This window comes from Micromonospora chalcea (assembly GCF_028768405.1).
GTDB classification, from domain to species: Bacteria; Actinomycetota; Actinomycetes; order Mycobacteriales; family Micromonosporaceae; genus Micromonospora; species Micromonospora chalcea.
In genome coordinates this window covers 991510-1101888 of record NZ_CP118233.1, presented here as the reverse complement: position 1 = coordinate 1101888, position 110379 = coordinate 991510, and the positions used below count along the sequence as shown (strand labels likewise).

Annotated in this window: 117 protein-coding genes and 1 pseudogene (1 of these 118 only partly in view); 51 read left to right on the top strand and 67 right to left on the bottom strand. The window is 73.5% G+C overall.

Annotated elements, in window-relative coordinates; all coding sequences use genetic code 11:
• The 5 genes from PVK74_RS05180 to PVK74_RS05160 all read left to right on the top strand — a co-directional run.
• Window positions 1–255, top strand: the 3' portion of a protein-coding gene (locus PVK74_RS05180) for an STAS domain-containing protein (RefSeq protein WP_043324327.1). Its footprint begins 111 nt before the window's first position; the window shows 255 of its 366 coding nt (coding positions 112–366); the start codon falls outside the window, past its left edge; it ends in the stop codon at window positions 253–255.
• A 9-nt stretch (window positions 256–264) separates the two neighbouring features.
• On the top strand, window positions 265–576 hold the full coding sequence (locus PVK74_RS05175) for a hypothetical protein (RefSeq protein ID WP_030504078.1): 312 nt from the start codon (window positions 265–267) through the stop codon (window positions 574–576).
• Entirely contained in the window at window positions 573–1139 is a 567-nt protein-coding gene (locus PVK74_RS05170; RefSeq protein WP_274478322.1) for an STAS domain-containing protein, read from the top strand. Before PVK74_RS05175 ends, PVK74_RS05170 begins: the two co-directional genes overlap by 4 nt.
• Window positions 1133–1423 carry a BON domain-containing protein gene (locus PVK74_RS05165; RefSeq protein WP_043324334.1) on the top strand — a complete coding sequence of 97 codons (291 nt, stop codon included), beginning with the start codon at window positions 1133–1135 and terminating at the stop codon, window positions 1421–1423. The genes PVK74_RS05170 and PVK74_RS05165 overlap by 7 nt, the downstream gene beginning before the upstream one ends.
• A gap of 138 nt (window positions 1424–1561) precedes the next feature.
• On the top strand, window positions 1562–3013 hold the full coding sequence (locus PVK74_RS05160; RefSeq protein ID WP_274479250.1) for a cellulase family glycosylhydrolase: 1452 nt from the start codon (window positions 1562–1564) through the stop codon (window positions 3011–3013).
• A gap of 43 nt (window positions 3014–3056) precedes the next feature.
• Here PVK74_RS05160 and PVK74_RS05155 read toward each other — a convergent pair whose 3' ends face one another.
• Window positions 3057–3947: an AurF N-oxygenase family protein gene (locus tag PVK74_RS05155; RefSeq protein WP_113973663.1), complete on the bottom strand. Its 891-nt coding sequence runs from the start codon at window positions 3945–3947 to the stop codon at window positions 3057–3059.
• Window positions 3948–3995: 48 nt separating this feature from the next.
• Between PVK74_RS05155 and PVK74_RS05150 the strand changes: the two genes are divergently transcribed.
• The 4 genes from PVK74_RS05150 (at window position 3996) to PVK74_RS05135 (ending at window position 6479) form a co-directional block, all read left to right on the top strand.
• The gene (locus tag PVK74_RS05150; protein WP_030504073.1) at window positions 3996–4712 is read left to right on the top strand and encodes a TetR family transcriptional regulator; all 717 of its coding nucleotides are present in this window, start codon (window positions 3996–3998) and stop codon (window positions 4710–4712) included.
• Complete coding sequence (locus PVK74_RS05145; RefSeq protein ID WP_043324346.1) at window positions 4709–4978, top strand: DUF4873 domain-containing protein; 270 nt, start codon at window positions 4709–4711, stop codon at window positions 4976–4978. Before PVK74_RS05150 ends, PVK74_RS05145 begins: the two co-directional genes overlap by 4 nt.
• Before the next feature lie 16 nt (window positions 4979–4994).
• Complete coding sequence (locus PVK74_RS05140) at window positions 4995–5633, top strand: YdcF family protein (RefSeq protein WP_274478321.1); 639 nt, start codon at window positions 4995–4997, stop codon at window positions 5631–5633.
• Window positions 5634–5723: 90 nt separating this feature from the next.
• On the top strand, window positions 5724–6479 hold the full coding sequence (locus tag PVK74_RS05135; protein WP_274478319.1) for a glycosyltransferase family 2 protein: 756 nt from the start codon (window positions 5724–5726) through the stop codon (window positions 6477–6479).
• Here PVK74_RS05135 and PVK74_RS05130 read toward each other — a convergent pair.
• The 4 genes from PVK74_RS05130 to PVK74_RS05115 form a co-directional block, all read right to left on the bottom strand.
• Entirely contained in the window at window positions 6439–7215 is a 777-nt protein-coding gene (locus PVK74_RS05130; protein ID WP_274478318.1) for an SDR family oxidoreductase, read from the bottom strand. The two genes, PVK74_RS05135 and PVK74_RS05130, sit on opposite strands and share 41 nt — an antisense overlap.
• 5 nt (window positions 7216–7220) lie before the next feature.
• Window positions 7221–7343: a ribosomal protein bL36 gene (locus tag PVK74_RS05125; protein WP_274478317.1), complete on the bottom strand. Its 123-nt coding sequence runs from the start codon at window positions 7341–7343 to the stop codon at window positions 7221–7223.
• A 152-nt stretch (window positions 7344–7495) separates the two neighbouring features.
• Window positions 7496–8860 carry an extracellular catalytic domain type 1 short-chain-length polyhydroxyalkanoate depolymerase gene (locus PVK74_RS05120; protein WP_274478315.1) on the bottom strand — a complete coding sequence of 455 codons (1365 nt, stop codon included), beginning with the start codon at window positions 8858–8860 and terminating at the stop codon, window positions 7496–7498.
• A 128-nt stretch (window positions 8861–8988) separates the two neighbouring features.
• Entirely contained in the window at window positions 8989–10074 is a 1086-nt protein-coding gene (locus PVK74_RS05115; RefSeq protein ID WP_274478314.1) for a DUF4037 domain-containing protein, read from the bottom strand.
• A gap of 99 nt (window positions 10075–10173) precedes the next feature.
• Here PVK74_RS05115 and PVK74_RS05110 point away from each other — a divergent pair, with 99 nt between their 5' ends.
• A complete protein-coding gene (locus PVK74_RS05110; RefSeq protein ID WP_274478312.1) occupies window positions 10174–11097 on the top strand; it encodes a 5'-3' exonuclease in 924 nt (307 codons plus the stop codon).
• Window positions 11098–11105: 8 nt separating this feature from the next.
• Here PVK74_RS05110 and PVK74_RS05105 read toward each other — a convergent pair whose 3' ends face one another.
• Window positions 11106–11993 carry an MHYT domain-containing protein gene (locus tag PVK74_RS05105; RefSeq protein WP_064446091.1) on the bottom strand — a complete coding sequence of 296 codons (888 nt, stop codon included), beginning with the start codon at window positions 11991–11993 and terminating at the stop codon, window positions 11106–11108.
• A 167-nt stretch (window positions 11994–12160) separates the two neighbouring features.
• Complete coding sequence (locus tag PVK74_RS05100) at window positions 12161–14941, bottom strand: DEAD/DEAH box helicase (protein ID WP_166456043.1); 2781 nt, start codon at window positions 14939–14941, stop codon at window positions 12161–12163.
• Window positions 14942–15027: 86 nt separating this feature from the next.
• On the opposite strand from PVK74_RS05100, the gene PVK74_RS05095 reads away from it, so the two are divergent.
• A complete protein-coding gene (locus tag PVK74_RS05095) occupies window positions 15028–15792 on the top strand; it encodes an HAD family hydrolase (protein ID WP_392390725.1) in 765 nt (254 codons plus the stop codon).
• 57 nt (window positions 15793–15849) lie between these two features.
• Complete coding sequence (locus PVK74_RS05090; protein WP_064446093.1) at window positions 15850–16806, top strand: EamA family transporter; 957 nt, start codon at window positions 15850–15852, stop codon at window positions 16804–16806.
• On the opposite strand, the gene PVK74_RS05085 is transcribed toward PVK74_RS05090, so the two are convergent.
• The 3 genes from PVK74_RS05085 to PVK74_RS05075 form a co-directional block, all read right to left on the bottom strand.
• On the bottom strand, window positions 16769–17686 hold the full coding sequence (locus PVK74_RS05085; protein ID WP_374226008.1) for a diacylglycerol kinase: 918 nt from the start codon (window positions 17684–17686) through the stop codon (window positions 16769–16771). The genes PVK74_RS05090 and PVK74_RS05085 overlap by 38 nt on opposite strands.
• 115 nt (window positions 17687–17801) lie before the next feature.
• A complete protein-coding gene (locus tag PVK74_RS05080; RefSeq protein ID WP_187694154.1) occupies window positions 17802–18452 on the bottom strand; it encodes a fasciclin domain-containing protein in 651 nt (216 codons plus the stop codon).
• A gap of 111 nt (window positions 18453–18563) precedes the next feature.
• Window positions 18564–19262 carry a hypothetical protein gene (locus tag PVK74_RS05075; RefSeq protein ID WP_064446096.1) on the bottom strand — a complete coding sequence of 233 codons (699 nt, stop codon included), beginning with the start codon at window positions 19260–19262 and terminating at the stop codon, window positions 18564–18566.
• Window positions 19263–19446: 184 nt separating this feature from the next.
• Here PVK74_RS05075 and PVK74_RS05070 point away from each other — a divergent pair, with 184 nt between their 5' ends.
• Window positions 19447–20331, top strand: coding sequence for an ABC transporter substrate-binding protein (locus tag PVK74_RS05070; RefSeq protein WP_274478310.1), 885 nt, complete (start codon window positions 19447–19449; stop codon window positions 20329–20331).
• Between the two features lie 273 nt (window positions 20332–20604).
• On the opposite strand, the gene tatC is transcribed toward PVK74_RS05070, so the two are convergent.
• From tatC to PVK74_RS05045, 5 genes are all read right to left on the bottom strand, one after another.
• On the bottom strand, window positions 20605–21558 hold the full coding sequence (tatC, locus tag PVK74_RS05065; protein WP_187694586.1) for a twin-arginine translocase subunit TatC: 954 nt from the start codon (window positions 21556–21558) through the stop codon (window positions 20605–20607).
• Between the two features lie 21 nt (window positions 21559–21579).
• On the bottom strand, window positions 21580–21909 hold the full coding sequence (gene tatA / locus PVK74_RS05060; protein WP_104112471.1) for a Sec-independent protein translocase subunit TatA: 330 nt from the start codon (window positions 21907–21909) through the stop codon (window positions 21580–21582).
• A gap of 216 nt (window positions 21910–22125) precedes the next feature.
• Window positions 22126–22368 (bottom strand): hypothetical protein, encoded by a 243-nt coding sequence (locus PVK74_RS05055; protein ID WP_386956082.1) that lies wholly within the window; start codon window positions 22366–22368, stop codon window positions 22126–22128.
• A gap of 16 nt (window positions 22369–22384) precedes the next feature.
• Window positions 22385–23392: a helix-turn-helix transcriptional regulator gene (locus PVK74_RS05050; protein WP_187694584.1), complete on the bottom strand. Its 1008-nt coding sequence runs from the start codon at window positions 23390–23392 to the stop codon at window positions 22385–22387.
• The gene (locus tag PVK74_RS05045) at window positions 23389–24387 is read right to left on the bottom strand and encodes a helix-turn-helix transcriptional regulator (RefSeq protein WP_113973691.1); all 999 of its coding nucleotides are present in this window, start codon (window positions 24385–24387) and stop codon (window positions 23389–23391) included. The genes PVK74_RS05050 and PVK74_RS05045 overlap by 4 nt, the downstream gene beginning before the upstream one ends.
• A gap of 104 nt (window positions 24388–24491) precedes the next feature.
• Here PVK74_RS05045 and PVK74_RS05040 point away from each other — a divergent pair, with 104 nt between their 5' ends.
• Complete coding sequence (locus tag PVK74_RS05040; RefSeq protein WP_043324375.1) at window positions 24492–25481, top strand: cation diffusion facilitator family transporter; 990 nt, start codon at window positions 24492–24494, stop codon at window positions 25479–25481.
• Between the two features lie 44 nt (window positions 25482–25525).
• Window positions 25526–26611 (top strand): DUF3866 family protein, encoded by a 1086-nt coding sequence (locus tag PVK74_RS05035; RefSeq protein WP_274478308.1) that lies wholly within the window; start codon window positions 25526–25528, stop codon window positions 26609–26611.
• A 12-nt stretch (window positions 26612–26623) separates the two neighbouring features.
• On the opposite strand, the gene PVK74_RS05030 is transcribed toward PVK74_RS05035, so the two are convergent.
• The gene (locus PVK74_RS05030) at window positions 26624–27172 is read right to left on the bottom strand and encodes a carboxymuconolactone decarboxylase family protein (RefSeq protein WP_043330172.1); all 549 of its coding nucleotides are present in this window, start codon (window positions 27170–27172) and stop codon (window positions 26624–26626) included.
• A gap of 239 nt (window positions 27173–27411) precedes the next feature.
• On the opposite strand from PVK74_RS05030, the gene PVK74_RS05025 reads away from it, so the two are divergent.
• Window positions 27412–28356: a hypothetical protein gene (locus tag PVK74_RS05025; RefSeq protein WP_043324379.1), complete on the top strand. Its 945-nt coding sequence runs from the start codon at window positions 27412–27414 to the stop codon at window positions 28354–28356.
• Window positions 28357–28363: 7 nt separating this feature from the next.
• Here PVK74_RS05025 and PVK74_RS05020 read toward each other — a convergent pair whose 3' ends face one another.
• The 8 genes from PVK74_RS05020 to arc form a co-directional block, all read right to left on the bottom strand.
• The gene (locus PVK74_RS05020; RefSeq protein ID WP_030504132.1) at window positions 28364–28582 is read right to left on the bottom strand and encodes a hypothetical protein; all 219 of its coding nucleotides are present in this window, start codon (window positions 28580–28582) and stop codon (window positions 28364–28366) included.
• A 62-nt stretch (window positions 28583–28644) separates the two neighbouring features.
• Window positions 28645–30003, bottom strand: a complete 1359-nt coding sequence (pafA, locus tag PVK74_RS05015) for a Pup--protein ligase (protein ID WP_030504131.1) — start codon at window positions 30001–30003, stop codon at window positions 28645–28647.
• Window positions 30004–30152: 149 nt separating this feature from the next.
• Window positions 30153–30986, bottom strand: a complete 834-nt coding sequence (gene prcA, locus PVK74_RS05010; protein ID WP_113973697.1) for a proteasome subunit alpha — start codon at window positions 30984–30986, stop codon at window positions 30153–30155.
• Window positions 30987–31049: 63 nt separating this feature from the next.
• The gene (prcB, locus tag PVK74_RS05005; RefSeq protein ID WP_030504129.1) at window positions 31050–31889 is read right to left on the bottom strand and encodes a proteasome subunit beta; all 840 of its coding nucleotides are present in this window, start codon (window positions 31887–31889) and stop codon (window positions 31050–31052) included.
• Complete coding sequence (locus PVK74_RS05000) at window positions 31808–32290, bottom strand: endonuclease VII domain-containing protein (protein WP_274478307.1); 483 nt, start codon at window positions 32288–32290, stop codon at window positions 31808–31810. Before PVK74_RS05000 ends, prcB begins: the two co-directional genes overlap by 82 nt.
• A 191-nt stretch (window positions 32291–32481) precedes the next feature.
• Window positions 32482–32688 (bottom strand): ubiquitin-like protein Pup, encoded by a 207-nt coding sequence (locus PVK74_RS04995; protein WP_030504127.1) that lies wholly within the window; start codon window positions 32686–32688, stop codon window positions 32482–32484.
• A gap of 107 nt (window positions 32689–32795) precedes the next feature.
• Window positions 32796–34313, bottom strand: coding sequence for a depupylase/deamidase Dop (gene dop / locus PVK74_RS04990; protein ID WP_036344014.1), 1518 nt, complete (start codon window positions 34311–34313; stop codon window positions 32796–32798).
• Window positions 34314–34480: 167 nt separating this feature from the next.
• Window positions 34481–36262, bottom strand: a complete 1782-nt coding sequence (gene arc, locus PVK74_RS04985; protein ID WP_043324384.1) for a proteasome ATPase — start codon at window positions 36260–36262, stop codon at window positions 34481–34483.
• A 177-nt stretch (window positions 36263–36439) separates the two neighbouring features.
• Between arc and PVK74_RS04980 the strand changes: the two genes are divergently transcribed.
• On the top strand, window positions 36440–36733 hold the full coding sequence (locus PVK74_RS04980; protein ID WP_043324386.1) for a ferredoxin: 294 nt from the start codon (window positions 36440–36442) through the stop codon (window positions 36731–36733).
• A gap of 61 nt (window positions 36734–36794) precedes the next feature.
• Here the strand turns inward: PVK74_RS04980 and PVK74_RS04975 are convergent, their stop codons facing one another.
• From PVK74_RS04975 to PVK74_RS04965, 3 genes are all read right to left on the bottom strand, one after another.
• A complete protein-coding gene (locus tag PVK74_RS04975; protein ID WP_043330176.1) occupies window positions 36795–37367 on the bottom strand; it encodes a hypothetical protein in 573 nt (190 codons plus the stop codon).
• Between the two features lie 175 nt (window positions 37368–37542).
• A complete protein-coding gene (locus tag PVK74_RS04970; RefSeq protein WP_043324388.1) occupies window positions 37543–38487 on the bottom strand; it encodes a tRNA (adenine-N1)-methyltransferase in 945 nt (314 codons plus the stop codon).
• A complete protein-coding gene (locus tag PVK74_RS04965) occupies window positions 38484–39626 on the bottom strand; it encodes a M50 family metallopeptidase (protein WP_393098629.1) in 1143 nt (380 codons plus the stop codon). Before PVK74_RS04965 ends, PVK74_RS04970 begins: the two co-directional genes overlap by 4 nt.
• A gap of 118 nt (window positions 39627–39744) precedes the next feature.
• Here PVK74_RS04965 and PVK74_RS04960 point away from each other — a divergent pair, with 118 nt between their 5' ends.
• The 4 genes from PVK74_RS04960 to PVK74_RS04945 all read left to right on the top strand — a co-directional run bounded on the left by PVK74_RS04960 (window position 39745) and on the right by PVK74_RS04945 (window position 45524).
• Window positions 39745–40659, top strand: a complete 915-nt coding sequence (locus PVK74_RS04960) for a RecB family exonuclease (RefSeq protein WP_043324392.1) — start codon at window positions 39745–39747, stop codon at window positions 40657–40659.
• A 606-nt stretch (window positions 40660–41265) separates the two neighbouring features.
• Window positions 41266–41949 (top strand): response regulator, encoded by a 684-nt coding sequence (locus tag PVK74_RS04955; protein WP_064446104.1) that lies wholly within the window; start codon window positions 41266–41268, stop codon window positions 41947–41949.
• A 261-nt stretch (window positions 41950–42210) separates the two neighbouring features.
• Window positions 42211–42975 (top strand): ABC transporter ATP-binding protein, encoded by a 765-nt coding sequence (locus PVK74_RS04950; protein ID WP_043324396.1) that lies wholly within the window; start codon window positions 42211–42213, stop codon window positions 42973–42975.
• Window positions 42975–45524 carry an ABC transporter permease gene (locus PVK74_RS04945; RefSeq protein ID WP_274478304.1) on the top strand — a complete coding sequence of 850 codons (2550 nt, stop codon included), beginning with the start codon at window positions 42975–42977 and terminating at the stop codon, window positions 45522–45524. Before PVK74_RS04950 ends, PVK74_RS04945 begins: the two co-directional genes overlap by 1 nt.
• A gap of 52 nt (window positions 45525–45576) precedes the next feature.
• On the opposite strand, the gene PVK74_RS04940 is transcribed toward PVK74_RS04945, so the two are convergent.
• Window positions 45577–46215, bottom strand: a complete 639-nt coding sequence (locus PVK74_RS04940) for an HAD family hydrolase (RefSeq protein ID WP_104112479.1) — start codon at window positions 46213–46215, stop codon at window positions 45577–45579.
• Window positions 46216–46330: 115 nt separating this feature from the next.
• Entirely contained in the window at window positions 46331–47071 is a 741-nt protein-coding gene (locus PVK74_RS04935; protein ID WP_274479248.1) for a neutral zinc metallopeptidase, read from the bottom strand.
• Between the two features lie 165 nt (window positions 47072–47236).
• Between PVK74_RS04935 and PVK74_RS04930 the strand changes: the two genes are divergently transcribed.
• The gene (locus PVK74_RS04930; protein ID WP_166456052.1) at window positions 47237–47602 is read left to right on the top strand and encodes a hypothetical protein; all 366 of its coding nucleotides are present in this window, start codon (window positions 47237–47239) and stop codon (window positions 47600–47602) included.
• 9 nt (window positions 47603–47611) lie between these two features.
• Here PVK74_RS04930 and PVK74_RS04925 read toward each other — a convergent pair whose 3' ends face one another.
• Window positions 47612–47791, bottom strand: a complete 180-nt coding sequence (locus PVK74_RS04925; RefSeq protein WP_030504114.1) for a hypothetical protein — start codon at window positions 47789–47791, stop codon at window positions 47612–47614.
• Here PVK74_RS04925 and PVK74_RS04920 point away from each other — a divergent pair.
• From PVK74_RS04920 to PVK74_RS04895, 6 genes are all read left to right on the top strand, one after another.
• Entirely contained in the window at window positions 47790–47969 is a 180-nt protein-coding gene (locus PVK74_RS04920) for a hypothetical protein (RefSeq protein ID WP_147265157.1), read from the top strand. The two genes, PVK74_RS04925 and PVK74_RS04920, sit on opposite strands and share 2 nt — an antisense overlap.
• Window positions 47970–48048: 79 nt before the next feature.
• Window positions 48049–48384, top strand: coding sequence for a YnfA family protein (locus PVK74_RS04915; protein ID WP_104112481.1), 336 nt, complete (start codon window positions 48049–48051; stop codon window positions 48382–48384).
• Between the two features lie 72 nt (window positions 48385–48456).
• Window positions 48457–49458: an RNA polymerase subunit sigma-70 gene (locus PVK74_RS04910; RefSeq protein ID WP_420800515.1), complete on the top strand. Its 1002-nt coding sequence runs from the start codon at window positions 48457–48459 to the stop codon at window positions 49456–49458.
• 5 nt (window positions 49459–49463) lie between these two features.
• Window positions 49464–50153 (top strand): DUF6069 family protein, encoded by a 690-nt coding sequence (locus PVK74_RS04905; RefSeq protein ID WP_233514737.1) that lies wholly within the window; start codon window positions 49464–49466, stop codon window positions 50151–50153.
• 161 nt (window positions 50154–50314) lie between these two features.
• A complete protein-coding gene (locus tag PVK74_RS04900) occupies window positions 50315–50716 on the top strand; it encodes a hypothetical protein (RefSeq protein WP_069089801.1) in 402 nt (133 codons plus the stop codon).
• 71 nt (window positions 50717–50787) lie between these two features.
• Complete coding sequence (locus tag PVK74_RS04895; RefSeq protein ID WP_274478301.1) at window positions 50788–51189, top strand: hypothetical protein; 402 nt, start codon at window positions 50788–50790, stop codon at window positions 51187–51189.
• 432 nt (window positions 51190–51621) lie between these two features.
• Here PVK74_RS04895 and PVK74_RS04890 read toward each other — a convergent pair whose 3' ends face one another.
• Together PVK74_RS04890 and PVK74_RS31130 are read right to left on the bottom strand one after the other, a co-directional pair.
• Window positions 51622–51795 (bottom strand): hypothetical protein, encoded by a 174-nt coding sequence (locus PVK74_RS04890; RefSeq protein ID WP_274478300.1) that lies wholly within the window; start codon window positions 51793–51795, stop codon window positions 51622–51624.
• Window positions 51792–52010: a flavin reductase gene (locus PVK74_RS31130; protein WP_091609711.1), complete on the bottom strand. Its 219-nt coding sequence runs from the start codon at window positions 52008–52010 to the stop codon at window positions 51792–51794. The genes PVK74_RS04890 and PVK74_RS31130 overlap by 4 nt, the downstream gene beginning before the upstream one ends.
• Before the next feature lie 418 nt (window positions 52011–52428).
• Between PVK74_RS31130 and PVK74_RS04885 the strand changes: the two genes are divergently transcribed.
• A complete protein-coding gene (locus tag PVK74_RS04885; RefSeq protein ID WP_274478299.1) occupies window positions 52429–52668 on the top strand; it encodes a winged helix-turn-helix domain-containing protein in 240 nt (79 codons plus the stop codon).
• On the opposite strand, the pseudogene PVK74_RS04880 reads toward PVK74_RS04885, so the two are convergent.
• Both PVK74_RS04880 and PVK74_RS04875 read right to left on the bottom strand, forming a co-directional pair.
• A pseudogene (locus PVK74_RS04880) lies at window positions 52630–52914 on the bottom strand (transposase); the annotation flags it as partial. The gene PVK74_RS04885 and the pseudogene PVK74_RS04880 sit on opposite strands and share 39 nt — an antisense overlap.
• Before the next feature lie 172 nt (window positions 52915–53086).
• Window positions 53087–53863 (bottom strand): SAM-dependent methyltransferase, encoded by a 777-nt coding sequence (locus tag PVK74_RS04875; protein WP_274478297.1) that lies wholly within the window; start codon window positions 53861–53863, stop codon window positions 53087–53089.
• 697 nt (window positions 53864–54560) lie between these two features.
• Between PVK74_RS04875 and PVK74_RS04870 the strand changes: the two genes are divergently transcribed.
• The gene (locus PVK74_RS04870; RefSeq protein WP_274478296.1) at window positions 54561–54767 is read left to right on the top strand and encodes a hypothetical protein; all 207 of its coding nucleotides are present in this window, start codon (window positions 54561–54563) and stop codon (window positions 54765–54767) included.
• Here PVK74_RS04870 and metH read toward each other — a convergent pair.
• On the bottom strand, window positions 54754–58269 hold the full coding sequence (gene metH / locus PVK74_RS04865; protein ID WP_274478295.1) for a methionine synthase: 3516 nt from the start codon (window positions 58267–58269) through the stop codon (window positions 54754–54756). The two genes, PVK74_RS04870 and metH, sit on opposite strands and share 14 nt — an antisense overlap.
• A 241-nt stretch (window positions 58270–58510) precedes the next feature.
• On the opposite strand from metH, the gene PVK74_RS04860 reads away from it, so the two are divergent.
• Complete coding sequence (locus tag PVK74_RS04860; protein ID WP_030504102.1) at window positions 58511–59380, top strand: PAC2 family protein; 870 nt, start codon at window positions 58511–58513, stop codon at window positions 59378–59380.
• Between the two features lie 114 nt (window positions 59381–59494).
• A complete protein-coding gene (locus PVK74_RS04855; RefSeq protein ID WP_064446114.1) occupies window positions 59495–60286 on the top strand; it encodes a GntR family transcriptional regulator in 792 nt (263 codons plus the stop codon).
• Window positions 60287–60691: 405 nt separating this feature from the next.
• On the opposite strand, the gene mshC is transcribed toward PVK74_RS04855, so the two are convergent.
• The 4 genes from mshC to PVK74_RS04835 all read right to left on the bottom strand — a co-directional run bounded on the left by mshC (window position 60692) and on the right by PVK74_RS04835 (window position 64194).
• On the bottom strand, window positions 60692–61930 hold the full coding sequence (mshC, locus tag PVK74_RS04850) for a cysteine--1-D-myo-inosityl 2-amino-2-deoxy-alpha-D-glucopyranoside ligase (protein ID WP_113973719.1): 1239 nt from the start codon (window positions 61928–61930) through the stop codon (window positions 60692–60694).
• Window positions 61931–61997: 67 nt separating this feature from the next.
• Window positions 61998–62816 (bottom strand): SCO1664 family protein, encoded by an 819-nt coding sequence (locus PVK74_RS04845; RefSeq protein WP_209961694.1) that lies wholly within the window; start codon window positions 62814–62816, stop codon window positions 61998–62000.
• Complete coding sequence (locus PVK74_RS04840) at window positions 62813–63394, bottom strand: DUF3090 domain-containing protein (protein WP_043324423.1); 582 nt, start codon at window positions 63392–63394, stop codon at window positions 62813–62815. The genes PVK74_RS04845 and PVK74_RS04840 overlap by 4 nt, the downstream gene beginning before the upstream one ends.
• A gap of 86 nt (window positions 63395–63480) precedes the next feature.
• Window positions 63481–64194, bottom strand: coding sequence for a histidine phosphatase family protein (locus tag PVK74_RS04835; protein WP_274478293.1), 714 nt, complete (start codon window positions 64192–64194; stop codon window positions 63481–63483).
• Between the two features lie 681 nt (window positions 64195–64875).
• Here PVK74_RS04835 and PVK74_RS04830 point away from each other — a divergent pair.
• A complete protein-coding gene (locus PVK74_RS04830) occupies window positions 64876–65463 on the top strand; it encodes a hypothetical protein (protein WP_274478292.1) in 588 nt (195 codons plus the stop codon).
• A 57-nt stretch (window positions 65464–65520) separates the two neighbouring features.
• Here the strand turns inward: PVK74_RS04830 and PVK74_RS04825 are convergent, their stop codons facing one another.
• Together PVK74_RS04825 and PVK74_RS04820 are read right to left on the bottom strand one after the other, a co-directional pair.
• The gene (locus PVK74_RS04825) at window positions 65521–66357 is read right to left on the bottom strand and encodes an undecaprenyl-diphosphate phosphatase (RefSeq protein ID WP_043324430.1); all 837 of its coding nucleotides are present in this window, start codon (window positions 66355–66357) and stop codon (window positions 65521–65523) included.
• Window positions 66354–67406: an LLM class F420-dependent oxidoreductase gene (locus PVK74_RS04820; protein ID WP_274478291.1), complete on the bottom strand. Its 1053-nt coding sequence runs from the start codon at window positions 67404–67406 to the stop codon at window positions 66354–66356. The genes PVK74_RS04825 and PVK74_RS04820 overlap by 4 nt, the downstream gene beginning before the upstream one ends.
• A gap of 163 nt (window positions 67407–67569) precedes the next feature.
• Here PVK74_RS04820 and PVK74_RS04815 point away from each other — a divergent pair, with 163 nt between their 5' ends.
• Window positions 67570–68538, top strand: coding sequence for an aldo/keto reductase (locus tag PVK74_RS04815; protein ID WP_030504007.1), 969 nt, complete (start codon window positions 67570–67572; stop codon window positions 68536–68538).
• A gap of 70 nt (window positions 68539–68608) precedes the next feature.
• On the top strand, window positions 68609–68800 hold the full coding sequence (locus tag PVK74_RS04810; RefSeq protein WP_043324435.1) for a DUF5703 family protein: 192 nt from the start codon (window positions 68609–68611) through the stop codon (window positions 68798–68800).
• 54 nt (window positions 68801–68854) lie between these two features.
• Here PVK74_RS04810 and PVK74_RS04805 read toward each other — a convergent pair whose 3' ends face one another.
• Both PVK74_RS04805 and PVK74_RS04800 read right to left on the bottom strand, forming a co-directional pair.
• Window positions 68855–69508, bottom strand: a complete 654-nt coding sequence (locus PVK74_RS04805) for a hypothetical protein (protein WP_030504008.1) — start codon at window positions 69506–69508, stop codon at window positions 68855–68857.
• A 62-nt stretch (window positions 69509–69570) separates the two neighbouring features.
• Window positions 69571–70899, bottom strand: coding sequence for a M20/M25/M40 family metallo-hydrolase (locus PVK74_RS04800; RefSeq protein ID WP_043324436.1), 1329 nt, complete (start codon window positions 70897–70899; stop codon window positions 69571–69573).
• Window positions 70900–71026: 127 nt separating this feature from the next.
• Between PVK74_RS04800 and PVK74_RS04795 the strand changes: the two genes are divergently transcribed.
• Genes PVK74_RS04795 through PVK74_RS04785 form a run of 3 tightly spaced genes read left to right on the top strand, consistent with a single transcriptional unit; the run spans window position 71027 to window position 72935 of the window.
• On the top strand, window positions 71027–71644 hold the full coding sequence (locus tag PVK74_RS04795; RefSeq protein WP_043324439.1) for a hemerythrin domain-containing protein: 618 nt from the start codon (window positions 71027–71029) through the stop codon (window positions 71642–71644).
• A gap of 47 nt (window positions 71645–71691) precedes the next feature.
• On the top strand, window positions 71692–72678 hold the full coding sequence (locus PVK74_RS04790) for a LysR family transcriptional regulator (RefSeq protein WP_043324440.1): 987 nt from the start codon (window positions 71692–71694) through the stop codon (window positions 72676–72678).
• Between the two features lie 20 nt (window positions 72679–72698).
• Window positions 72699–72935, top strand: a complete 237-nt coding sequence (locus PVK74_RS04785; protein WP_043324442.1) for a hypothetical protein — start codon at window positions 72699–72701, stop codon at window positions 72933–72935.
• Between the two features lie 47 nt (window positions 72936–72982).
• On the opposite strand, the gene PVK74_RS04780 is transcribed toward PVK74_RS04785, so the two are convergent.
• The 3 genes from PVK74_RS04780 to PVK74_RS04770 form a co-directional block, all read right to left on the bottom strand.
• The gene (locus PVK74_RS04780; RefSeq protein WP_043324444.1) at window positions 72983–73333 is read right to left on the bottom strand and encodes a DUF3140 domain-containing protein; all 351 of its coding nucleotides are present in this window, start codon (window positions 73331–73333) and stop codon (window positions 72983–72985) included.
• Window positions 73333–73503 carry a hypothetical protein gene (locus PVK74_RS04775; RefSeq protein WP_166456064.1) on the bottom strand — a complete coding sequence of 57 codons (171 nt, stop codon included), beginning with the start codon at window positions 73501–73503 and terminating at the stop codon, window positions 73333–73335. Before PVK74_RS04775 ends, PVK74_RS04780 begins: the two co-directional genes overlap by 1 nt.
• Window positions 73504–73565: 62 nt before the next feature.
• Window positions 73566–76115: an ATP-dependent Clp protease ATP-binding subunit gene (locus PVK74_RS04770; protein ID WP_064446117.1), complete on the bottom strand. Its 2550-nt coding sequence runs from the start codon at window positions 76113–76115 to the stop codon at window positions 73566–73568.
• A gap of 112 nt (window positions 76116–76227) precedes the next feature.
• On the opposite strand from PVK74_RS04770, the gene PVK74_RS04765 reads away from it, so the two are divergent.
• The 5 genes from PVK74_RS04765 to PVK74_RS04745 all read left to right on the top strand — a co-directional run bounded on the left by PVK74_RS04765 (window position 76228) and on the right by PVK74_RS04745 (window position 81261).
• Window positions 76228–76605 (top strand): PIN domain-containing protein, encoded by a 378-nt coding sequence (locus PVK74_RS04765; protein WP_043324447.1) that lies wholly within the window; start codon window positions 76228–76230, stop codon window positions 76603–76605.
• Window positions 76606–76779: 174 nt separating this feature from the next.
• Window positions 76780–77040 (top strand): hypothetical protein, encoded by a 261-nt coding sequence (locus PVK74_RS04760; protein ID WP_030504016.1) that lies wholly within the window; start codon window positions 76780–76782, stop codon window positions 77038–77040.
• Window positions 77041–77049: 9 nt separating this feature from the next.
• Window positions 77050–77928 carry a hypothetical protein gene (locus PVK74_RS04755; protein ID WP_069089807.1) on the top strand — a complete coding sequence of 293 codons (879 nt, stop codon included), beginning with the start codon at window positions 77050–77052 and terminating at the stop codon, window positions 77926–77928.
• Window positions 77921–80593, top strand: a complete 2673-nt coding sequence (locus PVK74_RS04750) for an FtsK/SpoIIIE domain-containing protein (RefSeq protein ID WP_187693561.1) — start codon at window positions 77921–77923, stop codon at window positions 80591–80593. The genes PVK74_RS04755 and PVK74_RS04750 overlap by 8 nt, the downstream gene beginning before the upstream one ends.
• Window positions 80590–81261, top strand: a complete 672-nt coding sequence (locus tag PVK74_RS04745) for a hypothetical protein (RefSeq protein ID WP_187693560.1) — start codon at window positions 80590–80592, stop codon at window positions 81259–81261. Before PVK74_RS04750 ends, PVK74_RS04745 begins: the two co-directional genes overlap by 4 nt.
• A gap of 83 nt (window positions 81262–81344) precedes the next feature.
• On the opposite strand, the gene PVK74_RS04740 is transcribed toward PVK74_RS04745, so the two are convergent.
• Window positions 81345–82619, bottom strand: a complete 1275-nt coding sequence (locus PVK74_RS04740; RefSeq protein ID WP_187693559.1) for a cupin domain-containing protein — start codon at window positions 82617–82619, stop codon at window positions 81345–81347.
• A gap of 3 nt (window positions 82620–82622) precedes the next feature.
• A complete protein-coding gene (locus tag PVK74_RS04735; protein ID WP_026268594.1) occupies window positions 82623–82925 on the bottom strand; it encodes a hypothetical protein in 303 nt (100 codons plus the stop codon).
• 187 nt (window positions 82926–83112) lie between these two features.
• Here PVK74_RS04735 and PVK74_RS04730 point away from each other — a divergent pair, with 187 nt between their 5' ends.
• Window positions 83113–83856, top strand: a complete 744-nt coding sequence (locus PVK74_RS04730) for a PIG-L deacetylase family protein (RefSeq protein WP_187693558.1) — start codon at window positions 83113–83115, stop codon at window positions 83854–83856.
• Between the two features lie 71 nt (window positions 83857–83927).
• Here PVK74_RS04730 and PVK74_RS04725 read toward each other — a convergent pair whose 3' ends face one another.
• The 9 genes from PVK74_RS04725 to PVK74_RS04685 all read right to left on the bottom strand — a co-directional run bounded on the left by PVK74_RS04725 (window position 83928) and on the right by PVK74_RS04685 (window position 89865).
• The gene (locus PVK74_RS04725; RefSeq protein WP_187693557.1) at window positions 83928–84356 is read right to left on the bottom strand and encodes a DUF2267 domain-containing protein; all 429 of its coding nucleotides are present in this window, start codon (window positions 84354–84356) and stop codon (window positions 83928–83930) included.
• 297 nt (window positions 84357–84653) lie between these two features.
• Entirely contained in the window at window positions 84654–85523 is an 870-nt protein-coding gene (locus tag PVK74_RS04720; RefSeq protein ID WP_187693556.1) for a DUF72 domain-containing protein, read from the bottom strand.
• A 47-nt stretch (window positions 85524–85570) separates the two neighbouring features.
• The gene (locus PVK74_RS04715) at window positions 85571–85969 is read right to left on the bottom strand and encodes a TraR/DksA family transcriptional regulator (RefSeq protein WP_043324464.1); all 399 of its coding nucleotides are present in this window, start codon (window positions 85967–85969) and stop codon (window positions 85571–85573) included.
• A 182-nt stretch (window positions 85970–86151) separates the two neighbouring features.
• A complete protein-coding gene (locus PVK74_RS04710) occupies window positions 86152–86781 on the bottom strand; it encodes a nucleoside/nucleotide kinase family protein (protein WP_069089814.1) in 630 nt (209 codons plus the stop codon).
• A gap of 96 nt (window positions 86782–86877) precedes the next feature.
• Window positions 86878–87483 carry a winged helix-turn-helix domain-containing protein gene (locus tag PVK74_RS04705; protein ID WP_030504027.1) on the bottom strand — a complete coding sequence of 202 codons (606 nt, stop codon included), beginning with the start codon at window positions 87481–87483 and terminating at the stop codon, window positions 86878–86880.
• Between the two features lie 291 nt (window positions 87484–87774).
• Window positions 87775–88344: a winged helix-turn-helix domain-containing protein gene (locus tag PVK74_RS04700; protein WP_043324471.1), complete on the bottom strand. Its 570-nt coding sequence runs from the start codon at window positions 88342–88344 to the stop codon at window positions 87775–87777.
• Between the two features lie 51 nt (window positions 88345–88395).
• Complete coding sequence (locus PVK74_RS04695; RefSeq protein WP_274478287.1) at window positions 88396–88890, bottom strand: rhodanese-like domain-containing protein; 495 nt, start codon at window positions 88888–88890, stop codon at window positions 88396–88398.
• Window positions 88891–88928: 38 nt separating this feature from the next.
• Window positions 88929–89381, bottom strand: a complete 453-nt coding sequence (locus tag PVK74_RS04690) for a cysteine dioxygenase (protein ID WP_187694440.1) — start codon at window positions 89379–89381, stop codon at window positions 88929–88931.
• Window positions 89382–89487: 106 nt separating this feature from the next.
• A complete protein-coding gene (locus PVK74_RS04685) occupies window positions 89488–89865 on the bottom strand; it encodes a cupin domain-containing protein (RefSeq protein ID WP_064446127.1) in 378 nt (125 codons plus the stop codon).
• A gap of 70 nt (window positions 89866–89935) precedes the next feature.
• Between PVK74_RS04685 and PVK74_RS04680 the strand changes: the two genes are divergently transcribed.
• Window positions 89936–90328, top strand: a complete 393-nt coding sequence (locus PVK74_RS04680) for an ankyrin repeat domain-containing protein (protein WP_104112510.1) — start codon at window positions 89936–89938, stop codon at window positions 90326–90328.
• A 47-nt stretch (window positions 90329–90375) separates the two neighbouring features.
• On the top strand, window positions 90376–91332 hold the full coding sequence (locus PVK74_RS04675) for a DUF3500 domain-containing protein (protein WP_205796651.1): 957 nt from the start codon (window positions 90376–90378) through the stop codon (window positions 91330–91332).
• Here the strand turns inward: PVK74_RS04675 and PVK74_RS04670 are convergent.
• The 6 genes from PVK74_RS04670 to PVK74_RS04645 all read right to left on the bottom strand — a co-directional run bounded on the left by PVK74_RS04670 (window position 91310) and on the right by PVK74_RS04645 (window position 98161).
• On the bottom strand, window positions 91310–92062 hold the full coding sequence (locus tag PVK74_RS04670) for a class I SAM-dependent methyltransferase (protein WP_069089819.1): 753 nt from the start codon (window positions 92060–92062) through the stop codon (window positions 91310–91312). The genes PVK74_RS04675 and PVK74_RS04670 overlap by 23 nt on opposite strands.
• A gap of 52 nt (window positions 92063–92114) precedes the next feature.
• Window positions 92115–92618: a DUF2231 domain-containing protein gene (locus PVK74_RS04665; RefSeq protein ID WP_043324476.1), complete on the bottom strand. Its 504-nt coding sequence runs from the start codon at window positions 92616–92618 to the stop codon at window positions 92115–92117.
• Window positions 92619–92694: 76 nt separating this feature from the next.
• A complete protein-coding gene (locus PVK74_RS04660) occupies window positions 92695–93411 on the bottom strand; it encodes a GAF and ANTAR domain-containing protein (RefSeq protein ID WP_205796412.1) in 717 nt (238 codons plus the stop codon).
• 192 nt (window positions 93412–93603) lie between these two features.
• Window positions 93604–95898, bottom strand: a complete 2295-nt coding sequence (gene secA2 / locus PVK74_RS04655) for an accessory Sec system translocase SecA2 (RefSeq protein WP_043324478.1) — start codon at window positions 95896–95898, stop codon at window positions 93604–93606.
• Between the two features lie 159 nt (window positions 95899–96057).
• On the bottom strand, window positions 96058–97146 hold the full coding sequence (locus tag PVK74_RS04650) for a zinc-binding dehydrogenase (RefSeq protein WP_274478285.1): 1089 nt from the start codon (window positions 97144–97146) through the stop codon (window positions 96058–96060).
• Entirely contained in the window at window positions 97139–98161 is a 1023-nt protein-coding gene (locus PVK74_RS04645) for a Gfo/Idh/MocA family protein (RefSeq protein ID WP_274478284.1), read from the bottom strand. The genes PVK74_RS04650 and PVK74_RS04645 overlap by 8 nt, the downstream gene beginning before the upstream one ends.
• Before the next feature lie 202 nt (window positions 98162–98363).
• Between PVK74_RS04645 and PVK74_RS04640 the strand changes: the two genes are divergently transcribed.
• The 5 genes from PVK74_RS04640 to ctaD all read left to right on the top strand — a co-directional run bounded on the left by PVK74_RS04640 (window position 98364) and on the right by ctaD (window position 104066).
• On the top strand, window positions 98364–99395 hold the full coding sequence (locus tag PVK74_RS04640) for a glucosyl-3-phosphoglycerate synthase (RefSeq protein WP_181373806.1): 1032 nt from the start codon (window positions 98364–98366) through the stop codon (window positions 99393–99395).
• Window positions 99396–99414: 19 nt separating this feature from the next.
• On the top strand, window positions 99415–100569 hold the full coding sequence (locus tag PVK74_RS04635; protein ID WP_274478283.1) for a glycosyltransferase: 1155 nt from the start codon (window positions 99415–99417) through the stop codon (window positions 100567–100569).
• A gap of 87 nt (window positions 100570–100656) precedes the next feature.
• Window positions 100657–101109: a DUF4383 domain-containing protein gene (locus PVK74_RS04630; protein WP_043330186.1), complete on the top strand. Its 453-nt coding sequence runs from the start codon at window positions 100657–100659 to the stop codon at window positions 101107–101109.
• 134 nt (window positions 101110–101243) lie between these two features.
• Window positions 101244–101975, top strand: a complete 732-nt coding sequence (locus tag PVK74_RS04625; RefSeq protein ID WP_043324490.1) for an ATP-binding protein — start codon at window positions 101244–101246, stop codon at window positions 101973–101975.
• Window positions 101976–102062: 87 nt separating this feature from the next.
• Window positions 102063–104066, top strand: a complete 2004-nt coding sequence (ctaD, locus tag PVK74_RS04620) for an aa3-type cytochrome oxidase subunit I (RefSeq protein ID WP_274478280.1) — start codon at window positions 102063–102065, stop codon at window positions 104064–104066.
• 103 nt (window positions 104067–104169) lie between these two features.
• Here ctaD and PVK74_RS04615 read toward each other — a convergent pair whose 3' ends face one another.
• The 4 genes from PVK74_RS04615 to PVK74_RS04600 all read right to left on the bottom strand — a co-directional run bounded on the left by PVK74_RS04615 (window position 104170) and on the right by PVK74_RS04600 (window position 110253).
• Window positions 104170–105303, bottom strand: coding sequence for a SigB/SigF/SigG family RNA polymerase sigma factor (locus PVK74_RS04615; protein ID WP_064446137.1), 1134 nt, complete (start codon window positions 105301–105303; stop codon window positions 104170–104172).
• 244 nt (window positions 105304–105547) lie between these two features.
• Window positions 105548–106957: a hypothetical protein gene (locus tag PVK74_RS04610; RefSeq protein ID WP_064446138.1), complete on the bottom strand. Its 1410-nt coding sequence runs from the start codon at window positions 106955–106957 to the stop codon at window positions 105548–105550.
• 430 nt (window positions 106958–107387) lie between these two features.
• Complete coding sequence (locus tag PVK74_RS04605) at window positions 107388–109136, bottom strand: thiamine pyrophosphate-binding protein (RefSeq protein ID WP_274478279.1); 1749 nt, start codon at window positions 109134–109136, stop codon at window positions 107388–107390.
• A complete protein-coding gene (locus PVK74_RS04600) occupies window positions 109129–110253 on the bottom strand; it encodes a baeRF2 domain-containing protein (protein ID WP_274478278.1) in 1125 nt (374 codons plus the stop codon). Before PVK74_RS04600 ends, PVK74_RS04605 begins: the two co-directional genes overlap by 8 nt.
• Between the last annotated feature and the right edge of the window lie 126 nt (window positions 110254–110379).

The window sequence follows — 110379 nt, the reverse complement described above, 5'->3', positions numbered from 1 at the left end:
CGCATCCTCGCGCTGCGCCCCCGCGAGCTGACGATCGACCTCGCCGGGTGCCGACATGTGGACGCCGCCGCGGTCGCGCTGCTGCTGGACGTGCACCGGCGGCTGGCGCGGCAGGACGGCGTGCTCACGCTGAGCAACCCGCACCCACGGATCCGGCGCATCCTGCAGACCTCCGGGCTGGGCGCCGTACCCGTCGTCGACACGCCCCGTCCGGCCGCGCGCGGCCGGGCCCGGGTCGCGTCCGCACCCCGCTGAGGAGGGGCCGTGACCGGAAGCACGCTCGTCGGAGCACTCGTGGTGGGTCTCGCCGTCGGTGGCGTGGGCCGGCTCGTCGTGCCGGGACGCAAGGCCGTCCCGGTCTGGCTGACGCTGGCGCTCGGCGTGGCCGCCGCGCTGCTCGGCGCGATCGTGGTCGGGCTGGTGGACCGCCGCCCCGACGCCTCGCCGCTGCTGTCCCTGGTGACGCAGACCGCGTTCGCGGCCGTGGCGGTCGTGCTGGCGGTGGTGACGGCGGGCGGCACGGGCGCGGACCGGCAGGCGCCCGATCCGGGCGCCCGACGGAAGGAGGAGGTGTGACAGTCGTCCCCGCGGACCACCTGATGATGCTCATCTGCGACGGCTGCGGCGACAGCGTCACCGGCGCGGGCGCGACGCTGCCCGACGCCGAGGTGGTGTGGACGCTCGTGTTCGAGCACGACTGGGTCGGCTCGCCCTTCGCGTCCGGCCCGCACCACTGCCCCCGGTGCAGCGTCCGGGCCACGGTCGCCGAGGACGGCCTGGGCACCGAGGACCTGGAGCAGGTGGCCGGCACCCTGACCGCCGCCGACGTCGATCCCGCCGAGGCGGTACGCCGGGCGCTCGCGGAACGCTCCGTGCGCGGCGACCGCGAACTGGTCGACCTGTCCGCGCTCGAGGTGATCGACTCGGCCGGGCTCGGCCTGCTGGTGCGCGCGCACCAGGACGCCCGGCGCGACGGACGGCGGCTGTGCCTGCTGTCGCCGTCGCGCTTCGTGCTCACCGTGCTGCACACGATGCGGCTCGACGGCGTCTTCACAGTCGTCGACGGCCGCGCCCCGGCGCCGGGATCCGCGTCCCGGCGCGCGGTCATGACCGAACAGAAGGAGCCCTCCCCGTGGTGATGCCCTGGCCGTACCCCGAGTTCCCGTACACCGGCCGTGAGCCGGAGCCCGACGACGCGGACACCCGGCTCGCCTCGCTCGTCGCCCAGCGGCTCAGCGCCGACTGGACCACCCGGCGGCAGCAGATCACCGTCACGGTGCAGAACCGGGTGGTGATCCTCGCCGGCCTGGTGGCCGATCCGGAAACCCGCCTGGTCGCCGCCGAGCTGGCCTGGGACGTGCCGGGCGTGTTCGACGTCTGCAACGCGCTGCGGCTCTACGGTGGGCGGCGCGGCGGCCGCTGAGCCACCGGCTGTTGCACGGATCGACATCCGCCTCTACGCTCGCCCTGGGAGCGCTCCCCCAGGCCGCCGCGTCGGGCTTTCCGGGCAGGTTCACGACGGGCACCGTCCGATCACCATCAAGCGATGGGACCTTCCCGCATGTTCTCGATTCCCCGCCCGTCCCGGCGGCACCTGCTCGTCGGCGGCGCGGTCGGCGCGCTCGCCCTGGCGGCGACGGCCGTCCTGCCGTCGCCGAACGCGATGGCCGCGACCGGCTGTGCCGTCACCTACACCACCAACTCGTGGCCCGGGGGCTTCACCGCCACCGTCGCGGTGACGAACCTCGGCGACCCGGTGAGCAACTGGACGCTGGGCTTCACCTTCCCCGACGGGGGCCAGCGCGTGGTGCAGGGCTGGTCGGCCACCTGGCAGCAGAGCGGCTCCTCGGTCACCGCGCGCAGCGCGGACTACAACGGCGCGCTCGGCACCGGCGCGAGCACCACTGTGGGCTTCAACGGCTCCTGGACCGGGTCGAACCCGAACCCCACCTCGTTCACGCTCAACGGCACGGTCTGCACCGGCGGCACCGGCACGCCCCCGCCGAGCACCCCGCCGCCCAGCACGCCCCCGCCGCCGACCACTCCCCCGCCCACGACGCCGCCGCCGACCGGCACCACCCCGGTCGCGATCAACGGCCAGCTCCAGGTCTGCGGGGTCAACCTCTGCAACCAGTACGGACGGCCGATCCAGCTGCGCGGCATGAGCACCCACGGCCTGCAGTGGTTCGCCAACTGCTACACCGACACCTCGCTCGACGTGCTGGCCGACGAGTGGCAGTCGGACCTGCTGCGCATCTCGATGTACGTGCAGGAGCAGGGCTACGAGACCAACCCGGCCGGCTTCACCGCCCAGGTGAACACGCTCGTGGACAAGGCAGAGGCCCGCGGCATGTACGCGCTCATCGACTTCCACACGCTGACCCCCGGTGACCCGATGTACAACCTGGACCGGGCCAAGACGTTCTTCGCCAACGTGTCCGCGCGCAACGCGGCCAAGAAGAACGTGATCTACGAGATCACCAACGAGCCCAACGGGGTCAGCTGGTCCACCATCCGCAACTACGCCGAGCAGGTCATCCCGGTGATCCGGGCCAACGACCCGGACGCGGTGATCATCGTCGGCACCCGCGGCTGGTCCTCGCTGGGCGTGTCCGACGGCAGCAACTCCGACGAGATCGTGAACAACCCGGTGCGGGCGCAGAACATCATGTACACGTTCCACTTCTACGCCGCCTCGCACCAGGACAACTACCGCAACGAGGTGCAGCGGGCCGCCTCCCGGCTGCCGCTGTTCGTCACCGAGTTCGGCACCGTCACCTACACCGGCGACGGCGCCGTCGACGTCGCCAGCAGCAACGCCTGGCTCGACCTGCTCGACCGGCTGAAGATCAGCTACGCCAACTGGACGTTCTCCGACGCCCCCGAGGGTTCGGCCGCGCTGCGGCCGGGCACGTGCGCGTCCGGCTCGTTCAGCGGGACGTCGGTGCTGACGCAGTCCGGCGCGTACATGCGCGACCGGATCCGCACCCCCGACAACTTCCCGACCTCCTGACCGGGCGGCCGGCGGCGATCCTTCCCCTTCGGGTCGCCGCCGGTCAGCCCTCGATCAACCCGGCCCGGCGCCACAGCAGCCGGCCCGGCCCGGCCACCAGACCCAGTTCGGTCAGATGCTCGGCGATCCGCTGCGCCGACCAGCGCAGCGTGGCCCGCCAGTGCGGGTTGGCCCGCGCCGCGGCGTGACCGGCCGCCGGGTCGATCCCGACCGACGCGTACGCCCGCGGGTGCACCAGCCGCCGCGTGATCGAGTACGCGGCCCGCCCGATCACCAGCCGCGCGTACGTGAGCGCGACCGGCCCGGCCGCCTCCACCTGCCGGGCCAGCTCGTCGCGGGCGAAGCGCACGTGCCGGGCCTCCTCCACCACGTGGATGCGCGACACCATCCGGATCAGCGGCTGCAACGACTCGTCGGCCATGATCTCGCGCTGGAACGAGTCGAGGATCTCCTCGGCGATCAGGATGGCCGCGTACATCTGCGGGCCGGTGGCGGTGGCCTTGAGCCAGCGCCCGAGCAGGTGGTCGACGGGCTCGGCGCGGTAGACGGGCGCGCCGGTGGCCTCGATGAGCCGGCCGAACATGATGGAGTGCCGGCACTCGTCGGCGACCTCGGTCAGCGCGTACTGGGCGTGCCGGCTGGTCGGATCCGCGTCGTAGTAGTGCCGGATCAGCATCTGCATGAGGATCGTCTCGAACCAGATCCCGGCGCTGGCGGCGCTGGCCACCTCGTGCTTGGTCAGCTCGACCCGCTGCTCCTCGGTCAGCCCGTCCCACAGTGGCGTGCCGTAGAGGCTGCTGCGCTGCGGCGGCAGCCAGTACGCGCCGGGCACTGGCGGCGCCGACCAGTCGACGTCCACCAGGGGGTCGTAGCTGGTACGCACGGAGGCGGTGAGGAGGCGGGCGGCTACCGCCTCGCGCGGGAATCCGGCCATGACCCCTCCATATTGACGTAACTTCCAGTAACTGTTACGAGTGGTAGCATGCGACGCACCACCACCGATGTCAATGGCCCCGACCCCTCGCCGGAGCCGTCCCCGCCACGGTCCGGAGGGCGGCGTGACCGCTGGGCGGAGCACCGCGAACAGCGCCGCCAGGAACTGATCGCCGCCGCCGTGCAGGCGCTGCTGCGGCACGGCCCGAACGTCGACATGGACCAGGTGGCGGCCACCGCCGGGGTCAGCAAACCGGTGCTCTACCGCTACTTCGCCGACAAGGCGCAGCTCTGGCTCGCGGTCAGCGAGGTGGTCGCGGCGCGCGTGGTGGCCGCCGTCGCGCCCGCCGTGGAGCAGGTCCGCGAGGAGCGGGCGCTGGTCGAGGCGACGATCGACGCGTACCTGAGCGTGGTGGAGTTCGAGCCCTCGCTCTACCGGTTCCTGGTGCACGAGTCCGGCCATCCCGGCATCCAGCAGGTGGTCGCCGGCACCAGCCGGCAGGTGGCCACCGGGCTGGCCCGGGTCATCGGCGACCGGCTGCGCGCGCTCGGTCTCGACGCCGGGCCGGCGGAACCGTGGGCGTACGGGCTGGTCGGGTTCGTGCAGGCGGTCGGCGACTGGTGGACCACGCACGGGCAGCCGATCCACCGGTCCGCGCTCACCGAGTACCTGACCACGCTGCTGTGGAGCGGCATCGAGGGGGTCCGCCGGGGCGCGGACCTGCCGCCGGAGCTGACCCGCGCGCACGAACGGATCGACAGGTGACCTGGCAGGGCACGGCCGAGATCGCCGGCACCCCGGTACGGCTGCACGCCGGCGGCCGGTTCGAGCCGGTCGACGGCCGCTACCACTGGGCCGGGCGCGTCGAGCCGGAGCCACGCCTGGTGCGGCTGCTGCGCTCCGGCCGCCGCGACGTGGAGATCCGCATCGGCGAGCGGGTCACCCGGGCCCGGCTGACCGAGGTGGACCCGTGGGGCGGGGTGCGCATCACCGGCGTCGGCACGCCGCCCTGGCCCCCGGAAGAGGAGTGACACGTACGGTGAGGGGATGACGCCGACCGCCACCGTGCTGCTGGTCTTCGGCCGTGGCGTGGTGGCCGGCGACGACGGCTACCGGCTCACCGCCGAGAGCGTCGCGCGCACCGAGGCCGCGGTGGCGTACGTCCGCGCGCACGCCGACGAGTTCCGCCGCGCGCCCGGCGCCCGGGTCGTGTTCACCGGCGGCTGGCCGCACGGCCCGGCCGGGGCGCCCGGTCCGCCGCCCGGATTCCGGGAGGGCGAGCTGATGCGGGCGCTGGCGCGCGAGGCCGGCCTCGACGCGTACGCCCGGTCGGCGGCCGAGACCCGGTCCCGCACCACGCTGCAGAACCTGGCGCACACGGTGCAGGACGGGCTGCTCGGCGCGGCCGAGTTCACCGCGCGGCACCCGCTCGGGCTGGTCACGCACCCGTGGCACCTGCCCCGCGTCCGGCTGCTCGCCGCGCGCGTGCTCGGCCTGTCCGGCCCGGCGCTGGCCGACGTGCCGGTGACCGCGCCCGAACCGGTGCCGGCCCGGCGTGAGCGGGCGGTCCGGGCGCTCAGCCGGCTCGGCTATCTCGGCGTGCGTACTCCGGAGGCGTCGCTGCGCCGCGAGCGCGCGCTGACCCGCGCGGCCGACCGGATCGGACGCCTCACACCCCGGCGGTGATTCGCGGTCGCGGGCCCGGGGTACGACGCTCCTCGATCGACCCGGCGGACCGTGCCGGCGGGCGAGTCCACCCCGGGAGGTCCAGTGATCGTGCTCGTGCCCGTGTACCGGCCGGGTGACCGGCTTCCGCCGCTGGTCACCGACCTGCGGGCCGCGCTGCCCGGGGCGCGGGTGCTGGTCGTGGACGACGGCAGCGGCCCGGCCGCCGCCGGGGTGCTGCGCGCGGCCCGCGACCGGGGCGCCGAGGTGCTGCGCCGTCGGGTCAACCGGGGCAAGGGCGTGGTGCTGCGCACCGGTTTCCGGTACGCCGCCACGCGCCACCCGGGACACGATGTGACCTGTGTGGACGCCGACGGTCAGCACCGCGTGGAGGACGTGTGCCGGGTGGCCGGGCGGATGCGCGCCACCGGCGCGATGACGCTCGGCGTGCGCCGGTTCGACGGCGAGGTGCCGGCGCGCAGCCGGTTCGGCAACGCCGCGACCCGGGTCGCGTTCCGGCTGGCGACCGGCCGGGACGTGCGGGACACCCAGACCGGGCTGCGGGCGTACCCGGCCGGGCTGCTGGACTGGCTGGTCACCGTCCCCGGCGACCGCTTCGAGTACGAGATGGACGTGCTGCTGCGCGCGGTGGCCGCCGGGCTGCCGGTCGAGCAGGTGGACATCGCCACCCGCTACCACGCGGGCAACGCGGGTTCGCACTTCTCCGCGCTCGCCGACTCGGTGCGCATCTACCGCCCGCTGGTCGGCTTCGCCGCGGCCCGGCTGACCGGCGGTGCCCACCCGGAGCGCATCCCGGACACCGCCGTCACGACGTCGCGTCCCACACCTGCGACTCGAACTCCCTGAGCTGCTCGCGCAGCGACGGCGGGCACGTGGTGCGGTACGGGTGCCCGTCGTCGGCGGGCACCGCGCGGACCATCTCGTCGATCATCTCTTGGGGGTCGCGCTGGTGGCCCAGGTAGTCGCCGAAGTCAGGGCGCGGCAGCAGCGCGGTGGACTCGTCCCACCACTGGGACATGGTCTCCACGCCGGTGTCGTTGTAGCCGGTCCGGTACGGGCCGGGGTTGATCACCGCAACGCGGACGCCGCGCGGTTCCAGCTCGCCCTTCATGGCCCAGGCGAGCGCCTCGATCGCGTGTTTGGTGGCGGCGTAGACGCCGATGAACGGCCGGGTTCGGACGCCGACCGCCGAGGACACCCAGACCACCTTGCCGGCGCCCCGGGCCAGCATCGGCGGCACGAGGTCCTGTGTCAGGTGCAGGTGGCCGAAGACGTTCACGTCGAACGAGCGGCGGACCCGCTCCATCGGGATCTCCACCACCGCGCCGGCCTCCTGCAGGCCCGCGTTGAGCACCAGGATGTCGACACGGTGGCGGGCGGCCGCGGCCCGGTCGGCCGGGTCGGTGACGTCCAGCTTGATCGCGTCCAGCGCGACGCCGGCCCGTTCGGCCTCGGCGCGCAGCTCGCGGACCTGCGGCCAGATCTGTGCCGCGGCGATCACGTGGTGGCCGGTGCGGGCCAGCCCGAGCGCCGCGCCCCGGCCGAGCCCGCTGCCGGCCCCGGTGATCAGGATGTCCGCCATCGGGCTCAGCCCTGCCGGGCCTTCTGCCGCCGGTCGGACTTGTTCAGCACGAACAGCTTGCCCCGGCGCCGGACCACTATCGAGTTGGCCTTGCGCTTGAGTGCGCGCAGGGAGCTTCGGACCTTCATATCCGCTCCTTCGGTTCCCGCCGGTGTCCGTCCGGTACGGGTACCCGCCGCGGCGGTGCTCATGCCCGGTCCCGCGTGGTCGCCACCGCTTCGCCGAGGTGGCGGCATCACCGTGTCCGGGATGCCGCCACCTCGGCGTACTGGCGTGCGGATCAGGCGGCCGTGCAGGGGCTTCCGTTGAGCGTGAACGAGCCGGGTTTACCGGCGTTGCCGGTGTGGGTGGCCTGGAAGCCGATGTCCACCGAGCCGCCCGGTGCGATCACCGGGTTGTAGGAGACGTTGCGGGCGGTCACCGCGCCGCTGGTGGGGCTGTAGGTGGCGTTCCAGCCGCCGGTGATCGTCTGGCCGCCCGGCAGGGTGAACGCGAGGCTCCAGCCGTTTATCGCCGTGGTGGACGTGTTGGTGATCGTCACCGAGGCGGTGAGGCCGTTGTTCCAGGCGTTCACCACGTACCCGACCCGGCAGGCCCCCGACGGCGGCGGCGTCGTGGGCGGCGGCGCCGTGGTGGGCGGGGGCGTCGTCGGCGGGGGCGTGGTGGGTGGCGGCGTGGTGGGGACGGCCGTGGTGGGCGGCGGGCTGGTCGGCGGCACGGTGTCCAGGCCGAAGAAGCGGATCGCCTGGGCCGCGTCCACCGGCAGGTTGTGCGTGACGCCCTGCATGCTGATCGCCTCGACGGTCGCGGTGCCGCCGGTGCCGCCGTAGCGGGTCCGGGTGTAGCCGGACTGCGGGCTGTCCGTGTAGTCGGGCGTCTGGCTCAGCCCGTGCACGTTCGTCCACTGGTCGATTTGCTCGCCGAAGTTCGGGTAGCGCAGCGTCTCGTCGTTGGTGCCGTGCCAGATCTGCATCCGCGGACGCGGGCCGGTGTAGCCGGGGTAGGCGTTGCGCACCAGGTCGCCCCACTGCTGCGGGGTCTTCAGCACCTGGCCGTTGGCGCACTCGCTGTTCCACTCCGAGCCGTTCGTGGTGGCGAAGCAGCCGAACGGCACCCCGGCGAAGGCCGCCCCGGCGCGGAACACGTCCGGGTAGTCGCCGAGCAGCACGTTCGTCATCATCGCGCCGGACGAGGTGCCGGTGGTGAAGATCCGCTGCGAGTCGACCGGGTAGCGCTGCCGCACGTAGTCCACCATGGACTTGATGCCCACCGGGTCGCTGCCGCCCTCGCGGCGCAGCGCCTGCGGTGAGGACACGTCGAAGCACTTGCTGCTGCGGGTCACCGACGGGTAGACGACGATGTAGCCGTACCGGTCGGCCAGCGACGCGAACTGGGTGCCGGAGTACATGGCCGGGCCGCTGCCGGTGCAGTAGTGGTTCACCACGAGCAGCCCGGGACGGGCCGCGACGGTGTCCGGGACGTACAGGTACATGCGCAGGTTGCTCGGGTTGGTGCCGAAGTTCGTCACCTCGGTCAGCGCGGCGGCCGAGGCCGGCCCGGGGACGGCGAGCGCCGCTCCGACGGCGAGCCCGGCGGCGGCGAGCGCCGCGCCGAGCAGCCGGAGTCTGCTCATTCTGGACAGCATGCTGTTCTCCTCGGTGGTGGGAACGCCGCACGGAGCGGCGTTCTCGCCGGCGAGGCGCCTGCGACGGGCGGCCCGGACCCTCGGAGACGAGATAGACAGTCGCGGATCGATGCGACTCGAATCGGAGTCTAGGCCGCGCCCGGCGGACGGACAACCGCCGCGGCCACCCGGCGGGCGCGGTCCGGGTGGGTGAGCACGTCCACGCTGTCGACGTACTGGTCCACCGCGCCGATCGGCGGCCGGTCGCGCAGCTGCGGGTCGGTGATCGCGGCGCGGAGCACCTCGACGAAGCGGCCCGCGTCGAGCACCAGGAACGGCCGGTCGTGGAAGGGCCGGGCGGCCGGGTCCACAGCCGGCGCCAGCGCGACGTCGTTGGTCCAGCCGGCCACCGTCTCCAGCGCCCGGACCAGGCCCGGCTCGCGGACCGCCCACTCGCCCGGACCGAGCGCGGCGGCGAGCCCGTCCACCACCGGCGCCGCGCCCGGCAGCGTCGCGAACACCGTGCCGAGCCATTTCGCGTACGGGGGCCAGCGGCGGCGCAGCAGCAGCCCGAGGCGCATCAGGTCCCGGGCCAGCCCGGCGGCCACCACCCGGCTGCCCAGCTCGTCGCCGACCTCGGCGCACCGGCCCGCCAGGTGCTCGGCCTGCGCGACCCGCTGCCACCCGGACGCCAGCACGTGCCGCCACACGTCGTCCGGATACCAGGCCAGCGCGGCGCGGGCGGCGGTGAGCGCCCCGTCGAGCCCGTCGTGGAACACCGCTCCCCCGGTCAACTCGGCCAGCCGCTGCGTCGGCGTCGCCAGCCAGTCCGCCACCGACATGCCGGCGCGCGGGTCGGCGCCCAGCCGGTCCCGCAGCCACGCGCCCAGCTCGTCCACGCTCACGCCGTGCCGGTCGCCGTCGGCGTGCACCGTGCCGAGCCGTACCGCCGGGCCGCCGGCGTACCGGGTCGGCCAGCCGAGGAACCGCGCCGGCAGGTCCGCGTCCAGCGCCGCCCGTACCGGCGCCACGTCGCGCGCGCTGCCCACGAAGACCTGGGTACGCGGACCCCAGTCGTGGTCGGTGGAGCGGGGCGTGTCGAGGCCGAGCAGCTCGGAGCCGCCGTCGAGCAGACCGGCGGAGTACCGCAGGCCGGGCAGCCGCCGCGCCAGCAGCGGACCCACCACCTCGTCGTGGAACCGGCGGGCCAGGGTCAGGCCGGGTACGAAGCTCACCCCGCCAGTCTGCGCATCCGGGGACCCGCGCGCGCCCGGGTTTCCGGTCCCGCGGTCGCCTCCCCCATCTCGTCAGAGGGCTGTGGAAGGCTTGTCGCCGTGGCACACCGACAGCCGATCCTCCTGATCGACTCCCCCAGCCTCTACTTCCGCGCCTACTTCGGCATTCCCGAGTCGGCCGCGAAGACCGGCGACGGCCAGCCCGTCAACGCCGTGCGCGGCTTCCTCGACATGCTCGCCCAGCTGGTCCGCACCCGCCGTCCCGACCGGATGATCTGCGCGATGGACCACGACTGGCGGCCGGCGTGGCGGGTCGAGCTGCTGCCGTCGTACAAGGCGCACCGGGTCGCGCCCGAGGGCGGCGAGGTCGTGCCGGACACGCTGTCCCCGCAGGTGCCGATGATCCTCGAGGTCCTCGACGCGCTCGGCATCCCGGTTGTGGGCGCCACCGGCTACGAGGCCGACGACGTGCTCGGAACGCTCTCGATGACCCAGCCCGGCCCGGTCGAGGTGGTCTCCGGCGACCGCGACCTGTTCCAGCTCGTCGACGACGCGCGCCCGGTGCGGCTGCTCTACGTCGGGCGGGGCGTGGCCAAGCTGGACGACTGCGACGACGCGGCGGTGCGGGCCCGCTACGGCGTGCCCGCCGACCGGTACGCCGACTTCGCGGCGCTGCGCGGCGACCCCAGCGACGGCCTGCCCGGCGTGGCCGGGGTGGGTGAGAAGACCGCCGCCCGGCTGATCGACCGTTACGGCGGGCTCGACGGCATCCTGGCCGCGCTCGACGACCCCGGCTCCGGCTTCGCCCCGGGGCTGCGGGCCAAGCTCGACGCCGCCCGCGACTACCTGGCGGTGGCGCCGAAGGTGGTCCGGGTCGCCACCGACGTGCCGCTGCCCGAGCTGGACCCGACGCTGCCGACGTCGCCCGCCGACCCGGAGCGGCTGCTGGAGCTGGCGCAGCGCTGGAACCTGGCCGGGTCCTGCCGCCGCCTGGTCGACGCGCTGGCGGGCGACCGATCGTGATCAGTTGATCACGAAGGGCGGTCGGTGCTCCGGCGGCTCGGGAACTGGGCGCCGGGCTGCGCCAGCGTCGACCGGGCACGCAGGCCCACCGGGTCCGGCGCTGGCTCGGCGGCGACCGTCCGCGGCGCGTCACCGAGCCGCGAGCTGACGTACGCGGCCCCGGCCCGGTCGTCGTCCGACGGCGCGGCGAGCAGCGCGTAGACGAGCCCCACCACGCCGAAGACCACCGCCAGCACGATCGGCACCAGCAGTCCGCTCACCTCGGTGCCGGAGGCCGGGCCGCGGCTCTCGTGCAGGTGCACCGACAGCGCGCTCATGCCGGTGAAGTGCATGCCGTTGACAGCGATGCCCATGACCAGCGCCGAGGCGGCGATGGCGAGCCCACGCCGGACGGTCATCGCCAGCCAGAGCGCGACGGTGGCGGCCACGATCGCGATGACCACCGAGAGCGTCACCCGCAGCGGGTCGTAGCCGAACGAGCCGTCCAGGCGCATCGCGGCCATGCCGGTGTAGTGCATGGCGGCCACCCCGGCGCCGGTGAAGAACCCGCCGGCCAGCAGACGCGGCGCGGCGAGCCGGCCGGTGCCCACGATCGCCAGCCCGATGCCGACCGACGCCACCGCGATCGCGGTGCTGGCGGCCGTCAGCGGCACGTCGTAGCGGATCCGGGTGCCGGAGACGGCGAACCCGAGCATCGCCATGAAGTGCATGGCCCAGATCGCGGTGCCACCCAGCGCCCACGCGGCGAGCAGGCCCCACCAGGCGCGCTGGCCGCCGCTGGTGGCGGTCCGGATCCGCCCGGCGCAGACCAGTCCGAGCGCCGAGCCGAGCACTGACAACGCGTAGCTGAGCGCGGGTGTGATCCACCCGTACTCGAAGTGATTGATCTCGCCCACGACGCCCTTCCCTCACCATCGACGCAGCGCGACCCACGGCGCCCCGGGGCAATGATGGGATAGGCCCTGACCAGGGCATGCATCGACCCCCCCGACAATTCGCGGGGTGTCAGCGCGGTGACGCAGCGATGCGTCGGTTTCCGGAGATCGGTGACCGAAAGTGACCGTTAGGCGGAGGCGTGGTAGGCCAGCACGCCCCGGTTGACCGCCGCGATGGCCTGCCGTGCGGTGCCGCGCAGCTCGGCCGAAGCGCCACCCGAGTCGGCGACCTGCCCGAGCAGGTCGACCACCTGTCGCGCCCACCTGACGAAGTCGCCGGCCGGCATCTCCCCGTCGATCTGGTGCCCGCTGGCGAGCACCTTGGCCAGCGCCTCGCCGCGCGCCCACCGGTAGATCGGCCAGGCGAACCCGAGATCCGGCTCGCGGGTCACCGCCAGGCCGCGCGCCGCCTCGTCGGCCTCGATGTCGCCCCACAGCTTGAGCGTCTCGTCGACCGCGTCGGCGACCCCGCCACGCGGCAACGACGCCCGCTCGTCGACGTCCCGCCGGGCCTCGAAGACCACCACCGACACGGCGGCGGCCAGCTCGGCCGGGGACAGGCCGTCCCACACCCGTCGGCGCAGGCACTCGGCCACCAGCAGGTCCGCCTCGGTCCAGATCCGGGCCAGCATCCGGCCGGCGTCGGTGACCTCACCGTCGGCGGCCAGGTAGCCGCGCGCGGTCAGCAACGCGACGATCCGGTCGAAGGTACGGGCCAGCGAGCCGGTCCGCCCGGACACCCGCTGACGCAGCTCCTCGGTGTCGCGTTCCAGCCGGCGCCGCCGCTCCGCCCACCGGGCGTGTTCCTCCCGGTCCGGGCAGGCGTGGCACGGGTGCGCGCGCAGCTCGACGCGGAGCTGGCTGAGGCGGTGGTCCTCCCCCGCCGCCTGACGGGACCGGCCGCCCCGCCGGCCGCCGTGCCGGTCCAGGCCGGTGCCGCTGACCGCCGCGGCCAGGTCCCGCCGGGCCGCAGGCGAACGGTGGTTGAAGTGCTTCGGCACCCGGATGCGGGTCAGCACCTCCGCCGGGGTGGTGAAGTCACCGGGGGTGACCCGGCCGGCCCAGCGGTCCTGGGTGAGCACCAGCGGCCGGGGCTCACCGAACCCGCCGGTGGCCGGGTCCAGCACCACCGCCAGGCCGGCCCGCCGCCCGGACGGCACCCGGATCACGTCACCGACCCGCAGCCGCTCCAGCGAGGCGACAGCCGCCGCCTTGCGCTGGGTCTGGCCCTGCCGGGCGATGGCCCGTTCCCGGTCGGCGATCGCCACCCGCAGCGCGAAGTACTCGTCGAAGTCGCCGTGGTGGCAGGCGGCCTCCGCGCCGTACGCCTCGATGGTCTCGGTGTTGCGCTGCACCTGCCGGGCCAGACCGACCACCGACCGGTCGGCCTGGAACTGCGCGAACGAGGACTCCAGCAGCTCGCGGGCCGGCGCCGCGCCGACGCTGCCGACCAGGTTGACGGCCATGTTGTACGACGGCCGGAAGCTGGAGCGCAGCGGGTAGGTGCGGGTGGAGGCGAGCCCGGCCACGTGCCGGGGGTCGGTCTCCGGCGACCAGACCACCACGGCGTGGCCCTCGACGTCGATGCCCCGGCGGCCGGCCCGGCCGGTGAGCTGGGTGTACTCGCCCGGGGTGAGGTCGACGTGGGCCTCGCCGTTGAACTTGACCAGGCGTTCCAGCACCACGCAGCGGGCCGGCATGTTGATGCCCAGCGCCAGCGTCTCGGTGGCGAAGACGGCCTTGACCAGCCCGCGGACGAACAGCTCCTCGACGACCTCCTTGAACGCGGGGAGCATGCCGGCGTGGTGGGCGGCCAGCCCGCGCTCCAGCCCGTCGAGCCACTCCCAGTAGCCGAGCACGGACAGGTCCTCGCCGGGGATGGCGGTGACCCGGGACTCGACCACCCGGCGGATCTCGGCGCGTTCCTCCGGAGAGGTCAGCCGCAGCCCGGCGGCCAGGCACTGCTGCACTGCGGCGTCGCAGCCGGCCCGGCTGAAGATGAACAGGATCGCCGGCAGCAGCCCCTCCCGGTCGAGCCGGTCGACGATGTCCGGGCGCATCGGACCGCGCCAACGCGGGCCGCGCCGGCCGCCGCCGGGGCCGGCGCTGCGGCCCTCGCCCAGCTCCAGCCGGCGCATCGTGTCCCGGGTGTAGCGCAGCAGCTCCGGGTGCACGTCGTGCTTGCGGGCCGCGTCGGCGTCGTGGAACAGGTCGAACATCCGCTTGCCGACGAGCATGTGCTGCCACAGCGGCACCGGGCGGTGCTCGGAGACCACCACGGCGGTCTCGCCGCGTACGGTGACCAGCCAGTCGGCGAACTCCTCGGCGTTGGAGACGGTGGCCGACAGCGACACCAGCGTGACCGACTCGGGCAGGTGGATGATCACCTCTTCCCAGACCCCGCCACGGAACCGGTCGGCCAGGTAGTGGACCTCGTCCATCACCACGTACGCCAGGCCCTCGAGGGTGGCCGAGCCGGCGTAGAGCATGTTGCGCAGCACCTCGGTGGTCATCACCACCACCGGCGCGTCGCCGTTTATCGCGTTGTCGCCGGTGAGCAGGCCGACCTGCTCGGCGCCGTAGCGGTCCACCAGGTCGTGGTACTTCTGGTTGGACAGCGCCTTGATCGGCGTGGTGTAGAAGCACTTGCGCCGGGCCGCAGGCGCGTCGCCGCCGGGCCGGCCGCGCAGCGCCAGGTGCACCGCGAACTCGCCCACCACGGTCTTGCCGGCGCCGGTGGGCGCGCAGACCAGCACGCCGCTGCCCCGCTCCAGCGCCTCGCACGCCTCGCGCTGGAAGTCGTCGAGATCGAACCCGAGATCCAGGGAGAATTCGTCCAGGGCCGGGAAGGCGGAGGCCTGCGCGGCCCGGCGGCGCGCCGCGGCGTACCGCTCGGCGGGGCTCGACATGGATCCAAGATTAATCGGTACGGCCGACGAGTACCGGTCAAGGCCATCCGGCAGGACGGTCGGAGCGGGTCGGTAGGGTGCACGACGTGCCGGACCGTACCGAACTGCCCCATGCCGCCAGCGGCGCCGACGACGTCGTGGGCCCGCGCCCGTCCCGCCGGCCCGTGGAGGCGGTGCTCTTCGACTTCCACGGCACGCTCGCCCAGGTGGAGGAGCCGCTGACCTGGGTGCTCGCCGCGGCGTCCGCCTGCGGCGTCGAGCTGGACCGGATCCGGGCCACGTCGCTGGCCGACCGGCTGCTCACCGCCGGGCGCGCGGGTGGCCCGCTGCCGGCCCGGGTGCCGCCCCGGCTGGCCGAGCTGTGGGCCGACCGCGATCTCTACCCGCAGGCCCACCGGGGCGCGTACACCGGGCTGGCCGAGACGGTGGACGCCGGCATCGACGGGTTCGCCGACGCGCTCTACGAGCGGGTGCTGGTGCCCGAGGGCTGGGTGCCGTACCCGGACACCGAGCCGGTGCTCGGCGCGCTGCGGTCCGCCGGGGTGAAGGTGGCGGTGGTCAGCAACATCGGTTTCGACCTGCGACCGCTGTTCGCCGCCTGGGATCTCGACGGGCTGGTCGACGCGTACGCGCTGTCGTACGAGGTGGGGCGCTGCAAGCCGGACCCGGGCATCTTCCTGCGCGCCTGCGGGATGCTCGGCGTCGACCCGGAGCGGACGCTCATGGTGGGCGACACCCCGGCCGACGCGGGCGCGGTCGCGGCCGGGTGCGGGGTGCTGGTGCTGCCGTGCGCCGACGCCGGCCGCCCGAACGGGCTCGGCGCGGTGCTCGACCTGGCCGGGGTCGGCTGAGCGCACACCCCGCCAGCGGCGCGAACCCGTCCCGGCGCACCGGCTACGGTCAGGGGCATGACCGGTGTCCACCCCTTGCCGCCGCGTGCGCCGGGCCGGCTCGGCGGCGTCGCGCTGGTGCTCGGCGGGGCGCTGTCGGTGCAGTTCGGCTCCGCGCTGGCGGCGCTGCTGTTCCCGCGTACCGGGGTGGCCGGGGCGGTGACGCTGCGGCTGACCATCGGCGCGCTGGTGATGCTCGTGGTGTGCCGCCCCCGGGTGCGCGGGTACGGGCGCCGGGACTGGGCCGCAGTGGTCGCGTTCGGGCTGGCCCTGGCCGGCATGAACTCGATCTTCTACCAGGCGATCGAGCGGATCCCGCTCGGTCCGGCGGTGACGCTGGAGGTGCTCGGCCCGCTGGCGCTGTCGGTGTTCGGCGCGCGCCGGGCGGCGGCCTGGTTCTGGGCCGCGCTGGCGCTGGGCGGGGTGGCGCTGCTCGGGCAGGGCGGGTTCGACCGGCTCGACCCGGTCGGCGCGGCGCTGGCGCTGACGGCGGGCGCGATGTGGGCCGCGTACATCGTCTGCTCGGCGCGGATCGGCGCGCGGTTCCCAGGCGCGGACGGGCTGGCCCTCTCGCTGACCGTCGCGGCGCTGCTGACGCTACCGTTCGGGCTGGCCGACGGCGGCGGTCGCCTCGCCGACCCGGTGGTGCTGGGGCTCGGTACCGGGCTGGCGCTGCTCGCCTCCGTGCTGCCGTACAGCCTGGAGCTGGCGGCGCTGCGGCGGCTGCCCACCGCGACGTTCGCGGTCATGATGAGCCTCGGCCCGGCGATCGCCGCGGTGGCCGGCTGGCTGGTGCTCGGCCAGGCGCTGCACCCGGTCGAGGTGCTCGCGATCGGGCTGGTGGTCGCCGCGAGCGCCGGCGCGGTCCGCGCCGCCGCCCCGTCCACCGCGCCGCCGCCCGTTCCCGGCCCACCGGACGCCGAGGGCGTGGCGGCGGTCAGCGCAGCAGCCGCAGCGCCGCCGGCACGGCCGTGACGGTCACCGGCAGGTCGAGGGAGCGTTCCCCGTCGGCGTACGAGGTGATCCCCTCGGCGGCCAGCTCCACCGTCCGCGCCCGGTACACGCGCGCCAGCGGGTGCGTGACATGGGTGCCCCGGTAGATCTGCGGCTTGACCCGCATCAGCGTGCGCCTGTCGAACCGCCCGCCCACCACCACGTCCAGCAGGCCGTCGTGCGGGTCGGCGTCCGGGCAGATCCGCATGCCTCCGCCGTAGCTGGCCGTGTTTCCCACCGCGACCAGCACCGCGTCGACCTCCTGCGCCACCCCGTCGAGAACCAGCCGGTAGCGGCGTGGCCGCAGCCGGGCCAGCTCGACCACTATCGCCAGGTCGTACCGGCGCGGGCCGCGCGGCCAGCGCATCCGGTTGGCGCGTTCGTTGACGATCGCGTCGAAGCCCGCCGCGAGCACCGCGCCGAACCAGCGGTCGGCCTCGCCGCGCCGGGACAGCCGCGCCAGGTCCACCGACCGGGCACGGCCGGCGGCGAGCGCGTCGGCGATCACCTCGACCGCGGCCACCGGGTCGGCCGGGAAGCCGGTGTCCACCGCGAAGTCGTTGCCGGTGCCTGCCGGTACCGGCCCGAACGGCACATCGGTGCCGGCGACCGCCTGCAACGCGCGGTGCATCGTGCCGTCGCCGCCCACCGCGACGAGCGCCCCGGCGCCGCCGGCGACCGCGGCGTGGCACGCCGCCTCCGCCTCCTCGGGGGTACGCGCGCGCAGCAGCTCGACCGGGCGGCCCGCTCCGGCGAGGCGCTCCAGGATCCCGGGCAGCAGACCGCGGTGCCGCCCCCGGCCGGCGGTCGGGTTGGCGAGCACGGCGACGGGGCCGGGCGGGACATGATCGTGCGCGGTCACGGCGAGCACCGTACGGCACGGCTCGCGCGGCCCACCAGAGCCAGGTCAGCCGCGAACGGGCGGCACACGCCGACGGCGCCCGGCAGGGGGTGCCGGGCGCCGTGGCAGGGGTGGTTCAGGGAAGGTCGATCGGGCGCAGCACCCGGTCCACCGCGTGCGCGATCTGCTTGTTGCCCTTGTTGATGTCGTACCGCACCACCTTGGCGTTGCGGTCGCTGGTGTCGGCGTCGACCAGGCGCACCTCGCGGCCGTACCAGCAGCGCTTCACGTCCACCTCGACGGTGGCGCCGAGCGCGGTGGTCAGGTCCGCGCCGTCCGCCTTCAGCGCCGCCTTCCGGTCGATCGTCGCGCCCGGCACGACGTGGTAGAGCAGGACGTCCTCCACCGTGTCCACGCCCAGGCCGGCGACCGCGTCGAACGCGGCCTTCTCCCCGGGCAGCTTCTTCGCGGCGGTGATGTCCCGGACCAGCTCGCGGAACGCGTAGTCGTTCGGCACGAACGCGGTCAGCGCGACGGTACCGTCGGTGAGCACCTTCACCGGCGAGTCCGGCTTGGCCTGCAGCACCGTCAGGACCGCCTTGGTGAGCACGTCGAAGTCCCGCGAGTTGCGGTCGAAGCCGCTCTTGTCCGCGGTGAGCACGGCGGCCAGCGACCGCGTGCCCGGCTGCTTGGCGCCGGCCTGGGCGGGCACGGCGACGGCGGTGGTGGCCACCGCCGCCGCGGTGGCGCCCACGGCCAGCCGGGCGGCGAGACGAGCGATGTTCATCGGGGAGCCTTTCGTCGAAGCGACCAGGTCCGTGACTGTCGTCACGACCAATGCTTCGCCCGCACCGTCCCCGGTGGATGCAGCCGGATCGATGGTGTTTTCGCGGCCGCCTCAGCGCACCACCAGCCGCTTGCTCACCGACGGCACGCCGTCGCCCTTGACCTTCAGCGACCAGTCCCCCGCCGCGCCGAGCGTCACCACCGTCTCGGCGGTGCCGTTGGCCTCCGCCTTCATCTCCGCGACCCGCTTGCCGTCGGGGTTGAGCACGTACAGCGTCCGGGCCCCGGCGGTCTTGTTCGTCACCTTGAACGCCAGCTTCTCGCCCGGCTCGGCGATCAGGGCGTCCACCCCGGTCATCGCGTCGTCGGTCAGCTCGATCGTCACCGACCGGTCGTAGGCCACCTCGGCTGCGGCGCTGGCCAGGTTACCGTCGTCGGACACGGTGATCTTCGTACGCACGCCGTCGCCCTGCCGGCCGGGCTTGCAGGCCACCTCGTACGTGCCGGTCTGCAGCGAGGCACGCAGGTCGCCGGTGCGGCCCGCCGGCACGTCCGCCACCTCGGCGATCACCTTGGTGAAGGCGTCGCCCTCGCGGCCGTAGACGTAGACCCCGGTGGCCTGCTGACCCCGGTTGGTCACGGTGAACGTGACGGTGCCCGGGGTGAACAGCGTGGTGGTGACCTCACAACTGGTGTCGGTGGCGGTCACCGGCACCTGCTGGCCCTTCGGCGCGGGCTCGTCGTCACCGCAGGCGGTGAGCGCGGTGGCCGCGCAGAGGACGGTCAGGACGGCGGCGGTACGGCTCTTCATCGGGTTCTCCGGAGCGCAGGTCAGACGGACTGACCGGAACGGGGCGCCGACGCACCCCGGCACACCGCCCGGGGGGCTCGGCGGAGTCAGCAGAGTCTAAGCGGGTACGGCGTCGCGGCAAGGCCCGAGGGCGGCCCGATGTGCCCGCGCACCGGGCGGTCCGCGGGACCGGCATGATGGCGGCATGCGGCTGGTCTCCCTGCTTCCCTCCGCCACCGAGATCGTGTACGCGCTGGGTCTCGGCGACGACCTGGTCGGCGTCACGTTCGAGTGCGAGGTGCCGCCGTCGTACCGGGCGGGCACCACTGTGGTCGTCGGCGGCCGGGACACCCGGGGCATGAGTCCCGGCGACATCGACGCCTACGTCAGGGCGCAGGTCGCGGCCGGGGCCGACCTGTACACGCTGCACGCCGGTGCGCTGGCCGGGCTGGACCCGGACCTGATCCTCACCCAGGACCTGTGCCGGGTCTGCGCGCTGCCCTCGGGCCGGGTCGCCGACGCGGTGGACCACCTCGGGTGCCGGTCCGAGGTGCTGTCGTTGGACCCGTACACCCTGGACGACGTGCTGGAGTCGATCCGCGCGGTGGGCGCGGCGGCCCGGGTGCCGGACCGCGCCGAGGCCCTTGTCGACGGCCTGCGCGGCCGGCTCGCGGCGGTCCGCGCAGCGGTGGCGGGCCGGCCCCGGCCCCGGGTCGCGGTGGTCGAATGGGTGGACCCGCCGTTCGGCGCCGGGCACTGGATTCCCGACCTGGTCGACGTGGCCGGCGGCGAGCCGGTGGGCACCCATCGCGGCGCCCGGTCCGGCCCGACCACCTGGGACGCCCTGCGGGCCGCCCGACCCGACGTGGTGCTGGTCGCGCCGTGCGGCTTCCGTCTCGACGGCGCGGCCGTGCAGGCCGCCGGCGTGGCCGGGCGCTTCCCCGGCGCGCAGGTGTGGGCGCTGGACGCGGACGGGCTGATCGTGCGCGCCGGCCCGCGCCTGGTCGACGGCGCCGAGACCATAGCCGCCATCCTCCACCCCGACGCGCTCCCCGCCGCCCCTCCCAACGCAGCCCGCCGCATCACCTGACCCCCCGCCCCCGCCCCCGCCCCCGCCCCGGCCCCGGCCCCGGCCCCGGCCCCGGCCCCGGCCCGGCGATCTTGCACTTCCTGCCCGGGCAAAGTGCGGAAACCGGTCATCCGAGGGGCAGCAAGTCCATGATCAACGTGAGGGCGGGCCGTCGCGCGCGCATCGAGTTCAAGGTCGGCGGAGGGCACTCGGCGCGGCGGCGAGGGGCGGCTGCGGAAACGCGGACGCCGCCCCCGTGAGGTGGGGACGGCGTCCGGAGGTGAGCGGGGTCGGTCAGGTCATGTCGTCGTAGCGGCGTTCGATCGGCTTCGGGGCGACGACGGGCTCGGGCGCGCCGATCGGCTCGGACGCCTCGATCCGGCCCCCGGCGGGCACCGGCTCGGTCGACAGGTCCAGCGGTGACACCTCGTCGTCGGCGATGCCGGCGTAGACCTCACGCCCGCGACCGCGCCGCTTGTCGTTGATGAACGCCACCCCCACCGCGGCGAAGTAGAGCGCGCAGAGGCAGATCGCCAGCGCGGTCATGCCGAACGGGTCGGGTGTCGGCGTGACCACGGCGGAGAACGCGAAGAACACGAACACCGCCACCCGCCACCAGCTGAGCAGCCGCTTGGCGCTGGCCAGGCCGACGAAGTTGAGCATCAGCACGATCAGCGGGAACTCGAACGCCACCCCGAACAGCATGATCAGGTTCGTGACGAACGAGATGTAGCGGGTCACCTCGAGGGTGGTCGCGATGTCGTCGCCGGAGATGTCGAGCAGGAACTCGAGTCCCTTGGTGGTGACGAAGAACGCCAGCACCGCGCCGGCCGCGAACAGCGGGGCCGCCAGGGCGGTGAAGACGTACGCGTACCGCCGCTCGTGCCGGTGCAGGCCGGGCGCGATGAACGCCCAGAGCTGGTAGAGCCAGATCGGCGCCGCGATGATCAGACCGACCCAGAGACCGATCTTGAGGTTCAGCAGGAAGACGTCGGCGACACCGAGCTGCACGAAGTTGCACTTGCCGGTGTCGGGGTCGAGCGACTGCGGCAGCTCGCAGTAGGGCTTCGACAGCAACTCCCGGACCGGCTCGGCCAGCCAGATGCCGAAGCCGAAACCGACCAGGATCGCCAGCGACGCGCGGAACAGCCGGTTGCGCAGCTCACGGATGTGCTCCATGAGCGTCATCGAGCCGTCGGCGGCCCGCGCGAAGTTGCTCGGGCCGCGCTTCTTCAACCCGAAGGCCACGGTGGTTGGGGCCCTCTCGGATCAGTTCTCGCGGACGCGCTGCACCGGGTCGGCCGGCGGAGCGACCGGCTGCTGCGGCTGCGGCGCGTACGGCTGCTGCGTGTACGGCTGCTGCTGCGCGTACGGCTGCCCCTGCACCGGCTGCTGCGGCGGGAGCGGCTGGTAGCCGGCCTGCGCGTCCGCCTTCTCGGCGAGGTTACGGTCGTCGTCCTGCAGGCTCTTGGTCTCGGCCTTGATGATCCGCAGGGATCGGCCCAGCGAGCGGGCCGCGTCGGGGAGCCGCTTCGCGCCGAACAGCAGGATCAGCACGACCACGAGTACGGCGATGTGCCACGGCTTGAGGGCACCCATGGGAAGCTCCAGTCGCTCTGTGTCGGTGAGGGTGGGTCGCCGCCCATCGTACGTGCGTCGCAGCGGCTTGCCACCCCGGTGGGCCTGCTGGTGCGGGCCCGATCGGTGAAGTTTCGACCAACCCGAAGTGTCCCGTCAACCGTCCAGGTCCGCGCATTTCTGCGCGCAACCGCCCGGTTACGCGCAAACGACGCTCACCGAGCCGGGGGCCCTCGATCAGTCGCCGCGCTTGGCCTTGATCAACGTCATCCGCTCCTGCGCGACGACGATCCGTTCCTGGAGCGACTCGGCCCGCGCCTGCAGCTGTTCGGCGGCGGCACGCAGCGACTCCGCCTCGGCCGCGCGGCGCTGCAACGCCAGCGCGGAACGGCGCAGCCCGGACAGGCGGCTCACCACCGGACGGACCGCCAGCGCCAGGACGACAAGCGCGAACAGCACGACTCCGAGCACGATCCACATCACCACGGCGGTCAGCCTATCGGGTGACGCCGGCGGCCGCCGGGTCGGCGCTGCCGGCCGGGGTGGCGTACGCGTCGAGCGCGGCCACGGCCTGGGCGCGTACCTGCTCGGCCAGCTCGGCCGGGGCGACCACCGTCACCTCCGGGCCCAGCCCGAGCACGAACCGCCGGGCCCACCCGAGGTCGGTGACGCGCAGCGACACCAGCCACTGCTCGCCGTCGGCCTCGACGCGCTCGCACGGGTAGTACTCCGTGATCCACCGCTCGCCCCGGCCGATCCGCAGCGTGATCAGCGGCAGGTCGGCCGACGGGCGGAACACGCCGTCACTGAGGTCGTGCGGGCGGGCCTGCGGCGGCACGACCGCCTGCTCCGGCAGCTCGGCCACCGCGTCGATCCGGTCGGCCCGGAACAGCCGCACCGCCTCGGCACGGCGGCACCACGCCTCCACGTACGCCCGGCCGCCGACCATCAGCATCCGCAGCGGGTCGATGGTGCGCTCGGTGGTCTCGTCCCGCGCCGCGGTGTAGTAGGTGATCCGCAGCGCCCGGCCGCGCTCGACGGCGGCGCGCAGCTCGCGTACCCGGGCGCTGTCGCCGGGCAGGCGGACCTCCACCGGCGCGCCGGCCAGGTCACCGGCGGCGTTCTCGATCTTGGCGAGCGCCCGCTCGACCGCCTCCCGGTTGGCCACCCCGGGCGTCTCGGCGATCATCCGCAACGCCACCACCAGGGCCAGCGCCTCGTCGGGGGTGAGCCGCAGCGGCCGGTCGATGCCGGCGTCGTAGGTGATGGTGACCCGGTCGCCGTCGAACGCCATGTCGATCAGGTCACCGGGGCCGTAGCCGGGCAGCCCGCACACCCAGAGCAGTTCCAGGTCCTCCCGGAGCTGCTTCTCGGTCACCCCGAGGTCGTGCGCCGCCTCGGCGATCTCGATGCCGGGGCGGGCCAGCAGGTAGGGCACCAGGTTGAGCAGCCGGGCCAGCCGGTCGGCGGAGGCACGGCCGGCGCGGGCCGCCGGGCGGGTCACCGGGCACCCCCGGCGGTCGCCAGCTCGTCGTGCCGGGCGGCGACCTCCTTCAGCCGCTGGATGACCGCCTCCCGCACCTCCGGTGGCTCCAGGACCCGCACGTCCGGGCCGTACCCGACGATCTGGCCGGCGAGGTAGTCGGCGTCGGCGTACGGCAGCACCAGCCGGTCGCCGTCCGGGCCGGCCTGGCACTCCACCGCCCAGCGGCGCAGCCCGGCGGCGCGGCCTGGAGTGGCCAGCACCGTGGCCCGGCCGGTGCGCTCCACCGGCCCGGACCAGCGGGCCACGTGGCTGATCAGGTCGACGCCGACGGGCGGCTCGTAGGCGCCCGGCTCGCCGGTCGCCCGGACCGTGCCGACCACCCGGGACAGCCGGAAGCAGCGGGTCGCCGCGCGGTCCAGGTCGTGACCGACCACGTACCACCGGCCGCGCCAGCAGACCACGCCCCACGGTTGCACCCGGCGGCGGGTGGGCGCGTCCCGGTCCGGCACCCGGTAGTCGAAGCTGACCTCGCGGCGGTCCCGCGCGGCGGCGGTCAGCGGCGCGAACGCCGGGTCGACCGTGACCATGGGCTCCAGGCCGAGCGTGGCCTGCGGGTCCACGTCGATGCCGGCGGCGCGCAGCTTCGCCAGCCCGGACGACGCGGCGGCGGCCAGCCCGGCGTGCTGCCACAGCCGCGCGGCGATGCCCACCGCCGCGGCCTCGTCCGGTTCGAGCGGAATGTCGGGCAGCGCGTAGGCGCGCGGCGCGATCCGGTAGCCCGGCTCGGCGTCGAAGACGCTGGCCGTGCCGGTCTCCAACGGCACGCCCAGCTCACGGAGCTCGGCCTTGTCGCGCTCGAACTTGCGCTGGAACGCCTCGTGGTCCTTGGCGTCGTCCGGGTCGTGCTCGTAGCCGGGCACGGTCGCGGCGATCTGCGCGGCGGTCAGGAAGCGTCGCGTCGACAGCAGGCAGATCACCAGGTTGACCAGGCGTTCGGTACGGGTCCGGGACACGTGCAAACGCTAGCAGCCCGCGCATGGCGCGCGGGCACCCGCGCGGCGCGGCGCGGAGGTCTTCCCGACCGGCGACGGGCATCGACCGGTCATAGGGTGAGCGCATGGTGGAAGCGGAGGTCAAGACCGAGAGCGTCGGCACGGTCGTGGTGGCCGGCGCGGCGAACCTCGCCATCGCCGTCGCCAAGCTGGTCGCGGGCCTGATCTCCGGCTCCGCGGCGATGCTCTCCGAGGCCGCCCACTCGCTCGCCGACACCACCACCGAGGTGCTGCTCTATCTGGCGCTGCGCCGGGGCGCGCGGCCCGCCGACACCCGGCACCCCTTCGGGTACGGCAAGGAGAGCTACGTCTGGGCGTTCCTCGCCGCGCTGTTCACCTTCGTCGCCGGGGCCGGCTTCGCCATCACCCACGGCGTCACCACCATCCTGGTGCACGAGCACAGCGGCGAGTACCTCGTCGCGTACGTGGTGCTGGCGGTCTCGTTCGCCATCGAGTCGGTGTCGCTGGCCCGGGCGGTGCGGCAGGTGCGCGGCGAGTCGCGCCGCTGGGGCACCACCCCGCGCCGCTACCTGCGCCTGACCGCCGACACCACGGTCAAGGCGGTCTTCCTCGAGGACAGCGCCGCGCTGGTCGGCCTGCTGATCGCCGCCGCCGGGCTCACCCTGTCCCACCTCACCGGCGACGAGCTGTACGACGGGATCGCCTCGATCCTCATCGGCGTGCTGCTGCTCGTGGTCGCCGTCGTGCTGGCCCGCAGCAACATCTCGCTGCTGGTCGGCCGTTCCGTCTCCGACCGGCTGCACCGGCGCATCGAACGGGAGCTCGCGGACGTGCCGACGGTGGACCGGATCGACACGCTGATGACCATGTTCCTCGGCCCCGACGACATCCTCGTCGCCGCCAAGGTCGACTTCCACGACGACGCCACCGGCGCCGACATCGAGGCCGCCGCCGACGAGGCCGAACGCCGGCTCACCGGGCGCTTCCCGGAGATCGCGTACGTCTTCCTCGACCCCACCCGCTCCCGCACGGCCGGGCGGCCCGCCCGCACCACCCAGGACGAGACGGGTCGCCCGCTAGACGGCGACACCTGACCCGCCCCCGGCCCGCCCGCACCCCGGCCGATACCGTGCACCGCATGGTGCGATGGCGGTCCGGCACGGTCACGGCGGTACGGCGACGGTGGTCCGGCGCCGTCGAACTCGACGTCGACCTGCCCGACGGCGTCCGGATGCGCGCCCTGGCCTACCCGGCGCTGGTCGGCGAGCCCGAGCCCGGCGACCGGGTGCTGCTCAACGCCGGGGCGCTGCTGATGGGCCTCGGCACCGGCGGCTACGCGCTGGTCGTCGCGCTGCCCGACCGGCTGCCCGCCGACCCGCCGCAGGCCGGCGACAGCCGCGACGCCGGCCACCTGGTCAAGGCCCGCTACACGCCGCTGCAGCCGATCCTGCTGGGCGTGGACGAGGAGGCGTCGCCGCACCACGAACTGCTCGCCGCCGCCGAGTCGGTCGACGGCATGCCGGTGGTCACCGCCGACCTGCACTCCGCGCTGCCGGCGATCCTGGCCGGGGTACGCGCCGACGCGCCCGACGCCCGGGTCGCGTACGTGCTCACCGACGGCGGGGCGCTGCCCGCCTGGTTCTCCCGCACCCTGGCCGGCCTGGCCGGGCACCTCGTGGGCACGGTGAGCGTGGATCAGGCGTTCGGCGGCGACCTGGAGGCGAGCACGCTGCACAGCGGCCTGCTCGCCGCCCGGCACGTACTCGGCGCGGACCTGACGATCGTCGCCCAGGGCCCCGGCAACCTCGGCACCGGAACCCGCTGGGGCTTCTCCGGCGTCGCCGTCGGCGAAGCCGTCAACGCGGTCGCCACGCTGGGCGGGCGCCCGGTCGGCTCGCTGCGCATCTCCGACGCCGACGCCCGGCCCCGGCACCGTGGCGTCTCCCACCACAGCCTGACCGCGTACGGCCGGGTCGCGCTGGCCCCCGCGGAGCTGGTGGTGCCGGACGGCCTCGACCCCGCCCTGGCGGCGGAGGTCGCCGCGGCGCTCGCGCCGCTGGCCGACCGGCACACGATCGTCACAGTGCCCACCGACGGCCTCGACGCGGCTCTGCGGGCCGGCCCGGTCGGCCTGTCCACGATGGGCCGGGGCCTGGACGCCGACCACGCCTACTTCCTGGCCGCCGCTGCCGCCGGCCGCCACGCGGCCCGCCTGCTGGGCTGAGCCCCGCCGCCCTCAGATCGCCAGATAGCCGTTCGCGACCAGGTGGTCTGCGGCCCGCGCGAACACCTCGGGATCCTGCGGCGTCCACGTGCCCAGCCCGTCGACGTAGCGGTTGAACATGCAGAACGCCGCCGCGATCAGCACCGTGTCGTGGATCTCCAGGTCGGTGGCGCCCTCCGCGCGTGCCGCCTCCACCAGCTCGGTGGTGACCTCCCGGCCGCTGCGCCGGACCGCGGCGGCGATGTGCAGCAGCGCCCGCAGCTTCGCGCCGACCGGCGCGGTCGCCACGTCCGCGCGCACCCGGTCGACGAACTCCATCCCCGTGGGCAGCTGCGCGGCGGCGAACGCCGCGTGTGACGAACAGCAGAAGTCGCAGTCGTTGAGGCCGGAGACGTACGCCGCGATCAGCTCCCGCTCCCCCGGCGTCAAGGTGGGATGCGGAGCGCGCAACAGCACCTCCGCCAGCTCGCCCAGCGGCTTCGCCGTCTCCGGACGGAACCGCAGCGGCCCCTGGATGCCCGGATAGGCCTTCTCGTCCAGCCCGAGATCGATGTGTGCGATGACGTCACGCTCCCCTGTCCGTGCCGGCCCGGTCACGCCGGCGGCCCGCCGTCCAGAGTGCCGCCACCCCCGCCGCCCGGGCCAGACACCGGAGACAGGTCAGCATGATCGAAGAACCAGGGCCCCACGCGGCCTCCCCATACTGTCCGGGAAATCGACTCCGGCCAACCCGTCACCGCCGTCCGCGCCAGGCAGCCGCGCGGGAAACGCGGCTGGCCGCCGTTAGGAGGCGACCCCCCATGGCACTGCGACAACTCCCGAACGCGGCCCCCGACGCCGGGATCTCCACCCACCGCCCGCCGCATCCCCTCCGACTCGCCCTGATCAGCGCGGCAGCCGGCGTGCTGCTGGCCGTCCTGTGGTCCTTCGAGCTCGTCGACAAGGTCATCGGCGACAACGTCGCCAACACCGTGCTCGGCCACGACGCCAAGGAGACCGCCATCACCGGCGCCGTCGCCGGGATGCTCTTCGCCTTCGTCTCCGGCTTCGCCGGCACCTTCACCGCCTGCAACATCGCCGTGGCGGCCTCGGTCGGGCCGATGAGCCAGGTCTCCGGCGCCGACCCCGCCGGCGGCACCCGGTCCGCGCTGCGCGCCCTGCTGCGCCCGGTCGGCTGGCTCGCGCTCGGCATGGTCGTCGTCTCGGCCGCCTACGGCATCATCGGCGTCCTGCTCGGCGACCGGCTGCCCCAGCTGTCCACCGAGACGGTCGGCACCGTCCCGGTACGCCTCATCCAGTCCTCGGTCGTCTTCGGCGTCATCGGACTCGCCCTCACCTACCTCGGGCTCGCCGCGCTCAAGCTCGTGCCGGACATCTTCGCGCACCGGCCCGTCGCCCGGGTGATCACCATCGGCGCGCTCGTCGGCGGGTTCCTCGTCGGCCGCCCCTACCCGATGTTCAACAAGCTGTTCCACTGGGCCGTCGACACCGGCAACCCGCTCTACGGGGCGCTGGCGTTCACGCTGCAGTCCCTCGGGAACATCCTGCTCGTCACGGCCGTCTTCGCCCTGGCCGTGGCGATCAGCCGCGGACGCTTCCTCGCCTGGATGGCGGACCCCCGCCGCGCCGCCGCCGTCACCGGAGCGCTGCTCGTCGCGCTCGGCGTCTTCACCGTCATCTACTGGGACATCCGGGTGCCGGCCATGTTCGGCTTCGGCTGGTTCCCCCGGATGCCGTACAACTGAGCCGAACTCAGCCGAGCAGCAGGATCAACGCCAGCCACCCGCCGACGATCAGCACCAGCGCCGCCGCCAGCACCCACGTCGGGACCGTGTAGTCACCGCGCCGGTTGCGCTCGATCTCGGCCCGGATCTTCTCCCGGCGGCGATCGATCCAGTTGAGCTTCTCGCCGCCGTCGCGGCCGGAGGACGTCTCACGGTCGGGGCGACCGGCGGATTCGGAAGTGTTCATCGCGACGACAGCCTACCCGTGCCACGGGCGGCCGGTGCCGGGCACCGGCCGCCCGTGGGCGGTCACATGCTGGCGATCAGGCGCTCCACCCGCTCGTCGTAGGCCCGGAACGGGTCCTTGCACAGCACCGTGCGCTGCGCCTGGTCGTTCAGCTTCAGGTGCACCCAGTCCACCGTGAAGTCACGCCGCTTCTCCTGGGCGTGCCGGATGAACTCGCCGCGCAGCCGCGCCCGGGTGGTCTGCGGCGGCGTCTCCTTCGCCTCGAAGATCTCCGGGTCCGTGGCCACCCGGTCCACCTCGCGGCGACGCTCCAGCAGCCCGTACAGGCCGCGCCCGCGCCGCAGGTCGTGGTACGCCAGATCCATCTGCGCCACCCGCGGGTGCGACAGCGGCAGGTCGTGCTTGCGCTGGTACCGCTCGATCAGCTTCAGCTTCGTGACCCAGTCGATCTCCCGGGCCACCGGGTCCAGGTCGCCGGTCTCGACCGCGCGCAGCACCCTCCCCCACAGGTCGACCACCCGCTTCGCGGTCTGGTCACCACCCCGGCGCTCCACGAACTCCGTCGCCTTGGCCAGGTATTCCTGCTGGATCTCCAGCGCCGAGACCTCCTTGCCGGCGGCCAGCCGCACCTTGCGCCGGCCGGTGATGTCGTGCGACACCTCGCGGATCGCCCGGATCGGGTTCTCCAGCGTGAGATCCCGCATCACCACGCCCGCCTCGATCATCCGCAGCACGATGTCGGCGGTGCCGACCTTCAGCAGCGTGGTGACCTCGTTCATGTTCGAGTCGCCGACGATCACGTGCAGCCGGCGGTACCGCTCCGCGTCCGCGTGCGGCTCGTCCCGGGTGTTGATGATCGGCCGGCTGCGGGTGGTCGCCGACGAGACGCCCTCCCAGATGTGCTCGGCCCGCTGCGACAGGCAGTAGACCGCGCCGCGCGGCGTCTGCAGCACCTTGCCCGCGCCGCAGATCAACTGCCGGGTGACCAGGAACGGGATGAGCACGTCGGCGAGCCGGCCGAACTCGCCGTGCCGGGACACCAGGTAGTTCTCGTGGCAGCCGTACGAGTTGCCGGCCGAGTCGGTGTTGTTCTTGAACAGGTAGATCTCACCCGCGATGCCCTCGTCGTGCAGCCGCTTCTCCGCGTCGACGAGCAGCCCCTCCAGGATCCGCTCACCGGCCCGGTCGTGCGCCACCAGGTCGGTCACCGAGTCGCACTCCGGAGTCGCGTACTCCGGGTGCGAGCCCACGTCCAGATAGAGACGGGCGCCGTTGCGCAGGAACACGTTGCTCGACCGGCCCCACGACACCACCCGCCGGAACAGGTACCGCGCGACCTCGTCGGGGGACAGTCGGCGTTGCCCGCGATAGGTGCAGGTGACGCCGTACTCGGTTTCGAGGCCGAAGATTCGCCGCTCCATGATGAGACATTAGCCGCCCGGAGCCTCCGATGGGCATCGCCGACGCTCACCGCTTGCGATCTTCCCCACGCGGACCGCAAAGCCGGCGGCCTCCCGTACGCGAAAGACCCCGCCACCGCGACGCGGCGACGGGGTCTTTCGCGTAGGTGTCACTCGGCGGGCTTGTCCTCCGCGTTGCCCTCCAGATCGGCCGAGCCCGCCGACGTGGTCGGCTTCTTCGCTTCCTCCGTGGGCACTGTTGGCGTCTTCGCCTGGCCCGGCGCCGGGGCGACGTCCCCCTCGGCCTCGCCGTTCAGCAGCGCGGTCAGCGCCGCGCCAGTGACCCGCCGGAACGTACGCCCCACCCGGCGCCGGTCCAGGACCGCAACCTCCAGCTGGTTCGCGGCGATCGTGCGGGCCGCGCCGCCCTCGCCGCCGACGCTGCTCAGCGCCTTCATGGCGGCGCGGACCGCCTCCGACAGCGACATCTCCGGCCGGTGCTCGTTCTTCAGCACCCCGCTGATCGCCTCGGCCTGGCCGCCCATCGCCATCCGGCCCGGCTCGTCGTTCACCGAACCGTCGTAGGTCACCCGGTAGAGGGAGTCGTCCTCGGGCGTGGCGCCCACCTCGGCCACGCAGATCTCCACCTCGAACGGCTTCGACTGCTCGGTGAAGATCGCGCCAAGCGTCTGCGCGTACGCGTTCGCGAGCGCCAGGCCGGTCACGTCCCGCCGGTCGTAGCTCAGGCCGTTGAGGTCGGCCATCCGCACGCCCGCGCGACGCAGGTTCTCGAACTCGTTGTACCGGCCGACGGCGGCGAAGCCGATCCGGTCGTAGATCTCGCTGACCTTGTGCAGCGTGCTGGACAGGTTCTCGGCGACGAAGAGCACCCCGCCGGCGTAGCTCAGGACCACCGCGCTGCGGCCCCGGGCGATGCCCTTGCGGGCCAGCTCGGAGCGGTCGCGCATGATCTGCTCGGGCGAGGCGTAGAACTGCATGGCCACGGCGGCGGTTCTCCTTCGGACCTGATGGTGCGGGACTGCTGAGTCGGTGGACGGGAAGCGGGGTCAGCCGCCGGGGTTCTCCATCCGGCCGGCCACCACGCTCTCCGCGATCGCCGCCGTCTCGGCGTCGGTGAGCCGGTGCGTGCCCTCGGCGGTCGCGGTCATCACGACCGGGTAGATCCGCCGGGTCAGGTCCGGGCCGCCGGTGGCGGTGTCGTCGTCCGCCGCGTCGTAGAGCGCCTCGACCGCCAGCCGCGTCGCGTCCTCGACCGACAGGCCGGTCCGGAACCGCTTCTTCAGCGCCGACTTGGCGAACAGCGAGCCGGAGCCGATCGCGTCGTAGCCGGTCTCCTCGTACGGGCCGCCGGTCACGTCGAAGCTGAAGATCCGCCCGGCCCGCGCCGGGTCGCTCGCCGCCAGGTCGAAACCGGCGAACAGCGGGACCACGGCCAGGCCCTGCATGGCCGCGCCCAGGTTGCCGCGGATCATCGAGGCGAGCCGGTTGGCCTTGCCGTCGAGCGAGAGCATCGCGCCCTCGATCTTCTCGTAGTGCTCCAGCTCCACCTGGAACAGTCGCATCAGCTCGATGCCGATGCCCGCGGTGCCCGCGATGCCGACCAGCGAGTACGCGTCGGCCGGGTGCACCTTCTCGATGTCGCGCTGGGCGATCAGGTTGCCCATCGTGGCGCGCCGGTCGCCGGCCATGACCACGCCACCGGCGGCCGAGATGGCCACGATGGTGGTCGCGTGCGGCGCCATGTCGGCGGCCATGCCGGGCGGCAGCGGCCGACGGCCGGGCAGCATCTCGGGGGCCACCTTGCTCAGGAACGCTGTGAAGGAGGACGTCCCCGCGTTGGTGAACACATCTGGAAGACGCCCGGATGGATCAAAACCCGCTGCCACGTGGTTCCTCTCAGGTACGTGATCGCCCTGGCCAGGACTTCGGCGTTGTCCTTGAACTGGCCAAGACCACCGTTGCAGTTGAAGCAGAGTATCCCGCGCACCCATCCGGTGCGATGATCGCGGTCCAGATGTTCCGGATCGGGGCGCCGACAGATCGCGCACACGCCGCCCTGCTCGGTCAGGAGCTCCTGGAAATCCTTCTCCCCGACCCCGTAGCGGCGGCGCAGGTGGTACTCGCGATTGCCGCCGTAGAGTCGCTGCTTCGTCTCGTTACCGCGGGCGATGTGGCACGGCTTGCAGTAGCTGTGCCGACCGCTGGCGTTGGTCGTTCGGGGGAAATCGTCAACGGGCTTGATCTGCTCGCAGTCGGGGCACCACTTGAGGCCGTCCGCTACCGGCACGGCAGCCCTTCGCTGCGGCGCGATGCCACGTTTCCGGCGACTCGCCTCTGAGCGAGCAGCGGCACACGTCTTGCAGTAGAACGCCAGCCCGTCTGGACGACGCCGATTACGGTGGAACGCCGACGCGGGAAGCGAGCGGCGGCACTGGGGGCAAAGCTTGTCCGAAGCCTCCGGCAAATCGGACATAAGCCTCATTGACCCCCCTTCTGTACATATCCCCTCACGAACTCCTCTGCGTTCTCCTCCAGGACGGAGTCGATCTCGTCGAGCAGGTCGTCGACGTCCTCGGTGATCTCGGCGTGCCGCTCGGCCACCTCGGGGTTCGCCTCCGCGGTGACCTCGTCGACCTCCTCGCGGGACTTGCCGGACTGGGTCTGCCCACCCTCTTGGGTCGCCATGGTGGTGCCTCCTCCACGATCGCCTGCGATCAACTTACCTCGCGGGAGCGACGAAAGGCCCGCCGCGCGCCCGGTTCCGGCACCCGACGGGCCTTCCGGCATCCGGGTCACCCGCCGGTGAGCGTCTCCAGCAGATCCTTGGCGCTCTCGCAGCGGTCGAACAGCTCACCGACGTGCGCCCGGGTGCCCCGCTCGGGTTCCATCATCGGCACCCGCACCAGCGACTCCCGGCCCACGTCGAAGATGACCGAGTCCCAGCTCGCGGCGACCACCTCGGAGGCGTACTGCGCCAGGCAGCGGCCCCGGAAGTAGGCCCGGGTGTCCTCCGGCGGCTCGGTCATCGCGGTGCGGGTCTGCTCGTCGCTGAGCATCGTCTTCATCGAGCCACGCTGCACCAGGCGGTGGTAGAGGCCCTTCTCCGGCCGCACGTCGGAGTACTGCAGGTCGACCAGCTGCAGCTTGTGCGAGCCCCAGCCGAGCTTCTCCCGCTCCCGGTAGCCCTCCAGCAGCCGCAGCTTCGCCACCCAGTCCAGCTCGTCTGCGCACTCGAACGCGTCGCGGCCGAGCCGGTCCAACACGCTCTCCCAACGGCGCAGCACGTCGGCGGTCTGCGCGTCCACGTCCTTGCCGTAGCGGTCGTCCACGAAGGAGCTGACCCGTTCCAGGTACGCCCACTGCACGTCCAGCGCGGTGAGCTTGCGGCCGTCACGCATCCGCATCAGGTGCTTCAGCGACGGGTCGTGGCTGACCGCGCGCAGCTCCCCCACCGGGTCGGCGATGCCAAGGTCCGCGCCGAGCGCCTTCTCCTCGATCATGGTGAGGATCAGCGCGGTGGTGCCGACCTTGAGGAACGTGGAGATCTCGGAGAGGTTGGCGTCGCCGATGATGACGTGCAGCCGGCGGTACTTGTCGGCGTCGGCGTGCGGCTCGTCGCGGGTGTTGATGATGGGCCGCTTGAGCGTCGTCTCCAGCCCCACCTCGACCTCGAAGAAGTCGGCCCGCTGGGAGATCTGGAAACCGGTCTGGCCGCCGTCCTGGCCGATGCCGACCCGCCCGGCGCCGCAGACGATCTGCCGGGTGACGAAGAACGGCGTCAGGTACGCCACGATGTCGGCGAACGGCGTCTGCCGGCGCATCAGGTAGTTCTCGTGCGCACCGTAGCTGGCGCCCTTGTTGTCGGTGTTGTTCTTGTACAGGTGGATCGGCTGGGTGCCCGGGATGGTCGCGGCCCGCCGGGCCGCCTCGGCCATCACCCGCTCCCCCGCCTTGTCCCACCGGACCACGTCGAGGGGGTTGGTCACCTCGGGCGTGGAGTATTCCGGGTGGGCGTGGTCGACGTAGAGCCGCGCGCCGTTGGTGAGTATGACGTTGGCGAGGCCGAGGTCCTCGTCGGCGAGCGCCTCGGCCGGGTCGTACGCGGCGCCGGAGTAGGTGAACCCGCGCGCGTCGCGCAGTGGCGACTCCTCCTCGTAGTCCCAGCGGGCCCGGCCGCCCCGGTTGAGTTCCGGCCGCGCCCCGTAGGCGTTTACCACCTGGGAGGAGGTGACCATCGGGTTGGCTCCGGCCTGACCGGGCACGGAGATGCCGTACTCGACCTCGGTGCCCATGATCCTTCTGACGCTCATCGACCTGCCCGCTCCCGCTCGCCGTCCCGGTCCCCGTCATGTCGAGCGTAGTCGGCGTGACGCGCCGAGGGGGCGTGGCGGCAGCGCCGGGTCCGGTGTGGCGGCTTCCCTGCGTACGCGCGAAGGCCCGTGGCGGGTGCGCCACGGGCCTTCGTCGCAGGGTCGGACTACAGGTACTGGCCGGTGTTGCTGGCGGTCTCGATGGACCGTCCGGCCTCGGCGCCCTTGCCGCCGGAGACGAGCGTGCGGATGTAGACGATCCGCTCGCCCTTCTTGCCGGAGATGCGCGCCCAGTCGTCGGGGTTGGTGGTGTTGGGCAGGTCCTCGTTCTCCCGGAACTCGTCGACGCAGGCGTCGAGCAGGTGCTGCAGGCGCAGCCCCTTGCGGCCGGAGGTGAGGAACTCCTTGATGGCCATCTTCTTGCCCCGGTCGACGATGTTCTGGATCATCGCGCCGGAGTTGAAGTCCTTGAAGTAGAGGACTTCCTTGTCGCCGTTGGCGTAGGTGACCTCGAGGAAGCGGTTCTCCTCGGTCTCGGAGTACATCCGCAGGACCACCGCGTCGATCATCGCCGCGACGGTGGCCTGGGCGTCGCCGCCGTGTTCGGCCAGGTCGTCGGCGTGCAGCGGCAGGCCGGCGAGGATGTACTTGGAGAAGATGTCCTTCGCCGCCTCGGCGTCCGGCCGCTCGATCTTGATCTTCACGTCGAGCCGGCCGGGACGCAGGATCGCCGGGTCGATCATGTCTTCCCGGTTGGAGGCGCCGATGACGATGACGTTCTCCAGGCCCTCCACGCCGTCGATCTCGCTGAGCAGCTGCGGGACGATGGTGTTCTCCACGTCCGAGGAGACGCCGGAGCCGCGGGTGCGGAACACGGAGTCCATCTCGTCGAAGAACACGATCACCGGAGTGCCCTCACCGGCCTTCTCCCGCGCCCGCTGGAAGATCAGCCGGATGTGCCGCTCGGTCTCGCCGACGTACTTGTTGAGCAGCTCCGGGCCCTTGATGTTGAGGAAGAAGCTGGTGTGCCGCTCCTTGCCCTCCCGCTCGGCGATCTTCTTGGCCAGCGAGTTGGCCACCGCCTTGGCGATCAGCGTCTTACCGCAGCCGGGCGGACCGTAGAGCAGGATGCCCTTCGGCGGCCGGAGCTGGTGCTCACGGAACAGGTCGGAGTGCAGGAAGGGCAGCTCCACCGCGTCGCGGATCTGCTCGATCTGCGCCTGGAGGCCACCGATGTCCTCGTAGTTGACGTCGGGCACCTCCTCCAGGACCAGTTCCTCGACCTCGCTCTTCGGGATCCGCTCGTAGGCGTACGCCGAGCGGGGCTCGATCATGAGCGAGTCGCCGGCCCGGATCGCGCTGCCGATCAGGGTCTCGGCGAGGTGCACGATCCGCTCCTCGTCGGAGTGCGACACCACGAGCGCCCGGTCACCCGGCGCGCCGTCCGGGCCCGCCAGGATCTCCTTGAGCATCACGACCTCGCCGACCCGCTCGAACCCGAACGCGTCGACGATGTTGAGCGCGTCGTTGAGCAGGACCTCCTGGCCACGGCGCAGCTCGTCGGCCTCCAGCGACGGCGAGACCGCCACCCGGAGCTTGCGCCCGCCGGTGAACACGTCCACCGTGCCGTCGTCGTGCTTGGCCAGGAAGACGCCGTAGCCACTCGGTGGCTGGGCGAGCCGGTCGATCTCCTCCTTGAGCGTCACGATCTGCGCGCGAGCCTCCTTGAGGGTGCTCACGAGCCGTTCGTTGTTCTCGGTCAGCCGCGCCAACTGGGCCTGGGTGGCCGCCAGCCGCTCTTCGAGCTGCCGGACGTGTCGAGGGCTTTCGGTCAACTTGCGCCGCACCAGAGCGAGTTCCTCTTGCAGGAACGCGACCTGCGTGGAGAGATCGTGGGCTTCCTTTTCCCACCGTGCGGCGCGCGAGTCCGCGTCGTCGCTGCGTGCCACGTCCCACCTCCCCGGGGGGCTTGAACGTTCTGACCTAACACTAGCCGCTATGAGCCCGATTCGGTCCACAGCAACGCGCTCGTCACCGAAGCTTGATCGCGAAGGGCTGGTCGCGGGGTGGGTACGGGCGTTCGGGTACCGTCGGAGCGTGGGACGGGAGAACATGGGGGGTGCTTCGTGACCGACGTCGCGACCGACCAGTTGCAGGTCTGGGTCGACCAGGACCTCTGCACCGGTGACGGGCTCTGCGTGCAGTACGCGCCGGAGGTCTTCGAGTTCGACGTCGACGGCCTGGCGTACGTCAAGGGCCCCGACGGCGAACTGCGGCAGGCCCCCGGCGCCCGGGTGGACGTGCCGGAGCACCTGCGCCTCGAGGTGATCGACTCGGCGAAGGAGTGCCCGGGCGAGTGCATCCACGTGGTGCGCGGCAGCGACGGCGTCGAGGTGGCCGGCCCGGAGGCCGACGACTGAGGCCCGGACAGCTGCACGACGGGCCGGGGACCACACGTCCCCGGCCCGTCGTTCGTCCGCCTCAGAGCAGGGGCCGGCCGACCACCGAGGCGACCAGCCGGGCGAACTCCTCCAGCCGGGCGATCTGCCCCGCCCCGCCGTCGTCGAGGGTCTTGCCGAAACGCAGCGCGTCGTGCCGGGGCGCGCCCGCCACCTCGTCGCTGGGCGGCGCCTCGTCCAGGGAGCTGAGCAGCAGGTACACGTCGATGCTGTCGACCCGTACGGTGCCGTTCTCGGCCCGCATGAGCCGCCGCCGGCAGCCGACCTCGGTGACTGTCGACAGCGGCACCACCCGCAGCGACGAGGTCATCGCGCCGGGCGGCCCCTCCCCCGGCGGCACGTCCTCGCCGTGCCAGAGCACCAGCCGGCTGCCGTCGCAGACGACGACCTCCTGCCACACGCCGTTCACCTCGTTGACGAACCGCTCCAGCGTGAAGCCGAGCACGGAGGCGCCGCGCAGCACACCGTCGAGCGCCTCCAGCGCGATGTCCGGGTCGCGCAGGTACGCGCGGGCGGCCGACTCCAGGTCGGTGTAGGGCGACCAGTCCGGGAAGACGGCGGGCAGGTCACCGTTGCCGTAACCGGGGTTGCTCACGCCGCCTCCCACCGGGCCGCGCCGCCGTGCTGCCACCGGTCCAGGTCACCGGCACGGGCGCGCCGCCCGACGCGCGCCCCGATCCGCTCGCTCATGCCACCGTCTCCACCCGCTCAGGTGTCGTGCCCACCGGCACACATGATCCGCCCGTACGCGCGCGCCCGCGCGTCGGGGGTCAGGACTCCTGCGGCTCCTGCTCCGCGCGGGCCGCGGCGGCGGCGCGCAGGGCGTCGCGGCGCTGCGCGTACGCCTCGGCGCCCTTGCTGGGCTTGCGGCGGCGCGGCGGCGCGGTGACCCCGGGGGCGAGCTTGCGGGCGGAGACCAGGAACGCGGTGTGGGCGATCATCCGGTGGTCCGGGCGGACCGCCAGCCCTTCGGCGTGCCAGTCGCGCACCAGCGACTCCCAGGCGCGCGGCTCGGTCCAGCCGCCACGCTCGCGCAGCGCCTCGACCAGCTCGGACAGCTGCGGCGTGGTGGCCACGTAGCCGATCAGCACGCCGCCGGGCACCAGCGCCCGCTCGACCATGTCGAGCATCTCCCACGGGGTCAGCATGTCCAGGATGATCCGGTCGAAACCGGTCTCGGCGCAGTCGGCGACGTCGCCGACGTGCAGGTTCCAGGCCGGGTGCGGGCCGTTGAAGAACGCCTCCACGTTGCGGCGGGCGATCTGGGCGAAGTCGTCGCGCAGCTCGAACGAGTGCAGCTCGCCCTCGGTGCCGACGGCCCGCAGCAGCGAGCAGGACAGCGCGCCGGACCCGGCGCCGGCCTCCAGCACCTTGGCGCCGGGGAAGATGTCGCCCATGGCGACGATCTGCGCCGAGTCCTTCGGGTAGATCACCTGGGCTCCGCGCGGCATGGAGAGCACGTAGTCCGACAGCAGCGGCCGCAGCGCCAGGAACGCGGTGCCGCCCCCGGCGGTGGTGACCACGCTGCCGTCGGGCAGGCCGATCAGGGTGTCGTGCTTGAGGATCCCCCGGTGGGTGTGGAACTCCTTGCCGGGCTCCAGCGTCACGGTGTGCATCCGGCCCTTGGGGTCGGTCAGCTGGACCCGGTCGCCCGGCCGGAACGGCCCGCGGTGGACCGGGGGCAACGCCGGGACGGTGGAGATCTCTACGGTCACGTGTTCGTCTTCCGTTTGGGTTCCAGGAGCTGGGCGAGATCCGCGATGTGCAGCACGCCGACCACATCTTCGCCTGCCGTCACGACGTACTGCGCGCCCGGGTGGGTGCGTACGGTCTCCAGGACCCGCTCGCCGTCCGCGCCGACCGGCAGGGCCGGCACCGCGGACAGGTCGCGGGCCACCTCGTCCACCGCGACCCACGGCCTCCGTTCCGGGGGTACGGCGGCGGCGCGCGCCGGGTCGACCACGGCGACGGTACGGCCGGCGGAGTCGACGACGCCCAGCGCCACGTGCGGGGTGGCCGCCTCGTCGCGGCGGCGCTGGGCCTCGGCCAGCGGCGTGCCGGTGGGCACCGGCAGCAGCGGGCGGGCCAGCCGGGCCAGGTCGACCAGGTGCAGGCGGCGGCCGATACGGGCCAGCCGGATGGACTGGCCGGCGCCGCGCCACAGCGTCAGCGCGACGAGCAGCAGCAGCGGCAGGGCCAGCGGGGCCAGCGCCCGGCGCATGGTGAGCACCACGACCAGCGCCAGCGTGCCCAGCGCGACGGCCCGGCCGACCCAGCCGGCCACCTCGGTGCCGCGGTGCCGGTCGCGGGTGAGCGCCCACACCGCGGCGCGCAGCGCCCGCCCGCCGTCCAGCGGCAGACCGGGCAGGCTGTTGAAGATCGCCACCACGACGTTGCTGACCGCGAGCTGGAAGGCGAGCTGGTGGCCGAGCGTGCCGGCGGGCAACGCGAGGGTGGCGGCGACCGCGCCGGCGCCGAGTACGGCGGACACGGCCGGCCCGGCCAGCGAGATCAGCAGCTCGATCCGCGGCGTGGGTGCGTCGCGGTCCATCTCGGTGTACCCGCCGAGCAGTTCCAGCGTGATCCCGCGCACACCGATGCCGTAGCGGCGGGCGGTCAGCGCGTGGCCCAGCTCGTGCATCAGCACCGAGCCGAGCAGCGAGACCACGAAGCCGAACCCGACCAGGTAGCCGCCGAGCGGGCCGAGGTCGAGCTGGCGGCGGGCCAGCGCCGCGTACAGCACCGTGACGACGACGGTGAGCAGCAGCATCGAGGCGTCGACGCGCAGCGGCACCCCGAGCACCCGGCCGAGGCTGAGCCCCGGCCGGCGGGGTCCTCGGCTCCGCTGCTGCACCGGCCCGATGCTACGTGAGCGTGCGCGGCGGGCCGCCGCGGTCACTGAGAGGGAGATCCGATCATGCTCCGGTGCGGCGACGGTGGCGGTGTCACAGGCGTGGCCTAACCTTCCGGGCATGACGGCGGAACCGATGATCGACAGCCACGGCGACCAGACGGCACCGGCGCCGGTCACGGTGCGGGCGTCGCTGTCGCCGTCCCGGGCGGCCGACTTCAAGACCTGCCCGCTGCTCTACCGGTTCCGCAGCATCGACCGGCTGCCCGAGCGGCCGACTGTCGAGCAGGCACGGGGCACGCTCGTGCACGCCGTGCTGGAGCGGCTGTTCGACCTTCCGGCCGCCGCGCGCACCCCGGAGTCGGCGGGCGATCTGGTCGCGCCGCAGTGGGACCGGCTGGTCACCGAGGAGCCGGAGCTGGCCTCGCTGTTCGCCGACGGCGACACCGCCGGTCCGCAGGAGTTCCTCCGGTCGGCGACGGCGCTGCTGGACGGCTACTTCGCGGTGGAGGACCCGCGCCGGCTGGAGCCGGCCGAGCGCGAGGCGCTGATCTCCGCGGTGGTGGACGACGAGCTGCTCATCCGGGGTTATCTCGACCGGCTCGACGTGGCGCCCGACGGCGCGCTGCGAGTGGTCGACTACAAGACCGGCGGCGCGCCGCGCGAGGCGTTCGAGGCGCGGGCGCTGTTCCAGCTCAAGTTCTACGCCCTGGTGCTGTGGCGCACCCGGGGCGTGGTGCCGCGGGTGCTGCGCCTGCTCTACCTCAAGGACGCCGAGGTCTGCGACTACGCCCCCGACGCCGACGAGCTGGTGCGCTTCGAGCGCACAGTGGTGGCGCTGTGGCGGGCGATCGAGCAGGCCACCGCCCGGCAGGACTTCCGGCCCCGCCCGAGCCGCCTGTGCGACTGGTGCAGCCACCAGGCGCTGTGCCCGAGCTACGGCGGCACGCCGCCGCCGTTCCCGGTGGCCGCCGCCGCGCCCGACCCGCTGGTGGACGCCCGCTCCCGCCCGGTGGCGCCCGGCGCCGACGAGTAACCTCCGTTCCCGCCCGAGGCGGGCAGAGCGCCGTGGAGGGGACCGACCACACCGCGGTGGCCTGCTCGGTGGTGGTAGAACTGACCGCCCGCCCCCGCCGCCGGCCCTTCCGGTCGGGGATGACCGGGTACGCGCACCACTTCGGCGAGGTGGCGGGGTCGACGGGGGTGCGATGCAACCACCTCCCCGAACAGGAGTCGATCATGCGGGCGGGCGTGCACCACCAGCCGGGACGGGTTCGCCGAGCGCGGCGCGCGGCGCTCCCCGGGCCGGGTGAATCCGGCGCCGGATCGCCGTGGGACGAATCGGGTATCGGATCGTCCCACGGACGATCGCGGTGCCGGGCCACCGTGGAGCGCCCGCGAGCCCGGCACACAGACCGCCCACGATCCGCGCGGACCCAGGACGCAGAGCGCCTGCGATCCCGCGCGGGCCTGAGCGCGCGGAGCCCGGCCAACCTGCGGGATCGGGGCGGCCTGATCGGCGACCGCGCGACCGGTGACCTCTACGGTGGTTACCGCGGCCCGGCTCACGCCGGGCGGATCGCGCGCGTGCCGGCGCCGACGGGTCCCGGCCGGACCGCCGCCCGGACGACGAGGGGGACGCATGACCGACGGCGCCGTGTCCCGGCCGGTGCGGGTTCTGCTCGCCGACGACCAGCCGCTGCTGCGTACCGGATTCCGGATGGTGCTGGGCGCGGAGGACGACCTGGACGTGGTGGGTGAGGCCGGCGACGGCGCGGAGGCGGTGGACCTGGCGCGGCGGCTGCTGCCCGACGTGGTGCTGATGGACATCCGGATGCCGCGGATGGACGGGGTGACCGCGACGCGCGCGATCGTGTCCGCGCGGCTACCGGTTCGGGTGCTGGTGCTCACCACGTTCGAGCAGGACGAACACGTCGTCGGGGCGCTGCGGGCCGGCGCCAGCGGGTTCCTGACCAAGGATGTGCCGGCCGAGGACCTGGTCGCGGCGATCCGCACGGTGGCGGCCGGGGACGCGGCGATGTCCCCGCGCATCCTGCGCCGGCTGCTGGACCGCTTCGCCGAGCTGCTGCCCGATCCGGCCGCAGCGCCGGCGCGGGCGCTTGATCCGCTCACCGACCGGGAGCGGGAGGTGCTCACCCACATGGCGCGCGGTCTGTCCAACGCGGAGATCGCCCGGGTGCTGTCGGTCAGCGAGACGACTGTGAAAACCCATGTCGGGCATGTGCTGACGAAGCTACGGTTGCGCGACCGGGTCCAGGCGGTCGTGCTCGCGTACGAGACGGGTCTGGTTCGTCCGGGGCGGTGAGGTGGCGCGGGTCACCTACCGTGACCAGCGGCGGGGCTGATGTGTTGACCATCACGCCGGGTGAGGCTCTAGCGTCGGCGTCGCCTGCCGGTCAGGGGTCACCCTGAGCCCGGATGGGGGTCGACCCTCACCGGAAGATCGGCACGGATTCCACCCCAGGTCGGAGGGCTTTCGGGCTCGCGACCCCGAGGATGGATTCCGCCGCACCGACCAGCGGGGGCGGTGCGGCATTGAGAACGACAGACGGAAGAGGTACATGACGTGACCGCGACGGTAGGCCAAGAGCAGGCCGCGGCCCGGGCGAACGATGTGTGGAAGGTGTACGGCAGCGGCGAGGCGCAGGTCGCCGCGCTGCGGGGGGTGAGCGCCGAGTTCGAACGCGGCCGGTTCACCGCGATCATGGGGCCGTCGGGCTCCGGGAAGTCCACACTGATGCACTGCCTCGCGGGTCTGGACACGGTGACCAAGGGCACCGTGATGATCGGCGACACCACTGTGACCGGTCTCAACGACGCCGGTCTGACGAAGCTGCGCCGCGACAAGGTCGGCTTCATCTTCCAGCAGTTCAACCTACTCCCCACGCTCACCGCGCAGGAGAACATCCTGCTGCCGCTGTCGATCGCCGGGCGCAAGCCCGACCCGGCCTGGTACGACGTCGTGATCGACACGGTTGGCCTGCGGGAGCGGCTCGGGCACCGCCCGGCGCAGCTCTCCGGTGGCCAGCAGCAGCGCGTGGCGTGCGCCCGGGCGCTCGTGGCCCGCCCCGAGGTGATCTTCGCGGACGAGCCGACCGGCAACCTGGACTCCCGCTCCGGCGCCGAGGTGCTGAAGTTCCTGCGCAACTCGGTACGCGAGCACGGCCAGACCATCGTCATGGTCACGCACGACCCGACCGCCGCCGCGTACGCCGACCGGGTGGTCTTCCTCGCCGACGGGCAGATCGTCTCGGAGCTGATCGAGCCGACCGCCGAGACGGTGCTGGACACGATGAAGAAGCTGGACGCCCCGGTCGAGGTGGGCAACTGATGCTGCGGGCAACGCTCAAGAGCCTGCTGGCGCGCAAGCTGCGCCTGCTGCTGTCCGGGCTGGCGGTGGTGCTCGGCGTCATGTTCGTCTCCGGCGCGTTCGTGCTCACCGACACGCTCGGGCGGTCCTTCGACGCGGTCTTCGCCGACGCGTACGCCGAGGTCGACGTGAGCGTCGAGGCGAAGCCGAAGATCGACGTCTCCACGGCGGAGGGGATGCCGCTGAGCACTCCGATGCCGGCGTCGGTGCTGGACCGGGTCAAGGCGGTGCCCGGCGTCGCCGACGCCGAGGGTGTGGTGGCCGCCGAGGGCGCCCGGATGATCGGCAGCAACGGCAAGGTGGTCACCTCGTTCGGCCCGCCGCAGCTGGGCCAGAACTGGCTCGGTGAGAGCGACCTGCTGGAGCTGCGCGAGGGCCGCGGCCCGCAGGCCGACGACGAGATCGTGATCAACGCCGCGCTGGCCGAGGCGGGCAAGGTCAAGGTCGGCGACCGGGTCGGCGTGCTGACGCTCGCCCCGAAGAAGGAGTTCACGCTCGTCGGCGTGTTCGGCTACAGCGGCGGCCGGGACTCGATCGGTGGCGCGAACGAGGTCTACTTCACGACCCCGGTGGCGCAGCAGCTGATGCTGGGCAAGCCGGACGTGTTCAGCAACATCAGCGTCCAGGCCGCCGACGGCACCACGCCGGCCGCGCTGCGCGACGAGCTGGCCCGCACGCTGGGTGCCGACTACCAGGTCAAGACCGGCGAGCAGCTCGCCGCCGACGCCTCGGCCGGCCTCAAGGAAGGGCTGTCGTTCTTCAACAAGATCCTCCTCGGGTTCGCCGCGGTGGCGCTGCTGGTCGGCACGTTCCTGATCCTCAACACGTTCTCGATCATCGTGGCGCAGCGCACCCGTGAGCTGGCCCTGATGCGCGCGATCGGGGCCAGCGGCAAGCAGGTCATCGGCTCGGTGGTGCTGGAGGCACTCGCGGTCGGCCTGATCGCCTCGGTGCTGGGGCTCGCCGCCGGCATCGGCGTGGGCGCGCTGCTTGCGTACCTGTTCGGTCAGCTCGCCGGGGGTCTCACCCTGGCCGGGCTGGGCGTGCCCGCCTCGGCGGTGATCGGCGCGTTCGCGGTCGGCATGCTCATCACTGTGGTCGCCGCGCTGCTGCCGGCGCTGCGCGCCTCGCGCATCCCGCCGATCGCCGCGATGCAGGACGTGGCCACGCCGGACCGGCCGCTGACCAAGGTCACCATCGGCGGTGCCGTGGTCACCGGCATCGGCGCGGTGCTGCTGTTCCTCGGTCTCGGCGGGCACGCCGGCGACAGCACCCTGGCGACCATCCTCGGCGGCGTGCTGTTCGCGTTCATCGGGGTGGCGCTGCTGACCCCGATCATCAGCCGGCCGGTGGTCTCGCTGCTGGGCACGATCTTCTCCTGGTCGGTGCCGGGCAAGCTGGGCCGGCTCAACTCGGGCCGCAACCCGCGCCGTACCGCGATCACGGCCGCCGCGCTGATGGTGGGCATCGCCCTGGTCACCGGCGTGACGGTGATCCTGGACTCGGCCAAGGGCAGCATCGGCGCGCTGGCCGAGGACACCATCAAGGCGGAGCTGGTGATCTCCGGGTCCACGTCCGGGCCGCGTCCGGCGAGCTTCGACCCGGCGGTCCTGGAGAAGGCCGCGGCGATCCCGGGCGTGCAGATGGTCGACGGTGAGTACGGCGACATGGCAGTGGTCGGCGGCGAGCGGACCTGGGTGGCCGTGTCGAGCAACGTGGCCGCGCTGCAGCAGATCTTCGGGGCGAAGGCCGCCGCCGGTGACATCAGCAAGCTGGCGCCGGACCAGATGCTGGTCAGCTCGGACACCGCGAAGGCACGCAACCTCAACGTCGGTTCGACGGTGCCGGTGCAGCTGTCCCGTGGCGACGCCCGCACCTACACGGTCAGCGGCATCTACGAGAGTTCACAGCTGACCAACCCGGTGACGCTGCCGCCGCAGGCAACGGCGGACTTCGCCATCCCGCAGCCGATCCAGGGTTTCCTGCAGCTCGCCCCCGGCACGTCGGTGGACGCGGTGCAGCCGCAGATCGAGCGGCTGCTGGCGGACAGCCCCGAGGTGTCGGTGGCCGACCGGGCCGGGTTCATCGAGCAGCAGACCGGTCAGCTGGACTCCCTGCTCCAGATGATCCAGATCCTGCTGGCGCTGGCCATCGTGATCGCGGTGCTGGGCATCATCAACACGCTCGCGCTGTCGGTGCTGGAACGCACCCGGGAGCTGGGTCTGCTGCGGGCGATCGGCCTGCGCCGCGCCCAGACCATGCGCATGATCACGGTCGAGGCGGTGGTGATCTCCATCTTCGGCGCGCTGCTCGGCGTGGTGGTCGGCACCGGTCTCGGCGCGGCGGTGGTGGAGGCGCTCAAGGACGAGGGCATCACCGACCTGATCCTGCCGTGGGGTCAGATGGTGACGTTCCTGATCCTGGCCGCGATCATCGGCGTGGTCGCGGCGGTGCTGCCGGCGATCCGCGCCGCGCGGATCAACGTCCTGGGCGCCATCGCCCACGACTGACGTGAAAGGAAGGGCCCCTTCTTAACGCCTCGTGCATAAGAAGGGGCCCTTCCTAACGGTTCAGCAGCGCCGCGAGCAGCTCCAGGTCCGCCCCGAGCAGGCTCTCCATCTGGTGTACGCCGTCGGCGGGCGCCAGCGGCACCTCGGCCGGAACGGCCAGCACCGCCGCACCGGCTGCCAGCGCGCTCGCCACGCCGGTGGGTGAGTCCTCGATCGCCACGCACCGCTCGACCGGTACGCCCAGCAGACGCGCGGCGGTCAGGTACGGCTCCGGGTGCGGCTTGGCCGCGTCCACCTCGTCGCCGCAGACCACCGCGTCGAAGCTGTCCCGGCCCAGCGTGTCCAGGGCCACCTCGACCAGGGACCGGCCGCTGGAGGTGACCAGCGCGGTGGGGATGCCGGCGTCCCGTACCGCCCGCAGCAGCGCCAGCGCGCCCGGACGCCAGCGCAGCCCGGTGCGGAACAGCTCCAGGATCCGGGCGCTGATCCAGTCGGCGCTTTCCTGCACGTCCCGCTCCGGCTGGCCCAGGTCGTCGTGCACGATCCGCATGGCGTCGGCCATCCCGGTGCCGACGATCGCGCGGCGGGCGTCGTCGGACAGGACACCGCCGTACACGGCGGCCAGTTCCTGCAACGCGACGTCCCACAGCTTCTCGCTGTCGACCAGCGTGCCGTCCATGTCGAAGAGCACGGCGGCGGGGTGCTTGCTGCTCAGCGGGGGCCTCCTTCGATACGGGTACCCCGCCGATCCTGCCAGCCGCGCCGGGCCCGCCCGTCACCGTCCCCGCCCCTGGTGACCCGCGGCATCACCCGAGACCGCACGCGCCCAGCGACTTCTCGTATCCCCGGAAGAACGAATCGCTGCGCTGCTCGGCGGTGCCGTGCGAGCCCTCGGCGAACCACGGCTGGTCGGGGTCGTCGCCGACCGCCAGCAGCCCTTCCCGGAACTCCTCCAGGTCGCCGTCCTCCAGCTCCAGCACCCCGGCGCGCACGCTGTCCCCGAGGTACGCCCCGGCCATGCAGTCGGCCTGCAGCTCCTGCTGGATGGTGAAGTTGTAGCGGATGCCGAGCCGCACCTGCATGCCGTGGGCGTACTCGTGGCCGAGCAGGTAGAACAGGAACGCGTCGCCGATCTGCCGGAACGCCGCCACCGACCAGTTCACGTCGTAGGCGATGAAGTCGCCGGCCGAGCAGTACACCGCGTTGTTGCGCGGCAGGCCCTGCCCGGCACAGGCCACCTCGCCCTCCCGGCTGTAGGCCACCACCCGCCGGATCGGGGTGAACCGCTGACCGGAGGCGCGGAACTGCTGCGCCCAGTACCGTTCGGCCAGCCGGACCGCGTCCTCGATGTCCTGCTTGAACTCGGCGACGCTCGTGGTGCCGTCCGCCCGGGTGGTCTGCGACTCGGGCTGCGCGCTGCGCGGGGGTGCGGGCTGCTGCGGCTCGCCCTGGTCGACGCCGCCGGCCATGCAGCCGGCCGCGACCAGCGCGGCCACCACCAGCCCGGCGATCGGCCCGCGCCCCTGACGTCCCGCCCTGTCCCCCACCATGACCTCCCGGTTTTCGTACCCGTGTCCCGCAGCAGTACCCCCGGCGGACGCCGGTGATGCTCACCGGCTCACACGCACGGCCGCCGGGAAACGTTCACCAGGCGACGGCGTCCCGGGCGCCCGCGCCGGTCACGCTGGATCGGCCCGGGTACCGTCGCCGGGATGGAGCCGCACCCGTCGTACGCCGGAATTGTCTACTGGCGACGTAGCCTCTGGAACGGCCTGCGGTGCGTGCCGGTGCTGATGACCCTCGACGAGGGCTGGCTGCGGGCCGGCGACCGGCGCGGCGCGGAGGTGTTCGCCGCGCCCGTCGGGCAGGTCGAGGCCCGGGGAACGATCTTCGGCACGATGCTGCTCACCGTCGGCGGCCACCGGTACGCCCTGGTCGGCGTGGGCGCCACCGTCTCACCGCCACCGAGCAGGGAACAACTGCGGCGGCTGGACGAGCTCACCGCCCGCGCCGAGCCGGTGCCGGACCTCGCGTCCTGGTGGGAGACGCTGGCGCGGGCCGGCGTGACGGTGCGCTGAGCGGCGTGGTCAGTCCAGGCCGCGCATGATGTGCGGTTCGCCGTCGTCGTCGCCGAAGCAGCGGTGCAGCACCTGGGCACGCGCCCACAGGTCCAGGCTGCTCGGCGGTCCGACCGGCCCGGTGCCGGCGGGCACGCTCAGCACGGGAGCCGGGTCCGGCGGGACCTGCGACGTCACCTCGTCGGTCATGTCCGCCCCTTTCGTCGTACCCATGCTCGCCCTCGGGCGTTTCCGCCACGTCAACGCCGACGGCGGGGGCGTGGACGCGCCGCCTGGTCCGGCGTCGGCCCGTACTCCGGTGACGGTAGTCCGCCGGGCCGCCGAGCACAGCCGTATTCCCGACGTCGCCGCAGGTGGCGGCCGGTGATCACGCCTGCGGACCGGGCGGGCCGCAGGTGTCGCCGCGCCGGGCGTCGCGACCCTCGCGCCCGGCTACGGTCTGATGCATGACTGTCGTCCGGTCCATCCTGCTGTTCCTGCTCGCCGCGCTCGCCGAGATCGGCGGCGCCTGGCTGGTGTGGCAGGGCTGGCGGGAGAACCGCGGCCTGCTCTGGATCGCCGCCGGGGTGATCGCGCTCGGCGCCTACGGATTCGTCGCCACGTTCCAGCCGGACCCGAACTTCGGCCGCATCCTCGCCGCCTACGGCGGCGTGTTCGTCGCCGGGTCGCTCGCCTGGGGCATGGTCGTCGACAAGTTCCGGCCCGACCGCTACGACCTCGCCGGCGCGGCCATCTGCCTGGTCGGCGTCGCGATCATCATGTACGCGCCGCGCGCGAGCTGACGGCGCGGTGATGAGTTTCCGCGCCCGTTCCCGTCACACAGACGACGGGACACGACGACGCGGGAGGATGACGTGATGGGTGCGGAGCCACGGCGGGCGGAGCTGGGCGTACGCGATCTGGGTGAGGTCGACGAGCCGGCGTTCGCCGGGCTGGCGCAGCGACACCGGCGGGAGCTGCACGTGCACTGCTACCGGATGCTCGGATCGTTCGAGGACGCCGAGGACACCGTCCAGGAGACGTTCCTGCGCGCCTGGCGACGGCGCGAGACGTTCGCCGGACGCTCCACGTTCCGGGCCTGGCTGTACCGCATCGCCACGAACGCCTGCCTGGACCTGCTGGCCAAGTACCGTCCCGAGCCCGCGACCGGCGGCGAGGTGCGGTGGCTGCAGCCCTACCCGGACCGGCTGCTCGACGAGCTGCCCGCGGCCGGCGCGGACGAGCCGGAAGCCGTCGCGGTGGCGCGGGAGACGATCGAGCTGGCGTACCTGGTCGCGGTGCAGCACCTCGCGCCACGCCCGCGTGCCGTGCTGATCCTGCGTGACGTGCTCGGCTGGCCGGCCAAGGACGTCGCGGAACTCCTGGGCGACTCGGTCAACTCGGTGAACAGCGCGTTGCAGCGCGCCCGCGCCGGCATGCGGGAACACCTGCCCGCGCAGCGGCAGGACTGGACCGGCGACGAGACCGACACCCGCACCCGCGAGCTGGTACGCCGCTTCACCGACGCCGCCGTCGCCAAGGACGTCGCCGCTCTCGCCGCCATGCTGCGCGACGACGTGCGCTGCTCGATGCCCCCCACCCCGGGGCTGCAGATCGGCCGGGACGCGGTGGTCGCCGACTGGGTCGCGGACGGCTTCGAGAGCCTGGGCAGCATGCGGGCCGTGCCCACCGCCGTGAACCGGCAGCCCGCCGTCGCGTTCTACCTGTGGCAGGAGAGCGACGGCGCGTACCTGCCGCTCACCGTCGACGCCCTGCGCGTCACCGGCGGGGCGATCACCGAGATCGTCACGTTCCACGCCGACCAGTTCCCGCGCCTCGGGCTGCCCGAGCGCCTGCCGGCCGACCGTACCCCGTAGTGCCGGTGCGGACGCTCGCGCTGCCCGGCGGCGCGCGCGTCGCGGTGGTCGCGGCCCAGTGGCAGCACGCGTACGGCGTGGTCACGCGCGGACGGGTGCAGCTGGAGCTGCGCGACGGCGCGCCCGGGCCGGTCCTGCGCCGCGACGCCGGTTTCTGGCTGCGCGACACCGGAGTACGCGCGCTGCGCAACCCCGGCCGCTGCACCGCGACGGTACGAGTCCTGACCCCCGACTTCTGGAGGAGCGACATGATCAGCAGCACCGGCACCGGCGTGGGCTCTCGCCGTTCGCACGGCTTCCGGCGGCTCGCCGTCACCGGCGTCGTCGCCACACTCGTCGCGATGACTGCAACCACGCTCGGCGCGGCGCTCGCGCGGGCCGCCGGCGTCGACTTCGCGATCCCGGACGGCGGTGACGAGGCCATCCCGCTCGGCGGATTCACCGTGGTGACCGGATTCTTCTCCCTCGTCGGGGTCGTCATCGCCGCCGTACTGCTGCGGTTCAGCGCGCGTCCCGCGTCGCGGTTCGTGTGGACGGCGGTGGCGCTGACCGCGCTGTCGCTGGCGCCGCCGTTCCTCGTCGGGGCCGCCGCCACGACGAGCGTCACGCTGGTCGCGCTGCACCTGGTCGCGGCGGCGGTGATGATTCCCGCCCTGACGCGAAGCCTGCGCGCACTCCCTCCGGGACGTGCCTGAGAGCTGCCCGGCCGTCCGCGAGGGAGGGCGGCGTGGGCCGGGCCACAAAACATACTCGATTCGCAGGGTTCGATCGAAGACGTGCGGGCACTCCGGTATGGACCGAACGCCGGGCGCCGCAAGTCGGCGCCCGGCACCACGTTCGACCGAGAGGTGACACCATGACCTTCCGCGCCAGGCTCGTCGGAGCCGCACTCGCCGGGACGCTCGCCGCCGGGGCATCGGCACTGGCTGGGGCCTCCGCGGCCAGCGCGCAGGCAGAACCCTGCGTTCAGCGCATCGCCGTGGTGAACAACGCCGCCTTCGTGATGTCCTTCAGCGTTCAGGCGAGCAACGGTCTGGAGACGGCGAACACCGACAACTACCCGATCAACCAGTCGCGGACGATCGATCTCACCACCACGGCGCTGCCGGTCGGCGCCGACGTCCGCCCGGTGGTCGACGCGGTCGCCGGAGCGACGCGGACCCCGAGCAGCTTCGTGTCGTACTGCGAGAACGGGCAGACCGCCACGTACTCGGTGACCGGGACGACGTACGACTACTCGGTCACGCTGATCGGCTGACCGGCACGTCGACGCTTCGGGGCGTCCGCCGTCGCGGCGGGCGCCCCGCGCTCGTGCGCTACGTTGATCGGGTGCCCGTACCCCGGCTGATTCCCATCGCGCACGAGCCCGGCCACCGGACGGACACGATCGGCCGCTACGACGAAGGGCTGTTCCTCGCCTCGGCGTGGGACCACCACGCGTACGTGCACCTCTTCGACCACCACGGGACGTACCGGAGCTCGACCATCACGCGGGTTCCGGATCGAGGCGCGCTGAGCGAGGCACTCGACGGGCTGCTCGCGAGCCTGCCCGGCAGGTCGTACGGCGACATCGCCGTACGACTGTTCCAGACCCGTCAGGACGGCGTCGTGTTCGGTCTGGTCGACGAGTCCGGCGACCGGGCGGGCGACGGCAGCCACGTCGACTGGGTCGAGCTGTATCCGGATCGCCTCGGATTCCACGAGCCATGGGACGGCCTCTACGACACGTGACGGCCGGCGTCGTGGTCCTCACAGGTCGGAGCTCCGCCAACCGCTCGTTGACGCCGACCCGTTCGTCTTGCCGGTCAGGGTGCGAGGAAGAAGTACGCCACGACACCCTTGTGATCGGAGTTCGTGTCCCCGGCGGTGCGGGCGAGAACATCAAGGCGCTGTCCCTGTACCTCGACCACGCCGACCTAAGCTTCACGCTGCGGGTCAACACCTACCTACTGCCGACAAGCGAGGACCGCGCCCGCCGAGTGATTGAGCTTCTGCCGTGCCGGGTAACCAACGGTCACACATCGGGCATGGTGACCGCTTCGGTGTGAACTGTCGGCGAGCCGGTCGGATCAGGCTCGAAGCGAGGTCACGGGGCCTGGCGGGGCTCGTCTCGACCGGTTTCGGCTGGCACGGTTGCTGTACTTCGCTGCTGTACTGCTGGCCTCAGATCAGACGCTGGATGCGGACCTTCGGGCGCTCATTTCTGAGGTGGCCTTGCTTGTGCTGGCGGACCTGCTCCTCCCAGACCTCCTGGTCGTAGTCCGGGTCCGGCGGGGTCCACCTGTGGGAGCCGTCGCTGTAGTGGAACTTCTCGTCGCCGGCTCGAAGGATGCTCATCGGGTCCAGCCGAGGAAGCGGTGGTGCAGGTGGCCGGCGGGCACGTGGGCCAGGTCCTGGGCGGCGTCGACGAGTTGGGCGGCAAGGTAGAGGGCCAGCGACACGGGGGCGCGATCATATTCAGCTCGCAGCTCACGCCGCCGAGTTTGACAGGGCCACTCGCCCGCACAACCGCCGCAGGTCCAGGCCGGTTTGATCGGGTGGTGGGTGGTCATCGCGGGCCGTCCTGGCTGGGCCAGTGGCCGCGGTTGATCGGGATGCGGTGGCGGCTTCGGCAGAGCAGGCTGCTTCCGCAGCGGCAGACATGTCGCCAGTGCCGCCATGACCAGACGGGCCGATGACGGCGGGCGAGGGTGAGCGCCACCGCCAGGACGTACTCGTCATAGGAGACGCGCTTCATCGGCTTGCCGGAGCCGTTGTGGCGACTCTTCGCCGCGTCAGGGGATCGGAAGGGAGCACTGCCGTCTCCTCGTGCCGCAGGTGTCCGGGGGCGTGGATGCCCGATCACGGGGGATGCGCCGGGCATCCACGCCGGTGAGGACGGCCCACAGCGCCAACCGGGGGAATCGACCTCCTCGGCAACCTCCCATAGGTACCGTTGGGTAGTCAAGGGCTGACGTAGGTGGTCTACTCGTGTTGCCAACCGAGGGGAACACCGTGCCACCGCGTTACCGCTACGAGCAGATTGCCGACGACCTCGCCGAACGCATCGCGTCTGGCGAGTTCCTGCCCGGCTCCAAGCTGCCCAGCCGTCGAGAGTTGATCGAGCACTACGACGTAACGGAGCCCGTGATCGACCGCGCCATGCAGGTGCTACGGATCAAGGGCATGACCGAGACCCTGCCGGGCGTAGGCGTCTTCGTCGCCGAGTAGACCCGCTCCATACGCGGGATGGCCGAGATGCTCGATCAGCCACTCACGCACGTCATCACGGACGGCGTCGGCATCCCACACCGCCGTGCGCAGCAGCCGCTGCATCGCCTGTGGATCCCCGTGACCCGCCCGCTCCGCAAGCGACCAGCAGGTCTTTCGTTCGGCCTCCGACAGCAGCCCCTCTACGAACTGCCCGGCCGTCGCCCGGGGCTCGGCCCGCACGAACCGGCCCGCGACACGCGTCATCGCCTCGTTCAGGATGACCCGCCACCCGGCGGGGTCTACGCTATGGCACGCGGCCACCGCACGATCTTCGGTTGTCCTCACAAACCATCGATGATCAACGCGGTGCCGTCTTCACGCCCACGCCACGCCCAAACTCGATGCCAAGGGACGTTGAAATACTAGACAGCCGGGACTATGGGGTGACCGGCTTCCGGGCAGTGACCAGCGCAAAGGACAATAACGCGCCGCCATCGGCTTCGAGCATGGTGATGACCGGATCGGTCAGGTCGCGAGTGTCTTCCGGCTGTTGCTCGCGACATGCCCGAGCCCACAGCAACCAGTCTTCCCAGCCGTCTGGTTGTAGACGGGCGGACGTCACGGTGACCAGCTCGGTGATCTGCCACTGGAACCGCCACCACTGCGCCGTGTGCCAGGCGATTGCCTCCCAGCCGACGCAGTCCTTGATGTGGGGCGGAATCTCTCCGAGGTCACGTATCTCGCTGGTCATGCCCGGCGTCGCGATCGCCAGCTGTCCACCTGGCTTGAGGAAGCGGGTGATGTAGGCCAGATAGCTGTCGGCGGTGCCAAAGTACTCGTATGCGTCGATGCTGACGATCACATCGAACGAGTTGGCGGCGAAGGGCAACGAATGCGCCTCCGCTTTGCACGCTTGAACCGAATCGGAAACCCCTGCCTCAGCGAACATGACGGCAGCGTCGTCCGGAGACACCCACAGGTCCGCCGCAACGACTTGGACGCCGAATTCGCGGGCCAGGAAGACAGACGTCGCGCCTCTACCGGAGCCGAGGTCGAGTACTCGCATGCCGGGTTGCAGGTCGAGGTCTCTGGACAGATCCTCCAGCAGCCAGAGCGGGTGCGGCCCCATGTCCAGCTGGAGCAGCCACGCCGGATCGTATTGAGACGACCGAGGGTACTTCTCCGGACGAACAAGATCTTGTAATGCGCTCATCGGTGGTATCGAAACAGCTTCCCGGCTCGGACACCAGCCGTTTCGGACGGCGGGTAGTCGCGGGACCGTTCACGCCGCGGCTCGCAACGGGGCTGCCGCCACTCCCGGGTGGGTATCGCTCGGCGAGGTCGTCGACGCGGATGAGGGCGCGACCGTCGTTGACCGCCACGCGACGGTCGCAGCCGACCGCGAGGACGTAGCCGGTCCCGCATTGTTCGAGCTCGCCATGGCTGTTCTCTAGGCGGGCGACGTTGCCGCGTACAGCCTTCTCCGAGAACTCGGTCTCGTCGGTGACCAGCACCGTGTCGGGTGACCGAGGTCCCTGATCAGCCACTCGCGCATGTCATCCTGGACGGCATCGGGGCTCCGCACCGCCGTGCGCAGCACCCGCTGCATCGCCTGCGGATTGCATGTACGAACAGACCAACAGGTCTTACGTCACGCCTCCGACAGCACCTCCCGGGAAGTCGGCGCGGAGGGCGATGTAGACGTCGCGGACGATGTAGCGCCTGAGGTAGCGGAGGAATTCTTGCTTGTTGAGGCCTTCGGTGATGCGTCATTGCTGGTAGGCGTGAGTGCGTGGGTCGTAGCGCAGGCGGTAGAGGGCGATGGTGTGCAGGGCGTGGTTGGTGCCGCAGTCGCCTCCTCCGGATCGTGCAGCCGGGCCGGCAACGGAAGATCATCAACGGGCACGCCGATGAGGGTAGTCCGGGGTAAGCCTCCGAGCACCACGCTGCGCGTCTACACCCACCTCCTGCCGAGCAGCGAGGACCGCACCCGCCGGGCGATCGACGCCGCCTTCGGGCACGGCCCGACCGACCCCGACGGCCTGGCGACGGCCCAGCCGGATGCCGGGACCGCGTTTGCGCAGCTCAGGAAGGGTGACGGCGTCACTTGGCGTTGAAGTAGTTCGCCTCCGGGTGGTGCACCACGATCGCGTCGGTGGCCTGCTCCGGCACCAACTGGAACTCCTCCGACAACTGCACGCCGATCCGCTCGGCCCCCAGCAGCTCCACGATCTTCGCCCGGTCCTCCAGGTCCGGGCAGGCCGGGTAGCCGAACGCGTACCGGCAGCCCCGGTAGTCGGTGCGCAGCAGACCGGCCAGGTCGGCCGGGTCGTCGTCGGCCACGGTGCCGCCACCGGGCAGCACCAGCTCGGCGCGGATCCGCCGGTGCCAGTACTCCGCGAGGGCCTCGGTGAGCTGCACCGACAGGCCGTGCACCTCCAGGTAGTCGCGGTACTCGTTGCCGGCGAACATCTTCGCCGTGTACTCGCTGATCGGCTGCCCGACGGTGACCAGTTGCAACGCCACCACGTCGAGCTGGTCGCCCTTGGGCCGGAAGAAGTCGGCCAGGCACAGCCGCCGCTCCTGCCGCTGCCGGGGGAAGGAGAACCGGGCCCGCTCGCTGTGCCCGTTCTCGTCCAACACCACCAGGTCGTTGCCCTCGGAGTACGCGGGGAAGTAGCCGTACACCACGGCCGCCTCCAGCACCTGGTCGGAGATCAGGCGGTCCAGCCAGTACCGCAGCCGGGGCCGGCCCTCGGTCTCGACCAGTTCCTCGTACGACGGGCCCTTGCCGCCGCGGGCGCCGCGCAGCCCCCACTGGCCCAGGAACGTGGCCCGCTCGTCCAGCAGCGCCGCGTAGTCGGCCAGCGGCACGCCCTTGACGACGCGGGTGCCGAAGAACGGCGGCTTCGGCACGGCAACGTCCACCGCCACGTCGGAGCGGACCGAGGCGTCGTCCAGTTCGGGCAGGGCCTCGCGCACCTGCGCCCGCTGCCGCTCGCGGCGCTCCCGGCGGGCCGCCAGCGCCGCCTCGCGCTCCGGGTCGATTACCGGCGCGCCGCCGCGCTTGGCCGCCATCACGCGGTCCATCAGGGACAGCCCTTCGAACGCGTCGCGGGCGTAGTGCACCTGACCCGGGTAGATCGACCGCAGGTCGTCCTCCACGTACGCGCGGGTCAGCGCCGCGCCGCCGAGCAGCACCGGCCAGCGCTCGGCCACGCCGCGGGAGGCCATCTCGGCCAGATTCTCCTTCATGATGACTGTGCTCTTGACCAGCAGGCCGGACATGCCGATCGCGTCGGCGCGGTGTTCCTCGGCCGCGTCGAGGATCGCGTTGATCGGCTGCTTGATGCCGATGTTGACCACGTCGTAGCCGTTGTTGGACAGGATGATGTCGACCAGGTTCTTGCCGATGTCGTGCACGTCGCCCTTGACGGTGGCGAGCACGATCCGGCCCTTGCCGTCGTCGTCGGTCTTCTCCATGTGCGGCTCCAGGTACGCCACCGCGGTCTTCATCACCTCGGCGGACTGGAGCACGAACGGCAACTGCATCTGGCCGGAGCCGAACAGCTCGCCGACCACCTTCATGCCGTCCAGCAGCAGGTCGTTGATGATGGACAGCGGCGTACGCCCCTGCGCCATCGCCGTGTCCAGGTCGGCCTCCAGGCCGTTGCGCTCACCGTCGATGATCCGCCGCTTGAGCCGCTCGTCCAGCGGCAGCGCGGCCAGTTCCTCGGCCCGGGTGGCGCGCGCCGACGCCGCGTCCACGCCCTCGAACGCCTCGATGAACCGCTGCACCGGGTCGTAGCCCTCGCGGCGCCGGTCGTACACCAGGTCGAGCGCCACCTCGCGCTGCTCGTCCGGGATCCGCGACATCGGCAGGATCTTGCTGGCGTGCACGATCGCCGAGGTCAGCCCGGCCTGCGCGCACTCGTGCAGGAACACCGAGTTGAGCACCTGCCGGGCCGCCGGGTTGAGGCCGAACGAGACGTTGGAGATGCCGGCGGTGAAGTTGACGCCCGGATAGCGGGCGGCGATCTCCCGGATCGCCTCGATCGTCTCGATGCCGTCGCGGCGGGTCTCCTCCTGCCCGGTGGCGATCGGGAACGTCAGCGCGTCGATGAGGATGTCCTCCCGGCGCATCCCCCACCGGCCGGTCAGGTCGTCGATCAGCCGGGAGGCCACCCGTACCTTCCATTCGCGGGTGCGGGCCTGGCCCTCCTCGTCGATGAGCAGCGCCACGACGGCGGCGCCGTGCTCCTTGACCACCGGCATGACCCGCGCGTAGCGGGAGTCGGGGCCGTCGCCGTCCTCGAAGTTGACCGAGTTGACCACGCACCGGCCGCCGAGCATCTCCAGGCCGGCCTCGATCACCGCCGGTTCGGTGGAGTCCAGCACGATCGGCAGCGTCGACGCGGTGGCGAACCGCCCGGCCAGCTCCCGCATGTCCTGCGTGCCGTCGCGGCCCACGTAGTCGACGCAGAGGTCGAGCAGGTGCGAGCCGTCCCGGGCCTGGCTGCGGGCGACCTCCACGCAGGCCTGCCAGTCCCCGGCGAGCATGGACTCGCGGAACGCCTTCGAGCCGTTGGCGTTGGTCCGCTCCCCCACCATCAGGATGCTGGCGTCCTGGGCGAACGGCACGTGGTGGTAGATCGAGGAGACCCCGGCCTCCGGCTTCGGCGCCCGCGCCACCGGCGCCCGCCCGCCGAGGCGCTCCACCAGCACCCGGATGTGCTCCGGGGTGGTGCCGCAGCAGCCGCCGATCAGGCCCACGCCGTAGTCGGTGACGAACCGCTCCAGCGCGTCGGCCAGCTCGTCCGGGCTGAGCGGGAAGTACGCCCCGTCGGCCGTGAGCACCGGCAGGCCCGCGTTCGGCATCACCGAGATCGGGATACGCGAGTGCTGCGCCAGGTAGCGCAGGTGCTCGCCCATCTCCGCCGGGCCGGTCGAGCAGTTCAGCCCGATCAAGTCGACGCCGAGCGGCTCGATCGCGGTCAGCGCCGCGCCGATCTCGCTGCCCAGCAGCATCGTGCCGGTGGTCTCCACCGCCACCTGACAGATGATCGGCACGTCCCGGCCCGCCTCGGCGCGGGCCCGCTTCGACCCGACCACCGCCGCCTTGACCTGGAGCAGGTCCTGGCAGGTCTCGATGATCAGCGCGTCCGCCCCGCCGGCGATCAGACCGGCGGCGTTCTCCTGGTACGCGTCGCGCAGCGAGGCGTAGGTCGCGTGCCCGAGCGTGGGCAGCTTGGTGCCCGGGCCCATCGAGCCGAGCACGAACCGGGGGTGCTCCGGCGTCGCGTACTCGTCGGCGGCCTCCCGCGCGATCCGCGCGCCCGCCTCGGACAGCTCCCGGATGCGGCCGGGGATGCCGTACTCGGCGAGGTTGGGCAGGTTCGCGCCGAACGTGTTGGTCTCCACGCAGTCCGCGCCGGCGGCCAGATAGGCGTCGTGCACGCCTCGGACCACGTCCGGCCGGGTCACGTTGAGGATCTCGTTGCAGCCTTCGAGGCCGTCGAAGTCGTCAAGGGTGAGATCGGCGGCCTGGAGCATCGTCCCCATCGCGCCGTCCGCGATCAGGATCCGATCGGCCAGCAGGTCACGCAACGAAATAGGCACATGGCCCAGGTTAGTGCGCCCGAGTACGCCAGACTCACCCGAACCGGGCCTTCCCACATACTGCCCGGCCGACCGGCGTACGCCTTTGCGCCGGTTCGCCCGGGTGGTCACCCTCGGCGACCGGCGCGGCCGACGGGCCGGCCCCGTCGGCGGCACGTAGGCTGGCGGACGTGAAGGACAACAGGGGTGCGACAGTGCGACGGGGCGACGCCGCGCCCGACGAGCAGGGTGAGGTGACGGCGTGACCGAGTTCGACGGGCTGCCGGTACTGCGCTCGCCGGTCGCCATCGCGGCCTTCGAGGGCTGGAACGACGCCGCCGACGCCTCCACCGCCGCCGTGGAACACCTGGAGCAGGTCTGGCAGGCCCGGCAGGTGACCGAGCTGGACCCGGAGGACTTCTACGACTTCCAGGTCAGCCGTCCGACGATCACCATGGCCGACGGGGAGACCCGGCGCGTCGAGTGGCCCACCACGCGGTTCATGGTGGCCAGCCCGGAGGGCACCGAGCGGGACGTGGTGCTGATCCGGGGCATCGAGCCGAGCATGCGCTGGCGGACGTTCTGCGAGCAGGTGCTGGAGATCTGCCACAGCCTGGAGGTCGAGCGGGTGGTGCTGCTCGGCGCGCTGCTGGCAGACGTGCCGTACACCCGGCCGCTGCCGATCAGCGGCAGCGCGTCGGACGCCGACGCCGCCAAGCGCTACCAGCTCACCCCCACCCGGTACGACGGGCCGACCGGCATCGTCGGCGTGCTGCACGACGCCTGCACCCGCGCCGAGGTCGACGCGGTGTCGTTCTGGGTGCACGTGCCGCACTACGCCAACAACCCGCCCTGCCCGAAGGCCACGCTGGCGCTGCTGCACCGGGTCGAGGAGGTGCTCGACCTGCCGGTGCCGATGGCCGACCTGGCCGAGGAGGCCGCCGAGTGGGAGCAGCGGGTGCGCAGCGCCGCCGAGCAGGACGCGGAACTCGGCGAGTACGTGCGTGAGCTGGAGGAACGGGTCGGCGACGCCGGCATCACCCCGTTGACCGGGGACGAGATCGCCCAGGAGTTCGAGAAGTATCTGCGTCGCCGCGGCGGTTCCGCCGGGCCGACAGCGGGTTCCTGGTAGCCGTTTTCCGTCGAAGCCGGGTCCCCTTGCCGGGCCCGGCTTCTGCGTGTCCGGGGTGGCGCGGTCACACCCTCTAGGGCATCCTAGGAACCTAGCTGTTCTGAGGAGGCCCGGATGCAGATCAACCCCGGCGCGGCCGAGTTCCCGCACCGGCAGATCGCCGCGCAGCTCAAGGCCCAGGTGCGCCGCGGCGACTGGGGTCCCGGCGAGCGGCTGCCGTCCATCCCGGCCATCGCCGAGATGTTCGGCGTGGCGAAGCAGACCGTGCAACGCGCCGTCGACCAGCTGCGGGTCGAGGGCATCCTGATCACGAAACCCGGCTCCGGTACGTACGTCCGGGGCACCCGGCGCCGCCTCAACCGCCTGTCCCGGGGCCGGTACGGCGGCTTCCGCGGCTACCACACCGACCTGGCCGCCCGGTACCGCCAGCAACTCGTCTCGGTCGGCCGCTCCCCCGCCCCGGCCGAGGTGGCCGACGCGTTCGGCGTCGCCGACGGCACCGAACTGCTCTGCCGCCGGCACCTGGTACGCACCGACGACTCCCCGGTCGAAGTCGGCGCGTCCTGGTTCCTGCCCGCCGACACCGCCGGCACGTCACTGGAGCGGGCCGAGGCGTTCGGCCGCCCGCTCTACCAGGAGGCGGAGGAGGTCACCGGCCGGCGGTACGTCACCGCCACCGACACGATCAGCGCGCGCCAGCCGAGCCGGGAGGAGGCGGAGATCCTCCAGATCCGCCCGGATACGCCGGTGCTGCACCTGCTGCACGTGGCGTACGACGAGCGGCGCAAGCCGATCGAGGTCGCACAGGCGACCTGGCCCGGCCCGATGACCACGCTCACCGAGGAGTACAGGATCCCCGCCCCGGCTCCCGACCAGGACCCCGACCCCGGACTGGTCCTGGGCTGACCGCTTTGCCCCCGCCCCGGCGATCTTGCACTTTCCGCCCCGGCAGACGGCGCATTTCCGACGCTCCAGGGGCCGCGAGTGCAAGATCGCCGAGGCGTGCCGGCGGGGCCGGCACGCACATGCTCCCGGAACGGCCACGCCCGGGCGGAGCCCCCGGGTCGGGTCGTGCCGGGTGGAACACCGTGGGTGTCAAACCGCCCTCAAGACACCCGTCACGTTCCACCCGCCCGCCGAGCGACGCGATCTTGCGGTTTCGGACCCCGCAAACTGGGGCGAAACGGCGAGAAGGCGGGCCGCAAGTGCAAGATCGGCGAGGCGAGGCGGGAGCGGCGCGAGGACGAGGCGCGGCGCGGGGGCGGGGACGGGTGAGCGAGGGACGGGTGCGCGGGCGGCCGGGTGGAACGGCTACAGGGCGATGCCCAGGAGCGCGTCGACCGTGTCGGTGAACAGCGCCGGGGCTTCCGGGTCGTCCGTGACGCCGTTCAACGCTCCGTCGGCCCAACGGTCGGCCGCCGCCAGAGCGCCCGGCGTGTCCAGATCGTCGGCCAGGCGCTCGCGTACCTCGGCCAGCAACGCCGCCCCCGACGGCCCGGCCGGCGCGGCGGCGGCCCGCCGCCAGCGGCCCAGCCGCTCCCGCGCCTCGGTGAGCAGATCGTCGGTCCAGGAGCGGTCGGTGCGGTAGTGGCCGCTCATCAGCGCCAGCCGCACCGCCATCGGGTCGACCTTGTCGGCCCGCAGCCGGGACACGAAGACCAGGTTGCCCTGGGACTTCGACATCTTCTCGCCGTCCAAGCCGATCATGCCGGCGTGTACGTAGTGGTCGGCGAACGGCGCCTCGCCGGTGAGCCGCTCGGCGTGCGCGGCGGAGCATTCGTGGTGCGGGAAGATCAGGTCGTTGCCGCCGCCCTGCACGTCGATCCGGTCGCCGAGCAGGTTCAACGCGATGACCGTGCACTCGATGTGCCAGCCGGGGCGGCCCGCGCCCAGTTCGCCGCCGGGCCAGGACGGCTCGCCCTCGCGGGCGCCGCGCCACAGCAGCGGGTCGAGCGGGTCGCGCTTGCCGGCGCGCTCCGGGTCGCCGCCGCGCTCGGCGAACAGTTCGAGCATCTCCTCGCGGGACAGGTTCGACTCGTAGCCGAAGCGCGGGGCGGCGGAGATGTCGAAGTAGACGTCGCCGGTGCCGTCGTCGAGCCGGTACGCGGCACCGTCCTTGAGCAGCACCAGCACCTTCTCGGCGATCTCCGGGATCGACTCGACGGCGCCGACGTAGTGCGCCGGCGGGATCATCCGCAGCGCCTCCATGTCCTCGCGGAACAGCGCGGTCTCCCGCATGGCCAGGACCTTCCAGTCCTCGCCGTCGCGCTCGGCGCGTTCCAGCAGCGGGTCGTCGATGTCGGTGACGTTCTGCACGTACCGCACGTCGAGGCCGGCGTCGCGCCACATCCGCTGCACCAGATCGAACGCGATCATGGTGGCGGCGTGCCCCAGGTGCGTGGCGTCGTACGGGGTGATGCCGCAGACGTACATCGAGGCCGCGCCCTCGGGCCGGCTGGGATGGGCGCCCTGCCGCGCCGAGTCGTACAACCGCAGCGGCACGCCCTCGCCGGGCAGCCGCGGCACCTCGTGTCCCGCCCAAGACTCCATGACCGCCAGCCTAACGATCCGTCAGACGCTCGGGTGCCGCCCTACGGGTGATCAACGCGACAGCGGCTCACATCGGCGGCCAGGGCATCGCCGGCCACTCCTCGGGAGGCAGCGGGAACCGGCCGGTCCCGCGCAGCCGCTCGACGCGGGCCGCCAGCGCCGCCGTCTCGCCGATCGTCAGGTGCTCGGCGAGCTCCTCGCCGAGCGGGCCGCGAAGCTGACCGGCCAGGCCGTCGAGCATCTCCACCGCGTCCGGCGGCAGCTCGCGGCCGGCCCAGCCCCACAGCACCGTACGCAGCTTCTCCTCGACGTGGAAGCTCACGCCGTGGTCGACGCCGTAGATCCGGTCGTCCGGGCCGACGAGCACGTGACCGCCCTTGCGGTCGGCGTTGTTGATCACCGCGTCGAGCACGGCGAGCCGGGCCAGGCGGGGGTCGTCGGCGTGCGCCAGCGCGTACGCGGCGCCGTCGTCGTCGCGGGCCGCGGCCACCGGGAACCAGCGCGGCGGGATCTCCCCCGCCGGCACGAACCCGACCAGCGGCTCGGCGTCGTCCGGCTCGTCGATCCAGAGCTGGCAGGAGCCGGGACCGAACGGGCCGTCCCGCAGCACCGTGGGCGGCACCAGGTCCCAGCCGGTGGCCCGGGACACCAGGTAGGCGGCCACCTCGCGGCCGGCGAGCGTGCCGTCCGGGAAGTCCCACAGCGGGCGCTCACCGCGTACCGGCTTGTAGACACAGTGGGCGGTGACGTCGCCGAGCGCGACGACGGCGCGCAGCGTGGCGTTGGAGGCGTCGACAAGCCGCCCCTCCAGGGTCAGCTCACCGTCGGCGAGCAGCCGCAGCGCCTCGGCGCCGTCCTGTCGGGGCTGCAGTTCCGACGACGTCACCGGTGATAGCCGTTGTTCCGGGGGCAGAGGTGACCGGCCGGGTCCAGCGGCTGCCCGCACAGCGGGCAGGGGGGACGGCCGGCGTTGACGACGCGCTTGGCCCGCTCGATGAACTCGCGGGTCGCCTCCGGGGTCAGCCGGACCCGGAGCCGGTCGAGGTCGTCGTCCGGCTCGTCCGGCTCCTCGTCGGCGTCGTCGTCCGCGTCGCCCAGCTCGACCTCGACCTCCGCCTCGCCCACGGCGATCGCCTCGATCACCACTGTCGCGGTGTCCACGTCGAAGGCCAGGCCCAGCGTGCCGACGCGGAACTCCTCGTCCACCGGGGTGTCGAGCGGCTCGTTGTCGCCGCCCGTCGGCGGCGCGGCCTCCGGCAGCTGCACGCCGAAGCGACGCTGCGCCTCGGCGAGCAGCTCCTCGAGCTTCTCGGCGAGCAACGACACCTGGACCTTCTCCAGCGACACGCTGACCAGCCGGCCGCCGCCGCGCGCCTGGAGGAAGAACGTGCGCTCCCCCGGCGGGCCGACCGTACCGGCGACGAACCGCTCCGGCGGCTCGAAGGCGTGCACCTGGTGCGTCATACCCACGACCCTATCCGGCGCGTGGAAGTGCCGCGCAGCCCACCGACGCCGAATCCGCCCAGAGCGAACGCGCCGCGCCGGGCCGGCTATCCGGCCGCGCCCGCGCCCCCGCCGACCGCCGCGTCCGACTCGGCCGGCCGCGCCGCGCGCCGGCGCCGCTTGCGCGGCGGCGGGACCAGCGCCGACAGGTCGCCGCCGGTGTCGTTGAGCCGGACCAGGAACGGCCGCAGCGGCGTGTAGCGGATCGCGGTCACCGACGCCGGGTCGGCCACGATCCGCTGAAAAAGATCAAGGTGTACGCCGAGCGCGTCCGCCACGATCGCCTTGATCACATCACCGTGGCTGCACGCGAGCCAGACCGCCTCCGGTCCGTGCTCGGCGGTGACCCGCGCGTCCCACGCCCGTACCGCCGCCACCGCGCGCGCGGACATCGCCGCCATCGACTCCCCGTGCGGGAACGCGGCGGCGCTCGGGTGCTGCTGCACCACCGGCCAGAGCGGCTCCTTCGCCAGCTTCTTCAGCGACTGCCCCTCCCAGTCGCCGTACCCGCACTCGATCAGCCCGTCGTCGACCACCGGTTCGGCGTGCGGCAGCGCCAGTTCCAGGGTCTGCCGGCAGCGGATCAGCGGGCTGGTCACCACCGCCGCGAGCGGCAGCCCGGCGAGCCGCCCGCCCACCGCCGTCGCCTGCGCCCGGCCGGTGTCGTCCAGCTCGACCGGCTGCCGCCCGGCCAGGCCGCCGTCGGCGTTCGCGGTGGTCCGGCCGTGTCGCAGAAGCAGAAGGGTCGCCACGCAGACCACCCTAGGCGGTACGCCCCGACGGTGATCGTCCCGCCACGACGCCGACCTTTCCCGCCCTGACACCCCGTCCCCGCCCTCACATCCCGTCCGCGTCGATCGTGATCGCCCGTCGCATTGCGCAGCTCGTTCGTCTCGCGCGGCACTCCGCCGGAGATCTTGGAAGATTTGGGCCCCTATGAGAGCCCCTATGAGAGCCATTTCCTTCCAAGATCTCCTGAGGTAGCGGCGCACGCCGGAGATCTTGGTACGTTCCCGCCCTTGTAGGGGCCGTTCCGTACCAAGATCTCCGGCCAGCCCTGCCGTCGGCGACCCGACCTCCCACACGATCATGAGGTTGACGGTAACAAAACGGACACGAGGTGCCGTCAACCTCATGATCGACGCTTCCGGGTCACGGGAGGGTGAGCCGGGGTGTCGGGTGGGGTGGGTGTCTGGTTTCGGGGTGGTCGGGGACACCCGGGTGGCGGAATCGGTGGCGGGGCGGGGGCGTTATACCTGGTGAACGACCGCAGCAGCGTCCCCCGGCGCCCCCGGAATGATCCCGGGGCGGCGGTCGTTGGACATGTCTCCGGCCCCCGCAGCCACGGGCAGCGAGCCGGATCCCCCGAAGACTTCTCTGAGCGCCTGACGGTGCCCACGCACTCGCCCCCGGGTGCGTCGACCCCCGAATGGAGCCCCCTCATGAACACGATCCTGCGCAAGAGCATCCTCGGTATCGCCGGTCTGACCGTCGCCGGTGGCCTCGCCGCCGGCCCCCTCAACCACGACACCAGCACCCCCACCACCCGCGACGCCGCGGTCACCACCACCCAGGCCGCGAAGCTGGACAGCGCCGCGCTGATCCCGCACGGCGTGCAGGGCACCCAGTCCCGCATCGACCTCGACGACGAGCAGACCGCCAACGTCAAGGCCATCATCGCCGCCACGAAGAAGGCCGGCATGGACGAACGCGCCGCCGTCGTGTCCATCGCCACCGCGCTGCAGGAGTCGAAGCTGGAGAACCTCGGCCACCTGGGTGACCGTAACGACCACGACTCGCAGGGCCTGTTCCAGCAGCGCCCCTCCAGCGGTTGGGGCACGGTCGAGCAGATCACCGACCCCGAGTACTCCACCACCGCGTTCCTCAAGGGCCTCAAGCAGGTCGACGGCTGGCGCGACATGCCGCTGACCGTCGCCGCCCAGACCGTCCAGGTGAGCGCGTACCCCGACCACTACGCCCAGTGGGAGCAGCAGGCCGCCGACCTGGTCGCCGAGCACTGGAACAGCTGAGACAAGCAGAAGGCCGGCACCCCGAACATCGGGGTGCCGGCCTTTCGCATGACAGCGTCAGGTGGCGCTGATCGTGCCGGTGGCCAGCAGGCAGATCACCAGGCTGCCCAGCGCGACCCGGTAGAGCACGAAGACGTACAGCGTGTGGTGTGCGACGTAGCGCAGCAGCCAGGCGATGGCCGCGTACCCGACGGCGAACGCGATCAGCGTCGCCACCACCATCTGCGCCACGCTCGGCGCGGCGGTGCCGGGCGCGGACGGCTCGAAGACGTCCGGCAGGCTGAACACGCCGGAGATCACCACGGCCGGGATGGCCAGCAGGAACGAGTAGCGGGCCGCGGTCTCCCGGGTCAGGTTGAGCAGCAGGCCCGCGGTCAGCGTGCCGCCGGAGCGGGACACGCCTGGTACGAGCGCCGCGGCCTGGGCGAAGCCCATCACCACGCCGTCGCGCATCCGGAAGTTCTCCAGCGTACGGGTCTGCCGGCCCCAGTACTCGGCGAAGGCGAGCAGTACCGCGCCGATGATCAGCGTGCAGGAGATCAGCCAGAGGTTGCGGCCGGCGGTGCGGATCTGGTCCTTGAAGATCAGTCCGAAGATGCCGATCGGGATGGTGCCGACGATGACGTACCAGCCCATGCGGTAGTCGAGGCTGGAGCGCACCGAGCGGTCGAACAGGCCCAGGCACCAGGTGCGGACGATCCGCCAGATGTCCTTGGCGAAGTAGATCAGGACGGCGGCCTCGGTGCCGAGCTGGGTCACCGCGGTGAACGACGCGCCCGCGTCCCGGCCGAAGAACAGCTCCGAGGTGATCCGCAGGTGCCCGGACGAGGACACCGGAAGGAACTCGGTCAGCCCCTGGACCAGGCCCAGGACGATGGCCTCGATCCAGGTCACTCCCCGACTCCGGACAGCTCCAGCGCCTCGGCGACGGTCCGCAGGGTCTGCACCCCGCTCTCCCGGTCGGCCACGAACAGCGACACCGACAGCGTGGTCACGCCCGCGGCGGCGTACTCCCGCATGCGCTCGGCGATGCGCTCCTTCGGGCCGAGCAGCGAGGTGCGGTCGATGAACTCCATCGGTACGGCGGCGGCCGCGTCGCGCTGCCGCTTGGCCAGGTAGAGGTCCTGGACCTCGCGGGCCGCGTCGCCGTAGCCCATCCGGGTGGCGAGCTGGTTGTAGAAGTTCTGCTTGCGGCTGCCCATGCCGCCGACGTACAGCGCGGCGTACCAGCGGACCAGCTCGGCGCAGGTGGCGACGTCGTCGCCGACCACCACCGGCACGGACGGCACCACGTCGAAGCCGGCCAGTTCCTTGCCGGCGGCGGCGCGGCCGGCCCGGACCGAGGCGAGGTGCTCCTCGGCGAGCTCCGGGGAGTAGAAGACGGCCAGCCAGCCGTCGGCGATCTCGCCGGCCAGCTCCAGGTTCTTCGGGCCGACGGCGGCCAGGTAGATCGGGATGTGCTCGCGCGGCGGGTGGAAGCCCAGCCGCAGCGCCTTGCCCGGGCCGTCCGGCAGCGGCAGCGTGTAGTGCTCGCCGTCGTACGCGACCTCCTTGCGGGCCACCGCCAGCTTGACGATGTCCACGTACTCCCGGGTGCGGGCCAGCGGCTTGGCGAACCGCACGCCGTGCCAGCCCTCCGAGACCTGCGGGCCGGACACGCCCAGGCCGAGCCGGAACCGGCCGCCGGAGATCGTGTCGATGGTCGCCGCGGTCATCGCGGTCATGGCGGGCGAGCGGGCCGGGATCTGCATGACCGCCGACCCGACGTCGATCCGCTCCGTCTGTCCGGCGATCCAGGACAGGATGCTCGGCGAGTCCGAGCCGTACGCCTCCGCGGCCCACACGACCGAGTAGCCGAGCCGGTCCGCCTCCTGGGCCAATGCCAGGTGGTCGAACGGCGTGCTCCACGCCGTTTGGTATCCGAGGTTGAGCCCGAGTCGCACTGATCCTCCCGCCATCCGCACCACAGGTCGCATCAGGTTACGCAATGAGCGTGGCGCCCTCGACGTCCGGCTCACCCGAACATGTCACACCGGTCTGATGTCGCGCGGGAACTTGACTGCGGCGAGGATATCCGTGACGCCGGGTTCGAAATAAGGTTCACGCATGCAACAGCGACCGCTCGGCCGAAGCGGGCTGGCGGTATCGCGGCTCGCGCTCGGCACCATGACCTGGGGACGCGACACCGACGCCGACGACGCGGCCGCCCAGCTGAAGAGTTTCCTCGACGCGGGCGGCAACCTCGTGGACACCGCGGACGTGTACGCCGACGGCGACGCCGAATCGGTGATCGGCTCGCTGCTGGGCAGCCTGGTGGACCGCGACGAGCTGCTGATCGCCACCAAGGCGGGGCTGCGGCCGGGCAGCCGCCGCCGGGACGGCTCGCGCGGGCACCTGCTGCGCACGCTCGACGCCTCGCTGCGCCGGCTGGGCACCGACCACGTCGACCTGTGGCAGGTGCACGGGTACGACCCGGACACGCCGCTGGAGGAGACGCTCTCGGCCCTGGACCATGCCGTGTCGAGCGGGAAGGCCCGCTACGTCGGCGTGTCGAACTTCTCCGGCTGGCAGACCGCCCGCGCCGCCGCCTGGCAGGCCGCCTGGCCGGGGCGCGCCCCGGTGGTCGCCGCGCAGGTGGAGTACTCGCTGCTGGAGCGCGGCGTGGAGCGGGAGGTGCTGCCCGCCTGCGCCGGGATGGGGCTGGGCGTGCTGCCCTGGTCGCCGCTGGGCCGGGGCGTGCTGACCGGCAAGTACCGCAACGGCCGCCCGGCCGACTCGCGGGCGGTGTCGCCGCACTTCGAACGGTTCGTCGCCACCTACCTGGAGCCGCGCTGCTCCAGCATCGTGGAGGCGGTCGCCATCGCGGCCGGCGGGCTCGGCGTGTCGCCGCTGGAGGTGGCGCTGGCCTGGGTCCGGGACCGGCCGGGCGTGACCGCGCCGATCCTGGGCGCCCGGACCGTCGGGCAGCTGCTCGGCGCGTTGCAGGTGGAGCGGATGACGCTGCCGGAGGAGATCGTCACGGCGCTGGACGACGTGTCGGCGGTGCCGGTGGGCTACCCGGAGCGCGACGGATGAGCCGCGCCGGGGCGGTCCGGGTCACCGTCAGGGGGTGGCGGAGGGCCCGCGACCTGGGCAGCATAGGGGCATGGACTACGAATACGCGCCGCTGCGGTTGCCTTCGAACGTCGATCGGCTGACCGCCGCGGCGCAGCTGGCGATCCAGGCCGAGTTCTCCGGTTGGGAGCTGGCCCGGGTGCGGCTCTACCGGGACGGCACGCGGCAGGTGGTGCTGCGGCGCCGCCTGGTGAACAAGCCGCAGCCGGGCCTGTCGTACTGACGGGCCCGTCCCCGGGGCCGCGCGACGCGGCGCCGCCCCGGGGACGCGCACGGCCTAGTGCGCGTGGTCGTGCTCCTCGTCGAGCTCCATGAACGGGTGCTCGTCGAGCCGGCCGACCAGCCGGTCGTCGGCGGCGGGCTGGAACGGCCCGACCGGGTCGTCGTCGTCGAACGACTCCAGGTCGACCGGGGTGCCGACCTCGCTGACCATGACCACGCCGTCGAGCGGCTCCAGCTCCGGCACGTCCAGCGCGGACAGCGAGCCGTCGCCGCTCTGCAGCAGCTCCAGCACCGCCTCGCCGACGCCCTCCACCGGGGCCGGCTCGTCGTCCTCCGGGGTGCCGTCGCGGCGGGCCGCCTCGGCGGCACGCAGCAGCGCGGCGACGCTCGGCACCCGGTAGTCACGCCGCTGCCGCACCGAGATGACCCGCGGGTGCGGGTCGGTGGGCTCGCCGCCCTCCACGGCGCCGAAGCGCTCGTCGGCCTCGTCCGGGTCGATCGACTCCACGTCCCAGGGCGTCACCTCGCCGAACGCGTCGAGCAGCTGCTCGTCGTAGGCGAACGAGGCGTTGTTCAACGCGACGTACGCCTGCCAGACGGCGTCGTCGTCGATCCGGCCCTGAGCGGCCCGGACGGCGGCCAGGTGGGCGCGAGCGGCGTCGATCACCCGCTCGAGGGCGGCATCCAGCTCACCGTGCTGGTCGGTCATGTGTGGCAGTCCCTTCGCGATGGGGGGAGGGTTCCGTGCCGACGGCGCCGCTGTGGGCGCGGTCAGCAGGTACGCAGGAAGCGGTCCAGAACCCGCACGCCGAACTGTAGTCCGTCCAGCGGAACCCGCTCGTCGATGCCGTGGAACAGGCCGGAGAAATTGAGGTCGGCGGGCAGCCGCAGCGGCGCGAAACCGAAGCAGCGGATGCCGAGCCGGGAGAACGCCTTGGCGTCGGTGCCGCCGGAGAGCATGTACGGCACCGGGTGGGCGCCGGGGTCCTCGGCGCGCAGCGCGGCCGACATGCCCGCCACCAGGTCACCGTCGAACGTGGTCTCCAGGGCCGGCTGGCGCTGGACGTACTCGATGGCGATGTCCGGTCCGACCAGCTCGCGCAGCTGCCGTTCCAGCTCCTCGCTCTGCCCGGGCAGGCTGCGGCAGTCGATGGTGGCGGTGGCCCGGCCGGGGATGACGTTGTCCTTGTAGCCGGCGGCCAGCCGGGTCGGGTTGGCGGTGTTGCGGATGGTCGCGCCGATGATGTTGGCGATCGGGCCGAGCTTGGCGATCGCGGTCTCCGGGTCGTCCGGGTCGATCTCGATGCCGAGCACGTCGGACACCTCGGCCAGGAAGGCGCGTACGGTGTCGGTCATCACCACCGGGAAGCGGTGCCGGCCGATCCGGGCGACCGCCTCGGCCAGCGCGGTGACCGCGTTGTCGTCGTGCATCATCGAGCCGTGGCCGGGCCGGCCCTTGGCGTGCAGGCGCAGCCAGTCGATGCCCTTCTCGGCGGTCTCGATCAGGTAGAGCCGGCGCTGCTCGTCCACGGAGTAGGAGAAGCCGCCGACCTCGCCGATCGCCTCGGTGCAGCCGTCGAACAGGTCGCGGTGCCGCTGGGTGAGGAAGTGCGCGCCGTAGTCGCTGCCGGCTTCCTCGTCGGCGGTGAACGCGAGCACGATGTCGCGCCGGGGGCGGACGCCGGCGCGCTGCCAGCCGCGGACCACGGCGAGGACCATGGCGTCGAAGTCCTTCATGTCGATCGCGCCGCGGCCCCACAGGTAGCCGTCGCGGATCTCGCCGGAGAACGGGTGCACCGACCACTCGTCCGGGTCGGCGGGCACGACGTCGAGGTGGCCGTGCACGAGCAGCGCGTCGCGGCCCGGCTCGGTGCCGGGGATGCGGGCGACCACGTTCGCCCGGCCGGGGGCGGATTCGTGGATCTCGGCGTCGACGCCGGCCTCGGCGAGCTTCTCCGCCACGTACTCGGCGGCGCGCCGCTCCCCCACGCTGGTGTCGTTGTCGCCGGTGTTCGTGGTGTCGATGCGCAGCAGGTCGCGGCAGAGGTCCACGACCTCGTCGGTGGCGTCGGGCCGGGCGGGGAGGGCGTCGCTCGTCATCGCTTCCTTATATCAGCAGGCGGGGTCGTCGCGGCCGTCGGTGCGCGCCGCGGTTTCGTGGATCTCCCGGCCGGGTACCGGCGGAGGCGCCCGGGACATCGACCCCGGCCGTCACGAGGAGGGCCCCATGACCGTCCCGCTGCCGCCGCTGCCGCCCGCCGCCGACGACGCGTACCGGCCGGGTGGGCGAAGCGTGGCCGACCTCGTGGACACCGAGCACCGGGCGCTGCTGGGGCTGGCCGACCGGGTCAGCGACGCGGCGCTGACGGCGGCCGAGCGGCGCGACGTGCTGGACGTGCTGACCGCCGCGGTGTCCCGGCACCTGTCGGCCGAGGAGCAGTACCTGTTCCCGGCGGCCCGGGCCGCCATGCCGGACGCCGTCGAGCTGGTGGAGCGGGAGATCGAGGCCGACGCCGGGCTGCTGACCGCGCTCAAGGAGCTGTCCGGCGCGGACGACCCGGCGGTCGCCGACGTGGCCGAGCGGGTGCGCCGGCACGTCAGCCGCGTCGCCGCGCTGGTCACGCCGCTGCGGGAGGTGGCGAGCGACGCCGAGCTGATCCGGCTGGGCAACCGGTGGGAGATCGCGGAGGAGGCGGCGCCGACCCGGCCGCACCCCGGTACGCCGGCCACCCCGCCCTGGAACAAGATCGTCGAGCCGGCGGTCGGGGTGCTCGACAAGGTGCGCGACGCGGTCTCCGGACGGCGTACCCGGCTGAGTGACCTGGAACACCGCCGCCAGAGCTGAGCCGATCGCCCCTTTCGCGTATCGGTTCGTGGTCCTACCGTCACGGTATGGATCTGGAGCTGCGACACCTGCGTGTGGTCTGCGCGATCGCGGAGACGGGGAGCGTCACCAAGGCCGCCTCGGCGCTCGGCCTGGCCCAGCCGGCGTTGACCGCCCAGCTTCAGCGGATCGAACGGGCGCTGGGCGGGCCGCTGTTCGAACGGGACCGCCGCGGCGCCCGCCCGACCGCGCTGGGCGAACTGGTGCTGGACCGGGCGCGGGTGCTGCTGCCGGCGATGAAGGGCCTGCGGGACGAGGCGGCCCGGATGGCCGGCGCGGGCGACCCGCTGCGCCGCTACCGCTTCGGCGGGGTGAACAGCCCGATCATGGGCCGGCTGGTGCACCGGCTCGCCGCCGAGCGGCCGGACGCGCAGATCACCACGTACGCCTCGTGGTCGGTGGACGAGCTGGCGCAGATGGTGGCCGGCGGCCGGCTCGACTTCGCCCTCACCGGGGTGTGCGGCGACTCGACGCCGTCGGCGGGGTTCGGGCTGAGCTGGCGGGAGGTGGCGGTGGAGCCGATCTGCGTGTTGCTGCCGCAGACCCACCCGCTGGCCGGTCGCGCCGAGATCGACCTGGTCGACCTGAGTCACGAGCGGTGGGTGGCCGCGCCGGGCGACGGCTGCTTCGGCGACTGCTTCGCCGCCGCGTGCGCCCGCGCCGGCTTCACCCCCAAGAAGGTGTACGAGGCGGACGTGCGGGCCGCCCTGGAGCTGGTGGACGCGGGCGAGGCGGTGGCGTTGTGCCAGGCCACGTTCCGGCCGGTCGCCGGGCTGGTCACGCGGCGGCTGGCCGGTTCGCCGCTGCGCTGGCGGCTGCTGCTCGGCTGGCACCCGGACGTGCCGGCGGCCGCGGTGGCCGACCCGGTGCTGGCGGCGGCGGTGGCGGCGTACACGGACGCGCTGGCCAACCATCCCGACTATCTGGGCTGGTTGCTGGCGCACCCGGAGTTCGGCGTGCAGCCCAACGGCACCGGCGGGGTGCGAATCGCCTGAACCCGGGTAACACCGGCGACATGACTGATCTGTATCCGGCCGCCGACCAGCGGGAGCTGCTGCGTCAGGCGGCCACCGCGCACACCACCGCCGCCGCCGAGGTGGAGGCGTTCCTGCGGCGGCTGCCGGAGGTGCCGGACCCGGCCGACGTCACCGAGTACGCCAACCTGCTCAGCCGTGCGGAGCGGGCCCGGGACGACCTGCTGGCCGCGGCGGACGCGGCCGGGCTGCGGCTGCCCAGCCTGGAGTCGGAGTAGACGCCGGCGCCCGGGTGGGTGACCCGCCCGGGCGCCGGCGTACCGGCTCAGCGTTCGATCAGGACGTCGTGGCCGAGGTCGAGCAGGGCGTGCCGCCACTCGTCGTCGGCGTTGCCCCGGCGTGGCCGCTGCGCGGTCAGCTCCCGGATCCGGGTGATCGCCTCGCGCATCACCTCGATGTCCTCCGGCGTGAGGTCCACCTTGCGCTTGCGCAGCACGGCGAGGATCTGCCGGCCGGGTTCGGGCAGGTCGAGGTCCGGGCCGGGGCCGAACGCCTCCTCCCCCGAGCCGCGGGTCAGCAGCCACTGCCGCAGCGTCTCGGAGGACACGTTCACCTCGGCGTGGAAGTCGTCCCAGATCACCTCGACCTCGGGGTCGAGTCGCGCCTCGCGTGCCATCACGCCTCCTCTGCCGGCGGCGGCCCGGATGCCGGCTCGCCCTCGTTCGGTGTGTGCTGCTTCAGGCCCTCCGGCGGCACCCGCACCCGGGACGGGTTCGCCGTCGGGGCCGCCTCGATCGGCTCACCGGCCCCGATGTCGCCGTCGGGGACCTCCTCGGGTTCGGTCATGTCCGCCCTTTCGATCCGTCGGTGACGAGGCGGTCCGGCCCGTGGGAACGGACCGTCGCCGGTCATCGGGGATGAGACGTGGTGGCTGCCGCGTGCCCGCGTTCACCGGCGGTGACGTCGAATACCAGCTGGTCGTCGCGGGCGTCGACAATGACCTTCTGCCCCGGGGATATCTCGTTCTCCAGCAGCATCCGGGACAGCCGGTTGTCGACCTCGCGCTGGATCACCCGGCGCAGCGGGCGGGCGCCGAACTCCGGCTGGTAGCCGTGCTCGGCGAGCCAGTCCACGCCGGCGGTCCTGAAGTCCACCTGGATGTCCTGGGCGTGCATGCGGCGGCGGGTCTCCTCCAGCAGCAGCCCGGTGATCTGGCGCAGCTGCTCGGCCTCCAGCCGCTGGAAGATGATCACCTCGTCGATGCGGTTGAGGAACTCCGGGCGGAAGTTCTCCTGGAGCCGGCGCATCAGCCGTTCCCGCAGCTCGTCGCTCTCCTGCTGGCCGGGCGCGCCGCTGGCGAAGCCGACGGTGCGCTGGGCGCCGGTGATCAGCTCCGAGCCGAGGTTGCTCGTCATGATCAGCACGGTGTTCTTGAAGTTCACCGTCCGGCCCTGGCTGTCGGTGAGCCGGCCGTCGTCGAGCACCTGGAGCAGGATGTTGAACACGTCCGGGTGCGCCTTCTCGATCTCGTCCAGCAGCACCACCGCGTACGGGCGGCGGCGGACCGCCTCGGTGAGCTGGCCGGCCTCCTCGTAGCCGACGTACCCGGGCGGCGCGCCGACCAGCCGGCTGACCGTGTGCCGCTCCTGGAACTCGCTCATGTCCACCCGGACCATCCGGTCCGCCTCGCCGAACAGCGCCTCGGCCAGCGCGCGGGCCAGCTCGGTCTTGCCGACGCCGGTCGGGCCGAGGAACAGGAAGCTGCCCATCGGCCGGTTCGGGTCGGCCAGCCCGGTACGGGAGCGGCGCACCGCCTCGGAGACGGCGCTGACCGCGTCGTCCTGGCCGATGATCTTCTCGTGCAGGTGCCCCTCCAGGCGCAGCAGCCGGTCGCGTTCCTCCTCGGTGAGCTGGGTGACCGGGATGCCGGTGGCCCGGGAGACCACCTCGGCGATCTCCGTCGGCCCCACCTCGGGCACGTGGTTGGGTCCCTCGTCGCCGCGGGCGCGGCGCACCTGGTCCTCCAGCTCGGCGACCCGGTCGCGCAGCGCGGAGGCCCGCTCGTACTGCTCGTCGGAGACCGCCTGCTCCTTGTCCCGGCGCGTGTCCTCGAGCTGCTGCTCCAGCTCGCGCACGTCCTCGGCGGGAGTGCGCGTCCGCAGCCGCACCCGCGCGCCGGCCTGGTCGATCAGGTCGATCGCCTTGTCCGGCAGGAACCGGTCGGTGACGTACCGGTCGGACAGCTCACCGGCGGCGATCAGCGCCTCGTCGGTGAACCGGACCTGGTGGTGCGCCTCGTACCGGTCGCGCAGCCCGCGCAGGATCGCCACGGTGTCCTCCACGCTCGGCTCGGGCACCAGCACCGGCTGGAACCGGCGGGCCAGCGCGGCGTCCTTCTCGATGCTGCGCCGGTACTCGTCGAGCGTGGTCGCGCCGATGACCCGCAGCTCGCCGCGGGCCAGGGCCGGCTTGAGCATGTTCGACGCGTCCATCCCGCCCTCGCTGCCGGCGCCGCCGGCGCCGACCAGCGTGTGGATCTCGTCCAGGAAGATGATCAGCTCGTCGCGGTGGGCGCGGATCTCGTCGATCACCTTCTTCAGGCGTTCCTCGAAGTCGCCCCGGTAGCGGGTGCCGGCGACCAGGCCGGACAGGTCGAGCTGGATCACCCGCTTGCCGATCAGCGTCTGCGGCACGTCGCCGTCGCAGATCCGTTCCGCCAGCCCTTCCACGATCGCGGTCTTGCCGACACCGGCCTCGCCGATCAGCACCGGGTTGTTCTTGGTCCGCCGGGACAGGATCTCCACCGCCTGCTCGATCTCGTCGGCGCGGCCGATCACCGGGTCGATCTGGTCCATCCGGGCCAGCTCGGTGAGGTCCTGCCCGTACTGGTCGAGGGTGGGGGTGCCGCGGTCCGGGCGCGGCGTGCCGGCCGCGCCCCGCTCGGCGCTGGCCGCCTGCAACGACTCCGGCTGGATCCGGCCGGCGGCGAGCATCCGGCCGGCCGGCGACTCGGGGTTCAGCGGCAGCGCCATCAGGATGTGCTCGGGACCGATGTAGTTGGCGCCCATCGCGCGGGAGAGCTGGTGCGCGTCCAGCAGCGCCCGCTTCGCGGCCGGGGTCAGCGACAGGTTCGGCGGCACCTCGCCCCGGGGCGCGCCCTCACCCCGCCCGCCGAGCGCGTTGACGAGCGTGTCCGGGTCGGCGCCGGCCCGGCGTACCAGGTCGCGCAGCGGCTCGCGCTGCAACGCCGCCCAGAGCAGGTGGTCGGTGTCCAGGTCGTTGCTGTGCTTCTGAGCGGCCCGGCGGGCCGCGTCGGCGAGCATCTCCCGGGCGTCGGCGGTCATCAGTCGGGTGATGTCGACCCGGTGCGCCGGTCGGCGTCCCCCCTCGCCCCGGCCGAAGTATCGGGCCAGGAACTCGTCCCAGGGGTCGTTGCCGAAGTCACCCGGTCCCATCATCATCGTCCTCCGCAGTCGGTCGGCACGACCGGTACCCGGCACGCGCGGCACGGTCGGCGGTGGCTACCCGGCGGTCGGCGCGACAAACGCGACCGGATGGCAGGCTGAGGGCATGGAGAGCAGACCGCTGCTGGTCGTGGACGGCGCGAACGTGGTGGGCTCGCGCCCGGACGGCTGGTGGCGGGACCGGGCCGGCGCGGCCGCGCGCCTGCGCGACGCGCTGGCGTCCGTCGGGGAGGCGGGCCTGCCGCCGGAGCTACCCCCGCCGGTGCAGGTGGTGCTGGTGGTGGAGGGCGCGGCCCGGCACGTCACCTCGGCGCCCGGCGTCGAGGTGGTGTCCGCGCCCGGCTCCGGCGACGACACGGTGGTGGAGCTGGTGGCCGCCGCGCCGCAGCGGCGGCGGGTGGTGGTCACCGCCGACCGGGAGCTGCGCGAGCGGGTGACCGCGCTCGGCGCGGAGGTACGCGGCCCGCGCTGGCTCGGCCGCTAGATCATCCGGTTCCGTCAACGGGACCGGCGGGCTCGCCGACGGGACCGGCGGCGAGGTCTTCGCGCACGTCAGGGGCACAACCGGACACGCGGGCGACAACCGCCTGAGGGTGGATGCTCGCCCACTCGTTCCGATGGGTTGTAATGGAGATCTCTTTTGCCCCCAGGAGGTTCCGTGGCGAGCGTCGCCGAGCTGAAGGCCGCCATCGATGTCGCTCTCCAGCAGATCGGTGACGGCCAGACAGCGGTGCAGGCAGCGGGCGAGAAGCTGGCCGAGGCACAGCAGACCCTGGCCGGCGCGCTGGAGGGCAGCGGCCACGAGACGGTCGAGGCGGCCCAGGCCTCGCTGACACAGGCCAGCCAGGAGCTGGAGGAGTGTCTCGCCGCGACACTCGTCGCGGTCGAGCAGGCGCAACTCTACGTCGCGACGCTCTGAGGCCGGGCCGTGTCCATCGTCGAGGACATCGGCGCCCAGGTCCGCGCCGCCGCCGAGGACCTGCCGCTGGCACAGCTCGCCGCCGCGCTGGAGAAGCTCGGCCAGGCGCAGGAGCGGCTGCGCTGGGTACGCCAGGAGTCGGCCGACCCGATGGGGGTGCCGGAGCTGTCCTCGGCCACCGAGCACGCCGAGACCGCCGGCTACGCGCTGCGTGTGGCGCAGGAGCAGCTCACCGCGTACCTGGCCGCGATCGGGCTGGCCCCCGACGGCGCGCCGCCGGCCCCGCCGGGCGAGCGGCCGCCCAGGCACGACACGCCGCGCGGCGAGGCGCCGCCCGCGCCGGGCGCCGCGCCCGAGCCGGGCGAGCAACCCGCGGTACGGCGCTGGTGGGCGGTACGGGTGGCGGAGCTGACCGGCGGCCGGGAGGGATCGCCCGACGAGCCGGACGAGCGCGTCGGGGACTCCCGGGAGCTGCTGCGCCGGGTGGTCGCCGGGGTCCGCTCCGGTGACCGGGACCGGCTGCACCGCGACCTGCGCGGCGCGCACGCCGACGTGGGGCTGGGGCTGGCCGCGATCGCCCCGCCGCTGCTGCGCGAGCTGGCCGGTGAGCTGCTCGGCCACCCGCCCCGCGCGGACGACCTGCCCCGGCTGCGCGGCGCGCTGGAGTCCCGGGTCCGTGACCTGCTGCCCGGCCTGCCGCGGCCGGTGCTGGACACGCTGCTGACCCGGGTGTGCCGGATGCCCCCGCCGCGCCGCGACGACGACGCGGAGCAGCCGCACGCGGCCGACCCTGCGGTCACCGCCGGCGTGCTCACCGGGGTGCTGCTCGACCGGCTCGGCCGGGACCTGCCGAAGGACACCGACGAACGGGAGACGTCCCGTGGCTGACGTCCGCACGCAACTGGTGACGCGGGTCCGGGGGATGCTCTCCGAGGCCCTGGGCACCACCCGTACCCGGCTCGCCGCCGCCGAGGCGGAACTGACCGCGAGCCGGGAGCGGCTGGCGCGTACCCGCAAAGCCGCCGCCGCGGTGCCCGCCCGGGTGGGCGCGGCCCGCGACCGGCGCCTGGCCGAGATCGACGCCCGGCACACCGCCCGCCTCGCGGAGCTGGCCCGCCGGGCCGCCGCCGCGGCGCAGCGGGAGGCGCCGGGCGCGGCGTCCGCGCCCTGGGACCGCTGGCAGGCCACCCCCGCCGGCCGGTCCGAGCCACCGGGCGCGTTGCGGGTCGGCACGGTACGCCTCGACGGCGCCGAACCGGTGCCCGCGCTCGTGCCGCTGCTCGACGCCGGGCACGCGCACCTGGCCGGCGGCGACCGGGACGGCCTGGCGGCGGTGGTGCCCGCGCTGCTGCTGCGCTCGGTCGGCCGCGCCGACCCGGGCGCGGTGCGGCTGTACGGCTACGACCCGGAGCACCTGGGCGGCGGGCTGGCCGGGTTCGCCCCGCTCGGCACCGCCGGGCTGCTCACGTTCGTCGGACCGGGTGGCCTGGGCCGGCTGCTGGACGACCTGGTGGAGCAGATCCGCCGGATCAACGCCACGGTGCTGGCCGGTGAGTACGCCTCGCTGCGCGACCTGGCCGCCGCCACCGGACGCCGCCCGGAGCCGTGGCGGGTGGCGGTGCTGCTCGGCGGTGACGAGCTGTCCCGGCACGAGCGCGGCCAGCTCGACCGGGTGGTACGCACCGGCGCCGCGTGCGGCGTGCACCTGGTGGTCCGCGGCATCGAGCTGCCCGACGACCCGACCGTCACCCGGATCGTGGTCGAGCCGGACGACGCCCGGGTGGCCGGGCTGCCGGTGCGGCTCGACGCGCCGCCGCCACCCGCGCTGGTCACCGAGACCTGCCGCGCGGTTGCCTCCCGGGTCGCCGCCGGCCCTCCCCCGACGCCGTTCACCGACCTGCTCCCGCCGCCGGACGAGTACTGGCGGGAGGACTCGTCGCACGGGCTCAGCGCGCCGGTCGGCGAGGGCCCGCACGGGCGGCAGGTGCTGCTCACGCTCGGCGACTACCCGCCGCACGCGCTGATCGGCGGCCCGTCCGGCACCGGCAAGACCAATCTGATCTTCGCCTGGATCGGCGCGCTCGCCGCCCGCTACTCCCCCGCCGAGCTGGAGTTCTATCTGCTGGACTTCAAGGAGGGCGTGTCCTTCGCCCGGTTCGCGCAGGGTCGGCGCGACCCCAGCTGGCTGCCGCACATGCGGCTGGTCGGCATCAACGTCAACACCGACCGGGAGTTCGGCCTGGCGCTGCTGCGCTTCCTCGCCGAGGAGCTGCGCCGCCGCGCCGACGCGGCGAAGAAGCACGAGGTCACCAAGCTCGCCGAGCTGCGCGCGGTGGACCCGGACGGGCACTGGCCACGCATCGTGGCCGTGGTGGACGAGTTCCAGGCGCTGCTCGCCGGCCGGGACGTGGTCGCCCGGGAGGCCGCCGACCTGCTGGAGGACCTGGCCCGGCGGGGCCGGTCGCAGGGCATCCACCTGGTGCTCGCCTCGCAGGACGTACGCGGCATCGAGGCGCTGTGGGGGCGGCCCGCGCTGGTCGCCCAGTTCACGCTGCGGATCGCGCTGCCGAAGGCGCTGCGCATCCTGGCCGAGCGCAACGACGCGGCGCAGTCGCTGCCCCGCCACCACGCGGTCATCAACGCCGAGTCGGGCCTGGCCGAGGGGAACGAGGTGGCCCGCATCCCGTCGGCCAGCGACTGGGAGACGTGGAGCGAGCTCCAGCACCGGCTGTGGCGGATGCGCCCGCAGGACGCCGCGCCGGCCCGGCTGTTCGACGGCGACGCGATCCCGAAGCTGGCCGACGCGCCGGACTTCCGCGCGCTGACCGCGCCGGAGCAGGGCGTCCCGCGCAACCCGGTGGCGCTGCTCGGCGAGATCATCGACGTGCAGGCCCGCTCGGCGGCGCTGCGGCTGCCCCGCGCCCCGGGCCGCAACCTGGCGGTGCTGGGCACCCGGGTGGACGAGGCGTGCGCGGTGCTCGACGCCGCCGCCCGCTCGCTGGCCCGGCAGTACCCGCCCGGCGCGGCCCGCTTCTCCATCGCCTGCCTGGACCCGGACGCCGACCCGGCCGCCCGCGCGCTCTACGAGGACCTGGCCGGGGACGCCTCCTGGTACGACGAGGAGACGGTGCCGGAGCTGATGGCCGAGGCAGGTGACGGGCTGGGCGCGCCGGGCGCGCCGCGTACCCCGCACTTCCTGCTGCTGTACGCGGTGGACGCGGCCGCGGCGGCGCTCGCCGGCAAGGCCGGTACGCGCACCGGGCTGGAGCAGCTGCGCCGGATCCTGCACGACGGGCCGGAACGGCGTACGCACGTGCTGGCCTGGTGGCGGGGCGTGGCCCGGATGCGGGCCGACCTGGGCGGCGCGGGCGCGCGCACGGATCAGATCGGCGCCTGGGTGGCCCTCGACGTGCAGGGCGGTGAGCTGGGCTCCTCGCTGTATCCGGGCAGCGGAGGGCCGGACTGGTATCCCCGGCCGTGGCGCGGTCTCTACTTCGACCGGGCGGTGCACCGCACCGGACAGGTGATCATCCCTTATGGTCCGTCCCGATGAACGAACCGGTTACCAGTGAGACGTACAGCGCGCAGATCCGCCGGCTCGCCGAGCTGACCGCCCGGGTGGCCGCCCAGCGGGCCGAGGCGCACACCTGGTACGACCAGCAGGTGGCCGCCGCGGACCGGGCGGTCGCCGAGGCCGCCGAGCAGATGCGGCAGGCCGAGACGGAGGTGGCCGAGGCGTCCCGGATGGTCGAGCGGGTCGACGGCGAGGTCACTCACCTGTGGACGCAGTTGCGGGCCCGGCTCGGTGTGGGCGCCCGGCGGCTGGGTGACCCGCCCGGCCCGGTACGCGGGGCCGCCGGTGACCCGGTGCCGCTGCTGCGCGCGGTCCGGGACCTGCTGGAGCGCACCGGCGCCCCGGGCGAGCTGCCCGGCTCGGTGAATCCGCTGCTGATCGCCTGCGGCATCGGCGGGGCGCTGGTGGCGTACGCGCTGGGGGTGGCGGCGCGAGCGCTGGCGGCCGGCGCCAGCGGTGACCTGGCGGTGGGTCTGCCGGTGCTGGCGCTGGTGGTGACGCTGCTCGGCCCGGTGATCGGGCTGGCGCCCGCACGGCTGCTGGCCGACCGCCGCCACGCCGTGCTGACCCCACGCCCGATGATCCTGGTGGCCGTCTCCGGCCTGGCGACGACCCTGCTCCTGCTGACGGTGACCTACACCCGCTGACCGCCGCCCCTCACCCGCCGGCGATCATGAGGTTGGCGGCGCGACACGCCGTCGCGCCGCCGGTCAACCTCATGATCATCGGGTCAGGCGGGAACCAGGACTGCCTCCTTGAGCAGCCGGCGGGCCAGCACCAGGCGGTCGGCGTCGTCGTCGAGGCCGGGCAGGTCGCCGACCCTCGTCACCTCGCCGGTGAGCAGCGCGCGCAGCGCCGCCTCGCAGGTGCCGGGCAGGGTGAGCGTGCGGTCGGGCACGCGCAGCGTGACCCGTCCGTCGGCGGCCGGGGTGAGCTGCCAGCGCAGGCCGCCGCGCACCGCGACCTCGCTGTCCGCGCTCAGCCGGGCCAGCGCCTCGGCCTGGGCCAGCGGCCGGATCGGCGCCGGGCGGGCCGCCGGCCAGACCCGGGCACGCAGCCGGCCGGCCACCGCCGCCGGGTCGGCCCGCAGCAGCCAGTCGCGCAGCGCCTCGACGGTCTCGGTCAGCTCCGGCTCGATCGCGTCCGGGTCGGCCAGGTCCAGCCCGAACGGCAGGCTCGCGCGCAGCCGCGCGTCCTCGGCGGCCAGCGCGAGCAGTTCCTCGACCACCGCGTACCGGGTCAGCGCCCGGATGCCCACGGTCAGGTGCAGCGAGCTGAACTCCTGCGCCTGGGCGCTGTGCAGCCAGCCGCGCGGCAGGTAGAGCGCGTCGCCCGGAGAGAGCACCACGTCCAGCTCGGGGCGTCCTTCGGCGGTCGCGGAGACCTCGTCGGCCCGGCCGCCCCAGGGCTGGCGCTCCAGCGGGTCGGCCAGCACCGGCGGGTGGATGCGCCAGTGCTTGCGTCCGTCGACCTGGAGCACGAACACGTCGTGGGTGTCGTAGTGGGTGGCGAAGCCCTGGCTGCCGGCCGGGGTCAGGTAGGCGTTGACCTGCAACGGCTGGGCCAGCGCGGCGCCCAGGTCGCGGGCGAAGTCGACGATCGCCGGCCAGGTGCGGTGCAGGCCCTGCAACACCAGCGTCGCGCCGTCGGCGTAGAGCGCCAGCATCTTCTCGTCGAGGACCTGGTCGCCGATCTCGGCGCCCGCGCCGCCGCCGCCGGTGTACCGCGCCGCCGGCACGAGCCGGCCGTCCTTGGCCACCCGCAGGAACGGGGTACGCAGGCCGCGGCGGCTGAGCAGCTCGTCGGCGTCGGCGGGGCTGAGCAGGTCGGTGAAGCCGTCCGGGCTGGGCAGCTCCGCGGCGCGGGACAGCAGCGGGCTGCGCCCCCAGTGGTCGGCGGCGAACTTGGCCGGCTCCACCGCTACGCACCGGGCCAGCGCCTCGGCGGCGGAAAGCGGAACCGCCGGGCGGCCGTGGCCACCCGGCGGGTCGACGTGCGTGCTCATGTGTCAGGCGCTGCCGTCGGCGCCGCCGTCGTGCTGACCCGGCGTCGCGCCACCGTCGGCCGGGCCCTCCGCGCTGCCGTCGGCGCCACCGTCGTGCTGACCCGGAGTCGCGCCGCCGTCGGCGGGACCCTCGGCGCCGCCGTCCGCGCCACCGTCGTGCTGACCCGGAGTCGCGCCGCCGTCGGCCGGGCCCTCCGCGCCGCCGTCCGCGCCACCGTCGTGCTGACCCGGGGTGGCACCGCCGTCAGCGGGGCCCTCCAGGCCGCTGCCGCCGCTGCTCTGGATGTCGTCGTCGTTCAATGCCATGGGTGCTCCCTCGGTGTGCCGCCCCGCGTGGTGCCGGGGTCCGTGTGCAGCGGGTGGTACCCCACGCCCGATCTTCTCTAACCACACCGTAGACGCCCGGACACCGTCGTACGGACGGTTCGCGGGGCAAGCGTCCGGGACCGGCGGATGCCAGGATGACGGAAGGACGACGTGCGAGGAGGTCCACGTGACGCAGCCGGAGCCGCTCACCCCACTGGCCGAGGACTGGCAGCGGGCGCTCGCAGTGGTGGCGCACCCCGACGACCTGGAGTTCGGCGCCGCCGCCGCGGTGGCGCGCTGGACCGCCCAGGGCAAGGAGGTCGTCTACTGCCTGCTGACCAGCGGCGAGGCGGGCATCGACGGGATGACGCCGGAGCGCGCCCGGGTGGTACGCGAGGAGGAGCAGCGCGCCTCCGCCGCCGTGGTCGGGGTGTCAGTGGTCGAGTTCCTCGGCCTGCCCGACGGGCTGCTGGAGTACGGTGTGCCGCTGCGCCGCGCCATCGCCGCTGTGGTGCGCCGGCACCGGCCGGACGTGGTGCTGACGAACAACTTCCGGGAGACCTGGGACGGGGCGTACGCGCTGAACCAGGCCGACCACATCGCCTGCGGCCGGGCCACGCTGGACGCGGTCCGCGACGCCGGCAACCGGTGGATCTTCCCGGAGCAGCTCACCGACGGCACGCAGCCGTGGTCGCGGGTCCGCGAGGTGTGGGCGGCCGGGTCGCCGGCCGCCCGGCACGGGGTGGACGTGACCGACACGTTCGACAAGGGCGTGGCGTCGCTGCGGGCGCACGGGGCGTACCTGACCGGACTCGGCGACGGCGGTTTCGACGCCGAGGAGTTCCTGGAGGGCATGGCCCGGCCGGCCGGGAGCCGGCTCGGCGCGCGCTTCGGCGCGACGTTCGAGGTGTTCCAGATCAACCTCCAGTAGGGCGCGGCGACGGTCGGGACGCCGTCGGCCCGCCCCGCCGAGGGGGCGGGACGGACCGGTCCGGCGCCGGATCAGGGAATCATCTGACGCAGGTCACCCGGCATGGTGGACTTCACGTCCTCCCACTCGCCCTGGGTGACGTGCCGGCGCAACGTGTCCAGCACGACCTGCACCACCCGCTGCGCGCCGCCCTCGACGTCGTACGGGAAGCCCTGGCGCACCTCGTACAGGAAGTCGTCGCGGTTCAGCTTGATCGGCACGTTCTCCGGCTGCCAGCCGTCGAAGTAGACGCCCCGCACCAGCACCGGCAACTGCTGGGCGAACTCGACGCTCTCCTGCACCGGCATCCGGTCCCGCAGCAGGTGCAGCACCGTACGCAACGCGGCGTAGGACTGGTTGCGCTGCTCCTTGGGCCAGCCGTACGCGGACTCGATCTCCTTGAGGATCACGTTCGTCTTGTCCAGCGAGGACTCGAACGCGGACAACATCTGTTCGGCCATCGGGATCACCCCCGTGCGTCGGTCTCCCAGCGTCGGTCTTCGGCGCGGCGCGGCGGTCCGCTGGGCCCCCGCCACAGCCGGGTCGGACGGAACCAGCCGGGCCGTTCGGCCCGCCGAGGCGCCTCGGAGCTGCCGACCACGTGCAGTACGCCACCGCGGCGTCGATCCGCCACCACCCGTACCGTCATGACCCACCTCCTCGTCGCGGCGCCTCCGCCCGGCCCGGCGGAGCGCGTCCACAGTCATGCTGCGTCGCGGACGGGTGAGCCGGCCTCACCCGGAGCGGGTGAGGCCGGCTCAGGCGTCCAGCAGGCCGGCGAGGGTACGGGCGTTGCGCTGCGCGTAGTCGCGGTAGCAGTTGTTCATCAGGACGTGTGTCTGTTCGGCCTCGCCGGCCAGCTCGCGCAGTTTCGGCGCCCAGTCGCGCAGCTCCCGCTTGGAGTAGTCGTAGCCGAACTTCTCGTGGATGTCCTTGCTGGTCCACTTGTCGCTGTGCCCGTGGAAGCGGACCATCGCGAGGTCCGCGGTGGCGGCCAGCACCGGCGGGACGGACGACTTGTGTCCCTGCGGCATGTCCACGCAGACGAACGGCAGCGCGTGCTCACGCAGGAACCCGAGCGTCTCCTCGGCGTTGTCGCCGTCGAACCAGGAGGCGTGCCGGAACTCGAAGACCGGGCGCAACGGCGCGCACCGGCGGGCCACCTCCAGCAGGTACTGCTTGTTGTCCCGCTTGATGGTGAACCAGGGCGGGAACTGGAACAGCAGCGCGCCCAGCTTGCCCGCCTCGACGAGCGGGTCCAGGGCGGACAGGAACCGCGTCCACACCTCCTCGTACGCCTGCGCGGGCAGGTCGTCCGGGTAGACGTTGCGCTTGTCCGTGTCCGGGCGCAGGTCCTTGTAGAGCGCGGAGACGCGGGTGGGGTGGCCGGTCAGCAGGCTGAACGCCTTGACGTTGAACGTGAACCCGGCCGGGGTGCGTTCGGCCCACAGCCGGGCGGTGCGCTCGGCCGGCGGCGAGTAGTAGGTGGCGTCCACCTCGACCAGCGGGAACTGCCGGGCGTAGTAGGACAGCCGGCGCTCCGGCGTGTCGGCGCTGTCCGGATACCAGCCGGAGTCGAGCAGCGTCCGGTCGGTCCACGAGGCGGTGCCCACCTTGATCTCACCCATGGTGGGAGTTCATCGCGTCGGCGGACCGACCGGCAACCGCATCGGCGTCAGGCCGCCCGCCGCTCCCTGGTCTGCTTGCAGGCCACGCAGGAGGTGGCGGACGGGAAGATCTCCAGCCGCTCCACCGGGATCGGGGCGGTGCAGCCCTCGCAGAAGCCGTAGGTGCCCTCGTCCAGGCGGGTCAGCGCGTGCTCGAACTGCGCCCGCCGGTCCAGGATGGTGCGCAGCAGCGACTGCGCGGTGTCCCGCTCGGCGGTCTTGGTGCCGCTGTCGGCCTGGTCGTCGCCGGCGGTGTCGCCGACCTCGACCAGCCGCAGCACGTGGCTCTGCGCCAGCGTCTGCTCGTACTCGGCGGTCAGCTCGTCGTACCGCGACCGCAGGGACTGCCGGATCTGGTCGACCTCCGCCTGGGAGCGGCCGGTGGCTGTCGTGTCGTGGACGAGCATCGCTGCCTGCCTTCCTACGTCCTCATACCGGACCGGGGCGGCCAGCGCCCCGGACCCCGGTCCGACTGTGGATGCGCGGGCGACGAGATCACCCGTGCTCTGTGAGCCGGGCGATTACCCCCGCCCACGGCGGGCCAAACCGGCTGTTTCCTGAGTGTTTCCGGTGAGTCCGTAGCCGCTGGTCAGGCCGCCTCGACCAGCGCGGGGCGGCGCGGGTCGTCGGCCCGGACCACCACGTCGGCGAAGGACGCGGGGTCGACCTCGTCGGCGTAGCGGGCGAAGGCGGGCAGCGTCCAGCGCAGCGCCGGGTCGGTACGCCGGTCCAGCGCCGCCGGGGACAGCACGAGGTGGACCGTGACGTCGAACGGCAACGCGCCGCCGAGCAGCAGCGCGCCGCTGACCACTACCACCCCGCCGGGCGGCAGATCCACGTACGCGGCCCGGCTGGCCCGATCGGCGGCGGCGTCCCAGAGCGACGGCAGCAGCCGGCCTGAGCCGTCCGGGCCGGCCGGGTCGAGCACCTCGCGGCGCAGTCCGGGTTCGTCGAGCCAGCCCTCGTAGTACGCGTCGGGGTTGGTGCGGCCGTGCTCCAGGCGGACCGAGGCGGGGCGGAGGAAGTCGTCGGCGCGTACGTGCAGCACCGGCCGGCCGGCGGCGCGCAGCGGGGCGACGAGGGCTTCGGCGAGCGTGTCCGGTGCGGCGGCGGGCGGGCCGTCCACGGCGACCCGCAGCCGGCCGGGCGTCCCGGTGCGGGCGAGACGCCCGGCCAGCTCGGTGACGAGCCGGTCGGGGCTGATCGGGCGCACACGCATCGGACCATCGTGCCGCGCGGGCGGGCGGGTCACCACCTGATCCCTCCGGGCGGTCGGGGCTCCGTCCGGCGGCGATCGGCGCGTGGGTGCCCCGGGTCAGCCGGTGCGGTCGATGGTGACGCGGGCGTCGTCGGCGAGCCGGTAGCCGACGCCGTAGACGGTGGTGACCAGCGGGACGTCCACGCCGACCTTGCCGCGCAGCCGGCGGACGTGCACGTCGACGGTGCGGACGCCGGCGTGCTCGTACCCCCAGACCGCGTTCAGCAGTTGCAGGCGGGTGAACACCCGGCGGGGGTGGGCGACCAGGTGCAGCAGCAGGTCGAACTCCAGCCGGGTCAGCGGCAGCGGCTCGCCGTCGCGCAGCACCGACCGGGACGAGGCCAGGATGTGCAGGGTCGGGATGGTCGGGGCGAGCGGCCGGGACGGCGCGCGGCCGGCCGGGACGGCGTCGGGCCGGCGCTCGGCCGGAACCGCGGCGCTGACCACCGCGTCGCCGCGTTCGAGCATCTCGCGGGCGGCGTCGAGCAGCCGGCGCGCGGCCGGGGTGAGCGACTCCTCACAGGCCAGTGGGATGTTCAGGGTGACGGTGAGCATGGGCGCGGCGGTGTTGGCGGGACGACGCTGGCCGCCGGGGGGACGACCGGGGACCGCGGGTTGGGACGTATGCCATCCGGCGCGCGACGAGGCGGGGCTGACCGACATGGTCCTCCTTGGGCTGGTCCGGGTATCTCCCCACGGCCCGGGACGCCGCCTCATCGATGCTTCCCGGCGTCTCTGCGAGGGTCAAGAGGCGGCTGCGTTGCATGAATGTGACATTTGACGAACACATCGGAGCCGTGCGCTCGCTCTGCGTGCGAGGCCCGTTGATTACAGCAGAGCGTCGTTTCGGGCTGGTACGGGGGGTCTCCCCGGCGGTTCACAATGGCGGATGCGTCCTGAACGTGAACGCGGCGCACCCGGTTCTCCGGGTGCGCCGCGTGCGGGAAGGGCGGGTCAGGCGTCGCGGTCCACGGTGATCGCGGCGTCGTCGGCGAGGCGGTAGCCGACGCCGTAGACGGTGGTGACCAGCGGCGTGTCCGGCCCGAACTTGGCCCGCAGCCGGCGGACGTGGACGTCGACGGTGCGGGCCACGGCGTGCTCGTAGCCCCAGACGTTGGCGAGCAGTTGCAGCCGGGTGAACACCCGGCGCGGGTGCTCGGCGAGGAAGAGCAGCAGGTCGTACTCGATGCGGGTGAGCGTGATCTCGGTGTCGCCGAGCCGGACCCGGCGGGTGCCGGTGAGGATGCGCACGCCGCCGCCGGCCGGTGGCGGTGGCGCGGCGGCGGCGCGGCGCAGGTCGAGCACGGTACGGGCGGCCCGGTGCTCGTCCGGGCTCACCAGCGCCTCGCCGGAGGCGGCGAGCTCGTCCAGCAGCTCGGCCAGGCGGGCCAGGCCCGGCGTCAGTGGGCCGGCGCCCAGGTCGAGGGTGATGGTCACGGTCGGCGCGGTACGCGGCCGGGGCGGCACTGCCCGGTCGGGGCGGCCCGATCGGGCCGGACGGGTGGTGAGGGCGACGACGGACATGGGAGCCTCCTGTGCGGGCGGTCGCCCCGCCCCGCCGGTGCGGCGGGACGGTCAGCGGAGCGCCCCACCGGCGGTGACCGGGGGCGCGGCGGACGAGGGTCGGGTCGGCGGGGTGGGACCGAGCGTGGGCAGGCCGGCGATGTGCCAGGCGGCGAAGCCGCCGACGACGTCGGTGGCCCGGTGCAGGCCGATGTCCTGGAGCGCGGCGGCGGCCAGCGACGAGGTGTAGCCCTCCTGACAGAGCACGATCACCGGCACGTCGTAGTCGACCGCCTGTGGCAGCCGGGCCGCGCAGCGCGGGTCGAAGCGCCACTCCAGCACGTTGCGCTCGACGACGAGCGCGCCCGGCACGGTGCCCTGTGCGGCGCGCTGGGCGGCCGGGCGGATGTCCACCAGCAGCGCCCCGGCCCGGCACGCCAGGTGCGCCTGCTCCGGGTCGAGGCGGCACAGGCGGGCCCGGGCGGCGGCGAGGATCTCGTCGATGCCCCGCGAGCCCGGCGGCGGAGCCGGACAGCGCTCGGTTGCGGTGGTGGGGATCTGCGCCATCGTGGCGTCCTTCCGTTCGTCGGGGTTGCGGGGGTGGGTCACCAGGCCACGCCGGCCTCGGCCACCTCGGCGACCCGGAGCCGGCCGGCGACGAGGCGGTAGCGGGTCATCCGGGTCAGCGCCGGCCGGTAGACGTGCACGCTCACGGCGGGCTGGTCGCCGTGATTGGTGACCTGGTGCACGTGCCGTACGCCGAAGCGCCGCCCGGCGCCGGCGGCGAGCCGGTGCGGGCGCAGCCGCGCGCCGCTGACCGTCTCCTCGGTGAGCACGCCGGCCACGACCAGGAACGCGCCGGCGCTGCCGCCGTGGTCGTGCAGGCCGGTGCCCTGTCCGGGCAGCCAGCTCAGCGCCCACACCTCGTGCTCGTCGCCGGCGTCCAGGCGGGCGTACCACCGCTCGGACGCGTCGAAGCACAGCGGCACCGGCCAGCCGTCCGGGTCGGCCCAGCGGGCGGCGACGGCGAGCAGATCGGCGTAAGCGGTGCTGGTCATCGGCGGGACGTCCTCACGGTGCGGAGCGAATGTACCCGCACAGCTTAGACGGCAAAGCCTATCGGTTAAGTAGGTAATACCAGATGCTGGGACGCCGGCTCGCGGCTCAGCGCAGGACCGGCGGATCCACCTTGTAACCGGGCACCGACGGCCAGCGGACGGTGAGCACCGTGGACTCCCGCTCGGCGTACCAGGAGTGGTCCACGCCCCGGCCCCACACCACGTAGTCACCGGGCGCGCGCAACACCACCGTGCGGTCCGGCAGCTCGATCCGGAACGCGCCGCTGATCAGCACCAGCAGGGCGGTACGCCGCTCACCCGTGGCCCACCGGGACCGGCTCTCCCCCGCCGGGTGCACGCCCCACTTCACCTCGACGTCGGTGCTGTGCCGCACGTCCCCGGCCGGCTTGAAGTGGCCCAGCAGCCAGCCCGCGTCGGTCGCGCCGTCCACCGCCGCGTTGCCCACGTACACCCGATCGTCCATGCGCGCGCCTCCCGTGCCCGGCTGCGCAAGCTACCAGGCGCGTCCGGCCGGGACGCCATAGCCTGGGCGGATGCCCGACGAACTCGACGACGAGACCATCGCCTTCGCCCACCGGATGTTCGACCTGGCCCGGGCCGGCGCCACCGGGGAACTGGCCGCCAACGTGGACGCCGGGCTACCGGTCAACCTCACCAACGCCAAGGGCGACACGCTGCTGATCCTCGCCGCGTACCACGCCCACCCGGACACGGTGGCGGCGCTGCTGGCCCGGGGCGCCGACCCGGCACGGGTGAACGACAGGGGGCAGACCGCGCTCGCCGCGGCGGTGTTCCGGCGTCAGGAGGCGGCGGTCCGCGCGCTGCTGGACGCCGGCGCCGACCCGGACCACGGCGGCCCGTCGGCGGTCGAGACCGCCCGGTTCTTCGAGCTGCCGGACATGCTGGCGCTGCTGCGCCGCGAGTGAGCCCCAGGCGGTATACAGAGACGGTGGAGGATCCCGTACCCGAGCAGATGCGCGCGGCCGCGGCGGCGTTCCTGGCCGCGCTGGACGAGCCGGCCCGCGACGCCGCCCGGCACGCCTTCGACGACGAACCGGCCCGGCGCTGGCTGGAGTACCGGCCACGGCCCCGGCCCGGCGTCGCGCTCGCCGGCCTGGACGTCGACGCCCGCAAGGCCGCCCACCGGCTGCTCGCCACCGCGCTCAGCCCGGCCGCGTACGCGCAGGCCATGACCGTGATGGCGCTGGAGGAGGTGCTGGACCGGGCCGAGGACTGGCGGCGCGGACGGCACAGCGGCGACTACTGGGTGGCCGTCTTCGGCGACCCGGACCGCGACGACGACTGGGCCTGGCGGTTCGAGGGACACCACCTGTCGGTGAGCATGACCGTCGCCGACGACCGGGTCTCCCCCGCGCCGGTCTTCCTCGGCGCGAACCCGGCCACCGTCCGGCACGCCGGCCGCCCGGTGACCCGGCCGCTCGGCCCGGAGGAGGACCTGGCCCGCGAGCTGCTCGACGCGCTCGGTCCGGGCGGCCGGTCCGCCGCGATCATCGCCGACGAGGCGCCCGCCGACATCATCAGCGCCACCCGGGCCACCGCCCCCGGCCGGCTCGACCCGCCCGGCGTACCCCGGGGGCGGCTGCGGCCGACCGGCCGGGCGCTGCTGGACCGGCTGGTCGCGCTCTACCTGGACCGGCTCCCGCCGGAACTGGCGGCCCGGGAGGCCGACCGGCTCGACGGCGGCGAGCTGCACTTCGCCTGGGCCGGGCCGGTCGAGCCGGGCCGGCGGCACTACTACCGGGTGCAGGGCGAGGACCTGCTGATCGAGTACGACAACACCACCGACGACGGCAACCACGCGCACACCGTGCTGCGCCGCCCGGCCGGTGACTTCGGCGCCGACGTGCTGGCCGCGCACCACGCCGCCGCCCACCGGCCCGGCCCGCTCAGCCCCGGCGCGCCTCGATGAGGAAACGGCGGGCGTACGCGACGAACGGTCCGTCGGCGCGGATCCGCTCGTCCAGGCGGCGCAGCTCGTCGGTGTAGCGGCCGACGGTGAAGCCGGGCACCGTCCAGACCACCTTGCGCAGGAACCAGACCACCGCGCCGATGTCGTGGAAGACGGTACGCAGCGTGGCCTCGCGCAGGTCGACGACGTTCAGCCCGGCGGCCCGCGCGTCGGCGACCGCCACCTCCGGGTGGCGGTGCTCCGGCGGCGGCAGCGGCCCGAGGATCGCCTCGCTCAGCTCCCGCACCGTGCCGGGGCCGATCTGCTGGGACAGGTAGGCGCCGCCGGGCCGCAGCACCCGGGCCACCTCGTCCCACCAGGTGTGCACCGGGTGACGGCTCACCACCAGGTCGAAGGCGGCGTCCCGGAACGGCAGCGGCGGGCGGTCGCCCACCCGCACCACTGTCGCGCCGAGCGGGCGAAGGTTGCGCCGGGCCACCGGCACGTTCGGCGGCCACGCCTCGGTGGCGACCAGCAGCGGCGGCGGCGCGGGCACCTCGGCCAGCACCTCTCCCCCGCCGGTGTCGATGTCCAACGCCGCCTTCACGGCGGCCATCCGCTCGCCGACCAGTCGCGCGTACCCCCAGGGCGGGCGCTCCTCGGTGGCGCGGCCGCGCAGCCAGTCGAAGCCCCAGCCCTCGACCGGCGCCGCCTCGGCTTCGGCTACCAGTTCCTCGAACGTCCCGACCATGCCCGCGAGCCTGCCGCTCCGCGCCGACCGCGGCAACGGATTTCGGCCGGCGTCAGTACGGGCGCGGGCGGGCGATCTCGACTGTGGAACCGGCGGGCACGTCGGCGAACGGCTCGAACCCGGCCGGCTCGGTGACCCGGTCGAACTGCTGCATCAGCCGCGCGCCCAGGGCCACGCCGACCGCGCCGACGGCGAGCGCCACGAGTTCCGCGGCGAGCAGGACACCGGTCGCGCCCCGCTGCGGCGCGCTCGCCCGGATCAGGCAGGAGAGCAGGAACAGCGCCGCCATCACGGCGTTGACGAGGTTGAACATCAGCACCGTCCGGCTGGTCCGGCCGGCCCGCACGTCCCACAGGTCGACCATTCCGGCGACGGTGGTGAGCCCGGCCGCGACGAGCGCGGCCACCGCGGTCCAGTAGCCCACCTCACCGAGGAAAGCCGGACCGCCCGCCACGTCGGCCAGGTCGAAGACCGCGGCACAGACGAACAGGCCGAACGGGAACGTCACCAGCATCGGTTGGATGGGGTGCCCCTGCACCCGTAGACGGCTCTGCATCGCTTCCTCCCCAGGTCCGCGCAGCTCACCAGTCCAGAGTGCTACCCGAGGCGCCGCGGGGTGAAACGACTGTCGCTCAGTTGTCCCGGGGCCGGGAGACGGTCAGCACGAGCCGCTCGGCGACCTCGCGCAGCGGGATGTCCAGCGAGGACGCCGCGCTGCGCAGCACCCGCAGGGCCTCCGGGGCGGGACAGCCGCGCTGCGTCATGATCACGCCGACGGCCTGCCCGACCACCCCCTCGGCCAGCAGCGTGTCGTCGAGCTGACCGGCGCGGGTGGCCGCCCGCTCGCGGTCGCGCGCGGCGGCCAGCAGCAGCCCGGCGTGCTCGGCCAGGAGCATCGCGGTGAGCTGGTGCCGGGGCGTCAGCGCGTCGGGCGAGTCGGCGTAGAGGTTGATCGCGCCGATGACCTGTTCGTCGATGTCGACCGGCGCGGAGATCACCCCGTGCACCCCCAGGGCGCGGGCCCGCTCGTTCCAGACCGGCCAGCGCGGGTCGCCGGACAGCCCGCCCGCGGTGATCATCTCCCGGCGGCGGATCGCTGTCATCGCGGGCGTGTCCGGGCCGTGCCGCAGGTCGTCCAGCTCGGCCCGCTCCGGATCGGAGGCGGCCACGCCGGCGGGCTCACCGGCGCGCAGCGCGGTGAAGCCGCAGCTGTCCACGGCCGGTACGGCGTCGCGGGCGATGCGGACCAGGCGGTCCAGCGCCTCGTCGAACCCGGCCGCGCCGATCAGTCCGGCGGTCAGCTCGCGCAGCAGCGCGGCGGTCTCCAGCACACCAAGGTTGTCGATCATGGGTTGGCGCGTGTCGAGGTTCACCGGGCCGTGGCCTCCACCGTCCACCCGATGTCCCCGCTCGGCGCCGTTGCCTGTCCCATGTCCGTCCCTCCTGTGGCCGGGCCTCGGCCTACTACCCTCCCAGACCGCGGGCGAAACCGCGCAAAAAGGCCCCTCCCGGTCGCGCCGGGAAGGGCCTTTCCGCGCGGGTCAGCGCGACCCGGAGATGAGCCGCCGGCCCACCGAGGCGATCAGCCGGTCCAGCTCCGAGCCGAACGGGTTGTCGTGCACGAGGTACGTCCAGGTGGCGCTCGGCCGCACCAGCTTCGACGAGTCCGGCTCCCAGCCCTCGTCGAACTCGGTCTCCTCGAACGTGGCCACGGTCCGCGTCTCGATCTCGGGCACCAGCGCGTTGAACGCCGGCACCGCGCTGCGGTGGAACTCGTCGAGCGGGTCGAGCCGGCCCAGCGCCCGCAGGTGCACGCCCTCGCGGACCTCGGACAGCTCGGCCAGGTGGTCGGCCCAGAGCCGGTCCAGGTGGTAGAGGGCGATCTTGCGGGCCACGTCGGCGAGCAGGTCCTCGTCCATCTCGCCGGCCTTCTCCGGCACCCGCTCCAGCAGCATCAGCGCGGCGATGTCGCTGGTCAGCAGCCGCTCCCGGCGCTCGGCGAGCGCCTTGCGCTGCTGCTCGATCACCTGGCTGTAGCGCCACGTGTTGCGGTGGATCTCGTGGTTGACGCCCTCGGCGACGCGCTGGGCGTGCTCCACCGCGTAGTCGACCTGCGGGTCGGTGACCAGGCCGTCGGCGTTCATCCGGGGCGAGGCCGGCACGGTGTCGCCGGCGTGCCGGACCACCAGGTCGTCCTCCAGGCTGACGAAGAACACCGACCCGCCCGGGTCGCCCTGCCGCCCGGCCCGGCCGCGGAGCTGGTCGTCGACCCGGCGGCTGTCGTGCCGGCCGCTGCCGATCACGTAGAGACCGCCCAGCTCGGCCACCCGGTCCCGGTCGGCCTGGTCGCTGCCGCCCAGCCGGATGTCGACGCCCCGGCCGGCCATCTGGGTGGAGACCGTCACCGCGCCGTACGCGCCGGCCTCCGCGATGATCCCGGCCTCCTCGTCGTCGTTCTTGGCGTTGAGCACCACGCACGACACGCCGGCGGCGTTCAGCGCGGCGGCCAGCCCCTCGGACTCCTTGACGTCGAGCGTGCCGACCAGCACCGGCCGCCCCGCCTCGTGGCAGCGCGTGATCTCGTCGACCAGCGCCTCCTCCTTCTCGGCGCGGGTGGCGTAGATGCGGTCCGGCTCGTCCTCGCGGACGCAGGGGGTGTTCGGCGGGATCACCGCGACCTCGAGGCCGAAGAACTCGCGGAGCTGGTCGCCGACGAGCACCGCGGTCGCGGTCATCCCACAGACCGTCGGGTAGAGCGCGATGTACGCCTGCACGGTGATCGTGCCCAGCACCTCGCCCTCGGCGGTGGCGTCCAGGCCCTCCTTCGCTTCGACCGCGGCCTGCAGCCCGTCGGGCCAGCGGCGGCGCTGGGCGACCCGGCCGCGCATCTCGTCGATCAGCTCGACCGAGTCGTCCCGGACGATGTAGTCCACGTCGCGGTGCAGCAGGGCGTGCGCGTGCAGCGCCACGTTCACCGCGGAGAGCTGCCCGACGTGCTCCTCGTCGTACAGGTCGATGCCGCCGAGCTTGGCCTCGACGGTGGCCAGGCCGACCGAGGTGAAGGCGACGCTGCGGCCGTCCTCGGCGACCGTGTAGTGCTTGCCCTTGCGCAGCCCGCGTACGAGCGCGGCGGCGGCGTGCACCGGGTCCTGCTCGCCGCCGACCGCCCCGGCCAGCACCATCGGCACCCGGGCCTCGTCGATCAGGATCGAGTCGGCCTCGTCCACGATCGCGGTCTTCAGCGGCGGCTGCACCCGGTCGGCCAGGTCGGTGACGAGCTGGTCGCGCAGGAAGTCGAAGCCGGCCTCGCTGACCGAGACGTAGGTGACGTCGCAGGCGTACGCGGCGCGCCGCTCGTCGGGCGTGGACGCCTCGTTGACCCAGCCGACGCTGAGCCCGAGCAGGTCGTAGACCGGCGTCATCCACTCGGCGTCGCGGCGGGCCAGGTAGTCGTTGACGGTGAGCACGTGCACCGGGCCGTTGCCCAGCCGCACGTGGCCGTACGCGGCGACGGTCGCGGTGAGCGTCTTGCCCTCACCGGTGGCCATCTCGGCGACCTTGCCGGACAGCAGCGCCATCGCGCCGAGCAGCTGCACGTCGTAGGGGCGCTGGTCGAGCCCGCGCCGGGCCGCCTCGCGCCCGATCGCGCAGATCTCCTCGTACCCCGACGCCTGGCCGGCGGCCTCGGTCAGCTCGGCGTCGGAGAGCTTCTCCAGGTCAGCCTCGCGCGCCTCGATCGCCGGCAGCAGCTTCTCCAGCGGAGCCAGGTCGACAGTCGTCCCCGGGCGCTGGAGGAACCGGCGGAACCTGGTCTTCAACCGTTGCGACACACCCATGAGCGGCAACGGTACGCGAACCGGAGCCGATTGTGACCCCCGCCCGCCGCGCGCCGGGTTCCGCCCACCCCGTCCGCTTCCGTCGATCATGAGGTTGGCGGCGTCCGGCGCCCGTTTTGTCGCCGCCAACCTCATGATCGACGCCCTGAAAAGGGGGGGTCAGGGGGTCAGGATTGCCTGGAGTTCGGTGCGGCGGCGTTGGGCCAGGTCGGTCAGCAGGGCGGGGGCCTCGTCCAGGGGGACCACTGCCGAGATCAGGTGCTTGCGGATCATGTCGCCGTACTGGCGCAGCAGCTCCACCGTCTCCGCGGACAGCCGCTCGCGGTCCCAGGTGGGGGCCAGGCCGCGCGGCACCCGGCCGATCTGCGCGCACCGCAGCGACAGCCCGTTGTGATGGAACTCCTCGCCGAGGCGGACCGCGTCCGCACCGGCCTGGTAGAACGCCAGGTCGACCACCGTGCCCTGCGGTCGCAGCAGGCGCAGCGCGAGTTGCAGCGCCCAGTCCTGGCCGCGGCACTGGAAGACCACGTCCGCGCCCCGGTCCCCGGCCGCGTGGTTCCACCGGGTCTTGAGCACCACCGCCGGGTCGTCCGCGTCCGGGTCGAGCGTGTCCAGGCCGAGCGCCTCGGCCACCTGCCGCCGGGCCGGCGTCGGGTCGACCACGACCACCGAGGCGGCGCCGTGGCGGCGGGCGAACAGCGCGGTCAGCAGCGCCACCACGCCGCCGCCGACCACCGCCACCCGGCGACCGCGTACGCCGTCGCCGAGCGTGCGCACGTCGGCGCCGCACAGGTCGGCGGCGGCGTGCAGCAGCCCGTTGGCGCAGATCGGGCCCATGTGCGCGACGTACACGCCGAGCAGCGGGTCCAGGTCGTCGGGCAGCGGCACGAACCGCTCGGTGAGCGGGTCGGCGACCCAGCCGCTGCGGTGCCCGTACGTCATGGCCCCGACCTCACCCACCGCGACGGCCGGGGTACGGCTCTCCACCACGCGCCCGACCTGCATGTAGCCGAGCCGGGTCACCGGGTACGGCGTGCTCGCCCCGCCGGGCCGGAACAGTCCGAGCGCGGGGTCCCAGGTGACGTGCAGGTACGGGTTGGTGCCCTTGACGAAGCTCAGCTCGGTGCCGGCGGACACGCCGCTGTAGAGCGTCTCCACCCGGAACGTGCCCTCGCGCAGCTCCGGCGCGTCCAGTTCGGCCAGCTCGACCCGGCCCGGGCCGCCGACCACCACCACGCGGTCACGCATCGACGCCCACCCCCGCGTCCACGACCGGCGCGGTCAGCCGCGACGCCGGGCCGGTGGGCAGCGCCACCGGCCGGCCGGTACGCGCCGACTCGGCCACCGCGAGCGCCAGCCGGTGGGTGCGCAGCGCCTCGGCGTACGGCACCCGGACGTCGTCGCCGAGACCACGAACGGCGTCGACGAAGGCCCGGTCGACGGCGATCCGCGCGCCGTCCGGGTCGGCGGGCAGGTGCCGCTCGCCGTCGCCGTCCCGGACGGTCAGGCCGTCCTCGGCCAGCCACAGCGCCAGCCCGTCGGCGAGGATCTCCACGCCGGCCCGGTGCTTCCAGCCCAGCACGCACGACGCGGCGAGCGTGCCGACCGCGCCGGAGCCGAAGCGCAGCGTGGCCGCGGTCACCGAGTCGATGTCGGCGCCGTCGACCGGCGGCGGGCTGCCGTCGCCGTACGCGCTCACCTCGACCGCCTCGCCGGCCAGCAGCCGGACCAGGTCCAGCACGTGCGCGGCCTGCTCGACCACCGGGCCGCCGGAGCGGTCCCGCCGCGCCCACCAGGCCACCGGCGGCACCTTGTCCAGCCAGGCGCCGTTGACCATCCGCACCGGGCGGCCGGCGAGCAGCCGCCGCGCCTCCGCCACCACGTGCAGGTAGCGCCAGTGGTGCCCGACGCCGGTGAGCAGCCCGCGCTGCTCCACCAGCGCCGCGACCCGCTCGGCGGTCTCCAGGTCCAGCGCCACCGGCTTCTCCACGAACATCGGCACCCCGGCGGCGACCACCGCCTCCTCGACCGGCCCGTGGGCGAACGGCGGCACGCAGACGTACACCGCGTCCGGTCCGGCCGCGAGCAGCTCCTCCACGTCGCGGAACACCCGGCCGCCGTACGTGCCGGCGAGCGCCTTCGCAGCGTCCGGCGCGACGTCGGTCACGCCGAGCAGCTCCACGTCCTCGAAGCCGGTGAGCACCCGGGCGTGGCGTTGCGCCACCCCGCCGGCTCCGACCAGTCCCACCCGGCAGGTACGCATCCGACCAACCCTCTCGCCACGACTGGAAGACTGCGGTCACCACTCCCCGCGGCGGCCGCGCCCGAAACGTCGCCGAGGGGCGCAACGCAACGTTCATCTGCCCGGAACCGCCCGGTACGCACCTGGTGATCAGGTTGTCAGGCAAGATCCGGTTAGCGCGGATGCGGGATTGGGAAAACCATGGTTCGCGATTCCACCACTAATGGGGGTGCCCGTGCGGGAATCAGATTCGACCGTCTCACCTGTGGTGGAGGCGTGGGCCACGTACCGCACCAGCACCGCCGCCGACTGGCCGGCGCAGCGACTGGTCCGGGCAAAGGGAAACAGCCGGGTCAGCGTGGTGCTGCCGGCGCGCAACGAGGAGGCGACAGTCGGCGCGATCGTGGCGACGGTCCGGGAGCACCTGATGGACCGGGTGCAGCTGGTCGACGAGCTGATCGTGGTCGACTCCCGGTCCACCGACCGGACCGCGCAGGTGGCGCGCGCGGCCGGCGCCGAGGTGGTCAGCCAGGACGCGATGACGCGCGGGCTGCCCCGGCTGACCGGCAAGGGCGACGCGCTCTGGGCCGGGCTGGCGGCGGCCGAGGGGGACGTGGTCGCGTTCGTCGACGCCGACCTGCGCGAGTTCCGGCCGCACTTCGTGACCGGGCTGCTCGGGCCGTTGCTCACCGATCCGAGCGTGGACTTCGTCAAGGGCTTCTACCACCGGCCGCTGGTCGGCGCGACGAGCGTGGAGCCCGACGGCGGCGGCCGGGTGACGGAGCTGATGGCCCGGCCGCTGCTCAACCTGTTCTGGCCGGAGCTGGCCGGCTTCGTGCAGCCGCTCGCGGGCGAGTACGCCGGTCGCCGCCGGGTGCTGGAGCGGGTGCCGTTCGTCACCGGGTACGGGGTGGAGACAGCCATGCTCATCGACCTGCTGGAGCTGGTCGGGCTGGACGCGCTGGCCCAGGTCGACCTGGGCGAGCGCAAGCACCGGCACCAGGACACCGCGGCGCTGGGCCGGATGTCCGCGCAGATCATGCTGACCGCCTGGTCGCGGCTGCAACGGCGCGGCTGGGCGGCGCCCGGGGTGATGCCGGGCGCGCTGCTGACCCAGTTCCGCCGCGGCGGCTCGGAGGCGCTGCCCAACCTGGACCGCGAGGTCGTGGTCAACGACGTGTCGGTGCAGGAGCGCCCGCCGCTGGCGCAACTGCGGCACCGCATCCCGCGCCGCCGTCGGGTCGCGGCCGCGTGAGCGCGAGGAGGAACAACGCATGACGCTCACCGTGCTGATGAACGCCGGTCCGTGGCTGTCCGTGCCGCCGCCCGGCTACGGCGGGATCGAGAACGTGGTGGCCACGCTCGTGCCGGAGCTGCGCCGGCTGGGCGTACGGGTGGTGCTGGCCTCGGTGGAGAGCAGCACGCTGCCGGTGGACGAGAAGATCGCGGTCTTCCCGGACGGCCAGTTCCACGCGCTGCAACGGCCGTACAACCAGGTGTGCGGCGTGTCCCAGGCGCACCTGTCCGGGGTGGTGCGGGCGCTGCACGCCCGCGACGACATCGACCTGGTGCACGACCACGTGGAGGCGGTCGGGCTGGCCACGCTCGCGGCGATGGGCCCGGACGCCCCGCCCGCGCTGCACACGTTGCACTGGGACCTGGCCAAGCACCCCGAGCTGTACGGCAACCTCGACGGCGGCGACCGGGTACGGGTCAACGGCGTGTCCGCGTTGCAGCTGGCCCGCGCGCCGGAGGCGCTGCGCGCGCACGCGGTGGGGCACGTGCACCTGGCCACCCCGCTCGCGGTGGACGCGGACCGGCAAGCCTCGGTGGCGAAGGGCGACCACGTGGTGATCCTCGGCCGGATCAACCCGGGCAAGGGGCAGGACCTGGGCGCGCGGCTCGCCCACGAGGCCGGTTTCCCGCTGGTGCTGGCCGGGCCGGTCGGGCCGTACCACCGGCCGGAGGATCTCGCCGCGGCCGGCGACGAGGCGCGGCAGAACCCCGACGTGCGCTTCTTCCACGACCACGTCGCGCCGTACGTCGACGGCGACCGGGTGCGCTGGGTCGGCACGGTGGCCGGGCGGGACCGCGACGACCTGGTCGCCTCGGCGCGGGCGTCGCTGTTCCCGCTGCGCTGGGAGGAGCCGGGCGGCACCGCCGTGGTCGAGTCGCTGGCGCTGGGCACGCCGGTGGTGGCCACCGCCCGGGGCTGCCTGCCGGAGCTGGTCGAGCACGGCCGCACCGGCCTGCTCACCGGCGTCGAGGAGGAACTGGGCGACCTGGTTCTCGCCGCCGGCGGCCTGGAGCCGGACGAGTGCCGGCGCGAGGCGGCGCGCCGGTTCACCCCGGCCCGGATGGCGCAGCGCTACCTGGAGCTGTACGAGCGGGTCCGCCAGGGCGCGGCGCAGCCGTTGCAGCCCGCCTGACGTACGCCGCCGGCCCGGCGTTTGCCCGCGCCGGGCCCGGGAAACCGTCGCTCCCCGCGTGGCGAGGAGGCCGGCGTGACGAACTCGATGGCGCACTCCCGGGCGCGCCGCAACCCGGCCGACGGCCGGGCGCCGGTGCGCCGGATCGCCTCCGGGTTCGCCGTGCTCCTGCTGCTGCTCGGCGCGCTGGGCTTCGTGCCCGGCATCACCAGCGACTACGCGGATCTGCGCTTCGCCGGCCCGGGGTCGGGCGCCCGGCTGCTGGGGCTGTTCCAGGTCTCGGTCGTGCACAACCTGGTGCACCTGGTCCTCGGGGTGGCCGGGCTGGCGCTGGCCCGTACCGTCGCCGGGGCCCGCGCGTTCCTGGTCGGCGCCGGGGCGGTCTACCTGGCGCTGTGGCTCACCGGCCTGGCGGTCGACCGGCGCGACGCGGCGAACGTGCTGGCGGTCAACCGCGCCGACGCCTGGCTGCACCTGCTGCTGGGCGCCGCCATGCTGGTCCTGGGGCTGCTCGCGTCGCGACGCGGCGACCGCCGCTGACCTGCGCCCCGGCGGCCCGGATGCCCGGTTTCGGGGGCCGGGGGCCCGGGTACGTCCGTAGTCCTCCGGCTGCGGGAGGCGGCGACCGCCGCGGCCGGGCGACCCTCCCCGACGAAACGGAAACGAGGACGGCGATGGTGACCCGGATCAGGTGCGAGGTCCGCGACGAGTCGCCGGTCACTGTCGTACGGCTGGCCGGCGCGCTCGACCTGGGCACGATGCGCGCGGTGCACGAGGTGCTGGACCGGTGCCTCGCCGCGCAGCCGGACGCCCTGGTGGTCGACCTGGAGGAGATCGAGGTCGGCGAGCCGCTGGCGCTGTCCGTCTTCGCCGCCGCCGCGCGGCGCGCAGCCGACTGGCCGGCGGTGCCGATGGTGCTCGCCGCGCCCTGCGCCGAGACGGCGGCCTGGCTGAACGAGACCACCGCCTGCCGGGTGGTGCCGGTGCGCCGGGACTGCGCCGAGGCGGCGGCGCTGGCCGGCGCGGATTCGGCGCCCCGGCTGCGGGCGCGGCTGGAGCCGGTGGCCGGGGCCTGCCGGCGGGCCCGGGAGCTGGTCACCGAGGCGTGCGGCAGGTGGAACGTGCCGGAGCTGGCCGGCCCGGCCTCGCTGGTGCTCAGCGAGCTGGTCGGCAACGTGGTGCGGCACGCCGGCACCCCGATGCAGGTGACGCTGACGCTGCGCCGGCCGTACCTGCGGGTGGCGGTGATGGACGGCAGCCCGGCCGACGCGCGCGCCGCGACCAGCCGCGACCCGCGCGCCGAGGGGGGCCGCGGGCTGATGCTGGTGCGGGAGCTGACCCAGCGCTGGGGCAGCACCCCGGTCGGCGCCGGCAAGGTCGTCTGGGCCATGCTCCCCGCTAATTGACCGAATTCTCCGCTCTCGCCTGGTTACATGGGCAGAGGGCCGGGTACGCCCGCCCGTCCTGTCTGTCGTCACACGGGGTGAGATGCCATGCCCAAGCGGGTAGTCACGGAACCGGCACGAGACCGGGGGCCCGCGATCCTCGCGCCGGCCCGGTTCGGGGGCTTCCCCGGGCCCGTACGGGAAGCGGTGAAGGGCAACGCGCTGTGGCGGTTGCTGCGCACCACCGACGCCAAGCAGATCGGCCTGCTCTATCTGATCACGTCGTTCGCGTACTTCATCGTCGGCGGGATCCTGGCGCTGGTCATCCGGGCGGAGCTGGCCCGGCCGGGGATGCAGATCGTCTCCCCCGAGCAGTACAACCAGATGTTCACCATGCACGGCACGGTCATGCTGCTGCTGTTCGCGACGCCGCTGTTCTTCGGGTTCGCCAACTACCTGGTGCCGCTGCAGATCGGCGCCGCCGACGTGGCGTTCCCCCGGCTGAACGCGTTCGCGTACTGGCTCTACTTCCTGGGCGCGCTGATGGTCGTGGGCGGGTTCGCCACCCCGGCCGGCGCGGCGGACTTCGGCTGGACCGCGTACACGCCGTTGAGCACCGCGCAGCACTCCCCCGGCGTCGGCGGGAACCTGTGGGTGGTCGGCCTGGCCGTGTCCGGCCTGGGCACGATCCTCGGCGCGGTCAACCTGATCACCACGATCGTGACGCTGCGGGCCCCGGGCATGACCATGTTCCGGATGCCGATCTTCACCTGGAACGCGCTGCTCACCAGCGTGCTGGTGATCTTCGTGTTCCCGCTGCTGGCGGCCGCGCTGATGGCGCTGGCCTCGGACCGGCTCCTGCACTCGCACGTGTACGACTCGACGACCGGCGGGCCGATGCTGTGGCAGCACCTGTTCTGGTTCTTCGGCCATCCCGAGGTCTACATCATCGCGCTGCCGTTCTTCGGCATCATCACCGAGATCATTCCGGTGTTCTCCCGCAAGCCGATCTTCGGCTACACCGGCCTGGTGCTGGCCACCATCGCCATCACGGTGCTGTCGATGACGGTCTGGGCGCACCACATGTTCGCCACCGGTCAGGTGCTGCTGCCGTTCTTCAGCATCCTGAGCTTCCTGATCGCGGTGCCGACCGGCGTGAAGTTCTTCAACTGGATCGGCACCATGTGGAAGGGACAGATCACGTTCGAGACGCCGATGCTGTTCGCCGTCGGCTTCCTGGTGACGTTCCTGCTCGGCGGCCTGACCGGAGTGCTGCTGGCCAGCCCGCCGCTGGACTGGCAGGTCACCGACAGCTACTTCGTGGTGGCGCACTTCCACTACGTGATGTTCGGGACCATCGTGTTCGCCGCGTTCGGCGGGCTCTACTTCTGGTTCCCGAAGATGACCGGGCGGCTGCTCGACGAGCGGCTGGGCAAGATGCACTTCTGGACCATGTTCGTCGGCTTCCACGCCACGTTCCTGGTGCAGCACTGGCTCGGCAACGAGGGCATGCCCCGCCGGTACGCCGACTACCTGCCCGGTGACGGCTTCACCACGCTGAACACGATCTCCAGCATCGGCTCGTTCGTCCTCGGCGCGTCCACCCTGTTCGTGATCTGGAACATCTGGAAGTCGTGGCGGTACGGCGCGATGGTCACCGTGGACGACCCGTGGGGTTTCGGCAACTCGCTGGAGTGGGCCACCACGTGCCCGCCACCGCTGCGCAACTTCGACCGGATGCCGCGCATCCGCTCCGAGCGGCCGGCGTTCGACCTCAAGTACGGCCCGCTCGTCTCCGACCTGGGCCGCGACCTGCCGCAGCGCACCACCAAGCCACCGCAGAGCTTCCGCGAGGAGCTGCACCACGAGCGGCACCTGCCGGAGTCCCCGTCGGCCGGCGGCGCGTACGGGGCGCCCGAGGCGGTGGACTACCAGCCCGCTCCGCAGTCCGGCGCCCGGCCGGTGGAGGTGCCGGTGCCGGAGGAGGTACGCCGGCCCAGCTTCGAGGAGACCGACGAGCCGGAGGACAGCGCGCTCAACGCCGAGCGCGACGCCCAGCCCAACGACAGGTGGCGGCACCCGCGCGGGCACGGGGACACCCCGGAGAACTGAGACACCCGGCGGGGGCCGGCGCCGTGCGGGCGCCGGCCCCCGTCGCGTACGCCGCGCGCCGGCTCCCGTGGTGGGAGCCGGCGCGGTACGTGCGTGCGGCGGGTCAGTCGGCGGCCGGCAGTCCGGCAGCGGTCAGCGAGCGGCGCACCGCCGGCTGCACCCGGGTCAGCCGCAGCGGCACCCCGGTACGCGCGGCGGCGTCCCGCCCGGCCATCAGCGCGGCGATCCCGCCGGCGTCGAAGCCACCCGCGCCGACCAGGTCCACCACCACCTCGCGGGGCTGCCCGGTGACCGCCTTGAGCACGGCCCGGCGCAGCTGGTCCGCGCCGGCCCGGTCGACCTCGCCGCCGACCTCGACGACCACCCGGTCGCCGTTCTGCTTCACCGAGATGCGGGCCTTCGCCGGCTCGGCCTCGGCGGCGCCGTTCTGCCAGGGCGGCGGCGCCTCGGCCAGCATCGCCTGGCGCAGCCAGGTCAGCGCACGCGACAGCAGCCGGGACACGTGCATCTGCGAGATGCCGAACCGGGCGGCGATCTCCGCCTGGGTCTGGTTGCCGTAGAAGCGCATCGCCAGGATGCGGCGCTCCCGCCAGGGCAGCCGGTGCAGCAGGCCGCTGACCGTGACCCGGTCGTCCACCGACTCCAGCGCGTGGTCGGACTCGCCGACCAGGTCACCGAACTCGGCCGAGCTCTCCCCGCCGACCGGCGCGTTCAGCGACGCCGGGCTGTAGCCGGCGGCCGACTCCAGCGCGGCGAGGATCTCCTCCTCCGGCGTCTCCAGCCGGGCGGACAGCTCCGCCACCGTGGGGGCGCGGGACAGCTCGCTGGTGAGCGTCGCCGTGGCCTGCCCGACCTCGAGGATCAGGTCGCGCAACCGGCGCGGCACGTGCACGCCCCAGGTGCGGTCACGGAAGTGCCGTTTGATCTCGCCGACGATGGTGATCGCCGCGTACGCGGTGAACGAGCCCCGTTCCGGGTCGTACCTGTCGACGGCGTTGACCAGCCCGAGACGGGCCACCTGTTCCAGGTCCTCCAGCGGCTCGCCGCGTCCCCGGTAGCGCCGGGCCAGCCGGCCGGCGAACGGCAGCGCGAACCGGACCAGGTCGTCCCGCGCCTCCTGCCGCCGTTCCGGTGGCAGTCCCTCGATCCGGGCCGCGTACGCGAGCGCCGCGGCGTCCAGGTCCTCCAGACCCCGGTCGGTGGTCGGTGGTGTGGGTGTGGTGGTCTGTCCGAACATCCGCGCCCCCCTCGCCGAAGGTCCCCGCCCGGTCGTAACCGGTCGTGCGCGTGGTCGGACCACGCACCGGGTGAGGAAGTTGGGTTACGTGACGGAGTACGTCGAAGGCGGTGGCCGTCCGCCGCACGGCGTCGTGGGCCGTTCCGCGGCGAGCGGTCTTCCCGCTCCGTAGGTACTCAATCACGGACCGCAGGATCGCGAGGAAGTTTCGCCAGGTTGCCCGGCAGCCGGTCCCGGCGGCGGTTCAGCAGACCAGCAGGCCCTGGTGCGCGCCCGCGTCACGCAGCGCGGTGAGGGCCTCGGCCGCCCGCAGCGGCGGCGGCGTGGGCAGGTCGCAGGGCTGGTTGCGCAACACCTCCGTGGCACGTCGGGTGGGTACCGAGGCGACCGGGTAGCCGCGGGCGGCACCCCGGTCCAGGGCCCGCCGCTTGCGCCCGAAACCGGCCACCGCCAGCCACTGGGGCAGGCCCGCGTGCGCGGGCGAGCGCAGGCCGGGCGGCTCGGGCAGCACGTCCACCGAGCTGAACGGCTCGCTGCCGGCCAGCCACCACTCGACGCCGGCGACCCGGCGCGCGGTGGCGTTCTCGCACCAGTAGGGCACCAGGCCGGCCCGCAGCACCTGCCCCGGATCGAGCAGCCGCCCGCACTCCACCACCAGCCGGTCCCCGGTCTTGCCGGCCCGCCGCAGCCAGCGCCGGTACAGGTCGGCGGTCACCGCGCTCAGCGCGTCCGGCTGCGGCACCACGACCCGGTGCAGCGGGTGCCCGTGCCGGTCCCCCGCAGACCGGGCGTCGTGCTCGAAACCGGACTCCACACCGTGCTCGGCGAACGCGCCCGCGACGGTGACCTCCGGCGTGACCCAGCGCGACTCGTCCCCGCCGGCGGCGCGCAGCACCTGACCCAGCGCGCGGGCGTCCGGGTGGAAGTCGACCGGGTCCAGCCCGCCGGCCGGGCAGCCGGTCTGGAAGCTGTGCCCGTCGCCGCCGTCGCGCACCGGCCAGGTGCGGGCGTCGTGCAGCAGCAGCACCGGCGCGGCCGGTTCCAGCCGGTCGGCCAGGAAACGCGCGTACGCCTTCGGCAGCGTGCGCCAGCGCACCGCGAACGTCACCACCGCGCCCGCCGCCGCGCCCCGGCTCGCCGGGCAGTGCACCTGGCGTACGTGCACGCGCGGATTGGCGTCGAGCAGCCGGGCGGCCAGCGTGGCGCCGTGCGCGTACGCGGCGTCCGGGCGGTCCACCGCCCCCCGGCTCCACCGGGCGGTGATCTCGAAGCCGGCCGGCAACCACGGCACGCCGAGCGCCACCGCGAGGTGGGCGGCGGCGCCGTGCGGTGAACCGAGCACCACGCCGGGCCAGCGCCGGTCCGGGTACTGTCCGGTGAACCATCCGGCCACGCGCTCGGCGTCCACGGCGGCGATCTGGGCGGCGGTGAGCGCGGCCCGCCCGGCGGCCCGCGACGCGGCGGCCCGGCGTACCGGCTCGGGCGCGCCACCGAGGCGCGACAGCGCGCCCGGGTGGCCGAGGTCGCCGCAGTCGTCGCCGCGCAGCGCCCGGGCGGTCGCGGCGACCAGCGTCCGGGCGGCGCTGCCGGCCGCCACCACCCGCTCGGCGGGCAGTCCCGCGCCGCCGGCCCGTTCGACTCGTTCGCTCACCACGCGGCCCGGCTTCCCGTCCCTCTGGGGTCTAAACGGGGCATCTCCCCACGGGGCAGGACCAAGGCCCGCCCGGTGGCCGCACCGCCCGCGGCACCCAGGTACGCCGTCGCGCCGCGCGCCCGCCGTCACGGGCGGGTATGGGCCGGACCGGGACGGGCACTGCAGGGCGCACGCGGACGACGGGAGCACCCCGGCGGCGACCATCACCCCGTACCGGGACGGACCGCCGCTGGAACGCAACGACTTCGCGCTGGTCACGCCCGAGTATCGAGACGTCTCCGGGCCGCCCGGCGACCGCGAGCGCTGACCCCCCTGCCACCTCCCCCGCGATCTTGCACTTCGGTCCCCGGAAAATCGTCCTGAACCGGGCACTCGGGGGGCCGGAACTGCAAGATCGCGAGGGAAGAGAGGGTGGGCCGCCCGGATGCCGCTAGACGATCTCGTCGGCCGCGATGGCCTCGGTCTGGATCACCCGTTCCCGCACCCGGCGGGCGGCGTCCCCGTCGGCGACCAGGCCGCGCAGGTCGGCCAGCGCCGGCTCCGGCACGTCCAGCGGCGTGAACGGGTCCACCACCGCCTCCAGCACGGCGGGCCGGTCGGCCGCGAGCACCTCGTCCCAGGCCGCGCCGACCAGGTCCGGCCGGTCCACCCGTACGCCGTGCAGCCCGAGCAGGCGGGCCCACCCGGCGTACGGCACGTCGGGCCGCCGTACCCCGGGCGCGCGGCCACCGCCGACGCCGGACTGGTCCCTGTTGTTCAGCACCAGCACGATCAGCCGCGGATCGCGCCACCCGGTCCAGTGGTGGGCCACCGTGATCAGCTCAGCCAGGCCGTTGAGTTGCATCGCGCCGTCGCCGAGCAGCGCGATCACCGGCTCGTCCGGGCGGGCCAGCTTGGCCGCGACCGCGTACGGCAGCGCGCAGCCCATCGAGCCGAGCGTGCCGCACAGCCGCGCCTGCACCCCCGGTGGCAGCTCCAGGTGCCGGGCGTACCAGTAGACGACCGAGCCGACGTCGACGGCGACGGAGGCGTGCCGGGGCAGCCGGGCGGACAGCTCGTGGAGCACCAGCCGCGGGTTGACCGGCTCGGCGGGCGTGGCGGCCCGCTCGGCGGCGGTCTCCCGCCACCGGTCCACCATCTTCTCCACCATGCCGCGCCACTCGCGGTGGGGCTGGTCGGGCACCCGGGTCAGCAGTGCCCGCAGCGTCTCGGCGGTGTCGCCGACGAGCGGCACGTCCACCGGGTAGCGGGTGCCGACGCGCCGGCCGTCGATGTCGATCTGGATGGTGCGTACCTGGCCGGGCATCGGGAACCAGTCGGTCCACGGATCGTTGGTGCCGATCATCAGCAGCGTGTCGCAGCCGCCCATGAGTTGCGCGGCGGCGGTGGTGCCGACCTCGCCGAGCACGCCGGTGTGCAACGGCAGCCGCTCGTCCAGCACCGGCTTGCCCAGCAGCGACGTGGCCACGCCCGCGCCGAGCCGGTCGGCGAGCGCGACGATCTCCTCGGCCGCGCCGTGCGCGCCCTGGCCGACCAGCATCGCCACCCGCTGCCCGCTGCCCAGCAGCGAGGCGGCGGCGTCCAGGTCGGCGTCGTGCGGCAGCACCCGGGCCAGCGGCTCGCCGGGCGTCGCGGTGACCACTCCGGCGGTCTGCGGCAGCAGGTCCGGTACGGCGGTGACCTGCAACGCGCGCGGCAGCACCACGCAGGTCGGGCTGCGCGTCGCGGCGGCGGTACGGAACGCCTGGTCCAGCAGCGCCGGCACCTGCTCCGGGCGGCGGCCGTAGCGGACGAACTGGTTGCACACGTCGCCGAAGAGCCGGCTCAGCCCGATCTCCTCGTGCGCGCCGCCGAGCGGGCCGGTGACGTCCTCGCCGACGATCGCGACGACCGGCTTGCTGTCCAGCTTGGCGTCGTAGAGCCCGTTGAGCAGGTGCACCGCGCTGGGCCCCTGGGTGGCCAGGCACACCCCGACGCCGCCGGTGAACTTCGCGTGCCCGGTGGCCATGTACGAAGCGGTCTCCTCGTGCCGGGCGGGGACGAACGCCGGGTCCCCGCCCGCGTCGTCGAGCGCGCCCACGAGCGGGGCGATCGCCGCGCCCGGACAGCCGAAGACCCGCGGCACCCGCCAGGCCCGCAGGCGTTCGACCACCAGGTCGGCGACGATGCGCTCAGCCATTACCCCGCCCGGGCGTGCTCGCGTCGACGTAGCGCAGCACCGCGCCGACCCCGTCGGTCAGCTCCGGCGCCTCCTCGGGCGCGAGCACCGTCAGGTCCGCGTCGGTGCCGATCAGCGCGCGCAGCAGCGCGGCGTCGGCGCGTACCCGCTGGGGGTCGGCCACCGACATGTCCGACAGCTGCCCCGGGTCGGTGGCGATCTCGGTCGGCTCGGGGCCCACCCACAGCTCGCCGTCGGCGGACGGGTCGTCCACGATGAGCATGGTGTCGACCTGGTTGCGTTGCAGCGCGGAGACCACGGCGTCGAGGCCGGCCCCGACGTCCTCCTGCACGCCGAAGCGGTCCAGGGCGGCGGTGACGCGCCGGTCGGCGACCTCGGCGACGGTCTGCGCCGTGATGTCGTCCATCAGCGTGTCGTCCGCGCCGACGTCGCGGGCGCCGGCGTCGGTGCGGACCAGCACGTCCCGCCACCGTTCCGGCAGCTGGGCGGCGATCATGCCGGTGGCGCGGATGTCCCCGGCCACCACCACGACGTCCGCGCCGACCCGCTCGGCCAGGTCTGCGGTGGCCGCGGCGGCGTCGCCGGCGTTCTGGTACCACGCCTCCATGGCGGCGCGCTGGTAGCGGGACTGTGACCAGCCGCCCGGCTGTACGCGCCGCAGCTGCCGGCTCTGTCCGCCGGTGACGTGGGCGCGGCGCGGCACGCCGCCGGCGCTGACCGCCATCGCGTCCGCGCCGGTCCGGTCGGCCAGCACCCGCACCCAGGCCACCTGTTCGCCGCGCTGGGCTACGAGCGGCATGGTGTGCGGCAGCGCCGACCAGCTCGCCAGGTCACGCAGCGGCGGCGCGGACAGGTACTCGGTGAGCACCACGCGGCCCCGGGTGGCGAACACGGCGATCCCGTAGTCACCGGGCATCGGCTGGTGCCGGCGGACGACCTCCTCCACCGCCTCGACGGTGACCGGGTCGGCGCCCTGGCTCAGCAAATCGCCCTTGAGGGCCCGCCAGCGCAGGTCGACCTGCGCTCGCGCGTCCTGGGTGTCGCGGGAGGCGTCCATGTACACCGAGCACCAGGGCCCGGGACGGTTGTAGAGCGGGCGCAGGAAGGACAGCTGCATGCTCGACCCCTTTCCGGCTCGGCCGCACGCATACCCGCGCCCCGGCGGAGTTCACCTGCCGGCCGCCCGGGCGTGACCGGTGTTCATTCACGTCGTTCAACTCCACGGGTCGATACCATCTGTGCA

Coding starts and splice junctions, on each gene's coding strand:
- PVK74_RS05160 (WP_274479250.1), top strand. CDS start 1,562: ATGTTCTCGATTCCCCGCCCGTCCCGGCGGCACCTGCTCGTCGGCGGC.
- PVK74_RS05155 (WP_113973663.1), bottom strand. CDS start 3,947: ATGGCCGGATTCCCGCGCGAGGCGGTAGCCGCCCGCCTCCTCACCGCC.
- PVK74_RS05150 (WP_030504073.1), top strand. CDS start 3,996: ATGCGACGCACCACCACCGATGTCAATGGCCCCGACCCCTCGCCGGAG.
- PVK74_RS05140 (WP_274478321.1), top strand. CDS start 4,995: ATGACGCCGACCGCCACCGTGCTGCTGGTCTTCGGCCGTGGCGTGGTG.
- PVK74_RS05130 (WP_274478318.1), bottom strand. CDS start 7,215: ATGGCGGACATCCTGATCACCGGGGCCGGCAGCGGGCTCGGCCGGGGC.
- PVK74_RS05125 (WP_274478317.1), bottom strand. CDS start 7,343: ATGAAGGTCCGAAGCTCCCTGCGCGCACTCAAGCGCAAGGCCAACTCG.
- PVK74_RS05120 (WP_274478315.1), bottom strand. CDS start 8,860: ATGCTGTCCAGAATGAGCAGACTCCGGCTGCTCGGCGCGGCGCTCGCC.
- PVK74_RS05100 (WP_166456043.1), bottom strand. CDS start 14,941: ATGTCGAGCCCCGCCGAGCGGTACGCCGCGGCGCGCCGCCGGGCCGCG.
- PVK74_RS05090 (WP_064446093.1), top strand. CDS start 15,850: ATGACCGGTGTCCACCCCTTGCCGCCGCGTGCGCCGGGCCGGCTCGGC.
- PVK74_RS05080 (WP_187694154.1), bottom strand. CDS start 18,452: ATGAACATCGCTCGTCTCGCCGCCCGGCTGGCCGTGGGCGCCACCGCG.
- PVK74_RS05075 (WP_064446096.1), bottom strand. CDS start 19,262: ATGAAGAGCCGTACCGCCGCCGTCCTGACCGTCCTCTGCGCGGCCACC.
- PVK74_RS05070 (WP_274478310.1), top strand. CDS start 19,447: ATGCGGCTGGTCTCCCTGCTTCCCTCCGCCACCGAGATCGTGTACGCG.
- tatA (WP_104112471.1), bottom strand. CDS start 21,909: ATGGGTGCCCTCAAGCCGTGGCACATCGCCGTACTCGTGGTCGTGCTG.
- PVK74_RS05055 (WP_386956082.1), bottom strand. CDS start 22,368: ATGTGGATCGTGCTCGGAGTCGTGCTGTTCGCGCTTGTCGTCCTGGCG.
- PVK74_RS05040 (WP_043324375.1), top strand. CDS start 24,492: ATGGTGGAAGCGGAGGTCAAGACCGAGAGCGTCGGCACGGTCGTGGTG.
- PVK74_RS05035 (WP_274478308.1), top strand. CDS start 25,526: ATGGTGCGATGGCGGTCCGGCACGGTCACGGCGGTACGGCGACGGTGG.
- PVK74_RS05025 (WP_043324379.1), top strand. CDS start 27,412: ATGGCACTGCGACAACTCCCGAACGCGGCCCCCGACGCCGGGATCTCC.
- PVK74_RS05020 (WP_030504132.1), bottom strand. CDS start 28,582: ATGAACACTTCCGAATCCGCCGGTCGCCCCGACCGTGAGACGTCCTCC.
- pafA (WP_030504131.1), bottom strand. CDS start 30,003: ATGGAGCGGCGAATCTTCGGCCTCGAAACCGAGTACGGCGTCACCTGC.
- PVK74_RS04995 (WP_030504127.1), bottom strand. CDS start 32,688: ATGGCGACCCAAGAGGGTGGGCAGACCCAGTCCGGCAAGTCCCGCGAG.
- dop (WP_036344014.1), bottom strand. CDS start 34,313: ATGAGCGTCAGAAGGATCATGGGCACCGAGGTCGAGTACGGCATCTCC.
- PVK74_RS04960 (WP_043324392.1), top strand. CDS start 39,745: ATGACGGCGGAACCGATGATCGACAGCCACGGCGACCAGACGGCACCG.
- PVK74_RS04955 (WP_064446104.1), top strand. CDS start 41,266: ATGACCGACGGCGCCGTGTCCCGGCCGGTGCGGGTTCTGCTCGCCGAC.
- PVK74_RS04945 (WP_274478304.1), top strand. CDS start 42,975: ATGCTGCGGGCAACGCTCAAGAGCCTGCTGGCGCGCAAGCTGCGCCTG.
- PVK74_RS04930 (WP_166456052.1), top strand. CDS start 47,237: ATGGAGCCGCACCCGTCGTACGCCGGAATTGTCTACTGGCGACGTAGC.
- PVK74_RS04920 (WP_147265157.1), top strand. CDS start 47,790: ATGTCCGCCCCTTTCGTCGTACCCATGCTCGCCCTCGGGCGTTTCCGC.
- PVK74_RS04925 (WP_030504114.1), bottom strand. CDS start 47,791: ATGACCGACGAGGTGACGTCGCAGGTCCCGCCGGACCCGGCTCCCGTG.
- PVK74_RS04915 (WP_104112481.1), top strand. CDS start 48,049: ATGACTGTCGTCCGGTCCATCCTGCTGTTCCTGCTCGCCGCGCTCGCC.
- PVK74_RS04900 (WP_069089801.1), top strand. CDS start 50,315: ATGACCTTCCGCGCCAGGCTCGTCGGAGCCGCACTCGCCGGGACGCTC.
- PVK74_RS04890 (WP_274478300.1), bottom strand. CDS start 51,795: ATGAGCATCCTTCGAGCCGGCGACGAGAAGTTCCACTACAGCGACGGC.
- PVK74_RS31130 (WP_091609711.1), bottom strand. CDS start 52,010: ATGACCACCCACCACCCGATCAAACCGGCCTGGACCTGCGGCGGTTGT.
- PVK74_RS04875 (WP_274478297.1), bottom strand. CDS start 53,863: ATGAGCGCATTACAAGATCTTGTTCGTCCGGAGAAGTACCCTCGGTCG.
- PVK74_RS04870 (WP_274478296.1), top strand. CDS start 54,561: ATGAGGGTAGTCCGGGGTAAGCCTCCGAGCACCACGCTGCGCGTCTAC.
- PVK74_RS04855 (WP_064446114.1), top strand. CDS start 59,495: ATGCAGATCAACCCCGGCGCGGCCGAGTTCCCGCACCGGCAGATCGCC.
- mshC (WP_113973719.1), bottom strand. CDS start 61,930: ATGGAGTCTTGGGCGGGACACGAGGTGCCGCGGCTGCCCGGCGAGGGC.
- PVK74_RS04840 (WP_043324423.1), bottom strand. CDS start 63,394: ATGACGCACCAGGTGCACGCCTTCGAGCCGCCGGAGCGGTTCGTCGCC.
- PVK74_RS04830 (WP_274478292.1), top strand. CDS start 64,876: ATGAACACGATCCTGCGCAAGAGCATCCTCGGTATCGCCGGTCTGACC.
- PVK74_RS04815 (WP_030504007.1), top strand. CDS start 67,570: ATGCAACAGCGACCGCTCGGCCGAAGCGGGCTGGCGGTATCGCGGCTC.
- PVK74_RS04810 (WP_043324435.1), top strand. CDS start 68,609: ATGGACTACGAATACGCGCCGCTGCGGTTGCCTTCGAACGTCGATCGG.
- PVK74_RS04805 (WP_030504008.1), bottom strand. CDS start 69,508: ATGACCGACCAGCACGGTGAGCTGGATGCCGCCCTCGAGCGGGTGATC.
- PVK74_RS04800 (WP_043324436.1), bottom strand. CDS start 70,899: ATGACGAGCGACGCCCTCCCCGCCCGGCCCGACGCCACCGACGAGGTC.
- PVK74_RS04795 (WP_043324439.1), top strand. CDS start 71,027: ATGACCGTCCCGCTGCCGCCGCTGCCGCCCGCCGCCGACGACGCGTAC.
- PVK74_RS04790 (WP_043324440.1), top strand. CDS start 71,692: ATGGATCTGGAGCTGCGACACCTGCGTGTGGTCTGCGCGATCGCGGAG.
- PVK74_RS04785 (WP_043324442.1), top strand. CDS start 72,699: ATGACTGATCTGTATCCGGCCGCCGACCAGCGGGAGCTGCTGCGTCAG.
- PVK74_RS04780 (WP_043324444.1), bottom strand. CDS start 73,333: ATGGCACGCGAGGCGCGACTCGACCCCGAGGTCGAGGTGATCTGGGAC.
- PVK74_RS04775 (WP_166456064.1), bottom strand. CDS start 73,503: ATGACCGAACCCGAGGAGGTCCCCGACGGCGACATCGGGGCCGGTGAG.
- PVK74_RS04770 (WP_064446117.1), bottom strand. CDS start 76,115: ATGATGGGACCGGGTGACTTCGGCAACGACCCCTGGGACGAGTTCCTG.
- PVK74_RS04765 (WP_043324447.1), top strand. CDS start 76,228: ATGGAGAGCAGACCGCTGCTGGTCGTGGACGGCGCGAACGTGGTGGGC.
- PVK74_RS04745 (WP_187693560.1), top strand. CDS start 80,590: ATGAACGAACCGGTTACCAGTGAGACGTACAGCGCGCAGATCCGCCGG.
- PVK74_RS04740 (WP_187693559.1), bottom strand. CDS start 82,619: ATGAGCACGCACGTCGACCCGCCGGGTGGCCACGGCCGCCCGGCGGTT.
- PVK74_RS04735 (WP_026268594.1), bottom strand. CDS start 82,925: ATGGCATTGAACGACGACGACATCCAGAGCAGCGGCGGCAGCGGCCTG.
- PVK74_RS04725 (WP_187693557.1), bottom strand. CDS start 84,356: ATGGCCGAACAGATGTTGTCCGCGTTCGAGTCCTCGCTGGACAAGACG.
- PVK74_RS04720 (WP_187693556.1), bottom strand. CDS start 85,523: ATGGGTGAGATCAAGGTGGGCACCGCCTCGTGGACCGACCGGACGCTG.
- PVK74_RS04715 (WP_043324464.1), bottom strand. CDS start 85,969: ATGCTCGTCCACGACACGACAGCCACCGGCCGCTCCCAGGCGGAGGTC.
- PVK74_RS04710 (WP_069089814.1), bottom strand. CDS start 86,781: ATGCGTGTGCGCCCGATCAGCCCCGACCGGCTCGTCACCGAGCTGGCC.
- PVK74_RS04705 (WP_030504027.1), bottom strand. CDS start 87,483: ATGTCGGTCAGCCCCGCCTCGTCGCGCGCCGGATGGCATACGTCCCAA.
- PVK74_RS04700 (WP_043324471.1), bottom strand. CDS start 88,344: ATGTCCGTCGTCGCCCTCACCACCCGTCCGGCCCGATCGGGCCGCCCC.
- PVK74_RS04695 (WP_274478287.1), bottom strand. CDS start 88,890: ATGGCGCAGATCCCCACCACCGCAACCGAGCGCTGTCCGGCTCCGCCG.
- PVK74_RS04690 (WP_187694440.1), bottom strand. CDS start 89,381: ATGACCAGCACCGCTTACGCCGATCTGCTCGCCGTCGCCGCCCGCTGG.
- PVK74_RS04685 (WP_064446127.1), bottom strand. CDS start 89,865: ATGGACGATCGGGTGTACGTGGGCAACGCGGCGGTGGACGGCGCGACC.
- PVK74_RS04680 (WP_104112510.1), top strand. CDS start 89,936: ATGCCCGACGAACTCGACGACGAGACCATCGCCTTCGCCCACCGGATG.
- PVK74_RS04675 (WP_205796651.1), top strand. CDS start 90,376: ATGCGCGCGGCCGCGGCGGCGTTCCTGGCCGCGCTGGACGAGCCGGCC.
- PVK74_RS04670 (WP_069089819.1), bottom strand. CDS start 92,062: ATGGTCGGGACGTTCGAGGAACTGGTAGCCGAAGCCGAGGCGGCGCCG.
- PVK74_RS04665 (WP_043324476.1), bottom strand. CDS start 92,618: ATGCAGAGCCGTCTACGGGTGCAGGGGCACCCCATCCAACCGATGCTG.
- PVK74_RS04660 (WP_205796412.1), bottom strand. CDS start 93,411: ATGATCGACAACCTTGGTGTGCTGGAGACCGCCGCGCTGCTGCGCGAG.
- secA2 (WP_043324478.1), bottom strand. CDS start 95,898: ATGGGTGTGTCGCAACGGTTGAAGACCAGGTTCCGCCGGTTCCTCCAG.
- PVK74_RS04650 (WP_274478285.1), bottom strand. CDS start 97,146: ATGCGTGACCGCGTGGTGGTGGTCGGCGGCCCGGGCCGGGTCGAGCTG.
- PVK74_RS04645 (WP_274478284.1), bottom strand. CDS start 98,161: ATGCGTACCTGCCGGGTGGGACTGGTCGGAGCCGGCGGGGTGGCGCAA.
- PVK74_RS04640 (WP_181373806.1), top strand. CDS start 98,364: ATGGGGGTGCCCGTGCGGGAATCAGATTCGACCGTCTCACCTGTGGTG.
- PVK74_RS04635 (WP_274478283.1), top strand. CDS start 99,415: ATGACGCTCACCGTGCTGATGAACGCCGGTCCGTGGCTGTCCGTGCCG.
- PVK74_RS04630 (WP_043330186.1), top strand. CDS start 100,657: ATGGCGCACTCCCGGGCGCGCCGCAACCCGGCCGACGGCCGGGCGCCG.
- PVK74_RS04625 (WP_043324490.1), top strand. CDS start 101,244: ATGGTGACCCGGATCAGGTGCGAGGTCCGCGACGAGTCGCCGGTCACT.
- ctaD (WP_274478280.1), top strand. CDS start 102,063: ATGCCCAAGCGGGTAGTCACGGAACCGGCACGAGACCGGGGGCCCGCG.
- PVK74_RS04615 (WP_064446137.1), bottom strand. CDS start 105,303: ATGTTCGGACAGACCACCACACCCACACCACCGACCACCGACCGGGGT.
- PVK74_RS04605 (WP_274478279.1), bottom strand. CDS start 109,136: ATGGCTGAGCGCATCGTCGCCGACCTGGTGGTCGAACGCCTGCGGGCC.
- PVK74_RS04600 (WP_274478278.1), bottom strand. CDS start 110,253: ATGCAGCTGTCCTTCCTGCGCCCGCTCTACAACCGTCCCGGGCCCTGG.